At 72.7% G+C, this 115,343-nt stretch carries 95 protein-coding genes, 1 tRNA gene and 2 pseudogenes (1 of these 98 running past the window's edge); 57 read left to right on the top strand and 41 right to left on the bottom strand.

Translation table 11 applies throughout. From position 1 onward, the window contains the following. Both C3489_RS01775 and C3489_RS01770 read right to left on the bottom strand, forming a co-directional pair. Positions 1-410: the beginning of an MFS transporter gene (locus tag C3489_RS01775; protein WP_103779343.1), read on the bottom strand. It extends 1,135 nt beyond the left edge of the window; only the first 410 of its 1,545 coding nucleotides appear in the window; its start codon is at positions 408-410; its stop codon lies beyond the left edge, outside the window. Positions 411-545: 135 nt separating this feature from the next. Further along, a complete protein-coding gene (locus tag C3489_RS01770; protein ID WP_103779071.1) occupies positions 546-1,190 on the bottom strand; it encodes a TetR/AcrR family transcriptional regulator in 645 nt (214 codons plus the stop codon). A 299-nt stretch (positions 1,191-1,489) separates the two neighbouring features. On the opposite strand from C3489_RS01770, the gene C3489_RS01765 reads away from it, so the two are divergent. Further along, a complete protein-coding gene (locus tag C3489_RS01765; protein WP_103779069.1) occupies positions 1,490-2,794 on the top strand; it encodes a M6 family metalloprotease domain-containing protein in 1,305 nt (434 codons plus the stop codon). Positions 2,795-2,808: 14 nt separating this feature from the next. On the opposite strand, the gene C3489_RS01760 is transcribed toward C3489_RS01765, so the two are convergent. After that, the gene (locus C3489_RS01760) at positions 2,809-3,000 is read right to left on the bottom strand and encodes a hypothetical protein (RefSeq protein WP_103779067.1); all 192 of its coding nucleotides are present in this window, start codon (positions 2,998-3,000) and stop codon (positions 2,809-2,811) included. 74 nt (positions 3,001-3,074) lie between these two features. After that, complete coding sequence (locus tag C3489_RS01755) at positions 3,075-4,226, bottom strand: glycosyltransferase family 2 protein (protein ID WP_181139459.1); 1,152 nt, start codon at positions 4,224-4,226, stop codon at positions 3,075-3,077. A 360-nt stretch (positions 4,227-4,586) separates the two neighbouring features. On the opposite strand from C3489_RS01755, the gene C3489_RS01750 reads away from it, so the two are divergent. Together C3489_RS01750 and C3489_RS01745 are read left to right on the top strand one after the other, a co-directional pair. After that, the gene (locus C3489_RS01750) at positions 4,587-6,005 is read left to right on the top strand and encodes a cellulose binding domain-containing protein (protein WP_258054529.1); all 1,419 of its coding nucleotides are present in this window, start codon (positions 4,587-4,589) and stop codon (positions 6,003-6,005) included. 84 nt (positions 6,006-6,089) lie between these two features. Beyond that, the gene (locus C3489_RS01745; protein ID WP_103779063.1) at positions 6,090-7,667 is read left to right on the top strand and encodes a helix-turn-helix domain-containing protein; all 1,578 of its coding nucleotides are present in this window, start codon (positions 6,090-6,092) and stop codon (positions 7,665-7,667) included. Positions 7,668-7,695: 28 nt separating this feature from the next. Here C3489_RS01745 and C3489_RS01740 read toward each other — a convergent pair whose 3' ends face one another. From C3489_RS01740 to C3489_RS38980, 8 genes are all read right to left on the bottom strand, one after another. Then, positions 7,696-9,168, bottom strand: coding sequence for an FAD-dependent monooxygenase (locus C3489_RS01740; RefSeq protein ID WP_103779061.1), 1,473 nt, complete (start codon positions 9,166-9,168; stop codon positions 7,696-7,698). Positions 9,169-9,197: 29 nt separating this feature from the next. Then, positions 9,198-9,623, bottom strand: a complete 426-nt coding sequence (locus C3489_RS01735) for a PaaI family thioesterase (RefSeq protein ID WP_258054528.1) — start codon at positions 9,621-9,623, stop codon at positions 9,198-9,200. Positions 9,624-9,670: 47 nt separating this feature from the next. Beyond that, positions 9,671-10,081, bottom strand: a complete 411-nt coding sequence (locus C3489_RS01730; protein ID WP_103779057.1) for a PPOX class F420-dependent oxidoreductase — start codon at positions 10,079-10,081, stop codon at positions 9,671-9,673. A gap of 92 nt (positions 10,082-10,173) precedes the next feature. Continuing rightward, positions 10,174-10,674: a nuclear transport factor 2 family protein gene (locus tag C3489_RS01725; RefSeq protein WP_103779055.1), complete on the bottom strand. Its 501-nt coding sequence runs from the start codon at positions 10,672-10,674 to the stop codon at positions 10,174-10,176. A 41-nt stretch (positions 10,675-10,715) separates the two neighbouring features. Beyond that, a complete protein-coding gene (locus C3489_RS01720; RefSeq protein WP_146075261.1) occupies positions 10,716-12,335 on the bottom strand; it encodes an AMP-binding protein in 1,620 nt (539 codons plus the stop codon). Between the two features lie 98 nt (positions 12,336-12,433). Beyond that, positions 12,434-13,927: an MFS transporter gene (locus C3489_RS01715; protein ID WP_103779051.1), complete on the bottom strand. Its 1,494-nt coding sequence runs from the start codon at positions 13,925-13,927 to the stop codon at positions 12,434-12,436. A gap of 67 nt (positions 13,928-13,994) precedes the next feature. Continuing rightward, the gene (locus C3489_RS01710; protein ID WP_103779049.1) at positions 13,995-15,197 is read right to left on the bottom strand and encodes an acyl-CoA dehydrogenase family protein; all 1,203 of its coding nucleotides are present in this window, start codon (positions 15,195-15,197) and stop codon (positions 13,995-13,997) included. 76 nt (positions 15,198-15,273) lie between these two features. After that, complete coding sequence (locus tag C3489_RS38980) at positions 15,274-16,764, bottom strand: FAD-binding oxidoreductase (RefSeq protein WP_219821919.1); 1,491 nt, start codon at positions 16,762-16,764, stop codon at positions 15,274-15,276. A 300-nt stretch (positions 16,765-17,064) separates the two neighbouring features. Here C3489_RS38980 and C3489_RS01700 point away from each other — a divergent pair, with 300 nt between their 5' ends. Continuing rightward, on the top strand, positions 17,065-17,814 hold the full coding sequence (locus C3489_RS01700; RefSeq protein ID WP_103779047.1) for a ScbR family autoregulator-binding transcription factor: 750 nt from the start codon (positions 17,065-17,067) through the stop codon (positions 17,812-17,814). Here C3489_RS01700 and C3489_RS01695 read toward each other — a convergent pair. Continuing rightward, positions 17,771-18,649, bottom strand: coding sequence for an NAD(P)H-binding protein (locus C3489_RS01695; protein ID WP_103779045.1), 879 nt, complete (start codon positions 18,647-18,649; stop codon positions 17,771-17,773). The two genes, C3489_RS01700 and C3489_RS01695, sit on opposite strands and share 44 nt — an antisense overlap. Next, positions 18,646-19,524 (bottom strand): ScbA/BarX family gamma-butyrolactone biosynthesis protein, encoded by an 879-nt coding sequence (locus tag C3489_RS01690; protein ID WP_258054527.1) that lies wholly within the window; start codon positions 19,522-19,524, stop codon positions 18,646-18,648. Before C3489_RS01690 ends, C3489_RS01695 begins: the two co-directional genes overlap by 4 nt. Before the next feature lie 219 nt (positions 19,525-19,743). On the opposite strand from C3489_RS01690, the gene C3489_RS01685 reads away from it, so the two are divergent. Next, positions 19,744-20,391 (top strand): ScbR family autoregulator-binding transcription factor, encoded by a 648-nt coding sequence (locus C3489_RS01685; protein WP_219821918.1) that lies wholly within the window; start codon positions 19,744-19,746, stop codon positions 20,389-20,391. 18 nt (positions 20,392-20,409) lie between these two features. On the opposite strand, the pseudogene C3489_RS39120 reads toward C3489_RS01685, so the two are convergent. Together C3489_RS39120 and C3489_RS01675 are read right to left on the bottom strand one after the other, a co-directional pair. After that, positions 20,410-20,874: pseudogene (locus C3489_RS39120) on the bottom strand (shikimate kinase); the annotation flags it as partial. Positions 20,875-20,888: 14 nt separating this feature from the next. Next, entirely contained in the window at positions 20,889-21,824 is a 936-nt protein-coding gene (locus C3489_RS01675; protein ID WP_103779039.1) for a shikimate dehydrogenase, read from the bottom strand. A 296-nt stretch (positions 21,825-22,120) separates the two neighbouring features. Here C3489_RS01675 and C3489_RS01670 point away from each other — a divergent pair, with 296 nt between their 5' ends. The 15 genes from C3489_RS01670 to aroA all read left to right on the top strand — a co-directional run bounded on the left by C3489_RS01670 (position 22,121) and on the right by aroA (position 39,082). Next, positions 22,121-23,737 (top strand): class I adenylate-forming enzyme family protein, encoded by a 1,617-nt coding sequence (locus C3489_RS01670; RefSeq protein ID WP_103779037.1) that lies wholly within the window; start codon positions 22,121-22,123, stop codon positions 23,735-23,737. Beyond that, positions 23,734-24,120, top strand: a complete 387-nt coding sequence (locus C3489_RS01665) for a hypothetical protein (protein ID WP_103779035.1) — start codon at positions 23,734-23,736, stop codon at positions 24,118-24,120. Before C3489_RS01670 ends, C3489_RS01665 begins: the two co-directional genes overlap by 4 nt. 324 nt (positions 24,121-24,444) lie before the next feature. Next, positions 24,445-24,747, top strand: a complete 303-nt coding sequence (locus C3489_RS01660; protein ID WP_103779339.1) for a LysR family transcriptional regulator — start codon at positions 24,445-24,447, stop codon at positions 24,745-24,747. 354 nt (positions 24,748-25,101) lie between these two features. Beyond that, on the top strand, positions 25,102-25,572 hold the full coding sequence (locus C3489_RS01655; protein WP_258054526.1) for a flavin reductase family protein: 471 nt from the start codon (positions 25,102-25,104) through the stop codon (positions 25,570-25,572). A gap of 108 nt (positions 25,573-25,680) precedes the next feature. Then, positions 25,681-27,219 (top strand): FAD/NAD(P)-binding protein, encoded by a 1,539-nt coding sequence (locus C3489_RS01650; protein WP_103779031.1) that lies wholly within the window; start codon positions 25,681-25,683, stop codon positions 27,217-27,219. Between the two features lie 56 nt (positions 27,220-27,275). Beyond that, positions 27,276-28,094 (top strand): class II aldolase/adducin family protein, encoded by an 819-nt coding sequence (locus tag C3489_RS01645; RefSeq protein WP_103779029.1) that lies wholly within the window; start codon positions 27,276-27,278, stop codon positions 28,092-28,094. An 82-nt stretch (positions 28,095-28,176) separates the two neighbouring features. Then, complete coding sequence (locus tag C3489_RS01640; RefSeq protein WP_103779027.1) at positions 28,177-29,568, top strand: class II 3-deoxy-7-phosphoheptulonate synthase; 1,392 nt, start codon at positions 28,177-28,179, stop codon at positions 29,566-29,568. 47 nt (positions 29,569-29,615) lie between these two features. Further along, entirely contained in the window at positions 29,616-29,999 is a 384-nt protein-coding gene (gene aroH, locus C3489_RS01635; RefSeq protein WP_103779025.1) for a chorismate mutase, read from the top strand. Further along, positions 29,999-31,159, top strand: coding sequence for a prephenate dehydrogenase (locus tag C3489_RS01630; RefSeq protein ID WP_103779337.1), 1,161 nt, complete (start codon positions 29,999-30,001; stop codon positions 31,157-31,159). Before aroH ends, C3489_RS01630 begins: the two co-directional genes overlap by 1 nt. Positions 31,160-31,214: 55 nt before the next feature. Next, positions 31,215-32,399, top strand: a complete 1,185-nt coding sequence (gene aroC / locus C3489_RS01625) for a chorismate synthase (protein ID WP_103779023.1) — start codon at positions 31,215-31,217, stop codon at positions 32,397-32,399. Beyond that, positions 32,396-33,502, top strand: a complete 1,107-nt coding sequence (aroB, locus tag C3489_RS01620; RefSeq protein ID WP_103779021.1) for a 3-dehydroquinate synthase — start codon at positions 32,396-32,398, stop codon at positions 33,500-33,502. Before aroC ends, aroB begins: the two co-directional genes overlap by 4 nt. Next, a complete protein-coding gene (locus C3489_RS01615) occupies positions 33,499-34,554 on the top strand; it encodes a transposase (protein WP_103779019.1) in 1,056 nt (351 codons plus the stop codon). The genes aroB and C3489_RS01615 overlap by 4 nt, the downstream gene beginning before the upstream one ends. A 36-nt stretch (positions 34,555-34,590) precedes the next feature. Then, positions 34,591-36,717 (top strand): transketolase, encoded by a 2,127-nt coding sequence (gene tkt, locus C3489_RS01610; protein WP_103779017.1) that lies wholly within the window; start codon positions 34,591-34,593, stop codon positions 36,715-36,717. Next, positions 36,714-37,847 (top strand): transaldolase, encoded by a 1,134-nt coding sequence (gene tal, locus C3489_RS01605; RefSeq protein ID WP_103779015.1) that lies wholly within the window; start codon positions 36,714-36,716, stop codon positions 37,845-37,847. The genes tkt and tal overlap by 4 nt, the downstream gene beginning before the upstream one ends. Beyond that, the gene (aroA, locus tag C3489_RS01600; RefSeq protein ID WP_258054525.1) at positions 37,844-39,082 is read left to right on the top strand and encodes a 3-phosphoshikimate 1-carboxyvinyltransferase; all 1,239 of its coding nucleotides are present in this window, start codon (positions 37,844-37,846) and stop codon (positions 39,080-39,082) included. Before tal ends, aroA begins: the two co-directional genes overlap by 4 nt. Before the next feature lie 69 nt (positions 39,083-39,151). Here aroA and hisC read toward each other — a convergent pair whose 3' ends face one another. Beyond that, complete coding sequence (hisC, locus tag C3489_RS01595; RefSeq protein ID WP_103779013.1) at positions 39,152-40,213, bottom strand: histidinol-phosphate transaminase; 1,062 nt, start codon at positions 40,211-40,213, stop codon at positions 39,152-39,154. A gap of 226 nt (positions 40,214-40,439) precedes the next feature. On the opposite strand from hisC, the gene C3489_RS01590 reads away from it, so the two are divergent. From C3489_RS01590 to C3489_RS01500, 18 genes are all read left to right on the top strand, one after another. Then, on the top strand, positions 40,440-41,390 hold the full coding sequence (locus C3489_RS01590; RefSeq protein WP_103779011.1) for a helix-turn-helix domain-containing protein: 951 nt from the start codon (positions 40,440-40,442) through the stop codon (positions 41,388-41,390). Beyond that, positions 41,387-43,072, top strand: coding sequence for an AMP-binding protein (locus tag C3489_RS01585; RefSeq protein ID WP_103779009.1), 1,686 nt, complete (start codon positions 41,387-41,389; stop codon positions 43,070-43,072). The genes C3489_RS01590 and C3489_RS01585 overlap by 4 nt, the downstream gene beginning before the upstream one ends. Next, positions 43,069-43,539: a helix-turn-helix domain-containing protein gene (locus C3489_RS01580; protein WP_103779007.1), complete on the top strand. Its 471-nt coding sequence runs from the start codon at positions 43,069-43,071 to the stop codon at positions 43,537-43,539. The genes C3489_RS01585 and C3489_RS01580 overlap by 4 nt, the downstream gene beginning before the upstream one ends. Then, positions 43,536-44,519, top strand: coding sequence for an o-succinylbenzoate synthase (locus C3489_RS01575; protein WP_103779005.1), 984 nt, complete (start codon positions 43,536-43,538; stop codon positions 44,517-44,519). Before C3489_RS01580 ends, C3489_RS01575 begins: the two co-directional genes overlap by 4 nt. Positions 44,520-45,106: 587 nt before the next feature. Continuing rightward, positions 45,107-45,853, top strand: coding sequence for an SDR family NAD(P)-dependent oxidoreductase (locus C3489_RS01565; protein WP_103779001.1), 747 nt, complete (start codon positions 45,107-45,109; stop codon positions 45,851-45,853). Beyond that, a complete protein-coding gene (locus C3489_RS01560; RefSeq protein ID WP_103778999.1) occupies positions 45,850-46,407 on the top strand; it encodes a flavodoxin family protein in 558 nt (185 codons plus the stop codon). The genes C3489_RS01565 and C3489_RS01560 overlap by 4 nt, the downstream gene beginning before the upstream one ends. Further along, positions 46,407-47,969 (top strand): class I adenylate-forming enzyme family protein, encoded by a 1,563-nt coding sequence (locus C3489_RS01555; RefSeq protein ID WP_103778997.1) that lies wholly within the window; start codon positions 46,407-46,409, stop codon positions 47,967-47,969. Before C3489_RS01560 ends, C3489_RS01555 begins: the two co-directional genes overlap by 1 nt. Beyond that, positions 47,959-49,461 (top strand): NAD(P)/FAD-dependent oxidoreductase, encoded by a 1,503-nt coding sequence (locus tag C3489_RS01550; protein WP_181139458.1) that lies wholly within the window; start codon positions 47,959-47,961, stop codon positions 49,459-49,461. Before C3489_RS01555 ends, C3489_RS01550 begins: the two co-directional genes overlap by 11 nt. After that, positions 49,445-51,169, top strand: coding sequence for a 2-succinyl-5-enolpyruvyl-6-hydroxy-3-cyclohexene-1-carboxylic-acid synthase (gene menD / locus C3489_RS01545; protein WP_103778993.1), 1,725 nt, complete (start codon positions 49,445-49,447; stop codon positions 51,167-51,169). Before C3489_RS01550 ends, menD begins: the two co-directional genes overlap by 17 nt. Before the next feature lie 28 nt (positions 51,170-51,197). Then, entirely contained in the window at positions 51,198-52,187 is a 990-nt protein-coding gene (locus C3489_RS01540; RefSeq protein WP_103778991.1) for a 1,4-dihydroxy-2-naphthoyl-CoA synthase, read from the top strand. A 9-nt stretch (positions 52,188-52,196) separates the two neighbouring features. Continuing rightward, positions 52,197-53,378 (top strand): AMP-binding protein, encoded by a 1,182-nt coding sequence (locus C3489_RS01535; RefSeq protein ID WP_181139457.1) that lies wholly within the window; start codon positions 52,197-52,199, stop codon positions 53,376-53,378. 1 nt (position 53,379) lies between these two features. After that, positions 53,380-54,480, top strand: a complete 1,101-nt coding sequence (locus C3489_RS01530; RefSeq protein WP_103778989.1) for an alkene reductase — start codon at positions 53,380-53,382, stop codon at positions 54,478-54,480. Then, a complete protein-coding gene (locus tag C3489_RS01525; protein ID WP_103778987.1) occupies positions 54,473-55,696 on the top strand; it encodes an isochorismate synthase MenF in 1,224 nt (407 codons plus the stop codon). Before C3489_RS01530 ends, C3489_RS01525 begins: the two co-directional genes overlap by 8 nt. 133 nt (positions 55,697-55,829) lie before the next feature. Further along, positions 55,830-57,224 carry a NarK/NasA family nitrate transporter gene (locus C3489_RS01520; RefSeq protein WP_103778985.1) on the top strand — a complete coding sequence of 465 codons (1,395 nt, stop codon included), beginning with the start codon at positions 55,830-55,832 and terminating at the stop codon, positions 57,222-57,224. After that, the gene (locus C3489_RS01515; protein ID WP_103778983.1) at positions 57,214-59,358 is read left to right on the top strand and encodes a molybdopterin oxidoreductase family protein; all 2,145 of its coding nucleotides are present in this window, start codon (positions 57,214-57,216) and stop codon (positions 59,356-59,358) included. The genes C3489_RS01520 and C3489_RS01515 overlap by 11 nt, the downstream gene beginning before the upstream one ends. Continuing rightward, the gene (locus tag C3489_RS01510; RefSeq protein ID WP_103778981.1) at positions 59,355-60,752 is read left to right on the top strand and encodes an FAD-dependent oxidoreductase; all 1,398 of its coding nucleotides are present in this window, start codon (positions 59,355-59,357) and stop codon (positions 60,750-60,752) included. Before C3489_RS01515 ends, C3489_RS01510 begins: the two co-directional genes overlap by 4 nt. Then, positions 60,749-61,957: an NAD(P)/FAD-dependent oxidoreductase gene (locus C3489_RS01505; protein WP_103778979.1), complete on the top strand. Its 1,209-nt coding sequence runs from the start codon at positions 60,749-60,751 to the stop codon at positions 61,955-61,957. Before C3489_RS01510 ends, C3489_RS01505 begins: the two co-directional genes overlap by 4 nt. A gap of 155 nt (positions 61,958-62,112) precedes the next feature. Beyond that, positions 62,113-62,188, top strand: a tRNA-Arg gene (locus C3489_RS01500). Between the two features lie 98 nt (positions 62,189-62,286). Here the strand turns inward: C3489_RS01500 and C3489_RS01495 are convergent. Continuing rightward, positions 62,287-63,525, bottom strand: coding sequence for a cutinase family protein (locus C3489_RS01495; RefSeq protein WP_146075260.1), 1,239 nt, complete (start codon positions 63,523-63,525; stop codon positions 62,287-62,289). Positions 63,526-63,658: 133 nt separating this feature from the next. Here C3489_RS01495 and C3489_RS01490 point away from each other — a divergent pair, with 133 nt between their 5' ends. After that, a complete protein-coding gene (locus tag C3489_RS01490) occupies positions 63,659-63,904 on the top strand; it encodes a hypothetical protein (protein WP_103778975.1) in 246 nt (81 codons plus the stop codon). Between the two features lie 287 nt (positions 63,905-64,191). On the opposite strand, the gene C3489_RS01485 is transcribed toward C3489_RS01490, so the two are convergent. Together C3489_RS01485 and C3489_RS01480 are read right to left on the bottom strand one after the other, a co-directional pair. Next, the gene (locus tag C3489_RS01485; RefSeq protein WP_181139456.1) at positions 64,192-64,812 is read right to left on the bottom strand and encodes an HAD domain-containing protein; all 621 of its coding nucleotides are present in this window, start codon (positions 64,810-64,812) and stop codon (positions 64,192-64,194) included. A gap of 66 nt (positions 64,813-64,878) precedes the next feature. Further along, on the bottom strand, positions 64,879-66,072 hold the full coding sequence (locus C3489_RS01480; RefSeq protein WP_103778973.1) for a serine hydrolase: 1,194 nt from the start codon (positions 66,070-66,072) through the stop codon (positions 64,879-64,881). A 218-nt stretch (positions 66,073-66,290) separates the two neighbouring features. Here C3489_RS01480 and C3489_RS01475 point away from each other — a divergent pair, with 218 nt between their 5' ends. Continuing rightward, positions 66,291-67,172 carry a prohibitin family protein gene (locus C3489_RS01475; RefSeq protein ID WP_258054524.1) on the top strand — a complete coding sequence of 294 codons (882 nt, stop codon included), beginning with the start codon at positions 66,291-66,293 and terminating at the stop codon, positions 67,170-67,172. A 297-nt stretch (positions 67,173-67,469) separates the two neighbouring features. Next, complete coding sequence (locus C3489_RS01470; protein ID WP_146075259.1) at positions 67,470-68,234, top strand: hypothetical protein; 765 nt, start codon at positions 67,470-67,472, stop codon at positions 68,232-68,234. On the opposite strand, the gene C3489_RS01465 is transcribed toward C3489_RS01470, so the two are convergent. Then, positions 68,195-69,397 (bottom strand): MFS transporter, encoded by a 1,203-nt coding sequence (locus tag C3489_RS01465; protein ID WP_103778967.1) that lies wholly within the window; start codon positions 69,395-69,397, stop codon positions 68,195-68,197. The two genes, C3489_RS01470 and C3489_RS01465, sit on opposite strands and share 40 nt — an antisense overlap. Positions 69,398-69,467: 70 nt before the next feature. Here C3489_RS01465 and C3489_RS01460 point away from each other — a divergent pair, with 70 nt between their 5' ends. The 3 genes from C3489_RS01460 (at position 69,468) to C3489_RS01450 (ending at position 71,916) form a co-directional block, all read left to right on the top strand. Beyond that, positions 69,468-70,466 carry a helix-turn-helix domain-containing protein gene (locus C3489_RS01460; protein WP_103778965.1) on the top strand — a complete coding sequence of 333 codons (999 nt, stop codon included), beginning with the start codon at positions 69,468-69,470 and terminating at the stop codon, positions 70,464-70,466. A 9-nt stretch (positions 70,467-70,475) separates the two neighbouring features. Further along, complete coding sequence (locus C3489_RS01455) at positions 70,476-70,976, top strand: glutathione peroxidase (RefSeq protein ID WP_103778963.1); 501 nt, start codon at positions 70,476-70,478, stop codon at positions 70,974-70,976. Positions 70,977-71,040: 64 nt separating this feature from the next. After that, positions 71,041-71,916, top strand: a complete 876-nt coding sequence (locus C3489_RS01450; protein ID WP_103778961.1) for a MerR family transcriptional regulator — start codon at positions 71,041-71,043, stop codon at positions 71,914-71,916. 130 nt (positions 71,917-72,046) lie between these two features. On the opposite strand, the gene C3489_RS01445 is transcribed toward C3489_RS01450, so the two are convergent. The 3 genes from C3489_RS01445 to C3489_RS01435 form a co-directional block, all read right to left on the bottom strand. Next, entirely contained in the window at positions 72,047-72,238 is a 192-nt protein-coding gene (locus C3489_RS01445; protein ID WP_103778959.1) for a DUF397 domain-containing protein, read from the bottom strand. A gap of 202 nt (positions 72,239-72,440) precedes the next feature. Further along, positions 72,441-73,298 carry a helix-turn-helix transcriptional regulator gene (locus C3489_RS01440; RefSeq protein WP_103778957.1) on the bottom strand — a complete coding sequence of 286 codons (858 nt, stop codon included), beginning with the start codon at positions 73,296-73,298 and terminating at the stop codon, positions 72,441-72,443. A gap of 322 nt (positions 73,299-73,620) precedes the next feature. Continuing rightward, positions 73,621-74,370: a GPP34 family phosphoprotein gene (locus C3489_RS01435; protein WP_103778955.1), complete on the bottom strand. Its 750-nt coding sequence runs from the start codon at positions 74,368-74,370 to the stop codon at positions 73,621-73,623. Between the two features lie 382 nt (positions 74,371-74,752). On the opposite strand from C3489_RS01435, the gene C3489_RS01430 reads away from it, so the two are divergent. The 4 genes from C3489_RS01430 (at position 74,753) to C3489_RS01415 (ending at position 82,575) form a co-directional block, all read left to right on the top strand. Next, entirely contained in the window at positions 74,753-77,284 is a 2,532-nt protein-coding gene (locus tag C3489_RS01430) for a D-alanyl-D-alanine carboxypeptidase (protein ID WP_374936710.1), read from the top strand. A gap of 162 nt (positions 77,285-77,446) precedes the next feature. Then, positions 77,447-79,342 carry a hypothetical protein gene (locus C3489_RS01425; protein WP_103778951.1) on the top strand — a complete coding sequence of 632 codons (1,896 nt, stop codon included), beginning with the start codon at positions 77,447-77,449 and terminating at the stop codon, positions 79,340-79,342. A gap of 267 nt (positions 79,343-79,609) precedes the next feature. Next, positions 79,610-81,676 carry a glycosyltransferase family 39 protein gene (locus C3489_RS01420; protein WP_103778949.1) on the top strand — a complete coding sequence of 689 codons (2,067 nt, stop codon included), beginning with the start codon at positions 79,610-79,612 and terminating at the stop codon, positions 81,674-81,676. Beyond that, positions 81,673-82,575 (top strand): hypothetical protein, encoded by a 903-nt coding sequence (locus tag C3489_RS01415; protein ID WP_103778947.1) that lies wholly within the window; start codon positions 81,673-81,675, stop codon positions 82,573-82,575. Before C3489_RS01420 ends, C3489_RS01415 begins: the two co-directional genes overlap by 4 nt. Positions 82,576-82,645: 70 nt before the next feature. On the opposite strand, the gene C3489_RS01410 is transcribed toward C3489_RS01415, so the two are convergent. Continuing rightward, complete coding sequence (locus C3489_RS01410; protein WP_103778945.1) at positions 82,646-84,421, bottom strand: metallophosphoesterase family protein; 1,776 nt, start codon at positions 84,419-84,421, stop codon at positions 82,646-82,648. 371 nt (positions 84,422-84,792) lie between these two features. Between C3489_RS01410 and C3489_RS01405 the strand changes: the two genes are divergently transcribed. Continuing rightward, positions 84,793-86,364 (top strand): sodium:solute symporter family protein, encoded by a 1,572-nt coding sequence (locus C3489_RS01405; protein ID WP_103778943.1) that lies wholly within the window; start codon positions 84,793-84,795, stop codon positions 86,362-86,364. Between the two features lie 6 nt (positions 86,365-86,370). Here C3489_RS01405 and C3489_RS01400 read toward each other — a convergent pair whose 3' ends face one another. The 3 genes from C3489_RS01400 to C3489_RS01390 form a co-directional block, all read right to left on the bottom strand. After that, a complete protein-coding gene (locus C3489_RS01400) occupies positions 86,371-86,775 on the bottom strand; it encodes a hypothetical protein (RefSeq protein ID WP_103778941.1) in 405 nt (134 codons plus the stop codon). A 146-nt stretch (positions 86,776-86,921) separates the two neighbouring features. Continuing rightward, positions 86,922-88,037, bottom strand: coding sequence for an ADP-ribosylglycohydrolase family protein (locus C3489_RS01395; RefSeq protein WP_103778939.1), 1,116 nt, complete (start codon positions 88,035-88,037; stop codon positions 86,922-86,924). A 151-nt stretch (positions 88,038-88,188) separates the two neighbouring features. Then, positions 88,189-90,693, bottom strand: a complete 2,505-nt coding sequence (locus C3489_RS01390; RefSeq protein ID WP_181139455.1) for a caspase family protein — start codon at positions 90,691-90,693, stop codon at positions 88,189-88,191. A 233-nt stretch (positions 90,694-90,926) separates the two neighbouring features. Here C3489_RS01390 and C3489_RS01385 point away from each other — a divergent pair, with 233 nt between their 5' ends. Continuing rightward, the gene (locus C3489_RS01385; RefSeq protein WP_103779331.1) at positions 90,927-91,457 is read left to right on the top strand and encodes a DUF2165 domain-containing protein; all 531 of its coding nucleotides are present in this window, start codon (positions 90,927-90,929) and stop codon (positions 91,455-91,457) included. Here C3489_RS01385 and C3489_RS01380 read toward each other — a convergent pair. From C3489_RS01380 to C3489_RS01370, 3 genes are all read right to left on the bottom strand, one after another. Beyond that, complete coding sequence (locus C3489_RS01380; protein WP_103778935.1) at positions 91,450-92,016, bottom strand: L,D-transpeptidase; 567 nt, start codon at positions 92,014-92,016, stop codon at positions 91,450-91,452. The genes C3489_RS01385 and C3489_RS01380 overlap by 8 nt on opposite strands. Before the next feature lie 72 nt (positions 92,017-92,088). Continuing rightward, positions 92,089-94,674: a bifunctional FO biosynthesis protein CofGH gene (locus C3489_RS01375; RefSeq protein WP_103778933.1), complete on the bottom strand. Its 2,586-nt coding sequence runs from the start codon at positions 94,672-94,674 to the stop codon at positions 92,089-92,091. 21 nt (positions 94,675-94,695) lie between these two features. Next, positions 94,696-95,544 carry an LLM class F420-dependent oxidoreductase gene (locus C3489_RS01370; protein WP_103778931.1) on the bottom strand — a complete coding sequence of 283 codons (849 nt, stop codon included), beginning with the start codon at positions 95,542-95,544 and terminating at the stop codon, positions 94,696-94,698. Between the two features lie 131 nt (positions 95,545-95,675). Here C3489_RS01370 and C3489_RS01365 point away from each other — a divergent pair, with 131 nt between their 5' ends. Beyond that, entirely contained in the window at positions 95,676-97,211 is a 1,536-nt protein-coding gene (locus C3489_RS01365; RefSeq protein ID WP_103778929.1) for a CehA/McbA family metallohydrolase, read from the top strand. A gap of 14 nt (positions 97,212-97,225) precedes the next feature. Continuing rightward, the gene (locus C3489_RS01360) at positions 97,226-97,615 is read left to right on the top strand and encodes a nitroreductase/quinone reductase family protein (RefSeq protein WP_103778927.1); all 390 of its coding nucleotides are present in this window, start codon (positions 97,226-97,228) and stop codon (positions 97,613-97,615) included. 3 nt (positions 97,616-97,618) lie between these two features. Here the strand turns inward: C3489_RS01360 and C3489_RS01355 are convergent, their stop codons facing one another. The 6 genes from C3489_RS01355 to C3489_RS01330 all read right to left on the bottom strand — a co-directional run bounded on the left by C3489_RS01355 (position 97,619) and on the right by C3489_RS01330 (position 105,084). Continuing rightward, complete coding sequence (locus C3489_RS01355; RefSeq protein ID WP_258054523.1) at positions 97,619-99,100, bottom strand: aldehyde dehydrogenase family protein; 1,482 nt, start codon at positions 99,098-99,100, stop codon at positions 97,619-97,621. After that, on the bottom strand, positions 99,097-100,818 hold the full coding sequence (locus tag C3489_RS01350) for an amidohydrolase family protein (protein WP_103778925.1): 1,722 nt from the start codon (positions 100,816-100,818) through the stop codon (positions 99,097-99,099). The genes C3489_RS01355 and C3489_RS01350 overlap by 4 nt, the downstream gene beginning before the upstream one ends. Before the next feature lie 94 nt (positions 100,819-100,912). Continuing rightward, positions 100,913-102,031: an LLM class flavin-dependent oxidoreductase gene (locus C3489_RS01345; RefSeq protein ID WP_181139464.1), complete on the bottom strand. Its 1,119-nt coding sequence runs from the start codon at positions 102,029-102,031 to the stop codon at positions 100,913-100,915. A 112-nt stretch (positions 102,032-102,143) separates the two neighbouring features. Continuing rightward, the gene (locus tag C3489_RS01340) at positions 102,144-102,914 is read right to left on the bottom strand and encodes an SDR family NAD(P)-dependent oxidoreductase (RefSeq protein ID WP_103778923.1); all 771 of its coding nucleotides are present in this window, start codon (positions 102,912-102,914) and stop codon (positions 102,144-102,146) included. Positions 102,915-102,937: 23 nt separating this feature from the next. Further along, on the bottom strand, positions 102,938-103,852 hold the full coding sequence (locus tag C3489_RS01335) for an LLM class F420-dependent oxidoreductase (protein ID WP_103779325.1): 915 nt from the start codon (positions 103,850-103,852) through the stop codon (positions 102,938-102,940). After that, complete coding sequence (locus C3489_RS01330) at positions 103,852-105,084, bottom strand: amidohydrolase family protein (protein ID WP_181139453.1); 1,233 nt, start codon at positions 105,082-105,084, stop codon at positions 103,852-103,854. The genes C3489_RS01335 and C3489_RS01330 overlap by 1 nt, the downstream gene beginning before the upstream one ends. Before the next feature lie 189 nt (positions 105,085-105,273). Between C3489_RS01330 and C3489_RS01325 the strand changes: the two genes are divergently transcribed. Beyond that, positions 105,274-108,222 carry a BTAD domain-containing putative transcriptional regulator gene (locus C3489_RS01325; RefSeq protein ID WP_103778919.1) on the top strand — a complete coding sequence of 983 codons (2,949 nt, stop codon included), beginning with the start codon at positions 105,274-105,276 and terminating at the stop codon, positions 108,220-108,222. A 206-nt stretch (positions 108,223-108,428) separates the two neighbouring features. Continuing rightward, positions 108,429-108,608, top strand: coding sequence for a hypothetical protein (locus C3489_RS01320; protein ID WP_103778917.1), 180 nt, complete (start codon positions 108,429-108,431; stop codon positions 108,606-108,608). A gap of 64 nt (positions 108,609-108,672) precedes the next feature. Here the strand turns inward: C3489_RS01320 and C3489_RS01315 are convergent, their stop codons facing one another. Beyond that, entirely contained in the window at positions 108,673-109,119 is a 447-nt protein-coding gene (locus C3489_RS01315) for a hypothetical protein (RefSeq protein WP_103778915.1), read from the bottom strand. A gap of 73 nt (positions 109,120-109,192) precedes the next feature. Continuing rightward, positions 109,193-110,796: pseudogene (locus tag C3489_RS01310) on the bottom strand (FadD3 family acyl-CoA ligase). A gap of 78 nt (positions 110,797-110,874) precedes the next feature. Between C3489_RS01310 and C3489_RS01305 the strand changes: the two are divergent. From C3489_RS01305 to C3489_RS01295, 3 genes are read left to right on the top strand one after another with little or no spacing between them, the layout of a single operon-like run. Further along, positions 110,875-112,032: a lipid-transfer protein gene (locus C3489_RS01305; RefSeq protein WP_103778913.1), complete on the top strand. Its 1,158-nt coding sequence runs from the start codon at positions 110,875-110,877 to the stop codon at positions 112,030-112,032. Positions 112,033-112,042: 10 nt separating this feature from the next. Beyond that, positions 112,043-112,453 (top strand): Zn-ribbon domain-containing OB-fold protein, encoded by a 411-nt coding sequence (locus C3489_RS01300; protein WP_103778911.1) that lies wholly within the window; start codon positions 112,043-112,045, stop codon positions 112,451-112,453. Further along, positions 112,450-113,217 (top strand): enoyl-CoA hydratase/isomerase family protein, encoded by a 768-nt coding sequence (locus C3489_RS01295; RefSeq protein ID WP_103778909.1) that lies wholly within the window; start codon positions 112,450-112,452, stop codon positions 113,215-113,217. Before C3489_RS01300 ends, C3489_RS01295 begins: the two co-directional genes overlap by 4 nt. A gap of 6 nt (positions 113,218-113,223) precedes the next feature. Here C3489_RS01295 and C3489_RS01290 read toward each other — a convergent pair whose 3' ends face one another. Next, entirely contained in the window at positions 113,224-113,814 is a 591-nt protein-coding gene (locus C3489_RS01290; RefSeq protein ID WP_103778907.1) for a hypothetical protein, read from the bottom strand. A gap of 253 nt (positions 113,815-114,067) precedes the next feature. Next, on the bottom strand, positions 114,068-115,343 hold a 1,276-nt coding region (locus C3489_RS01285; protein ID WP_181139452.1), incomplete at its 5' end, for a PQQ-binding-like beta-propeller repeat protein.

Below are 115,343 nucleotides of genomic sequence, written 5' to 3'. Positions count from 1 at the left end.
ACCGCGAGCAGGGAGAGCGCGGCCGGCGCCAGCAGGGCGCCGAAGATGCCCTGGAGGGCGCGGGCACCGAACATCATGGCGCCGGTGGTCGCGGCGCCGCCGAGCGCGGACGCGGCGGCGAAGCCGGCCAGGCCCACCACGAAGGCGCGCTTGCGGCCCCACAGGTCGGCGATCCGGCCGCCGAACAGCAGCAGACCGCCGAAGGCCAGGGCGTAGGCGGTGACGACCCACTGGCGGTTGCCGTCGGATATGCCGAGGTCCTGCTGGGCCGAGGGAAGGGCGATGTTCACGATGGTGGCGTCGAGGACGACCATCAGCTGGGCGAGCGCGATGAAGACGAGCGCTTTCCAGCGGTTGGCGTCGCCGCCGCTGGGGACGGTGTCGGGTGCCTTGACGGCGGTTTTGGACATGGAGGTACCCACTTCGGGACTTCGTGACGGAAAAAGCGTGCGAAAGCGTGCGTTGCGGGAACGGCTCGCCTACCGCGGCGGCCGATGGAACGGTCGTCGTTCGTTCAGACGGATGTCGGGCGCGGAACTCATCGTTCAGGCGTTGCGGAGATCCTCCACGGTCGCGGCCGCGCCCGGCAGGGCGGAGCGGGCCGGTGCCCGCATCCCGTCCAGGAACAGCTGCACATGGCGGTGGACGAAACGGTCGAGGCTGCCGCTGCCGGTGCCGGCCGGGGGCCGGCTGAGCTGCGCCACGGCGATCACCAGATCGCCGACCTCCACGTCGGCGCGGAGCTGACCGGCCGCCTTGGCGCGGTCCATCATCTCCGCGACCAGGCGCTCGACCCGCTGTCGCGCCGCCTCCAGGTCGGGGTGGGACTTGTCGAAGGTGCTGGAGACCATCGGGCACAGCGCGCTGATCCGCTCGTCGGCGGCGGTGTGCGCGAAGCGCTCCAGAGCCTCGAAGGCATCCCCGGTCTCGGCCAGCGCCTGTTCGGCCGCCCGCGCCGTCCGGTCTATGACGGAGCAGACGACCTCGCGGACGAGGGCGTCACGATCGGGGAAGTTGCGGTACACCGTGGCGTTGCCGACGCCGGCCCGGCGGGCGATCTCGTCGAGCGCCACGTCCGGGCCGTCCTCGACGAACATCTCGCGGGCCGCGGTGACGATGCGCTCGCGGTTGCGCAGGGCGTCGGCACGCGGCCGGCTCACCTTGCGCGGCGCGGTTGCGGTGGTCGTCACGGCGTACTCCTGTGGCTGACTGTCTGTGGCTCGCGATCCGGGGAAAGGCTCCCCGTTTCGCCCGGACACCTGACTAAACGGGGAAGCGGTCCCCGGTTATTTCCCACCCGCCGAGAGATTTCCTGTGACCTGGATCACATCTCCGAGCGAGGCCCCCCCGGCGCGGGGATCAGCGCGCCCACCACCCCCGGGAACCCCCGATCGGCCCGCTTCAGCGCGCGGGCCGATCCGGCTGCGATGAGGGTGATCACAAAGGCGCAGCCGGTGGTCAGGGGGCTGCCTGGAGTGAAGGGTCCTGGATGCAGCCGCAGCGAACCCGGAACCGCCGGATACGCCCGCGCCGCATGGCCGCCCTCGTCTCTGTCAGCCTGCTCACCCTCACCGTCAGCACCTCGGCCGGCACCGGCCGTCTGGCGCCGGGTGCCACGCCGGCCGGAGCGGGCCCCGTCGCGGCGCTGTCCCGTTCCACCAGGCTGGGCCCCTGCATGATCAGCGGCGGCCCGGCCGTCCAGATGTCCGAGGGCGTCCCCACGCCCGGCGGCTACGCGCACTCCACCGGTACCGTGCGCGCGCTCACCCTGATGATCGACTTCCCGGACGCGCGGGGCGCGGGCCGGGCGATGGACCGCTTCCACGAGTTCTTCCCACAGACCCAGCGGTGGTTCGCCACCAGTTCCTACGGCCGCCTGGACTACCGCCCGGTCACCCCGATCACCGGCTGGCTGCGCATGCCGAAGCCGTTCAAGGCCTACGGCATAGAGCGCGGCGCCCCCTTCGACCCGGGCTACCGCGACCTGGTCCAGGACATCGTGGCCACCGCCGACGGCCAGGTGGACTTCGGCGACTACGACCTGCTCAACGTGCTCGTCACCCCGAACGCCGGCCCGTCCGCCCTGGACACCGTGCTGTCCGTGACCTTCGCCGGCAACAACGAGGCCCCCGTGGCGGACGGGGTCCCCATCTCCAACGCCTCGTTCGTCTACTCCCGCCAGGACGACGGCTCCGGCTCCTACGGGCGCACCGGCTTCCGGGTCCTGCCGCACGAGAACGGCCATGTCTTCGGTCTGCCCGACCTGTACACGGCGGACGGCGGGGGCGCGGTCGGCCACTGGGACATCATGAGCGAGGACTGGGGCGCCAACAACGACCTGCTCGGCTGGCACAAGTGGAAGCTGGGCTGGCTGGACGCCTCCCAGGTCCGCTGCGCCGCCTCCCCCGGCACGGCCGAGTTCCCGCTCACCCCGCTCGCCCGGGCCGGCGGCCCCAAACTGGTCTTCGTCCCGCTGGACGCCCGTACCGGATACGCCCTGGAGCTGCGCACCCGGGCCGGAAACGACGAGGCGGTGTGCCGGCCCGGGGTGCTGATCTACCGTGTGGACGCCGACGTCGACACCGGCATGGGCCCGGTGCGGGTGTACGACTCGCGGCGCGACAGCGGCGGCTGCACCCGCAGCCCGAACGTCCACGCCGAGCTGTCCGACGCCCCCTTCGTGCCGGGCCAGTCCTTCGAGGACCCCCGGCACGGCATCCGCATCACGGTGACGGAGCCGGACGGGGAGGAGGACGCGGAGGGCGAGGTGGTGGTACGGGTGACGCGGAAGTAAGCGGAGCCCTGCGGTCACGACATCGCGCGGGACCTGACCCGGCCGCGCGCCGCCCGGCGGTCGTGGCGGCGCCGGCGGATGGACGCCACGTACGTCGCCAGGCTCACGACGACCACCCCTACGGTGATCACCAGGGCGATCTGGTCCAGGGTCGCCACCCGGGTCGCACCGTAGGCGATACCGGCCAGCAGCGCGCAGACGCCCAAACCCCTGAGGGTATTCATTTCTCTCTCCGATTGTTTCCCTGGTTATTCCGCTCCGTTCACTTCCGGGCGGCGGGCTATTTCCAGGAGGACACGCGCGTCACATAGGACTTCACGATGGACGATATGAGCCAGTAGGCGCGCACGACGGTGTAGACGAGTTCCGGCAGCAGCACGGCCTCGACGAGCATCGCCTTCCAGCCGAGATTGCGCACCCGCAGTGCGGGATAGACGATCCAGAAGGCGAACAGCGCCCACAGCAGCGGGTGGTGGTAGAAGCCGTATTCCGCCAGCGCGACGAGTTGCGGGGCGCCCCAGCCGAAGATGTACACGATGCCGAGCAGACCCAGGATCATCGTGCTGATGGAGTGCCAGGTGAACTTCGTCCAGCCGCGCCGGCGCAGCGTGTCGACGGTGCCCCGGCTCCACCGCTCGCGCTGCTGGATCAGCTCGCGCAGCGTGGGCATCAGGTCGGTGTAGGCGATGCAGAGCTGGTTCGCCGTGACCTTCCAGCCGGACTCCTTCAGCGCGAGCGTGGTCTCGTAGTCCTCGACCAGGTTGCGGTGGTCCTCCCAGAAGACCTCGCCGCGCCAGTCGATCAGGTTCTGCAGGGCCTCGGCCCGGTAGAAGGAGCCCGCCCCGGACATGGTGTGCACGTCCTTGCGGTAGCGCGCGTTGGCGGCGCGGCCGTACTCGATGATCTGCATCCCGAGCAGGAACCGCTGCCAGGGGTTGCGCCACAGGTCGGTGCGGCCGAGGCAGGCGGCGCTGACGCCGCCGATCTCCGGGTCGGAGGCGATGACGTTGCGGGCCCGCTCGACGAAGCGGGAGTGCAGCTCGGTGTCGGCGTCCATGACCAGGATGTGCCCGACCCGCCCGGTCAGCCGCCCGCCGACGGCCTCGCGCAGCCAGCGCAGGCCGTGGTTGAGGGCGCCCGCCTTCTTGTGCGGGTTGTCGTCCAGGGTCAGCACGACCGTGGGCGGGGTGCGCTCGTCCTCGGCGAACGCCCGCGCGAATTCCTCGGTGCGGTCGGTGGAGTTGTTGACGACCACGACGATGAGGTCGGGCCGCCGGCTCTGTCCGGCCAGGGAGTCCAGCGAGGTGAGGACCCCCGCCTCCTCGTTGCGCGCGGGCACCAGGACGACGGTCTCGTAGACCAGCGCGTCCGGCGCCTCGGCCACCTGCCCGTACGCGGCGCGGCCTCTTCGATGCCGGCTGCGTGTCGTCACTTCGGACACTTCCGAAACCCCCCACCGGGCTTTTTCACACAACGCCCCCCGCGCTGTGCCCATCCTGTGAATGCGATCGGAAAATACCGCACGTCCGTCTGACCGGCCCATACGGAATCACGGCCCCCACGTGCCCGATCGGAATCCTGAATGAAGCACAGGTGAACAACACGGGGCGCAGCTGCACGAGAAAGGCACTGCAATTCGGACACTTGGGTGACATAAGCCCACTCGACGCCTGTGAGGGAAAGCACAGGGGAGGTTACGAAAAAAACCCACCCTGGTGGGTTCGGCGAAATCGCGCTTACGATACGGCGCGATGATCACCCACAGACACGCGCCGGGCGAGGGAGCACCGTGGTGAGCCGCGGGCGCCGCCGGCCGTCCCACCGCACCCGCAACACCGTCCTGTCGGTCCTCGCCGCTGGCCTGCTCGCCGGCGCGGGCGTGACGGGCTACGCCAAGTGGCGCTCCGGCGACGCCCAGGACACCGCGCTGACGGTGCGCTACCGCACCGGCGTCCCCGCCTCCAGCGGCGTGGCGCAGCCCTGGCTGGAAGTCATCAACTCCTCCGCACAGCCGGTGAACCTCGGCGACGTCACCCTGCGCTACTGGTACTCGGCCGACGACGGGGCGCCGTACGCCGCCAACTGCGTGCAGACGTCGCTGGGTTGCTCCCGCATCACGCTCACGACGGCCGCCGCCGGCGCCCCGGCCGCGCAGGCCGACCACTACCTGCAGGTCGGCTTCACCTCCGACGCCGGCACGCTCGCTCCGGGCGCCTCCACGGCCGCGATCGGGCTGCAGCTCTACCGCACCGACGGCAAGAAGGCGGACCAGTCCGACGACCGTTCCTTCCAGGCCGGGGTCACCCACTACGAGACGTCGGAGCGGGTGAGCGCGTATCTGCGCGGCACCCGCGTCTGGGGCGAGGAACCGGAAGGCAACGGCCCGGCACCGAGGACGGCCCGCGCGGCCCTGCCCGCCGGTGTGCTCTTCGACGACTTCGACTACACCGGCCCCCACGACCCGGCGCTGGCCGCCAACGGCTGGGAGGCCCGCGACGGGGAGGGCGGCCCGGGTATCAAGGACAGCTGGTCGGCGCAGGGCGTCAGCTTCCCGGCGGCGGCCCCGGACGGCACCGGCACCAGTGGGCAGACGCTCCGGCTGACGGCCGAGAGCGACGGCACGCGGCAGGGCACCCGGCAGTCGGAGTTCCACACCACGGCGCCGGCCTTCTCCACCGGCACCCTGGTCGCCCGGGTCCGCCTGAGCGACAAGCCGGTGAGCGGGAAGGACGGCGACCACGTCGCCCAGTCCTTCTTCACCATCTCCCCCGACCACACCTCGCCGAAGTACAGCGAGCTGGACTACGAGTACATGCCCAACGGCGGCTGGGACCGCTACGGCCCGCTGATGGACACCACCAGCTGGCGCGACAGCGCGCGCAACGACCGCGTGACCAGGTCCCGTATGACGAAGCTCGGCGGCTGGCACACGCTGGTGGTCACGGCGGTGGACGGCCACACGACGTACTCGGTCGACGGCGAGAAGCTGTTCGGCAACGGCAGCGCGCACTCCCCGCGCGAGCCGATGACGATCAACTTCAGCACCTGGTTCATCGACCTGCCCTTCAAGGGGCCGCGCACCTGGGACATGCAGGTCGACTGGCTCTACTACCAGGCGGGCAAGGCCGTACCGGCCAAGGACGCCCAGCGCACCGTGCGGGACCTGGCGGCGGGCGGGACGCACTACGTGAACACGCTGCCGAAGTCCTGACGGGGGCGTGCGCTCGGCGGGCCCGCGGGCCTGCGGATACCGTGTGGGCGAGACCTCCCCGCCAGCCCTGGAGAGCGCACGGCCATGCACCCGCCCGACGCCGCCGCCACCGCCGCGCCCCCGGAGGAGGCCGTCACCCCGCTGATCCGCGGGGTCGCCGTACTGCGCCGGCTGACGGAGGCGGGCGGCACGCTCAGCCTGAGCGCGCTGGAGAAGACCACGGGACTGGCCCGCGCCACGGTGGACCGCATCACCGCCACCCTGGCCCGCATGGGCTACGTGCGCCTGGACGGCCGCGACGCGGTCCTGACGCCCCGTGTGATGGAGCTGGGCAACGCCTACCTGGCGGCCCTGCGCCTGCCCGCCCTGCTGTCCGCGCACGCCGACGCCCTGGCGGACGAACTGGACGAGTCCGTGTCCCTGGCGGTCGCCGACCGGGACGGCATCCGCTTCATCCACCAGGCGACCCGCCGCCGCGCGATGTCGCTGAGCTTCCGCATCGGCGACCTGCTCCCGGCCGAGCGCACGGCCCCCGGCCCCCTCTTCGCCACCGAGTGGACGGCAGCGGACTGGGCCCGCTGGCGCGAGCGCCGGGCGGCGGACCCGCGCGACGCCGCCTTCACGGCCGTACCACCGAGGGAACGCCCGTTGCCCGACGAGGACTTCGAGCGCCGCACCCGGCGGGCGCGGCGCGACGGCTGGTCGCTGGACGACCAGCTGATCGAACCGGGCCTGGTGGCCGTCTCGGTCCCGGTGCGGGACCCGCACAGCGGCCGCATCGCCTGCGTGGCGAGCGTGGTGAGCCACACCAGCCGCCACACGGCCGAGGACCTGGCGACGACGCTGCTCCCGCGCCTGCGCGAAGCGGTGCGGGCGATGGAAGGTGCCCTCACCGCCCAGCCGGCCGGCGCACCGGTCTCACCGCCCCCCGCCGGCCTGGCGACCTGGACGGCGGCGTCGAAGACCGAACTGGGCCGCACCTTCGTCGAGTCCCTGGCCCGGGGCCTGACCGTGGTGACGGCGTTCGGCGAGGGCAGAGGCAGCCTGACGCTGACGGAGGTGGCGAAGGCGACGGGCCTGGCGAGAGCGACGGCACGCAGGGCGCTGATCACCTACGAGCACCTGGGCCTGGTGGAGACGACGCAGGACGACCGCGCCTTCCGCCTGACCCCCCGGGTGCTGTCGCTGGGCTTCCCGCCCCTGTCCCGCACGAGCCTCCCGGACATCGCCCGGCCCCACCTGGCCGACCTGACGGCCCGCATCCACGAGTCGACGGCCCTGGCGGTCCGCACCCCGTCCCCGGACGAGATCCAGTACGTGGCCCGGTCGACGCACCACCGGGTGATGAGCGCCGACATCCCCCTGGGCACCCGCCTCCCGGCGTCCGGGACCTCGGCGGGCGGCGTCCTGCTCCCCCACGGCGAGGCCGCCCCGTACGTGCTGCTGGACGCGGAGCTGGAGGCGGGTCTGCGCACCCTCGCGGTCCCCGTCCACGACGCCGGCGGCGACGTGGTGGCGGCCCTGACGGTGGCAGCCCACGCGGCCCGCCGCACCCCGGAGGAATGCGTGGAGGCGCTCCTGCCGGAACTCCTCGCGGCGGCGTCCCGGATCGAGAAGGACCTGCGCACGGCGTCCCGCTTCACACGGGTCCCGCTGACCTGACCGGCCCACGGGCGGCTGCGGGGCGTGATCAGCGCGGCCGGCCGAACCAGGCGCCCAGGAGGTCCGCGAGATCCTCGCTCTCGGACGTCCAGGCGATGTAGCCGTCGGGGCGGACGAGCAGGGCGTCCCGCTCCAGGGGACGCTGCCCGTGCACCCGCACCAGCCGGACCGTGTGGTCCCAGCGCCCTGCCACCGCCGCGTGCCGCAGGCCCGAGTCGGCGTGGTGCAGCAGCAGCGGGCGCCCCGCACGCAGCAGCTCCATGACGTCCTCGGTGCCGTGGTCCGTCTTGAGGAGCCGGTTGGACAGGAACCTGCCGGTCCAGGCGCAGGCGCTGTCCCGGCCGGCGGAGCACACCGTCTCCTGCGCGCTCAGGTCACCGCCGAGCAGGGCGCTGACCTCGCCGAAGGGCAGCAGGCGCGCGAACAGCTCGCGCAGCGGGTCGAGTTCCGGTCCGGGGCGCATCAGGGCCAGCTGCGCCCGGGTGTTGCGCACGACCTGTTCGACGACGGGGCGGCGCTCCACGTCGTAGGTGTCGAGCAGTCGGTCGCCCGAGCCCGTGCGCACCGCGCAGCCGAGCTTCCAGGCGAGGTTGAAGGCGTCACCGATGCCCGTGCTCAGGCCCTGCCCCCCGATGGGGAAGTGGATGTGCGCGGCGTCCCCGGCCAGGAAGACCCGCCCGCGGCGGAAGGTGCGCGCGACCCGGGTGAAATCGCTGAACCTGCTCAGGTACAGGGCCTCGGTCATCGGCACGTCGTGTCCGAGGACGCGGGAGACCTCGGTGCGCAGTTCGTCGAGGGTGGGCCGGGCCCGCCGGTCGGCGGGCGCGTCGAAGTCCAGGGTGCGGATGACGCCGGTCCCGTCGGGCTCCGGCCGGCACACCACCCAGCCGCGGGACGTGCGCTGCCAGCCGCGCGGTGCGGTGTCCGGGTCCGCGAACCGGACCTGCCCCATCAGCGCGGAGACGGTCGCCGCGCTGGTGTCCGCGGCGAAGCCCGCCTGCTCCCGCACTCGGCCGGCGCCGCCGTCGGCGCCCACCAGGTAGAGCGCCGAGAAGCACGTGGTGCCGTCGGGCGTGCGGGCCTCGACCCGGACCCCGTCCGCGTCCTGGGAGACCTGCGTGACCTCGTGGGAGCGCAGCACGGTGACCCCGTGCGCCACCGCCCGCCGTTCCAGGGCCCTTTCCAGGTCCGCCTGCGCGAGCTTGAGGATCGGGGTCGGCTCGCCCTCGGGGGCGGCGATCTCCAGGCCCCCGATCCCGGCGAAGTGGAAGGGCTGCGCGGCCGCGTCCGCCGCGCCCGCCACCGCGTCCAGATAGCCGCGTCTGGCCAGGCTCTGCACGGCGCGGGCGTGCAGGGTGTTGGCCTTCGGGCGGTCCGAGACCGCCGCGCGCCGCTCCAGGACGACCACGCGCACGCCCGTCAGCCCGAGTTCGGCGGCGACGAGCATGCCGACGGGGCCGCCGCCCACCACGAGCACCTCGGCGTCGACAACCTGCGGCATGTCACCCTCCCCCGTCGGTGGGCCACATGCTAAGCGGGGCGGGTGGCGCCCTGCTGACCGGGGGCGGGCCTGAGCAGGCAGGTCAGACGGGCCGTGCAGATCCGGCGGGCCCGCTCGTCGCTGACGACGATCTCGTACGTCGCCGTCGTCCGGCCGCGGTGCACCGGTGTGGCCTCGCCGGTGACCGTGCCGGAGTCGGCGCCGCGGTGGTGGGTGCAGTTGAGGTCGACGCCGACGGCGATGTGTGTGGGCCCGGCGTGCAGGGCGGCGCCGATCGAGCCGAGGGTCTCGGCCAGGGCCGCGGAGGCTCCGCCGTGCAGCAGGCCGTACGGCTGGGTGTTGCCCTGCACGGGCATGGTGGCGACGACCCGCTCGGCGGAGACCTCGGTGAGTTCGATGCCCATGCGGGAGGCGAGGTCGCCCAGCGGCAGGGGGCGCTGCAGGGTGTTCGGCATGTTCTCTCCGGTCGGCTGTGCTGCGGAATGCTGTACGGGGACGGGCATCACAGGCCCCAGACCCGCTGGCGCCGCACGGCGATGCGCAGGATGACGCGGTCGGAGCCGATGTCCTTCTGCGGGTAGGGGCGGCCGTTGTACTTCATGGCGAGTTCGTCGATGTGGGCGCGGGCGGTGGGCCCGTTCTCCTCCTCCACGACCTGGCCGCGCACCTCCGCGTAGACATAGGGGTTGTCGCGCTTCCAGATCATGAGTGTGGCCCGGGGGTCGCGCCTGAGGTTGCGCACCTTCTGGCGCTCCACCTCGCTGTTGATCACCAGCCGGTCGCCGTCGGCCGACAGCCAGACCACCTGGGTCTGCGGGGTCCCGTCCGGCATGAGCGTGGTCAGGGCGGCGAAGTTGGGGCCGTCGGCCAGCTCCCGGACGGCGGGGTCCAGGGGAAGGGCTGCGCTCGTCATCGCGAGTCCTGCCTTTCAAGGGGTGGGTCTGGTCGGGTCGTTCGTTGATCGGGGGTCGGTCCCGGGGCGCCGGGATGGGCCGGCGCGGGGACTCACCGGCCGATGAGCACTCCGGGTTCGCCGGTGTACCAGACGTTCTCGACGTGTACGCGGCGCATGCGCCAGTGGCTGCCGGCGCGCACCAGGTCCACGGCGTACAGGTTCTTCAGGAGCAGATGCCGCCCGTGGTCCGCGCCGGGCAGGTGCTGGGCCTCGACCAGGGCGGTGAGGCGTGCCGCGTCCTGGTCGATCTCGGTACGGCAGTTGGTGACGGCGTGGGTGGTGTCGAGCGGGATCCCGGGGTTGAGGACGACGCCCGTGATCATGTCGCGGCCCGTCATGAGCGGCAGGTCGAGACCGAGCCGGCCGGCCACCGGGCGGAAGTCGAACTCCGCGTCCTCGGTGAACGCGGACTCCAGCAGCTCGCGGTCCTTCAGGTCGCGGCCGAGGGCGAAACGGTACAGCGCGTCGATGATCTCGGTGCGGTCGGCGAGTTCACGGACGGTGGCCGCCTCCTGACGTGCGTCGAGGGCGTAGGGGCGGGTGACGTACATGCGGGGCCTTTCGGGGTACGGGGGTCGGGGCTGCCGGGGCGCTATGCCTCGGGGGAGGGACGGAAGGCGGCGCGCAGCGCGGCACGCCGGGGCTTTCCGGTCGGGGTGCGGGGGATGTCGGCGGCGGCCATCGGCACGACGTGGGCGACGGTCATGCCGAACCGGTCGGCGACCGTCCGCCTGATCCGCTCGGCGGCCTGCCCGGGCGCCGGGCCGTCGTCCGACAGCGCGCAGAAGACGGCGAGTGCGCCGTCGTCCAGGACGCAGGCGGCGGTGCTGCCCTTCTCGACGAAGCCGAGCGCGTCGACCTCCGCCTCGATCTCGTGGCCCTGGCAGCTGCGGTCGCCCTGGGTGATCAGGTCGTCGGCGCTGCCGGTGACGGTCAGCGCGCCGTCGCGCACGAACGCCATGTCGCCCGTGCGGAACCAGCCGTCCGCCGTGAACACCCGCTCGTTCAGCTCCGGTTCGCCGTGGTAGCCGTCGAAGACGGGCGCACCCTTGATCTGCAGGTGCCCCAACGTCCCCACCGGAACCACCCGTTGCGTGTCGTCGACGACGCGGACGCTGACTCCGGGGTGCGGGCGGCCGACCGGCACGTACCGGTCCGTGTCCCGCACCGAGTCCAGGTCCATCCGGTGGTCGACGACGCCCGACGAGGTCTCGGACATCCCCCAGCCCGGCCGCATGGCGTCGGTGGGCATCCCGTGCGCGGCGAGCGCCGCCAGGACCCGGCGCACGGTGCGCGGCCGTACGGGGGCGCCGCCGTTCATGACGTACCGCAGACAGCTCAGGTCCCAGCCGCCCGCACCGGTGCGCTCGGCCTCGTCCAGGCGGGCGGCGAGCGCGTCGAAGGCGGAGTCGGCCGCCCAGGTGGTGTCCACCCGGTGCCGGTCGACCACGTCGAGCCAGCGCAGCGGGTCCGCGAGCACCCAGGCGCGGCGGGCGTGGATCTGGCGGGCGGCCGTGACGACGTCGCGCACATGGAACATGACGAGGCCGCTGACGTGGTCCAGCGGCATCCAGTTGAACGTGACGCTGTGCGCGCCGAGATCGTTGGCGCGCGCGGTGCCGTGGGAGCGGCTGAGGATGTTGCCGTGCCGCAGCACCACGGCCTTCGGGGTGCCGGAGCTGCCCGCGGTCAGCATCAGGGCGGCCGGGTCGGCACGCCGGTCCCGCTCGGCGTCCCAGTGCGCCGGGGCGTGGTGGCGCAGCGCGGTCACGTCGTCCAGCAGCCGGGCCCCGCCGAGGACGCGGCGGACGCTGTCCACCACGCCGGCGTCCAGGGACGCGCTGACCGGGACGGGGACCAGGCCGCCGAGCACACAGGCCCAGAAGGCGCCCAGTATGTCGCGCTCCTGCGTCAGCCGCAGCACGACGTGGTCGCCGGCGGCGGCTCCGGATGCGCGCAGCCCGGTCAGGATGCGGGCCGCCTCGTCGAGCAGTTCGGGATAGCTCAGCCGGTGCTCCGCGCCCCGCTCGTCGATCAGGCAGATCGCCGGGTCCGTCCGCAGGTGCGCGGCCCGGGCCAGCGCCTGGCCGAGGGAGGTGAGGCCGGGGTCGGTCAGCGGGCCGCCGTGCAGGACGGACGCACCGGCCTCCTGCCCGGTCGGGGCGGCCTTCGCCGGTGTCTCCTGGACGTGCATCTCCTGAACACTTCGCACTGGTCGCACCTTTGGATCGTGTGATGCCGGGAACGTGCGCACGCACCGGGGGCCGGCCGCGCCGGACCGGCCCCCAGTGCGCCTGCGCGAGGGGGTCGTCAGTTGCCGGCGGCCTGTGCCGCGCGGCGGCGTGCCGCTCCCCGCAGGGCCGAGATCAGGGCGAACAGCATGGTGACCGCGGAGATGCCGGCCACCACGTACACGCCGTCGCGGTAGCTGTCCATCAGCGACGCGGCGCCGTGCGCGGTCTTGCCCTCGTGGTCGACCGACATGGTGGCGGTGACGACGGCGAGGACCACCGCGGCGCCCACCTGGTAGCCGGTCTGCAGCACGCCCGCGGCCAGCCCCTGCTCGGAGTCGGCGACGCCGGACGTGGCCTGCACGTAGGAGCCGGTGAAGGAGAACGGGAAGGCGACACCGATGAGGAGCATCGTCGGCAGCATCGTGGCGACGTAGCCGGAGTTCTCGTCGATCTGGAGGAACAGCAGGTAGGCGGCCGTGTAGGCGACGAAGCCCGCGAAGATCATCCAGGCCGGGCCGAACTTGCCGACCAGCTTGCCCGCGTTGGGGGCGATGGCGGCGATGAGCAGACCGGCCGGCAGGAAGGCCAGCGCCATCTCCAGCGGCGACCAGCCCCGCAGCGTCTGCATGTACAGCGAGCCGACGAACTGGAAGCTCATGTACGTGCCCAGGATCGCGGCGGCGGCGAGCGCGGCCCCGACCAGGCCCTTGTTGCGCAGCAGCCCGAGGCGCAGCAGCGGCTCCTCGACCTTGCGCTCGATGGTGACGAACAGGGCGAGCAGCAGGGCCGTGCCGGCGAACTGGCCGATGGTGCGGGCGCTGCCCCAGCCGTAGGTGGGCGCCATGACGATGGTGTAGACGAGCAGCAGCATCGCGGCGGAGACGGTGACGGCGCCGGCCACGTCGTAGCTGCGCTTGCCGGGCGCGCGCGCCGGGTCACGCGGGACCAGGGCGAGGGCGCCGAAGAGGACGGCGAGGGCCACCGGGACGGGCAGCAGGAAGGTCCAGCGCCAGCCCAGCTCGGTGAGCAGACCGCCGAGGATGAGGCCGAGCGAGAAGCCGGCCGCGCCGCAGGCGGTGTAGATGCTGACCGCGCGGTTGCGGGCGGCGCCCTCGGGGAACGTCGTCATGATGATGGCCAGGCCCGCCGGCGCGGTGAACGCGGCGGACGCGCCCATCACGAAGCGGGCGGCGATCACCAGGGTGCCGCTGTCCGCGATGCCGCCGACGAGTGAGGCGACGGCGAAGACGCCGACCGCGGCGAGCAGGATCTTGCGGCGGCCCACCAGGTCGGCGAGGCGTCCGCCGAGGAGCAGGAAGCCGCCGAAACCGAGCACGTAGGCGCTGACCACCCACTGCACGGCCGAGGTGGACATGCCGAGGTCGGACTGGATCGGCGGCACGGCGATACCGACCATGGCGTTGTCCAGCGCGTCCAGGAACATCGCGCCGCACAGCACGATGAGCATGCCCCACAGCCGGCCGCCCCAGCGGGCGTCGGTCTGCTCGGGGCTCACTTGCCGGGTGGAGTCGGCCTCGAAGTCGAGAGCGGGTTCGGTCGTGGTTGCCATCAGGCTGGTCCCAATTCCTTCGTTCGTGGGGTGGGGGTCCGGCGTGGGGGCCGGTGCGGATCGGCGCTCAGACGACGCTGCCGACCGAGTACGGGTTCTGCGGGGTGCCGCCGAGCAGATGGGCGCCGGCGGACTGGATCACCTGGTCCTGCGCGATGACGTGCTGGCACATCGTGTTGAGGTCGCGCAGCCAGCGGTCCAGCGGCGAGGGCTGGTAGACGGCCGCGGTCGCCACCAGGTCGAACAGGCGGGCCACGACGTCACGGGCGGTGCGGAAGGCGTTGACGCGGGCGAGCACCGAGGCCACCTGCTCGTCGGGGGTCTGCCGGCCGCCGGCCTCCAGCAGCTCCCACTGCTCGCGCAGCGAGCCGTAGACGGCGTAGCGGGCGGCGCCGAGGTCCATCTCGGCCTGGGCGAGCGCCATCTGGACCCGGTAGGTCTCCGCCCAGGAGGTCTGCGCGGCCCGGTCGAAGCGGGTGGCGGCCATCTCGCGGACGTGGTCGAGGGCGGCACGGGCGACGCCCAGCGGCACACCGGACATGTTGCGCAGCACGGCGTCCGGGGTGGCGTTGGCTCCGGTGACGCGCGGCGTCGCGAAGCTGAAGGTGTGCTCCTCGGGCACGAACAGGTCCTGCACCCGGTAGTCACGGCTGCCGCTGCCGCGCAGGCCGGTCGTGTTCCAGGTGTCCTGGATCTCGAAGGCGCTCTGCGGGGCGAGGACGATCCGCCAGTGCGGGCCCGCGCCGGTGCGCGGGTTGGTCTCCAGTTCGCCGTCGACGGTGACGAAGACGCCGCCGACGACCCACTTGCTGTGGGTGATGCCGCTGCCGAAGTGCCACTGGCCGCTGACCCGGTAGCCGCCCGGCACCCGCTCGGCCTTGCCCATCGGCATGATCGCGCCCGCCGTGACGACGTCGGGGTCGTCGAACAGCTCGCGGGCGACGGCTTCGTCCATGAAGCCGGCGTAGATCGGCGTGTCCATGCCGATCATGGCGCACCAGGCGGCGGAGGAGTCACCGATGGCGAGGGCCTCGATGACCTCCGTCTGCTGGACGGCGTCCAGCTCGGGTCCGCCCCAGGACTTGGGCACGGCCATCCGGAAGACGCCCGTGCTGCGCAGCAGGTCGACGATGTCCTCGGGCAGCTGCCGGGTGTCCTCGATGCGCTGGGCGTGCTCGCGCAGGGTCGGCGCGATGGCTCGGGCACGGGCGAGGATGCCCTCGGCCGTGTTGGGAACCACCGAGGTCTCGGGGGTGTCCAGGAAGGTCATGCAACGGTCTCCCAGCGTGCGTGGTGACGGGATACGGGACTGTGGGGGCGGTGCGAGGGGCGCCGCGCGGCGCGGTTCACGCGTAGCGGCCCGGCGCGATGGCCTGGTGGGGGTCCAGGGCGGTCTTGATGCGGCGGCCGAGCTCCCGGGCACCGGGGTCGGCCGCGAGCGCGTCGGCGTAGTGGGTGTGCTCGACGTCGAGGCGGTAGGGCAGGAAGCCCTGCGCGGTGAACAGCTCGTGGAGCCGGTCCAGGGCGCGGTGGGCGCGGGCCGCCTCGTCGGCGTCGGTGCGGTCGAACTTCATCGTGACGACGCAGTCGACGACGTCCGCGTTGAGCGCGTTGAGGGTGGCGCCGCAGCGGATGCCGGTCTCGGTCCGCACCTGGTCGAGGAAGTCGACGGCGCGGGCGAGGTCGGTGCCGGTGAACGGGACGAGCGGCAGGAAGAACAGGAAGCCGCCGTCGGGGTCGATCCGGTCGGCCGGCCGGCCCATCTTCGCCTCGAACAGGGCGTCGGTCTCGTCCGGGTCACCGGCGTAGGCGCGCTCGACGCGGACGGCGACCTCGTGGTTGGGGCGCTCGGGGTCGGTCGCGTCGGTGGTGGACACCTCGGTGAACAGGCCCGAGGCCTCGGCGGTGTCGACCACGACCCGGGTCATCGCGGCGACGGACTCCTCGGTGCCGTCGACGCACACGTGCAGCAGGAAGTCGTCCCCGGTGTGGTCGTAGGCCCGCGCCGCGGCCGGGTTGTAGGCCTTGACGACGCCGCTGGCCAGGCCCTGCGCCACCCAGCGGCGCACCTCGTCGAACGCCGCGACGATGTTCTCGGCGGCGAAGCCGAGCCGGACGACCTTGAGCGCCTCGGGGCGCGGCAGCAGCCGGATCGCGGCCGCGGTCACGATGCCGAGGTCGGACTGGACGAAGGTCTGCAGCAGCGAGGGACCCAGACCGTAGGGGTAGACGGGCGTGGACCGGTCGGGCCGGGGCCACCAGCCGATGTGCACCAGTTCGCCGCTGGGCAGGGCCACTTCGAGCCCCACGAGGTCGTCGACGCGCTGGTGGCGCAGGCCGACGCCGCGGTCCAGGGCGTTGCCGACCACTCCGGTGCGGGCCGAGGAGACGGTGACGTTGATCATGCGGTCGGTGTCCTGCAGCCGGGCGGCCAGCTCGGCCTGGGTGACGCCGGGTTCGACGACGGCCCAGCCCTCGTCCGTGTTGATCTCACGGATCCGGTCCATGCCGCTCAGGTCCAGGACGAGGGCGCCGTCGCGGGCCGGTTCGCGGGAGCCGAGGCCCCAGTTGCCGCCGGTGCTGTAGGCGTGCAGGGAGCCGGAGTCGGCGGACCGGCCGAAGAGCTCGACGATGCGCCGCACTTCCTCGGCCGTGCGCGGCCGCACCACTCCGCGCACCCCGCGGGAACGGAACAGGCTGGTGTTCGGTCCGAGCGTGGTGGTCCCCGGCGTCGACGAATCCGCGGGCGGGGCAAGGGTGATGCGGTCGGCTCCGACTGCCTGTGCCACCTGGTCCAGGACGTCGGCTCCGGTGGCGGCAGGGCTGAGCACGGTCATGAAAGCACCTCGGGGTTCCCTCGTTCTCCGGGCCTGATCGGCGGGTCGCACTGGACGTTAGAGAACCGGGAGCCAGGTTTCTTTCTGGATCGCGCACGCTCTGTGCCGGGTTCGCGCACACCCCGGGAGCGAGGGCCGGCCGGAATTTGCCTGCCGATCAGGGCGGCTGGAAGACTCGAATACAAACCAGAACGCTGGTTTTATGATCGGTGAGGCGGCCTGCCGGTGAACACCAAGTGGTGCGCGGGGCCTCGCCTCCCGCACGCGCCGCCCTCCGACCGTCTACTGGAGCCCCCCGCGATGAAACAGGAACGTGCCGCGCGCACCCGGCAGGCCCTCATTGAGGCTGCGGCCTGCACCTTCGAGCGCTACGGGTACGAGCAGTCCCGGCTCACGGACATCAGCGCCCGCGCCGGCGTCAGCGTCGGCGCGCTGAACTTCCACTTCAAGAGCAAGGCCGCCGTGGCCCATGCCGTGGAGCACGAGGCCGCGACCACGCTGCGCCGGGTCGCCCGGGTGATGACCCGCCATCAGGGACAGGCGCTGCAGCGGCTGACGGACATGTCGCACGCGCTCGCCGACCGGCTGATGCGGGACGTGGTGGCCCGCGCCGGGTTCCGGCTGAGCTGCGCGGCGGAGCAGCGCACGGGTCTCGACCTGCTCCAGGAGTGGCAGGGCTGCGTCCAGCAGCTCGTCGCGGAGGCCGCCGACGAGGGCACGCTCGTCGAGTCGGTGGAGCAGCAGGAACTGGCCGCCGTGATCGTGGCGGCCACCACGGGCCTGGAGGCGCTGGGCCGGCGCAACACCGAGTGGCTGTCCGAGCCGACCCTCGCCGCCTTCTGGCGGCTGATGATGCCCCGCATCGCCACCGAGGACGCGCTGGGCCGGCTCACACCGGCCGGCAGCGCCCGCGCCCGGCCCGAGGCGGCGCCCCCTCCCGAGGACGGCGCCGACCGCGGGTCCGGGGACGCCCGCCCCCTCGTCCCCGGACCCCGGCCGGCAGGGCCTAGCGCAGAGCCAGCCGGCTCGCGGGGGACCGGGCCCGGCTGAAGGCGTGCCGGTGGTCGAAGGCCCATGTCTCGTACGAGCGCGGCGGGTGCCCCGTGACCTGCCGGACCGTGTCGGCCACCCGCACCTTCGCACCGTCCTGCTGCCGCCCGGCGCTCTCCAGGAGTGCCCGTGCGATCGGTTCCGGGTAGCGGCGCAGCAGCGCCTCCCGGGCCTCTTCGAGGGCTAACTCCTCGAAGCGCAGCGGGCGTTGCAGCACATCGGCGAGGATCGCGGTCTGTTCGACGGCCGCGATCGCCCGTGGCCCGGTCAGGGTGTACGCCCGGTAGGCGTGGCCGGGTGCGGTCAGTGCGCGCACCGCCACCTCCGCCACGTCCCGGGGGTCCACGCAGGCGTTCGCGGACGTTCCGTGCAGGGCCCGCACCGTCCCGTCGCCGCAGACGGACGTCCGCCAGGAGAGCGTGTTGGACATGAAGGCCCGCGGCCGCAGCAGCGTCCAGGCGAGCCCCGACTCGCGCAGGAGCTCCTCGTTGGTCCGCTGCCAGCGGGTGATGAGGTCCCGTGCCTCGACGTCCTGCACGGCGGCCGCGGACAGCTTGACCACATGGCGCACACCCGCGGCCCTGGCCTCCGCCAGGAACAGCGCGTCGTCCGTCGCGGCCACCGGGGTGGTGACCAGGAACGCCGTCCGCACTCCGTACAGTGCCCGGCGCAGGGAGTCCTTGTCGGCGTAGTCTCCCTGCGCGATCTCGACGTACGGCCCGGTCACCGTGATCCGGTCCGGCCGCCGGGTCAGCAACCGCACCCGGTGCCGTGGGGCCAGGCGGTGGGCCACCAGCGAGCCGACCGTGCCGGTGGCTCCGGTCACCAGGATCACGCCGGCTGTCCCGCACCCACGGGCACGCAGGCCGCAGCCGTACGTTCGGTGAACACCGAAGAAAAAACCGGTGCTCCGTCTTGTTTTCCGACGACCCGAACGGCCCCCTGGGACGGCAGCCGTTCGGCCTGTATCAGGCACGGGGAGTCGAACTCGGCGTAGCGGTGGAAGGCGATCTCCCCGCAGGCGGGGACGAACGGGCTCGGCGCGTGCAGGACCTGCGCCGTCTGCCGGGCCGCCTCGAACAGCAGCATCCCGGGGACGTGGTCCTTGCGCCCCTGGAACAGCGTGGGATGGGTGGTGTCCACTCTCAGCAGCCACTGCCCCGGCTCCGCGGCCGGCGCAATCACCACGTCCTCGGCCCTGGTGCGCCCGGCCGGCGCCGGCGGGACGGGGACGGCGTCGCTGACCCAGGTGCGCGGTACCGCCCGCTCGCCGCGCAGCCGGACGTAGATGGACGGGCTGATGAACTTGGCCACGAACAGCCCGCGCGCCACCACGTTCCCGCCCCGGCGCACGGTCATGGCGATCCGCATCGACTGGGGCCGCAGCTTGCGCCACTCGATGTCGGAGCACTGCACGAGGACGTCGATGTCGGCCGGTCCCGCGTCCACCCGCAGCAGCTCGGTGGCGCAGCTGTAGCGGAAGGTGCTGAGCAGGAACTGGTACCCGACGGGCACCGCGTAACCTGCGTGAACGATCAGAATGCCCGCCTGGCGCATGGTCTCCGCGACCAGGAGCGGGTCGTACGTGCCGTCGACGGGCGGGAAGAAGGGGTGGTGGGCGGGCCAGCGTCCGCTGACGACGAAGGACCCCTCCGCCCCCGCGCGCTGCCAGCCGGTGACGAAGGCGTCCTCGCGCCTGGCCCGGTGCACCAGAGGCAACGGCAGACCAGGATGCTCCTCACCCGGGTGATCGGTGTGACGCTCATTGGTGGTGCAAGATGCCGCACTGGACATAACTCCCCCAAAGCTTCGCGGGCGTCCCTGCAGCTCCCCTGCCGCTAACATACAGACGCACCGGTTTTTTTAGAATGATGCACACACGCATCGCAGGATTCAAGATCGTCCCAGTAGCAGAAGGGCAGCGTAGTCATGCAGGACCGTGCGATCCGCACGCGCAGGGTCATTCTTGAGGCGGCCGCCGCGGTCTTCGAGAAGCGGGGGTTCGAGGCCGCCACGATCTCCGAGATCTTCACGGTGGCGGGTGTCACCAAGGGGGCGCTGTACTTCCACTTCCAGTCCAAGGAGGACCTGGCGCTCGGGGTCCTCTCCGAGCAGGACTACAACCTGCAGCTGCCCCCGCGGGCCTGCAAGACACAGGAGTTGGTGGACGTCGCGACGCTGCACGCCTACCGCATCATGACCGATCCCCTGGTGAGCGCGGCCGTCCGGCTCTCCATGGACCGGCAGGCCCAGGAACTGGACGGGGGCGGCCCGTTCTCCCGGTGGGGCGAGTTCGTGGGCGAACTCCTGGAGGAGGCCCGGCTCCAGGGCGAGCTGCTCGTCCATGTGCAGCCGCAGGAGACGGCGGACGTGCTGGTCGGCGCGTTCTCCGGCGTGCAGTCGATGTCGCAGGTGGTCGGCTACCGGGACCTCACGCAGAAGGTGACCTCACTCCTGCGCCATGTGATCCCCTCGATCGTCGTGCCCTCGGTGCTGCTCACCCTGGACATGGGCGCCGACCGCGGCCCGGGTCTGTACGCCGAGGCCCTGGGCACGTCCGACGCCGGGTCCGAGTGAGCCCAACGACCGCACCACCGCATCGGCCACCGCGTCCGGCGTGCGGCCCGCCGTCGCCACGCTGACCCGGGCCAGCCGCTCGTACAGGGGAGTTCGCGTCCGGGCCAGTTCGTTCAGCCGGCCCTGGCCCGCTCCGGTCAGCAGCGGCCGCGTGGTGTCGCCGCGCAGCCGGTCCGCCAACTGGGCCGGATCGGCGCGCAGATGCACCACGTTCCGTCCGGCGAGCCGGGCCCGGGTCAGCGGGTCGAGCACCGCTCCGCCGCCGAGCGCGAGCACCCCGCGGTGTTCGGCGAGCGCCGCCGCCACCGCCTCGCGCTCCAGCTCACGGAACCGCCGCTCGCCCTCCCATGCGAACAGGTCGGCGATCGAGCGGCCGGTTGTCTGCTCGACGTCCTCGTCGGTGTCGCGGAAGGACACGCCGACGCGGGCCGACAGCGCCCGCCCCACCGTCGACTTGCCGGATCCGGGCAGACCGATCAGCACGGCGTACGGCGCGTTCACCCGGCGCTCCCGGCAGCCGGGACCGCGGGGGTCAAGGAGTTCGCAGGGGTCGCAGGGGTCGCGGGGTTCGCGGTGAACGCGGCGCGGCGCGCGCGTTCCGCCTCGGCGGCCCGCCACATGGCGTCGCTCACCGGCTCGGTGCGGCCCGTCATCAGCCGTACCTGAACGGCCGCCTGACCGACCAGCATCGCCAGTCCGTCCACAGCCCGCCCGCCCGCCGCGTTCACCGCCGCGACCAGGGGCGTGGGCCGCGCCCCGTACGCCACGTCGAGCAGCGCGGCGCCCGGACGGGCGAGGCCGGAGGCGAAGGCGTCGGCCGTGCCGGGCGGGAGGGTGGAGACCACGAGGCCGGCGCCGGCGGCGAGGTCCGCCACACCGGGCAGGGCATGCACGCGGACGGCGACGCCGAGGCGCTCGGCGACCTCGCGCAGCCGGGCGGCACGGGCCGGCTCGCGCACCGCCACGTCCACCGTGGCCACGCCCAGTGCGCGCAACGCCGCCAGGGCGGAGCAGGCGGTGGCACCGGCGCCGAGGACCACGGCCCGGTCCGGCCGCGCGGGCGCGACGAGCCGCAGCGCGGAGACGAGCCCGGCGACGTCCGTGTTGGCGGCCTCCCAGCCGCCCGGCCCGCGCACGAGCGTGTTGGCGGCGCCCGTGGCGGCGGCCTCGTCGGAGACGGTGTCGGCCAGCTCCAGCGCCGCGTACTTCAGCGGCATGGTCAGCGAGAGACCCGCCCACGACGCGTCCAACCGGCCGACGAGTTCAGCGAGTTGATCGTCGGTGCACTCGACGGCCGTGTACTGCCAGTCGAGGCCGAGCTGCGCGTACGCGGCCCGGTGCAGGGTCGGCGAGAGCGAGTGCGCGATGGGGGAGCCGAGGACGGCGCAGCGGGTGCGGGCGTCGTGCGGCGCGGCAGGGCGCGGGGAGGTCAAGGCTGGTCACCGTTTCGGTCGGGATGCCCCCGGGGCGGCGGTGACGACGCGGATCGGTCCGGCGCGTCGGGCACCCGGGGCGGGGCGGGAGCCTCCTGCGTGCAGTGTGCACGTCGGCTCGCGCCGGGCCGTCGCCCGGATGCTCCAGGGATCGCAGATTTCGATACTTCTTGGAAACCGACGCACGGGATTGTTTTCATCGTCGGGACCTTTGCAAGGCGACGGGCGCCTCTCGAAGCCGATGGGGGACAGCGTCTTGGCCGACAACGCGGGTCCACCGACCATGGAGTAGCCACATGATCAACCTTGATGACATCCGCCGGCACGCGGCCGGCTGCCCCGAGGGGGTTGCTCTCGTCGACGGGGAGAACCAGCTCACCTGGCAGGAGTTCGCCGGGGCCGTGGAGCGGGTGGCGGCCGGACTCGCGCAGCGGATGCCGGAGCAGGGGCCCGTCCGCTCGGTCTTCCTGGCCGACCGGGGCTGGGAGCTGGTGGTCGTGATGGCCGCCTGCGCCACCCTCGGTATCTCCTGCACGGGGCTCGACCCGGCCGCGGACACCGAGCAGCTCACGCAGGTCCTCGACCGCCTCGAACCGTCGATGGTGTTCACCAGCCGCGCCTACCGCCCGGTCCTGGACCGCTGCCTGTGGCCCGCGGGACCCCGGGCCCTGCACATCCTGCTCGACGGCCCGGTGACCGAGCGCACCCCCGGTCAGCGCACCGGCCCCTGCCTGGTCGGCTTCGAGGACCTGCTGGGCACCGAGCCGCTCGCCGCCCTGCCCGAGGCCCGCCGCTACGAGTCCTTCACGGTCGTCCCGGGCGGGCGGCAACCGCGCCTCGCGGTGCGGCGCACCCCCACCGAGGTGCGTCAACTGGTGGACCTGGTCGACGAATTCGGCTTCGACGCGTCCGACGTGCACCTGCTGGCCGCGCCGCTGTGGGAGCAGTCGGCACGGGATCTGACCCGGGCCCTGATGGCGCTCGGCGCGCGCGTCGTCGTCGGCGCCCAGGGCGCCCCGGCGGCGCTGGCGGCCACGATCCGGCAGGCGCGGGTGACCACCGGTGTCATCGATCCCGTCACCCTGACCGAGCTCCTCGCCCACCCGGACTCGGCCGACCTGGCCGGCGCCGGACGGCTGCGGTGCCTGTTCACGCCCGGCCGGCACGTGGGCCGCTGGACGGTGAACACGGCCTGGGAGCGCCTCGGCCCCGTGCTCCACCTGGCGGCGTGCGCCCCGGAGACCGGCCTGACCGGAATGATGACCCCGGAGGAGTCGCTGGTCGTGCCGGTGCGCTCGGCCCGGCCGACCCTGGGCACCACCGTCGTCGTCCTGGACGAGCAGGGCGCGGTGGCGCCCCCCGGTCGCACCGGGCGGGTGGCCGTGGCCGGGACCGGCGTGATGGACGGGTACCTGCACGACGAGGACGGCGAGGGCCCCTTCGTCACGCTCGACGTCGGCCAGGGCGAGCAGCGCTTCCTCGTCACCGACGACCTCGGTCACCTCGACGAGCAGAGCCGTCTCGTGCTGACCGGCCGCGGCACCGGGGTGCCGCTGCTGGAGCGGGACGCCGCGGTGGACTCGGCGCTGTTCCGCCTGGAGGCCGACCTGCTCAACCTGCCGTGCCTGCGCGACACCGCGGTGATGCGGGTGGACCACCCCGACCTAGGCGACTCCCTGGTGGTGCCGTTCATCGCGGTCGCGGTGGGCCGTGAGGCGACCGGCCTGCAGGCCCTGACCGCCACCTGCGCCCGCCGTCTGCCGTCGCTGCCGGCCCATGTGCTCGCCGTCGACGACATCCCGTACAGCCCGACCGGCCGGATCAGGGAGACCGAGCTGCTCGACTCGGTCGTTCCGATCATCGCCCTGAACCTCCAGCTGGAACAGTCGATGCACCAGGAGATTGCGACATGACCGTCCTGAACGAGCTGTACGCCCACGACCCGTTCGAGGCAGACGAGCAGACCGGTTTCGACGAGGGGTTCTTCGCCCTGGAGCGGGAACTGCTCGAACTGCCCTGCGTCCGTGAGTGCGCCGTCGTGCGCACCGAACTGCCGGACCTGGGCGAGACGGTGGTCGTGGCGTTCGTCCCGGTCTCCGCCGACCAGGAGGCGGCCGGGCGCCGGGCGATCCTCGCCGCCTGCGAGCGCTGCCTGCCCTGGCTGTTCGGGCACGTGGTGGCGGTGGACAGGATCCCCCGGGCCGCCGACGGATCGGTGCGGGCCGGCAAGCTGATCGACCAGGCGCTGCCGCAGATCGCCCGGGATCTGATGTCCCCCGTCGCCATGTCGGACTGACCACGACGGTCGCCATGTCGGACTGACCACGACGGTCGCCATGTCGGACTGACCACGGCGGTCGCCTTGTCCGACCGACCGCGACCGACGACGCACGTGCGAAAGCCCGCGGCCGCTCCCCTTCGAGGGGCGCGGCCGCGGGCTTTCGCGTGGGCTGCGGATTTCGAACACGCAAGAACCGGTTCGCTGGTATGTTTTTTGCAGGGCACCGGGGTGGGGGGACTCGCGTCCTTCAGGCCATCCCGCGACAGGAGACCGCGTTCAAGCCGGCAGCAGTGCCGCTCCCGGCTGGAGCCACTCACCCACCAACAGAAGAGGATGGCCGTGCAGTTGCAACACTTGCGCGCGTTCTGCGAGGTGGCGGACGAGCTGAGTTTCACGCGTGCCGCGAAGAACCTCAACTACGCACAGTCGAGCATCACCGCGCAGATCCGCAGCCTGGAAAGTACCTTCGGAGTTCCGCTCTTCGACCGCAGCAGGCGTCAGGTGACGCTGACCACCGCCGGTGAGCGGCTGCTGCCGCACGCCCGGCGCATCCTGCAGATCTCCGAGCAGGCCCGCGAGGACGTGCGCGGCGCCTACGCCTCCCGCACGCTGCGTCACCGTCGGCCCGTCCAGCGCGTCTGAGCGCCGAGGGCGCCGAGGGCGCCGAGGGCGCCGGCCGACCGGCTACCCCGTCGGTTTACCGCCGGTAGCCCAATCCCCAAACACCTGCGCGTATTTGAGCAAGTAGCCGTGCGCTGCACAACAACTCGCCAGGTGTCCTGATCCCTAAGCTCGTGGGCAACGAACCGTTCCCATCGGTGGGACAGCCGGTTCCAGCGAAGGCCGTCGTCCGCCGGGCAGCGCAGCTGCTTTCACGGCGGGCCACGCAGTCCATGCCGCACGTTCCCGTCCCGGAGAGGATCAACCATGGGTCACGTCCCAGCAGTGGATCAACACAGCGGTGCTGCCGAGACAACGAGCGACCTGCGTGACGTCATGCGTCAGTTCGCCACAGGGGTGTGCGTCGTCAGCACCTACGAGGAGTGCGAGGCCGGCCGGGTCCATGACGCGATCACCGTCAACTCCCTCACCTCCGTCTCCCTCGCCCCTCCCCTGATCTCCCTCAGCTTCCGCAGCGACTCCGGCTTCCTGGCCACGCTGATGGAAACGCAGCAGTGGGGCATCTCGATCCTGGACGCCGACTCCGAGCGCACGGCCCGGCTCTTCGCCCGCCCCCGGCACGAGCGTGAGGCGGCGCTGCGCAGCCTGCCGTCCGAGGCCGGCCGCCTCACCGGCGCCCTGCTGTTCGGGGCCTCCGGCTGGATGGAGTGCCGCTACCGGGACCACCTGGTCGTCGGCGACCACGTCATGGTCATCGGCGAGGTGCTCGGACTCGGCGTGCACGAGTCCCCCTCGCCGCTGATTTTCCTCCAGGGCGGCTTCCACCGCTTCGAGCCGCAGCGCTGACTCTCTGCCCGTCCGTCCCGCAGCAGACAAGGAAGGTCCGCGAGGCGGCCGCCCGCACAGCCGGTGTGCCCTCCCATGCCTTGCGCACAGTGATAGGTGACTGAACACATGCCCCGTGGATTCTCGCTCGGTGTCGTCGGCGGCGGCGCTTCCGCCGTCTGCCTGATCGATGCCCTCGCCCAGGCCGAGGTCGAGCCGGGCACGCTCACCGTCTTCGAGCCCTCGCCGCACCTGTGGCGCGGCCGTGCCTACCAGGTGGACACGCAGACGCTCAAGGTCAACGCGACGCCGGACGACATGTCGGTGCGTGCCGGGGACCCGGAGCACTTCGAGCGCTGGCTGGAGACCCGCGACCGTGTCATCGGCGTCAAGCAGGGCATCGACCGGTACTCCGGCGCCCGCTTCGCCCCCCGGCCCGTCTACGGCGACTACCTGGAGCAGTCCGCCTACGCCGCGCTGGGCGACCTGCGGCGCAGGGGCTGGAAGGTGGACATCATCGGTGAGGCCGTCACCACGGCGAGCCGGCAGCCCCACCAGGTGGTGCTGCGCACCAGGGACGGCCGGGCGCGCGCCTTCGACTACGTCGTCCTCGCGGTCGGCGGCGACAGCCCCAAGGACGTCTACGGCCTCAAGGGCACCCCCGGGTTCGTGGCCGACCCCTACCCGCTGGCCGAGACCCTGCAGACCGTCGAGGACGACGACCATGTCGCCGTCATCGGCAGCGGTCTGACCTCCGTCGACATCGTGCTCACCCTCGCCGCCCGCGGCCACCGCGGACCGATCAGCCTGCTGTCGCGGCGCGGTGTGCTGCCGGGCGTGCGCCAGCGGCCCGTGGAGTTCGAGCTGCGCCATCTGACGCCGGAGCGGATGAAGGCGCTGGCCGACGAACGCGGCGAGCTGACCCTGGAGGACATCGCCGCGGTGCTGCGCGCCGAGTTCCGCGACTCGGGCGCCGACCTCGACTCCGTCATCAGCGAGATGCTGCGGGTGGACCTGGAGGACCCCGTCGACCGGCTGCGCCGCCACATCGACGAGGTCGACTCGCCGCACCTGGGCATGCGCATCCTGCAACGCGCCGTACCGGAGACCGGACCCGACCTGTGGCCCACGCTGCGCGAGGAGGAGAAGGTCCAGATCCTGCGCGCGCACTACCGCACCATCATGAGCCTGTGCTGCCCGATGCCGCCCGCCAGCGCCGGCGTCCTGCTGGAGCTGGTCGAGAACGGCCAGCTGCGGATGCTCTCCGGGCTGCAGGACATCTCCCCCGCCGAGGAGTCGGGCTTCGACGTCATCGCCGCCGACGGCACCGAGTTCCGCGCCGACAAGGTGATCAGCGCGGTCAACGCCTCCGAGGGCCGCATCCCCACCAGCGCCCAGCCGCTGGCCACCTCGCTGATCCGGGCGCGGGCCGCGAGCCGCCACCCGCACGGCGGTCTGCACCTGGCCCGCGCCACCAGCCGGCTCACCGTCAACGGCCGCCCCGACCCGCGCCTGTACGGGCTGGGCAACATCGCCGCCGGCGCCCTGTTCTTCACCTTCGGCATCCCCTCCCTGGTCGACCGCAGCGTCGACATCGTCGCCGCGATCCGGGAGCACGCCGCCACCATCGACGCGGCCCGCGCCGACCGCCAGGTCCTCGCCGCCTGAACCGGTTCGCAGCCGCCGCACCCGCCACGCCCGCACGGGCAGAAAGGCCGTATCCCATGACGACCACGACCGCCGTCGCCGACGCCAGGCCCGAGTTCCTGGCCGACACCCACACCGGCCTGCCCATCCCGGGCGAGCCCACCTTCGCCACGCACGAGGACGCCCGGCGCCATCGCAAACAGCGCCTGGCCGCCGCGCTGCGGCTGTTCGGCAAGTACGGCTTCGGTGAGGGGATTTCTGGTCATATATCGGTGCGTGACCCGGAGTTCCCGGACCGGTTCTGGGTCAACCCCTTCGGGGTCTCCTTCAAGCACGTCCGGGTCGCCGACCTGATCTGCGTGGACTCCGCGGGACGCGTCGTGCACGGCAGGCACCGGGTCAATCCGAGCGCGTTCGTCATCCACTCGGCCATCCACGAGATGAACCCGGGTGCCGAGGCCGCCGCGCACGGCCACACCGCGCACTCCCGCGCCCTGGGCGCGCTCGGCCGGCTGCTGGAGCCGATCGACCAGGAGTCCGCGGCGTTCTACGGCAAGCAGGTCCTCTACGGCGACTACGAGGGCCCCTCCACCACCGTGGAGCAGGGCCGGGACATCGCCGAGAAGCTCGGTGACAACCGGGCGATCCTGCTGCGCCACCACGGGCTGATCACCGTCGGCGGCACCCTCGACGAGGCCGTGCACTGGTTCTTCACCTACGACAGCTGCGCCCAGGTCCAGCTGCTCGCCCAGGCCGCGGGCACCCCGCAGACCTTCACCCACGAGCAGGCGCTCGCCGCCGGCGACGGCTTCGGCGACGAGCAGCTGGGCTGGTTCAGCTTCCAGCTGCTGTGGGACGAGATCGTCCGCGAACAGCCGGACCTGCTGGAGGAGTAGGCCTTGGCACCTCCCGTCACTCCCCACACCCGCACGTCCCCGATTCCCGTCGATGACGACTCAGAGTGAGGCAGAGCCCATCATGAACGTTGCCAAGACCGTCACGGAAGCGGACTCCTGGCGCCGGCTGCCGGCCGCGCAGCAGCCCGACTGGCCGGACCGGGACGCACTGCGGTCGGTGACCGCCGAGCTCGCGGCCTACCCCCCGCTGGTGTTCGCCGGCGAGTGCGACCAACTGCGCGACCGGCTGGCCTCGGTGGCCCGCGGCGAGGCCTTCGTCCTGCAGGGCGGCGACTGCGCGGAGACCTTCGACGGGGTCTCCGCCGACCAGGTGCGGGACAAGGTCAAGACGCTGCTGCAGATGTCGGCGGTCCTGACGTACGCGACCTCGGTGCCGGTCGTCAAGATCGGCCGGATCGCGGGCCAGTACTCCAAGCCGCGCTCCAAGCCGGTCGAGGTGCGCGACGGCGTCGAGCTGCCCGTCTACCGCGGCGACGCGGTCAACGGGCTCCCCTTCACCCCCGAGGCCCGCACCCCGGACCCGGAGCGGCTCAAGCGGATGTACCACGCCTCCGCCGCGACCCTGAACCTGATCCGCGCCTTCACCACCGGCGGCTACGCGGACCTGCGCCAGGTGCACGAGTGGAACCAGGACTTCGTCGCCAAGTCCCCCATCGGTGAGCGCTACGAGCGGCTCGCCGAGGAGATCGACAACGCGCTGGCCTTCCTCGCCGCGTGCGGCGCCGACCCGGCCGAGTTCCACTCCGCCGAGGTCTTCTCCAGCCACGAGGCGCTGCTGCTCGACTACGAGGCCGCGCTGTCGCGCACCGACGAGCGCACGGGCCTGCGCTACGACACCTCCGGCCACATGATCTGGATCGGTGAGCGCACCCGTCAGCTGGACGGCGCGCACATCGAGTTCGTCTCCCAGGTCCGCAACCCCATCGGGGTGAAGCTCGGCCCGACCACGACCGCGAAGGACGCCCTCGCGCTGGTCGAGAAGATCAACCCCAGCAACGAGGCGGGCCGGCTCACCTTCATCACCCGCATGGGCCGCGACAAGGTCCGGGACGTGCTGCCCGAGCTGGTGCGCAGCGTCACCGACGCGGGCGCCACGGTCGCCTGGCTGTGCGACCCGATGCACGGCAACACCTTCGAGGCGGCCTCCGGCCACAAGACGCGCCGCTTCGACGACGTGATGGACGAGGTCCGCGGCTTCTTCGAGGTGCACCGCTCGCTGGCCACCCACCCGGGCGGCATCCACATCGAGCTGACCGGCGACGACGTCACCGAGTGCGTGGGCGGCGGCGACGAGATCTTCGTCGACGACCTGCACCAGCGCTACGAGACGGCCTGCGACCCGCGTCTGAACCGCTACCAGTCGCTCGACCTCGCCTTCCAGGTCGCCGAGCTGTACCGGGAGCGGAACCTGCCCCTCGAACTGCTCGACCCGGCCGTCCCGGCCGCGGCCTGAGCGGCGAAGTCAGCGACGAGCGAGCCAACGGCAAGGAGGAAAGCACAGTGGCCGTACGAGCGGTGCGTGGCGCGGTCCAGCTCGACCGGGACGACAAGACGGTGCTGCTGGACGCGGTGAAGGAGCTGTTCAACGAGGTCCTCGAAGCCAACGAGCTGGACCGGGACAGCCTGATCAGCATCATCTTCACCTCGACGCCGGACCTGCGCTGCGGGTTCCCCGCGGTCGCGGTACGCGAACTCGGCCTCGCCGACGTTCCGTTGATGTGCGCCCAGGAACTCGACATCCAGGGCGCGCTGCCCCGGACGGTGCGGCTCCTGGTGCACGCGGAGACCGGCCGGGCCAAGTCCGAGATCCGGCACGTCTACCTCGGTGGCGCCGCCGCCCTGCGCCGCGACCTCGTGCCGATCCCGGCCAGGGCAGCGGCGTGATCCGCACCGCGGCCGTCGTCGGTACCGGGCTGATCGGCACGTCCATCGCGCTGGCCCTCACCCACAAGGGCGTCCGCGTGTATCTGCAGGACGCCGACGAGTCCGCGGCGCGCACCGCGGAGTCGCTGGGCGCCGGGGTGTGCCGGCCGCCGGAGGGGACCGTCGATCTGGCGGTCCTCGCCGTGCCGCCGGGGCGCATCGGCGCGGTGCTCGCCGAGAAGCAGGCCTGTGGGCTCGCCCGCGGCTACACCGACGTGGCCAGCGTCAAGGCGGGCCCGCAGGCCGAGGTGGACGGCAGCGGTGCGGACCCGGCGCTGTTCATCGGCGGCCATCCGATGGCCGGGCGGGAACGCTCCGGGCCGCTGGCCGCCTGCGCCACCCTGTTCAAGGACCGGCCCTGGGTGCTCACGCCCTCCGCGGCCACCGACCGGGAGACCGTCAACCGGGCGCTGGAACTGGTCTCGCTGTGCGGGGCGCTGCCGGTCCTGATGCAGGCCGAGCGGCACGACCGGGCCGTGGCGGTCGTCTCGCACGCCCCGCACGTGGTGGCGTCCCTGATGGCGGCCCGCCTGGTCGGCATCGAGGACGACGCCGCGCGCCTGGCGGGCCAGGGCCTGCGCGACGTCATCCGGATCGCGGGCGGCGACCCCCGGCTGTGGTCCGACATCCTCGCGGCCAACGCCGGCGCCGTCGCCGACGTGCTCGGCGAGCTGGCCGAGGACCTCACCACCACGGTCGCCGCCCTGCGCGGCCTGGCCTCCGCGGACCCCGACGACCGGGCGCTCGGCGACCAGCTGGTCTCCGAGCTGCTGTGCCGCGGCACCGAGGGCCGGGCCTGCGTGCCCGACAAGCACAGCGCCGTGCTGCCGGTCTGCTCGCCCGTCCGCGTGCTGATCGGCGACCAGCCCGGCGAGCTGGCCCGGCTCCTCGCCGCGGCCTCCGAACTCGGCGTGAACATCGAGGACATGACCATCGACCACTCGCCCGGCTCGCCGAGCGGACTGGTCGAGCTGACGGTGACGGCCGCGTCGGCCGTACAGATGGCGCGGCGGCTGCGCGCGGACGGCTGGAACGTCCAGCGGGTGCCCGCCGCCCCGGGCGAGGGGTTCCCCGAGCCGCTTCCCGTCCCCGATCCGCACCCCGCCGCGACCGCGGCCTGACCGACTCCCCCGGGCCGGCGCTGCCGGCCGCACGGCCTACGACGAAGGAACTGCATTGACCAGGCTGCGATGGCTCACCGCCGGCGAATCGCACGGACCGGCCCTGACGGCCGTACTCGAAGGACTGCCCGCCGGGGTGGACATCACCACCAAGCAGGTGGCGGACGCGCTGGCCCGCCGGCGCCTCGGGCACGGCCGGGGCGCCCGTATGAAGTTCGAGCAGGACGCGGTCAGCTTCCTGGGCGGCGTACGGCACGGCCGCACCCAGGGCGGGCCCGTCGCGATCCAGGTCGGCAACACCGAATGGCCCAAGTGGCAGACGGTGATGGCCGCCGACCCGGTCGACGAGGCGGACCTCGCCGGCCTCGCGCGCAACGCCCCGCTGACCCGGCCGCGGCCCGGCCACGCCGACCTCGCCGGTATGCAGAAGTACGGCTTCGACGACGCCCGCCCGGTCCTGGAGCGCGCCAGCGCCCGGGAGACCGCGGCGCGGGTCGCCCTCGGCGAGGTCGCCCGGGCCTTCCTCGCCCAGGCCTACGGCATCCGGCTGGTCAGCCACGTCGTGGAGCTGGGCGGCGTCGCCTCGGCCGGCACCTCGCTGCCGGGCCCGGACGACGTGGAGTGCCTGGACGCCGACCCCGTGCGCTGCTTCGACCCCGAGGGCTCGGCCGCCATGGTGGAGCGCATCGAACAGGCCCACCGTGACGGCGACACGCTCGGCGGTGTGGTGGAGGTCCTGGTGTACGGCCTGGTGCCGGGCCTGGGCAGCCATGTGCACGCCGACCGGCGCATCGACGCCCGGCTCGCCGCCGCCCTGATGGGCATCCAGGCCATCAAGGGCGTGGAGTTCGGCGAGGGCTTCGCGCTGGCCCGGGTGCCGGGCTCGGCGGCGCACGACGAGATCCTGCCCGGCGACGGCGGAGTGCGCCGGCGCACCGGGCACGCGGGCGGCGTCGAGGGCGGCATCACCACCGGTGAGCTGCTGCGGGTGCGGGCGGCGATGAAGCCGATCGCCACCGTGCCGCGCGCCCTGGCCACCGTCGACGTGGCCACCGGCGAGGCCGCCGCCGCCCACCACCAGCGCTCCGACGTGTGCGCGGTGCCCGCGGCCGGTGTGGTCGCCGAGGCCATGACGGCGCTGGTCCTCGCCGACGCGGCGCTGGAGAAGTTCGGCGGCGACAGCGTCGCCGAGACCGCCCGCAACCACGCCGCCTACCTCTCCCACCTGGTCGTCCGATGAGCGCCTCGCTCACGCACCGCCCCGTCACCCGGGTCACGGTGCGCCACGCACCGCAGCCGTACGACGTCGTCGTCGGCACCGGTGTCGCGCAGCGGGAACTGGACGCGCTGCTCGGCGACCCGGTGCTGCGCGTCGGCCTGATCCACCCGCACGCCATGTCCGGCGAGGCGCTGCGCACGGCCGAGGCGCTGTCGGACGCGGGCCGCGTCGTGACGTTGATCCCGGTGCCCGACGGTGAGCAGGCCAAGGACCTGCGGGTGGCCGCCGGGATCTGGGACACCCTGGCCCGCGCCGGGTTCACCCGCACCGACGCCGTGGTGGGCCTGGGCGGCGGGGCCACCACCGACCTCGCCGGATACGTCGCCGCGAACTGGCTGCGCGGGGTGCGGCTGGTCCTGGTGCCGACCACGCTGCTCGCCATGGTCGACGCGGCGGTCGGCGGCAAGACGGCGGTCAACCTGCCCTCGGGCAAGAACCTCGTCGGGGCCTTCCACTCCCCGGCGGGCGTGCTGTGCGACACCGACCGGCTCGCCACCCTCGACCCGGCCGAGCTCGTCAGCGGCACGGCCGAGATCCTCAAGGCCGGCTTCATCGCCGACACCGGCATCCTCGACCTGGTCGCCGTGGACCCGCGCGGCGCCACCGACCCGGACGCGCCGGTGGTGCGCGAGCTGATCGAGCGGGCGGTGCGCGTCAAGGCGGACGTGGTGGCCGGCGACCCGCTGGAGCACGGCGCACGCGAGTACCTCAACTACGGCCACACCCTGGGCCATGCGATCGAGCGCGCCGAGGGCTACCGGGTGCGGCACGGCGAAGCCGTCGCCGTCGGCATGGTGTACGCGGCGGAACTGGCGCGGCTGAGCGGGCGGCTGACGCACGCCGACGTCGAGCGCCACCGCCACCTGCTGTCCGCGGTGGGGCTGCCCACCACCTGGCCGTCCGCCGCCTGGCCCGAGCTGCGGCAGGCGTTCGGCGTCGACAAGAAGGCCCGCGGCCGCCGGCTGCGCTTCGTGGTGCTGGACGCCATCGGCAGCCCCGCGATCCTCGACTCCCCCGACGAGGCGCTGCTGGAGGCGGCGTACGCGAAGGTGGGACGGCCGTGATCGGGACGCGTACCCCCGCCCTGCGCCCGGCCCCGGTCCCGCGCCGCACCCCGCCGGTCCCCACCGAGCCGCTCCCGCACTCCCCGGCGCCGCAGCCCGGCCGGCCCGACTGGGACTGGGCCTCGGTACGCCGGGACCTCGTCGCGGCGGTCACGGAGGTGACCCGGCCGTCCGCCCTCGCGGTGCGGGCCGCGCTCATCGAGTGCGACGCGCGGGCGGTCGGCGCCGAGCAGGTCACCGACCCGCGCACCGGGCGCCAGATGACGGGTCAGCGGGTCGTCGGCCTGTCCCTGGTCACCGCGCGGGGCAGCGTCCCCGTGGACTGGCGGCTGATGCTGACGCCACGCTGGTTCGAGCCCGGCCTGCGGGAGCGGGCCGGCATCCCGGACGACGCGCCGACCGGCGGCAGTGTCACCCAGGGCATCGACATGGCGCTGGGGCTCGGGCTCGGCCGCCACGTCCCGGTGCTGCTCGACGCCCGCCGCGCCCATGTGCCCGGCGTGCTGCGGGCACTGCGCTCGGGCCGGCTGCCGTACGTGCTGCGGGTCTCCGGCGCCCAGTTCGTGAACCCCGGCGCGGCGCGGCACCAGGACCCGCACGGGCACGGCTTCGTCACCGCCCGGCAGGCCGCGGCCGAGGCGGAGCGGCACGGCGGCTCGGTGCTCACGCTCACCGGCCGCGAACCGGCCGGCCCGGTGCGCGAGATCGTCCGGCTCGACTGCCACGCCCTCGCGGTTCCGGGCGTCCGCAAGGGCAGGATGGTGCTGCTCGCCGAGCGCGACCCGCGCAACCCGGCACGGGGCCTGTACTGGCTGACCGATCTGACCGGCCACTCCACCGCCCAGCTGCTGCGCCTGGTGCGGCTGCCGGAGCCCGAACCGCGCCTGCCCGCCGGATACTCCGGCCCCGCGCCGGCCGGCGACGGGGTCTCCTCGTACGACGACTGGCACCGCCGCGCCACCCTCGCCTCGGTCGCCCATGCCTCGGCCCTGCTCGCCGCCCGGCCCGGCACCGGCCGTCCCACGGGCGGCCGCACCACCCGCGTCGCCTGACGCCGATTCCGTTACGTCCCAGCCGAGAGAGGAACCATGACCGCTCAACTGACCGTGCCGGATCGCACGCAGGCCCTGGAGTGGACGACCGCCGACCGCCGCGCGGTCGATGTCGCCAAGGGCCTGGCCATCGACGCGGTGGAGGCGGCGGGCCACGGCCACCCGGGGACGGCGATCAGCCTGGCCCCCGCCGCCCATCTGCTCTTCCAGAAGCTGCTGCGCCACGACCCCTCCGACCCGGCCTGGGCCGGCCGGGACCGGTTCGTGCTGTCCTGCGGGCACGCCAGCCTGACCCTGTACACCCAGCTGTACCTGTCCGGCTATCCGCTCACCCTGGACGACCTGCGGGCGCTGCGCACCGAGGGCAGCCTGACCCCCGCGCATCCCGAGTACGGGCACACGCCCGGCGTGGAGACCACCACGGGACCGCTCGGCCAGGGGCTCGCCAACGCCGTCGGCATGGCGATGGCGGCCCGGCGCGAGCGCGGCCTGTTCGACCCCGACGCCGAGCCGGGGACCTCCCCCTTCGACCACACCATCTGGGTCTTCGCCTCCGACGGGGACCTGGAGGAGGGCATCAGCCATGAGGCGAGCTCGCTGGCGGGACACCAGCGTCTGGGCAACCTGGTTGTGCTGTGGGACGACAACCGCATCTCGATCGAGGACGACCGGTCGGTGGCGACGTCGGAGGACGTGCTCGCCCGTTACCGCGCCTACGGCTGGCATGTGCAGCAGGTGGACTGGACGGCTTCGGGTGAGTACGCGGAGGACACCGCGGCGCTGCACCGGGCGCTGAGCGAGGCGCGCGACCGCACCGACCGGCCGTCACTGGTGGCCCTGCGCACGGTGATCGGCTGGCCGTCGCCGGGCAAGCAGGACACGGGCGCGATCCACGGCGCGCGGCTGGGCGCCGCGGAGGCCGCGGCCACCAAGGCGCTGCTCGGGCTCGACCCGGACCGCGCGTTCCAGGTGCCGGACGAGGTGCTGGCGCACACCCGGCAGGCGGTCGCGCGCGGGGCTCGGCTGCGCGCGCGGTGGGAGGAGCGGTTCGCGGCCTGGCGCACGGCGCAGCCGCGGCGCGCGGCCGAGTACGACCGGATCGCGCAGCGCAGGCTGCCGCGGGACTGGCACCGGGCGCTGCCGGAGTTCACCCCCGGCGAGCAGGTCGCCACCCGGCGGGCCTCCGGCGAGGTGCTCTCCGCGCTCGCCCCCGTGCTGCCCGAGCTGTGGGGCGGCTCGGCCGACCTGGCCGGGTCCAACAACACCACGATGCGCGGCGAACCGTCGTTCCTGCCCGAGGAGCACGCGACCGCCGCGTATCCCGGCCACCGCTACGGCCGCACCCTGCACTTCGGCATCCGCGAGCACGCGATGGGCGCCGTCCTCAACGGCATCGCCCTGCACGGCGGCACCCGCCCCTACGGCGGAACGTTCCTGGTCTTCTCGGACTACATGCGCCCCGCCGTCCGGCTCGCCGCGCTGATGGGCCTTCCCGTCACGTTCGTGTGGACGCACGACTCCATCGGCCTCGGCGAGGACGGTCCCACGCATCAGCCCGTCGAGCACCTGTGGGCGCTGCGCGCCATCCCCGGTCTCGACGTGGTGCGTCCCGCGGACGCCAACGAGACCGTCGCCGTGTGGCGGGCGCTGCTCGAACGCACCGACCGGCCCGCGGGCCTGGCCCTGACCCGGCAGGACGTGCCGGTCCTCGACCGCTCGCCCGAGGGCGGTCTCGCCCCGGCCGAACTCGCCGTCCACGGCGGCTATGTGCTGGCCGAGGCGTCCGGCGGCGAGCCCGACGTGCTGCTGATCGCCACCGGCAGCGAGGTCGCCATCGCCCTGGAGGCACGCCGTCTGCTTGAGGCCGAGTCGATCGCCACCCGGGTGGTGTCGATGCCGTGCCTGGAGTGGTTCGAGGAGCAGGACCAGGAGTACCGCGACCAGGTGCTGCCGCCGCACGTGACGGCCCGGGTCTCGGTCGAGGCCGGCAGCGCGCTCGGCTGGTACGCGCTGCTCGGCGGCGCCGGCCAGGCCGTCAGCATCGAGCAGTTCGGCGCCAGCGCCCCCTACCAGAACCTGTACCGCCAGTTCGGCCTCACCCCGGAGCGGGTGGCGGCCGCCGCCCGCACCAGCCTGGACCGTGCACGGAGGAGTGCCCGATGACCCACACGCCGATCGAACGGCTCCGGCAGGCCGGAGTCTCCCTCTGGCTCGACCACCTCAGCCGCGCGAGCCTCGACGACGGGAGCCTCGCCGACGTCGTCGCCGACGGCCAGGTGGTGGGTATCACCTCGAACCCGACCATCCTCGCCCAGGCCCTGGCCGGCGCGTCCGAGGCCTACGCCCCGCACCTGAACGTGCTGGCCCGCAAGCGCCTGCCGGCCGCCGACGCGCTGCGCGAGCTGGCCACGTACGACGTACGGCACGCGGCCGACCTGCTGCTGCCCGTGCACCGCGCCACCGGGGGCCGGGACGGCTATGTGTCCCTGGAGGTGGATCCGGCCCACGCCCACGACGCCGACGCCACGCTCGCCGAGGCACGGCTGCTGTGGAGCGAGGTGGACCGCCCCAACCTGATGGTGAAGATCCCGGCGACGCCCGAGGGCCTGCGGGCCACCACCGCCGCGCTGGCCGAGGGCATCAACGTCAACGTCACGCTCATCTTCTCGCAGCGCCGCTACGACGACGTCGTCGAGGCCTTCCTCTCCGGCGTTGAGCAGGCCCACCGGTCGGGCCGCGACCTGTCCCGGATCGCCTCGGTGGCCTCGTTCTTCGTGAGCCGCATCGACACCGCGGTCGACCGTGAGCTCGACCGCGCGGGCAGCGACGAGGCGCGCGCGCTGCGCGGCCGGGCCGCCGTGGCCAACGCCCGCCTCGCGTACTGGCGCTGGGAGCGGAGCGTGGCCGGCCCGCGCTGGCGCCGTCTGGCCGAGCTCGGCGCCCGCCCGCAGCGCCTGCTGTGGGCCTCCACCGGGGTCAAGGACCCCTCGTACGAGGACACCCGCTACGTCGACGAGCTGGCCGCTCCGGACACCGTCAACACCGTGCCGCCGGCCACCTTGCGGGCCGTCGCCGACCACGGCCGGGCCGACGGGCGCAACCGCATCACCGGCAGGTACGACGACGCGCGCCGGGTGCTCGGTGCGCTGCCGTGCTTCGGCATCGACTTCGACACGCTGACGGAGCGCCTCGCCGACGACGCCCTCGCCGCGTTCATGGACTCGTGGCAGCAGATGGCGGACCAGGTCGACGGGACCCTCGCGGCCCGTCGTGAGCTGCGGGAGGCGGCGTGAGCACGGCCGTGGCCGCCGGGGTGGCGCGCATCCCCGGCTCCAAGAGCATCACCAACCGCGCCCTGCTGCTCGCCGCGGCCGCCCGCGGCACGAGCCGGCTGCGCTCCCCTCTGGTCAGCGACGACACCGTGGCCTTCCGGCACGGCGTCGAGGCGCTCGGCGCCCAGGTGTGGGAAGCGGACGGCGACTGGTGGGTGACGGGCCTGGGCGCGGGGCCGTCCGGCACGACCAGTGTGTGGTGCGAGGACGCGGGCACGGCCGCGCGCTTCCTGCCGGTGCTCGCGGCGGCCGGGCAGGGGGACGTCCTCTTCGACGGCTCCGCCCAGCTGCGCGCCCGGCCGCTGGGCCCGCTGACCGAGGCGCTGCGGCTGCTCGGGGTCGACGTGGTGCCCGGCCCCGACGGCGGGCTGCCGCTGATGGTGCGCGGCCGGGGGCTGGCCGGCGGGGAGGTCCGCCTCGACTCCTCGACCAGCAGCCAGTACCTGACCGGTCTGCTGCTGTCGGCGCCGCTGGCCCGGGCACCGCTCACGGTCCATGCGCGCGACCTGGTCAGCGGCCCCTACATCGACATGACCCTGGCGCTGATGCGGCGCTTCGGTGCCGACGTCGAGGAGCGGGACGGCACGTTCCGGGTGCGGCCGGACGGCTACACGGCCACCGACCTCGCCGTGGAGCCGGACGCCTCGACCGCGTCGTACTTCTTCGCGGCTGCGGCCGTGACGGGCAGCACGGTGACCGTGCCAGGGCTCGGGATCGGCAGCCTCCAGGGCGATCTGCGGTTCCTTGAGGTGCTGGCGCGGACCGGGGCGCAGGTGCGGCTGACGGTGGACGGGGCGGAGGTGACCGGCACGGGCCGGCTGCACGGCGGCTTCACCGTCGACATGGGCGACATCTCCGACACCTTCATGACCCTGGCCGCCGTCGCGCCCCTCGCGGACGCGCCGATCACCATCACCGGGATCGGGCACGCCCGTCTGAAGGAGTCCGACCGGATCGCGGCGGTGGCACAGAACCTGCGCGCCCTGGGGATCGCGGTGGACGAGGGGCCGGACCGGATCACCGTCCGTCCGGGCGTCCCGGTGCCGGCCCGGATCGCCTGCCGCCGGGACCACCGGATCGCCATGGCGTTCTCCGTCCTCGGCCTGCGCGCCCCCGGCCTCACCTTCGACGACCCGGCCTGCGTGAGCAAGACCTTCCCCGGCTTCCACGAGGAACTGGCCCGGCTCTTCGGGTAGTCCGCGCCCAAAAGCCCACGCCCGGTGCCGTACGCGAACCGTTCTCGCGTACGGCACCGGGCGCTCGGGTCAGACGTTCCAGTCGTGCGCCACTTTCAGGAAGCGGTCGTTGGCGGCCGGGGTGCCGATCGTGACGCGCACGCCCTCGTCCGGGTAGGGCCGCACCATCAGGCCGGCGTCCTCGCACGCGGCGGTGAAGGCCTCGGTGCGTTCTCCGAGGCGCAGCCATACGAAGTTGGCCTCGCTGCCGGGCACCTGCCAGCCGGAGGTGCGCAGTTCGGCGGTGACCCGGTCGCGCTCGCGCACCACCCGCTCGACCCGTTCGCGCAGTTCGGACTCGGCGCGCAGGGAGGCCAGCGCCGCGCTCTGGGCGGGGCCGCTGACCCCGAACGGGATGGCGCAGGCGCGCAGGGCCGCGGCGACGGGCGGGTGCGCGACGGCGTAGCCGACCCGGAGCCGGGCCAGTCCGTAGGCCTTGGAGAAGGTGCGCAGCACGGCCACGTTGGGCCGGCTCAGGTGCACCTCGATGCCGTCGGGTACGTCGGGGTCGGTGACGAACTCCCGGTAGGCCTCGTCCAGGACGACGAGCACGTCCCGCGGAACCCGGTCGAGGAACCGGTCGAGGTCGTCGCGGCGCACCGGTGTGCCGGTCGGGTTGTTGGGGTTGCACACGAAGATCACCCGGGTGCGGTCGGTGACGGCCGCCGCCATGGCGTCCAGGTCGTGGCTCTCCCCGGCCAGCGGGACCTGCACGGCCCGGGCGCCGGCCGCCCAGGTGATCAGCGGGTAGGCCTCGAACGAGCGCCAGGCGAAGAGCACTTCGTCGCCCTCGCCCGCGGCGGCCCGTACCAGGTGGTGGGTGACGGCCACGGACCCGGTTCCGGGCACGATGTGCTCGGCGGGCACCCCGAGCCGGTCCGCGAGCGCGGCGACCAGCTCGGTGCTGCCGGGGTCCGGGTAGCGGTGGAACTGGCCCAGCTCCCGCCGTACCGCCTCCCGCACCGACGGCAGGGGCTCATAGGGCAGTTCGTTGGACGACAGCTTGAACTCGGGGTCTCCCACGGCTGCCCGTCCCGGGACATAACGGGGCAGAGTGGACAGGTCGGCGCGCAGGCGCGGCTGAAGAACCATACTCTCTCGTCTCTTTTCTCAAGGGAGAAAACGGACACTAGAGCGAGCCACACTTCCGAAATGTGCGAAGTGCGCACCGGGTTTCTCGATTCCGGGGACACGGCCGTCGCCTTATTCCGACATATGCCGCTGATCGAAGCTTCCGATCCAGCTGGAAAAAAGAAGATAGCGGATGTTTTTCTGTCCAGGACGTCGCTGACGTCAGTCGGACACGGTCGGGAGGGCGATGGAGATGCTGGACCTGGACCAGTCGAGATCCCACACAACGCAGGTGGTCACCGCCGACGGGTCTGCCGACGGCTGCGGTGCGGTGCAGATCGTGCGCAGTCACGACGAGGAACTGCGGGGCACCACGCGGTGCCGCCGGTTCGGCGAGGTCCGCGTCCGCCTGGTCGCCGGCGGCCCGGCCGAACTGGTCCGGCCCGCGCGGTCCATCGACCCCGCCCGCCCGGGAGTCCTGCGCGTGCTGCGCCCGCTCACCGGCGAGGCGCTGCTGTGGCAGGACGGCAGACACGCGGCGGTGCGCTGCCCGGAACTGGTCTGCGTCGACAGCACCCGCCCCTACAAGCTGGTGATGCCGCGCCCCTTCCGGCTCGTGGAGGCCGTGGTCAGCCACCGGTCGATGGGCCTGACGGCCGCCGACGCCGCCCGGCTCACCGCCCAGCCGTGGTGCGGGGAAGCCGGCATCGCCGCCTTCATGTCCACGCTGCTGAGCGGATTCCAGCGGCACGGCGACGAGATCGAGACCGCCTTCGACCTGTTCGGCGGCAGCATCGTGGGCCTGGCCGGCGCGCTCTTCGCCGAACGCATGCGGTCGGCCGCCGCGGAGCCGGAAGCGGCCCGGCAGTCCCTGATGCTGCACATCCAGGCCTATATCCGCGAGCGCCTCGCCGACCCCGAGCTCACCCCGGGCTCGGTGGCCCGCCGCTACAACATCTCGCTGCGCTACCTGCAGAAGATGTTCCGCGAGCACGGCACCAGCCCCGCCCGCTGGATCCGCGACGAGCGGCTCGCCCGCTGCCGCTGCGAACTGTCCGACCCGCGCCTGGACCATCTGCCGGTCGCGGTGATCGGCGAGCGCGCCGGCCTCTACGGCGCCTCCCACTTCAGCCGCCTGTTCCGGGACCGCTACGGCGTCACGCCGCGGGAGTTCCGTAAGGAGAACGTCACCGCATGAGCAGTACAGGCCTCTCGCTCCTCGACGGCGGCCCCGCCCCGCACCCGGCCCACGCCGACCTCGGTGCGGCGCTCCTGGCGGCGGCCCGTGACGGGCACCCCGAGGGGCTGTGCTTCCTGGACACGGACGGCACCGAGACCACGATGAGCTACCCGCAGCTGCTCGACGCGGCCGCCCGGATGCTGCGCGGGCTGCGCGCGGCCGGGGCCGAGCCGGGCGAGACGGTGCTGCTCCAGATCCGCTCCGAACCGGAGCTGCTCGCCGCGTTCTGGGCCTGTGTGCTCGGCGGCTTCGTGCCGATGCCGGTGGCCGCGGGAGAGCCCGGCGCCGCCCACGCCTCCGCCGCCGACCTGCTGCACTGTGCCTGGACCCGCTACGGCCGGCCGCGCACCGTCCTCGGCGCCGGCCAGCCCGTCGCCCCGGCCACCCTCGCCGACCCCGCCTGGCCGCGCGCCCTGGCCGGGGACACCCGGCGGCTGCTCGCGAACCCGCCCGACCGCTCCCGGCACCGCCCCGACCCGGACGACCCGGCGGCCCTGCTGCTCACCTCCGGCTCGACCGGCACCCCCAAGGCGGTACCGCTCACCCACCGCAACCTGCTTGCCCGCAGCGCCGCCACCGCGCGGGTCAACGGCCTGAGCGCGCGCACCCGGTCGTACAACTGGATGCCGCTGGACCACGTCGGCGGACTGGTGCTCTTCCATCTCCGGGACGTGTACCTGGGCGCCCACCAGGTGCACGCCCCCCGCTCCTACGTGCTCCAGGACCCGCTGCGCTGGCTCGCGGACGCCGCCCGGCACCGGGTCTGCACCACCTGGGCCCCCAACTTCGCCTTCCAGCTGCTCAACGACCAGGCCGACCGGCTGCGCGGCCGCTGCCTGGACCTGAGCGCGCTGCGCTACGTCATGAACGGCGGTGAGCCGGTGCGCGCCACGGTGGTGCGCACCTTCCTGGACCTGCTGCGCCCGCACGGGCTCGGATCCGACGTCATGTACCCGGGCTGGGGCATGTCGGAGACCTCCTCGGGCGTCATCGACATGTGCTTCGCCCCGGCCGGCGGCGACGAGCGGTACGTGCCCGTCGGCCGGCCGCAGCCGGGGACGGCGGTGCGCTGCGTGGACGACGACGGCGTCCCCGTCCCGCTCGGCACCCCCGGCCACCTGGAGGTGTCCGGCGCCACCGTCACCCGCGGCTACCACGACAACCCCGTGCAGAACCGGCGCTCGTTCACGCCGGACGGCTGGTTCCGCACCGGCGACCGCGCCTTCGTCGACGGCGGCCTCCTCACCGTCACCGGCCGGGCCGACGACCTCATCGAGTGCGGCGGCGTCACCTGCCACAGCCACGAGATCGAGGCCGTGGTCGAGGAGCTGGACTTCGTCACCCCCTCCTACACGGTGGCCGGCCCGGTGTCCGTCGACGGGCGCGAGGAACTGGCGGTCTTCTTCCACCCGCGCGGCGACGTCCGCCCCGCCGAGGCCGCGCGTCTGATGCGCCGCCAGGTCAAGGACCGGCTCGGCCTGGACGCCACACGAATCGTCCCGGTGGACGCCCACGACGTCCCCAAAACCGGGATCGGCAAGCTGCGCAGACGTCTGCTGCGCGAGCGGTACGAGGCTGCAGGAGCCCTGCGGCGGACGGCGTGGCACCACAGAGGAACACGGAACCGGGAGGCCGGATGACGACAACCATCTCCGCGCACGAGCAGCACCTTCCGAAGCGGAAGTTCACGCAGGAGGGCCGCCGCGACGACGTCCTGGACGACTGCCCCACGGACGACTGCCCGGCACGCTGGGTCCTGGAGATCCTGACCACCAAGTGGACGCCCATCGTGCTCTACCTGCTGCACTCCCAGTCCCCGATGCGGTACGGCGAGCTGCGCCGGGCCATGCCCGAGACCAGCAAGAAGGTGCTGACCGAGACGCTGCGCGGCCTCGAACGCGACGGCTTGGTGCTGCGCGTGGACTACGAGGAGAAGCTGCCGAGGGTCGACTACTACATCACCGAGCTCGGCGAGGGCCTGATCCCGATCATCCAGTCGCTCAAGGCCTGGGCCGAGGAGAACATCGCCGAGGTGCTCGCCCGCCGTACGCTCTACGGCCCCGCCGGCCGGGCCGCTTCCCGGGAAGGAGCCGTCACCACCCGATGAACGACCAGCAGGGGTTCACCGAATCCCATGTCTACGCCATCCCGATGCGCACCGCCTTCCGGGGCATCACCGTGCGCGAGGGCATGGTGGTGCGCGGCCCGCGCGGCTGGGGCGAGTTCTGCCCCTTCCCCGAGTACGGCCACCGTGAGGCGGCGTCCTGGCTGGCCACCGCCGTCGAGCAGGTCACGCGCGGCTGGCCCGCGCCGGTGCGGGACCGGATACCGGTCAACGCCACGGTGCCGGCCGTGGGCCCCGAGCGCGCCCACGCCGTCGTGGCCCGCTCGGGCTGCGGCACGGCCAAGGTCAAGGTGGCCGACCACCCGGACTCCCACGCCGAGGACCTGGCCCGCGTCGAGGCGGTCCGTGACGCGCTCGGCCCGGGCGGCAGGATCCGGGTCGACGCCAACGGCCGCTGGGACGTGGACACCGCCGTCACCCGCATCCGGCAGCTGGACCGGGCCGCCGGCGGCCTGGAGTACGTCGAGCAGCCGTGCGCGACGGTGGAGGAGCTGGCGGCCGTGCGCCGCCGGGTCGAGGTGCGCATCGCCGCCGACGAGTCCATCCGGCGGGCCGACGACCCGCTGAAGGTGGCCGTGGCCGGCGCCGCGGACGTCGCGGTGATCAAGTGCACCCCGCTCGGCGGCGTACGCCGCGCCCTGGAGGTGGCCGAGGCCTCGGGACTGCCCTGCGTGGTGTCGTCGGCCCTGGAGACCAGTGTGGGCCTGGCCGCGCAGGTCGCCCTGGCCGCCGCGCTGCCCGAGCTCGACTTCGCCTGCGGTCTGGGCACGCTGAGCCTGCTCACCGGCGATCTGGTGCCGGCCGGGCAGGCCCTGCGTCCGGTCGACGGCTTCCTCGCCGTGCCGTCCGCCGTGCCCGAGCCCGACCCGGAGCTGCTCCGGCGCCACCGGCAGACCGATCCCGACCGGGCCGCGTGGTGGCACACGCGGCTGACCGGGACACTGGCCCTCACCCCGTCCTAGGCCCTGTCGTTTGGATCAGGCCGGCTGAGAGACGCGGTGCCTCTCGGCCGGCCCGAGCGGGGGCGATGGGGGTGCCCCCGCGCGAGCTCGATTCGAGCGTGGGGGAGCGTGCAGCTGCAAGGCGGAGGAGGGCGACAACGCGGTGGGGGTGCCCCCTGCTCGAAGAGCTTGGGGGAGTTGGCAACCGACGACAACGCCGCAGATGCGTGTGCCAGACCCCGCGACGCCGGGATGATCCAAACGACAGGGCCTAGGGGCACATCCCCTCACCACCGCCCGAAGAGGCGGTGCCGAAACGGCCACCGGAGGCTCCGGTGGCCGTTTCGGCGTTTCCGGCACATCCTCCGCGGCCGGCCCCCTGAACGACAAGTAGGCACGTGCGGGTGCCCGTCGCTTCCGTATGCCCGCAGCTCAGCGCGGGTCCGCCGACCATATAGGCACTTAAAAGTTCCTACTTGAACTACTTCTTGCCCCGGGCGAAGCTCTTCACCAGAGCCGGAAACGGCCCGCCGACAGGAGGTCCTGTCGGGCAACTCCCCCGCCGTGCAAGGACGTTCACGGCACCCGTGATCAAGAGGAGCATCTCCATGAGCAACCCCGTGGCTTTCGTGACCGGCGCCGGCAGCGGCATCGGCCGGGCGTCCGCCCTGCGTCTCGCCCAGCTCGGCTACGACCTCATCGTGCAGAGCCTGACGCCGGACGGCCTGGACGAACTGGCCACCGAGGTCAAGGAGTTCGGCGTCACCGCCACCGCTCTGACCGCCGACTTCTCCGACATCGACGCCGTCGACCGCCTGTGGCCCGAGGTCGAGGAGGCCCTGGCCGGCCGCACGCTCGACTTCGTCTACCTCAACGCCGGCATCGCGCCCTTCGGCGACCCGACCCAGCTCGGCGAGAAGGAGCTCAGCCGCCTGCTGCAGATCAACACCGTCGCCCCGTACGGGCTCGCGGTGCGCGCCGCGGAGCGGATGACCTCCCCCGGCGGCCAGATCGTCTTCACCGGCTCCGGCCTGACCCGCTACGCCTACCCGGCGCTCACCGGCTACGGCATGAGCAAGATCACCCTGGAGTACCTGACCACCAACCTCGCGGTCCTGCTCGGCCCGAAGGGCATCACCGTCAACCTGCTCGCCCCGGGCGTCGTCGACACCAACATCAACGCCGGCTGGCTGCGCGGCAACGACGAGGCCGCCGCGGCGACCCGCGCCACCTCGGCCCTCGGCAAGATCGCCAAGCCGGAGGACATCGCCGAGATCATCGGCCTGCTCGCCCAGTCGAAGTCGCAGGCCATCACCGGTCAGCGCCTCGACGTGTCGATGGGGACCGAGCTGTGAAGATCGCCGTCATCTACCACAGCCTCAGCGGCAACGTTCATCTGCTCGCCCAGGCCGCCGCCACGCACGCCGAGAGCCTCGGCCACGAGGTCGCCGTCCACCGCCTCCCGGAGATCGAGGAGGCGGAGCGCACCGCCGAGGTCCACAAGGCCGCCCTGGAGGACCTGGTCGACGCCGACATCGTCCTGTGGGGCACGCCCGGCCGGTACGGCTCCATGTCGGCCCCGGTCAAGCACTTCATCGACCAGACCCTGCCGCTGCACCTGCGCAGCGGCCTCGCCAACAAGTTCATGACCACCTTCGTCTCCACGGCCACCAACCACGGCGGCCAGGAGAGCACGGTCCTCGCCTTCAACAACATCTTCTACCACTGGGGTGCGGTCATCGTGCCGGCCGGCCTGACCGGCCCCGAGCAGCACACCCCGCTCAACGGCAACCCCTACGGGATCAGTTCGGTGTCCGGGCGCGAGCCGGACAACGTGCCCGAGGAGAACCTCGCCGCCATGCGCTACCTCGTTGACCGTCTCGTCTCGATCGCCGGAGGTGCCCGCTGATGTTCAAGTTCAAGGAGATCGCCGACCCCACGTCCCAACCGCTCTATCTGTACGAGAACTTCCGCCAGGCCGCCGACGCCAGCCCGGACTCGGTGATCCACCTCGACGCGCCGCTGTCGGCGTACCCGGAGATCGGACTGCACGTCACCTACTCCGAGGCGGCGGACGCCGTCGCCCGGCGCGGCGAGCAGTTCATCGCACAGGGCATCGAACCCGGCGACCACGTCGTCATCTACAAGTCCGCCCTGTTCGACAGCTACCTGCTCGCGGTGGCCGTCTCCTACGCCGGCGCCGTGCCGGTGATGATCTCCCCGCACCTGGACGCCCAGACCGTCACCGTCATGGCGGCCCGCCTCAAGCAGCCGTGGCTGGTCTTCGACGCCGCCACCGGCGAGAAGGCCGCCGCGATCACCTCGGTCGACGAGACCCGCAAGCTCACCACCCAGGTGATCCGGGACAGCGTGGTCGACACCGCCCAGGGCCCCGGCCGCAAGCCGGGAGTGGGCGAGATCGCCTACATGACGCACACCTCCGGCACCACCGGCATCCCCAAGTTCATCGCCCACTCCCCGACGTCGATGGGCTGGCGCGTCACCTGGCAGCGCCGGGTGCTGAAGTTCGTCGACCGGCAGGGCCTGGTGGCCTTCCACGTCTCCCCGGTGCACAGCCGCTTCAACATCGGCATCGCCTCGCTGATGTCGTACGGCTTCTCGTTTCTCAACATCGGGGACCCGCGGGAGGACAACGTCGAGGCGCTGCTGCGCCAGTACCGGCCGCTCGCCCTCGAATCGCACCCCAACCACCTGGTGCGCTGGACCTCCATCGTCGACCGGGACCCGTCGGTCTTCGCGAGCGTCCAGTACGTGCACTCGACGTTCGACGCGGTCAACAAGGGCACGATGCTCAAGTACCTGAACGCCTCGGAGCAGCCCGACCCGGTCTACCTCCAGGTCTACGGGCAGAGCGAGTGCGGCCCGATGGTGGTGCGCGCCAACACCCGCGAGCTGCTGCGGCACAGCGACGCCCGCGGGATGGGCTACGGCATGCCGAACTTCACCGAGGTCCGCATCGTCGACGAGAACGGCGACCCGCTGCCGCCCGGCCGGCAGGGCATCATCGAGATGTCGTCCCGGGGCCGCGCCGTCACGTACTACGGCGAGGAGGAACGGTTCGAGAAGAACCTGCGCGACGGCTGGTGGAACAGCGGCGACCAGGGCGAGATCGGCCCCGACGGCCAGCTCTCCCTGCACGACCGGCAGGTCGACCTCATCGACGACGTCAAGAGCACGCTGGCGATCGAGGACGTCCTCCTGGACAAGCTGGACTTCCTCAACGAGGTCGTCCTGGTCCGCACCGCCGACGGCGACCCGCAGCCAGTGATCTCGGTGGCCGACGGCCACGAGATGGACTGGGACGCCTGGTGGGCGTGCGTGGCGGACATGCCGCGCCTGGAGGCGCCGGTGATCCTGCCCTTCGAGAAGTTCCCGCGCACCGCCACCATGAAGATCCAGCGCAACCGCCTTGAGGAGCTGCTGCGCCGCGAGGTCACCCGTGCGGCCTGAGGCCGCCGGCCTGGCCGCCCCCCGGCAATCGACCGCGTTGATTGCCGGGGCGGGCCCCGCCGGACTCGCCCTGGCCGCCCTGCTCGGCTCCGCCGGCTGGCAGGTCACCGTCCTGGAGCAGCTCGCCGAGCGCCGCGCCGGGACCCGGGCCCCGACCCTGTGGCCGCCGGCCATGCACCTCCTCGACACCCTCGGCGTCGGCGACCGGGTGCGCGAGGTCAGCCACCTCGTGGAACGGCTGCGCTTCGCCTCCGACGACGGCGAACGAGACCTGGACCTCGGCCCGTACGCCTTCCGCACGCTCCCCCAGGGGGAGCTGGAGGAGATCCTCCAGGACCGGGCCGGCGCCCTCGGCGCCACCGTCGTACGCGGCGCCACCGTCACCTCCGTCACCACCGGCCCCGACGGCCGGCCGCGGGTCGGCGTCGACCACGCGGCGGGCACGACCGAGGAACTCACCGCCGACCTGCTGGTCGGCGCCGACGGAGCCCACTCGGTGGTCCGCCGGCAGCTGGGCATCGACACGGTCGGCGAACGCTACGCCTCCCGTTTCGCCCTGCTCGACTTCACCGACACCCAGAAGCTGTTCCCCCGGGACGCCTCGATCACCTGGGTCGGCCGGCGCGGCACCCTCGTCTCGGTGCCGCTGCCCGCGGGCGGCACCCGTGTCGTCGTCCCCGTCCTCGACCCGGACGCCGACCCGGCCGACTTCCTGATGAAGACCGCCGCGGAGCACGGCTTCCCGCTCTTCGCCGACACCGCGACCTGGCAGGCCGAGTTCCATGTCACGGTCGCCCTGGCCGAGACCTTCGCGCACGGCCACATCGCCCTGATCGGCGACGCGGCCCACATGCAGTCACCGGCCGGCGGACGCGGCATGAACAACGCCCTGGAGGACGCCTTCACCCTCGCGAGCCAGCTGTGCGACAAGGCGGCCGGCGACCGGCAGGACATCCCCGCCGCGCTGCTGCGCTACGCCGCCCTGCGGCACGCGGAGATGGACGACGAGCTCGGCGCGATCAAGGCGACCACGGACCGCTGGGTCGGCCGCACCGGAACCACCGCCCCGGCCGAGGCCCCCGAGCGTCCTCGCCGCTCCGAGATCCAGCGCACCGCCTGCATCCACCCGCGCCGGCCCCGCACCACGGACGGCGCACCGCTCCCGCCCTGGGCCACCGCCGAGTTCACCGGCTCCCGCATGGTGCTGCACGGCACGCGGGACACCGCGTGGCCCCCGCACCCGGTGGTGCTGGTCGGCGCCCCGGACGCCCCGGTCGCGAGCGGTCTGCTCCCCGACGGGGCATGGCGGGCCCGCACCGCGACCCTCCTGGACGGCGGGACGGCCCTGCCGCCGGGCGTGTACGTCACCACCGCCTCCTCCGACATCCTCGGCCACTGGCCCTGGGACCGCCTGACCGCCACCGACCCGAACCCGGTCCGCACCGAGATCGGCCAGTGTCTGGAGACCCAGAACCATGAACCACCACACTGAACCGGGCCCCGCCGCGCAGCCGGTGGAGCCGGCCGTGACCGCGGCGGTCGTCGTCGACGAACTCGTCCGCGGCGGCGTCAGGACCTTCGTCTACTGCCCCGGCTCCCGCAACGGCCCCATCGGATTCGAGCTCACCCGGCGCGCGGACGCCGGCGACATCACCCTCCACGTCCGCCTCGACGAGCGCTCCGCCGCGTTCCTCGCGCTCGGCGTCAGCAAGTCGACGGGCGCCCCGGCCGCGGTGGTCACCACCTCGGGCTCGGCGGTGGCGAACCTGCTGCCGGCCGTCACGGAGGCCCACTACTCCCGCGTCCCGCTGGTCCTGGTGACCGCCAACCGGCCGCTGTCCGTCCTCGGCACCGGCGCCTCGCAGACCGTCGAACAGGCCGAGCTGCTCACCTCGCAGGTGCGCCATGTGCAGCACCTCCAGGTGCCCGAGCGGGCCGACGAGATGAACCGGGTCGTGCGGGCCCAGATCTGCCACGCGCTCGGCATCGGCGCCGGACGCCTGGCGGGCAGGCCGGGACCGGTCCAGATCGACGTGCCGCTGCCGTCCGGCATCCCGCCCCAGGACCGCGCGGTGCGCTTCCCGGCCGGGCGCGACGACGCGCAGCCGTGGTTCCGCACCGCCGAACGCGACCGCAGGGCGGCGGCCCCGCACCGCGTCGACCTGACCCGCCCGACGGTCCTGGTCGCCGGCGACGGCGCCGACCTGACCGGCATCCCCGCGTCCGTCCCGGTGGTCGCCGAACCCACCGTCGACCTCCAGGGCCGCACCGCCCTGCACCCCTGGGTCCTCGACCACGTCAGGCCCGAGCAGGTCCTGATCGCCGGCCGCCCGACACTGCACCGCAACGTCGGCACCCTGCTCGCCCGGCCCGACGTCACCGCCGTCCTGATCGGCGACGGCGACGACGCCTGGGTCTACGCGGCCCCGCACATCGACGTGCTCACCGCGAACCCGGTCTTCGAGGGCACGGTCGGCCCGGAGTGGGCGCAACGGCTCACCCGCCTGGACGCCGTGCTGCGCCGGACCTGGGCCGAGGTGCTCGACGAGTCCGGCCACCGGGCCACCGGCGCCGGTGTCGCGGACGCGGTGCTGCGCGCCCTGCGCCCCGGCGACCTGCTGTGGGTGGGCGCGTCCAACCCGGTCCGTGACGTGTCGCTGACCGGCTCGCTGCCCGCCGGGGTGCGGGTGCTGTCCAACCGCGGCGTGGCCGGCATCGACGGCAACATCAGCTCCGCCGTGGGCGCCGCCCTGGCCAACCCCGACCGCACGGTGGTGGTCCTCGTCGGCGACCTCACCTTCGCCTACGACGCCGTCGGCCTGCAGACCGGCGTCCTCGAACAGGTCCCGGACAACCTGGTGATCGTCGTCTCCAACGACGCGGGCGGCGGCATCTTCGAAGTCCTGGAACAAGGCCACCCCAAGTACCGCTCCGCACCGTACGGCAACACCTTCGAGCGCATCTACGGCGCCCCGCAGAACGTCGACTTCGCCGCCCTGTGCGCCTCCTACGGCGTCGACCACCGCACCGTCGGGCCCGACGCGCTCGGCCCCGCGCTCACCGCGGCCCGCGCCGGCGAGCGCCCCGTGGTCCTCGAAGTGCCCGTCGCCCGCACCCGGCTGAGGGAGCTGCACGCCCACACGCGGCAGCGCGTCACCGCCGGACTGCGGACCGCCGACGCCCCCGCCCTGGTCGGCTGACCAGCCAACAACGAGTGGAAAGACGAACATGACCATCACCACGCCCGCCCCTGCCACCGCCCCCGTCGCCAAGACCGAGGCCCCCGAGGTCACCAACCCGTTCGACCCCGACGCCTGGCGCGTCGTCGAGGGCTTCGAGGACCTGACCGACATCACCTACCACCGAGGCGTGGAACGCGACGCCGACGGCACCGTGGTCCGCGACCTGCCCTGGGTGCGGATCGCCTTCGACCGGCCCGAGGTGCGCAACGCCTTCCGCCCGAAGACCGTCGACGAGCTGTACCGCACCCTGGACCACGCCCGGATGTCCTCCGACGTCGGCGCGGTCATCCTCACCGGCAACGGCCCCTCCGCCAAGGACGGCGGCTGGGCGTTCTGCTCCGGCGGCGACCAGCGCATCCGGGGCCGCGACGGCTACCGCTACGCCGAGGGCGAGACCGCCGAGCACATCGACCCGGCCCGCGCGGGCCGGCTGCACATCCTGGAGGTGCAGCGGCTGATCCGCACCATGCCGAAGGTGGTCATCGCGGCCGTCAACGGCTGGGCCGCGGGCGGCGGGCACTCCCTGCACGTGGTCTGCGACCTGACCATCGCCTCCCGTGAGCACGGCAAGTTCAAGCAGACCGACGCCACCGTGGGCTCCTTCGACGCCGGCTACGGCTCCGCGCTGCTCGCCCGCCAGGTCGGGCAGAAGTTCGCCCGCGAGATCTTCTTCCTGGCCCGGGAGATCGACGCCGACCGGATGCGCGAGATGGGCGCCGTCAACGACGTGGTGCCGCACGCCGACCTGGAGCGCACCGCCATCGAGTACTGCCGCGACATCACCTCCCAGTCGCCGCAGGCGATCCGGATGCTGAAGTTCGCCTTCAACCTGCCCGACGACGGCATGGTCGGCCAGCAGGTGTTCGCCGGCGAGACGACCCGGCTCGCGTACATGACCGACGAGGCCGTCGAGGGACGCAACGCCTTCCTGGAGAAGCGCGACCCCGACTGGTCCGCCCACCCCTACTACTTCTGAGGGTCGGTCATGCCAGGCATACCCCTGCGGCCCGTCGTCCTGCCGGCACAGCCCGCACACGCCGTCGACGTCCTGCTCCCCGAGATCGAGAAGATGCAAGCCGGCGGCGACGCCATCGCCCCGGTCGCCGACCCCGCCCAGCTGCGCCACCTGCCGGACACGGTGCCCGAGGGCACCGGGGTGGTCCTGTCCACCTCCGGCTCGACCGGCGCCCCCAAGCGCACCGCCCTGCCGCGCACCGCGCTCCTCGCCTCCGCCGAGGCCACCCTGAACCGCCTCGGCGGGCCCGGTGACTGGCTGCTGTGCCTGCCGCTCGGGTTCGTCGCCGGATTCCAGGTGCTCTCCCGCGCCGCGGCCGGCGGCAACCGGGTCACCACCCTCGACGGCGGCCGGTTCGACGCCGCGGCCTTCGTGGCCGCGGCCCGGCGGATGGGGGCGGGCCGCCGGTACACGGCCCTCGTCCCCACCCAGATCCGGCGGCTGCTCGCGGACGCCGAGGCCCGCGCCGAACTGGCCCGCTTCGACATGGTGATGGTCGGCGGAGCCCCGCTCGACCGGGGCACCGCGGCCCGCCTCGGCGAGATCACCCGGCACGTGTCCACGTACGGCATGACGGAGACCGGCGGCGGCTGCGTCTACGACGGGGTCCCGCTCGACGGGGTCCGGGTGCGGCTGGTCGACGACATCGTGCACATCGGCGGCCCCACCGTGGCCAGCACCTATCTCGGCGCCGCCGAGGCGGAGCAGAGCCGCTTCAGCGTCGACGCCGACGGGGTGCGCTGGTTCCGCACCTCCGACCGGGGCCGCTGGGACGACGGCCGCCTGGTCCCGCTCGGCCGCACCGACGACCTCATCAACACCGGCGGGGTCAAGATCTCCGCGGGCGCCGTCGAGGAGGTGCTGCTCGGCCTCGACTGGGTCGACAGCGCGGTGGTCATGGGCCTGCCGGACCCCGAGTGGGGCGAGCTGGTCAGCGCCCACGTCGTGCCCCGGGCCGGCGCGGCCACCCCCGGCGCCACGGCGCTCAGGGAGCTGGTGCGCGACCGGCTGGGCCGGGCCGCGATCCCCAAGCGGATCGTCTTCCGCGACGACCTGCCGCTGCTGCCCAACTCCAAGATCGACCGCTCCACGGTCCGCGCCCGGCTGAGCGAGATCCCGTACGCGACGACCGCCCAGGACAAGGAAGGCTGAGATGTCAGCAGAGCTGTTCTCCCCGGTGGCCCTCGGCGACATCCACGCCGGCAACCGGATCGTCATGAGCCCCATGGGCCGCCGCAGAGCGGACGCCGACGGCACGCCGAACGAGCTGATGCGCACGTACTACGCACAGCGCGCCTCCGCCGGTCTCATCGTCACCGGCAGCGTCCACACCTCCCTCGCGGGCAAGAGCCAGCCCGGCAGCCCGCACCTGGTCACCGACCGGGACGTGGCCGGCTGGGCCCGGATCACCGAGGCCGTGCACGAGCGCGGCGGGCGCATCGTCGTCCAGCTGATGCACGCCGGTCTCGCCGCCCACCCGAGCGTCAACGGCGGGCGGACCCCGCTCGCGCCGTCCGCGATCGTGCCCCGCGACACCGCCGTCCTGGACGGGAAGATCGTCGAGCACCCCGAGCCGCGGGCGATGACCACCGGCGAGATCGACGGCGTCGTCGAGGAGTTCGCCCGCGCCGCGCGGCTCGCCGCGGCGGCCGGATTCGACGGCGTGGAGATCCACGGCGGCAACGGCTACCTGGTCCACCAGTTCCTCGCCTCCGGCACCAACCTGCGCGACGACGCCTACGGCGGCCCGGCCGAGAACCGGATCCGCTTCGCGGTCCGCGTCGTCGAGGCGGTCTCGGCGGCCGTCGGCGCCTCCCGCACCGGACTGCGCGTCTCCCCCGGCTTCTCCGCCAACCGCCTGGCCGAGCAGGACGCGGCGGAGGTCTACCCGGCGCTGCTCTCGCACCCCTCGGTACGCCGGCTCGCCTACGTCCACACCATCACCGGCAGCGACCAGGGCGTCCTGGACTGGCTGCGCACGCACAAGGCCGGCGCGTGGATCCACAACATGGGCACGGATCTGACCTGGTCCGCCGGGGAACTGGTCGCCCGGCTCGGCGAGTTGCTGACCTCCGGCTGCGACGCGCTGTCCCTCGGACGCCTCTTCGTCTCCAACCCCGACCTGCCCGAACGCCTCGCGCTCGGCGCCCCCCTGACCGCACCCGACCCCAGCCGCTTCTACGGCGGCGACGGCGAGGGATACACCGACTATGGTCCGTGGACCACACGGATCGGAGGGCCGATCCATGTCTGACGAGTTCCTTCCGGCACAGCCGTCCAGCCAGTTCCTCCCCGCGCAGCCGGCGGACGGCGCGCGCACCCGGTTCCTGCTGCACGGTCCGAGCACCTCGGCGGCCCTGGAAGGACCGCTGAGCGCCTTCACCGACCTCGCCGAGGCCGAACAGGCCGTCCGCTCCGGGAAGTTCGGCGACCTCGTGGCCGGCGCGGTCCCCTTCGACCCCACCTCCGGCGCCTCCTCCTTCTACCTGGGCCGCCGCGCCACGCACCGGCCCGCCGTCGCCCCGGGCGCCGCCCTCGGGCACTTCTTCCCCGACGTGCCGTTCAACGACACCGAGATCGCCGGGTACATCCGCCTCGTCGACTCCGTGCTGCCGATGCTGCGCTCGCCGAACAACGCGCTGGAGAAGATCGTCGTCGCCCGCGCCGAGCGGTTCCAGGCGACCGGCTCCGCGCCCGTCGACCCGCTGCAGCTGTACGCACGCATCGCCGACCTCTACCCGCGCGTCCACAGCTACTTCGTCGAGCACCTCCACAACCCCGGCGTCTACACGATCGGCGCGAGCCCCGAGCTGTTCGTGAAGAAGACCGGTGACGTGCTCACCATGACCCCGCTGGCCGGCACCGTCCCGCGCAACCCGGCGCTGACCGCCGCCCAGGACGAGGCACGCGCCCACGCCGAGCTGTTCACGGACAAGTTCCTCGTGGAGCACCGGCACCTGGTCGAGTTCATGCTCAAGAACCTGGCCCCGTTCTGCACCGCCGTCGACCACCCGGGCCAGCCCGAGCTGATCGAGGCGCCCGGTGTCTGGCACCTGGGAACCCCCATCCGGGCCCGGCTGCGCGGCTCCGACCTGCGCATCGCCGACCTCGTCGCCGCGCTGCACCCCTCCCCCGCCGTGTGCGGCGTCCCGCAGGACCACTCGCTGCACCTGATCACCGCAAACGAGTCGCCGCGCGGCTACTACGGCGGCCTGGTCGGCTGGCTCGACAGCGACGGCGACTGCGAGTTCTACATGGCCCTGCGCGGCCTCGACTTCGACGCCAACAACGGCCGGCTCACCCTGCGCGCGGGCGGCGGCATCGTCGCCGACAGCCGTCTGGACGTGGAGTTCGCGGAGACCAGCGCGAAGCTCGCCACCATGCGCCGCGCCCTGGGGATCGTGGCCCCGGTCCGCAGCTCGGTGCCGGCCCCGGCCGAGCGGCGCGCACCGCTCCCCGCGATGGTGTGACCCCTCCCCGGTCCCCCGCTCAGGCCCCTTCCCCCCCGGCTCACACCCCGTCCCCCCTCACCCCCGTCCCCCCGCTCACTCCCCCTCCCCCGCTCACGCCCGCCCGCCGACGACCCGTGAAAGCTGAGGAAAGATGACCGCCCGATCGGCCCGAAATTCCGTCCCCGGACGGTGGATAGAGGACTGGGACCCGGAGAACGAGGAGTACTGGGAGCGCACCGGACGGCGCGTGGCCCGCCGCAACCTCACGCTGTCGGTCCTGTCCGAGCACATCGGCTTCTCGGTGTGGAGCCTGTGGTCCGTCCTGGTGCTGTTCCTCTCCCCGGACATCGGCTTCCACTTCTCCCCCGGCGAGAAGTTCCTGCTGGTGATCGTGCCCACGCTGGTCGGGGCGCTGCTGCGGCTCCCGTACAGCGCAGCGGTCGCCCGCTTCGGCGGACGCAACTGGACCGTCTTCGCCTCCGCCGTGCTGCTCATGCCCACCTCGCTGACCGCGATCTTCGTCCAGCGGCCCGGCACCCCGCTCTGGGCGTTCCTGCTGATCGGGGCCACGGCAGGGGTGGGCGGCGCGAACTTCGCCTCGTCGATGACCAACATCACCGCGTTCTACCCCCGCCGCCACCAGGGCTGGGCGCTGGGCCTGAACGCCGGCGGCGGCAACCTGGGCGTGGCCCTGGTCCAGCTGCTCGGCCTGCTGGTGATCGCGACGGTCGGGGACACCCATCCCGCGTACGTGGTGGGCTTCTATCTGCCGCTGATCGCGCTGGTGTCCGTCCTGGCGGCCCTGCGGATGGACAACGTGGCGACGGTGCGCACCGAACCCGGCGCGCAGCGGGAGGCGCTCGCCGACCCGCACACCTGGTGGATCTCGCTGCTGTACGTCGGCACCTTCGGCTCGTTCATCGGCTACGGCTTCGCCTTCGGCCTCGTACTGCAGACGGAGTTCGGCTCGACCCCGCTGCAGGCCGCGTCCGTCACCTTCCTCGGGCCGCTCCTCGGCTCCGTGGCCCGGCCGCTGGGCGGCAAGGCGGCCGACCGGTGGGGCGGGGCGCGGGTGACGCTGGCCTCCTTCGCCGGGCTCGCCCTGGGCACCGCGACCCTGCTCGCCGCCTCGGCCACCTCCTCCTACCCGCTGTTCGTCGCCGCGTTCACCTTCCTGTTCGTCCTCAGCGGCATCGGCAACGGCTCGACGTACAAGCTGATCCCCACCGTCTTCGCCCGCCAGGCCGAGGACGCCGTCACCTCCGGCCGGGACGCCGCCGAGGCCTTCGCCAGGGCGCGGCGCCTGTCCGGCGCGGTCATCGGGATCGCGGGAGCCGTCGGGGCGCTCGGCGGAGTCGCCATCAACGCCTCCTTCCGCGCCTCCTACAGCGGCCCGCACGGCACCATCGCCCCCGCCCTGTACACCTTCCTCGCCTTCTACGCCGTGTGCTCCGCGGTCACCTGGACCGTCTATCTGCGCCACGAGCGCCGCGCCGCCGACCTCACCCCGCTCTCGGTCCGCAGGGAGCCCGGCCGTGTCCGCTGACCGCCGCGCCGCCCCGCAGCGCACCGCCGACACGCAGCGCCCCGCCCCGCAGCCCACCGCCGACACGCACTGCCCGTACTGCGCCCTGCAGTGCGCCACCCGCCTGACCGCCGCGGCCGACGCGGTGACCGTCGCCCCCCGCGACTTCCCCGTCAACCAGGGCGGCCTGTGCCAGAAGGGCTGGACGGCCCCGGCGCTGCTCGGCACCCCGGACCGGCTGCGCACCCCGCTGGTGCGCGGCGCGGACGGCGAACTCGCCCCGGCCGACTGGGACACGGCGCTCGACCTGATCGCCGGCCGCCTGCGCGCCCTGCGCGAGCGGCACGGCCCGGACTCCGTGGCGGTGTTCGGCGGCGGCGGCCTCACCAACGAGAAGGCCTACACCCTGGGCAAGTTCGCCCGAACGGTGCTGCGCACCAGCCAGATCGACTACAACGGCCGGTTCTGCATGTCCTCGGCGGCGGCCGCCGCCAACGCCGCGTTCGGACTCGACCGGGGACTGCCCTTCCCGGTGACCGACCTCGGCGAGGCCGACGTGATCCTGCTCGCCGGCGCCAACCCGGCGGAGACGATGCCGCCGCTGATGCGGCACCTGACCCGCCGCGCCGAGCTGATCGTGATCGACCCGCGGCGCACCGCCACCGCCCAGCGCGCCGCCCTGCACCTGCAGCCCATGCCGGGCACCGACCTGGCGCTCGCGCTCGGCCTGCTGCACCTGGCGGTCGTCGAGGGATACGTGGACAAGCCCTACCTGGACGCCCGCACCAGCGGGTTCGACGAGGCGTGGGCGCAGGCCGTGACCTGGTGGCCGGAGCGGGTCGAGCAGGTCACCGGGGTGCCGGTGGACGAACAGCGCACTGCCGTACGGATGCTGGGCGAGGCGAGCAGGGCGTACATCCTCACCGGCCGGGGCGCCGAGCAGCACAGCAAGGGCACCGACACCGCAGCCGCCTTCATCAATCTCGCCCTCGCGCTCGGCCTGCCGGGCACCCCGGGCAGCGGCTACGGCTGCCTCACCGGGCAGGGCAACGGCCAGGGCGGCCGCGAACACGGCCAGAAGGCCGACCAGTTGCCCGGCTACCGGTCGATCACCGACCCGGCGGCGCGGGCACACCTCGCCGAGGTGTGGGGCGTGACCCCGGACAGCCTGCCGGGCCCCGGCCGCAGCGCCTACGAGCTGCTCGACGCCCTCGGCACCCCGGACGGACCGCGCGCGCTGCTCGTCTTCGGCGCCAATCCGGCGGTCTCCGCCCCGCACGCCGCCCATGTCACCCGGCGCCTGTCCGCCCTCGACCTGCTGGTCGTCGCCGACTTCGTGCCGTCCGAGACGGCCGCCCTCGCCGATGTGGTGCTGCCCGTCACCCAGTGGGCGGAGGAGGACGGAACGGTCACCAACCTGGAAGGCAGGGTGCTGCGCCGCCGCGCCGTCGTCGACGCGCCGGCCGGGGTCCGCACCGACCTGGAGGTCCTCAACGCCCTCGCGGTCCGCCTGGGCACGCCGGCCGAGCGCTTCCCGACCCGGCCGCGCGAGGTCTTCGACGAGCTGCGCCGCGCCTCGCGGGGCGGCCGTGCCGACTACTCGGGCATCTCCTACGACCGCCTCGAAGCGGGCGAGGCCCTGCACTGGCCCTGCCCCGAACGCGCGGCGGGCCAGGAGCGCCACCCGGGCACCCCGCGGCTCTTCCTCGACCGGTTCGCGCACCCCGACGGCCGCGCCCGCTTCGCCCCCGTCACCCACCGCGCGGCGGACGAGTCGCCGGAGGGCGAGTTCCCGCTGTTCGCGACGACCGGCCGGGTGCTGGCGCAGTACCAGTCCGGCGCGCAGACCCGCCGGGTGCCGGAGCTGATGGCGGCCGCCCCCGAGCCGTACGTGGAGATGCACCCGGACACCGCCCGGCGGGCCCGCCTCACCGACGGCGCCCTGGCCGAGGTGCGCTCGGCACGCGGCCGGACGCTGGCCCGGGTCAAGGTCACGGACACGGCCCGCCTCGACACCGTGTTCCTGCCCTTCCACTTCCCGGGCGCCGGGCGGGCGAACCTGATCACCAACCCGGCGCTCGACCCGGTGAGCCGGATGCCGGAGTTCAAGGTCAGCGCGGTCGCCGTGAGCCCGGGAACGGAGGAGCCGTCGTGACCGCCGTCGTCGTCATCGGCGCGGGCCCGGCCGCCCACCACCTCGCCGCACGCCTCGCCCACCACGGCCATCGCGGCACGGTCACCGTGCTCGGGGCCGAGCCGCGGCCCGCCTACCACCGCGCGCTGCTGGGCTCCGTCCTCGACGGCACGCTCGACGCCGACCGGCTCACCCTGCCGCCGCTGCCGCCCGGCGTGGCCCTGCACACCGGCGTCACGGTCACCCGCATCGACCGCCGGCAGCGCCGCGTCCGCACCGGCGACGGCCGCTGGTACCCGTACGACGTCCTGGTCCTGGCCACCGGCGCCCGCCCGGCCCTGCCCGACGTGCCGGGCCTGACCGAGGCGGGCTCCATGGCCGCCGGAGTGCGCACCCTGCGCACCGCCGACGACGTACGGCCGCTGCCACCCGGCTCGGTGACCGTGCTCGGCGGCGGGATGCTCGGCGTGGAGACGGCCTTCGCGCTGCGCCGCGCCGGACGCGACGTCGCCCTGGCGCACCCCGGCCCGCACGTCCTGGACGACTGGCTGGACGCGACGCCGGGCGAGCTGCTCACCGAGCGGCTGCGCGCCGCGGGCGTCACCGTCCACACCGGCGTGCGGGCCGTGCGCCGCACCGGCAGGACGCTGCTGCTCGACGACGGCCAGGTGCTGCCGGCCCGCCACCTCCTGGTGTGCACCGGCGTGGTGCCCGAGGCGGACCTCGCCCGGGCCGCCGGCCTGCGCGTCGAGCGCGGTGTCCTGGTCGACGACCGGCTGCGCACCAGCGACCCGCACGTGCACGCCATCGGCGACTGCGCCCAGCCCCCGGGACGGCCGCCGGCCACCCTCGGCTCCGCCTGGGACCAGGCCGACGCCCTCGCGGCCCTGCTCAGCGGCGCCGGCACCGCGCCGTACCGCCCGGTGCCGCGGCTGCTGCGCCCCCGTATCCACGGCACGGACCTGGCCTTCACCCCGCCCGCCCCGGTCACCGACGAGGACACCACGGTCTCCCTCTCGGACCCGGCCCGCGGCCGGTTCGCGCGCCTCGTCCTGCGCGGCAGGCGCGTCCGCTCCGCCGTGCTCATCGGCTACCCGAGGGCCATCGCCACCGTGGGGCGGCTCTACGAGCGTTCCGCCGAGGTCCCCGACGACCGGCTCGCCCTGCTCCTCGGCACCACCGGCGGATACGCCGCCGACGGCCCGCTGCCCGAGGACGCGGTGGTGTGCCACTGCAACAACGTCACCCACAGCGCCCTCGCCCACGCCTGGCACGAAGGCGCCCGCGAGCTGCCCGCCCTGGCCCGGCGCACCCGCGCCACCACGGGCTGCGGCAGCTGCACCTCCCAGGTGCAGTCCCTGTGCGCCCGGCTGCGCGACGACGACACGGCCACCGCAAGGAGCGATGCCGCATGACCCGCACTCTGGTGATCGCCGGACACGGCATGGCAGGACACCGGCTGGCCGAGGAGCTGCTCGCACGCGACAGCGCGGGCCACTGGCGGATCGTGATCCTCGCCGAGGAGGACCGTCCCGCCTACGACCGGGTCGCCCTGTCCACGCTGCTCGACGGCAAGAACCCCGAGGACCTGACCCTGGCAGGCCACGACTTCCTGACCCACCCGCGCGTCGACCTGCGCCTGCGCACCACCGTCACCGCGATCGACCGCGCCCGCACCACCGTGACCTGCCAGGACGGCACCGAGATCGGCTACGACGCCCTGGTGCTCGCCACCGGCTCCCGCCCGTTCGTCCCGCCCGTGCCGGGCGCCGGACTGCCCGGCACCTTCGTCTACCGCACGGTGGCGGACATCGACGCGATCCGTGCGGCGGCGAGCGACGCGGACCGGCCCGCCGTCGTGATCGGCGGCGGCCTGCTGGGCCTGGAGGCGGCGAACGGCCTGCGCTGTCTCGGCCTGCGCCCGCACGTGGTGGAGATGGCCCCGCGCCTGATGGCCCTGCAGATCGACGAGGGCGGCGCCCGCGTCCTGGCCCGCCTGATCGGCGAGCTGGGCGTGGCGGTGCACTGCTCGTCCGCCACGGCCGCGATCGAGGCGGGCCCCGACGGCAGGGTGAACGCCGTCCGCCTGGCCGACGGCACCGTGCTGGAGGCGTCCGCCGTGGTCTTCGCGGCCGGCGTGCGCCCCCGCGACGAACTGGCCGAGCCGGCCGGCCTGCCCCGCGGCGAACGCGGCGGCTTCCTCGTCGACGAGCTGTGCCGCACCGACGACGCCGCGATCTGGGCGATCGGCGAGTGCGCGGCGGTCACCGGCCGCACCTACGGCCTCGCCGCCCCCGGCTACCGCATGGCGGCAAGCGTCGCCGACCAGCTGACCGGCGGCAACGGCGACCCGTTCACGGGCGCGGACATGTCCACGAAGCTGAAGCTGATGGGCGTGGACGTGGCCTCCTTCGGCGACGCGTTCGCACACACGGAGGGCGCCATGGAATACGTGGCCCACGCCACGGCCACGAGGTACGCCAAGCTGGTCCTGGGCCCGGACGGACGCACGCTCCTGGGCGGAGTACTGGCAGGAGACGCCCGCGCCTACACCACCCTGCGCACCCTGACAGGCCGCCCCCTCACCGCCCCACCCGAGGACCTCCTCGCAGCGACGTGAACCACGCGAGCCGGGCCGTAGCGCAGTATCACGAGCCCGCTACACTGGCCCCGGTGGCGCGGCTCCCGAGCCGCAACACCAGGCGCTGCCGGATGCCGAAGGAACACGGTTCGTCCACGTTGGACCACGTTCCAGACGCACACACCGACAGCCCCGCCTTCGTAGCTCAGGGGATAGAGCACCGCTCTCCTAAAGCGGGTGTCGCAGGTTCGAATCCTGCCGGGGGCACCAGGGAAAAGGCCCCGGACCGATCTTGGTCCGGGGCCTTTGACATCTACTTTCTGACATCAACGCAGGTGATCGCCGGGCGCGAGTGAATTGCAGCAGATTCACTGACGACCTCTCAGCTTCTCCTTATCGCATCCAGGTTCCCCCTTGATGCATTTGGCCACTTCTCCCACATTTTTTGCGTATTTATCGGTAAAGTGATTAGACAGACCTATCCAGTCCGCCGGCGCTGCAGGCGGCGCAGCACACAGGGGATCACCGGGAGCGCAGATATCCAATGTCCGTCCGGCATAGTCGGGCGACACCTTGGGGATCCCCCCGGGAGTTCGACTCGGGTTACCGAAGAATACTACAGAACGAATTCTCAGCCCTATTGCTGAGGAGATCTTCGCGACAGGTGCAGCCCCGACCAGGGCCCCGCCGGTGTCACCACCAAGGGCATTCTGGACGACATTGGCACCCTGAGAGTAACCAATGAGGACGAATTGCTGGGTGGGTCCACACAGCTTTACTTTCTCCTCCATATGCGCGACAAGGGCGCGGTTGCCGTCCTGCACCGACCCAGGAAGGGTCAGGTTGGCAGGGTATTCCTCGGCAGATGGCTGCCACGTATTGGTCTTCAGAGGGGCCAGCTGCTTTTCCAAGGCAGGGGTCACCCAAGCTCCCGCAGTGAAGTCAAAGGTCCCAGGCATGTAGATTATTTCAACCTGTGAGCACTGCTGCTTCTTCAGTTCGATGACAACCCGGTCCACTTCCTCCTTTTTTTCTTGATACAGCTCCTTGTCATCCTGCTTCGAATTCCTGACAGCCTCCAGTGCGCGGACCAACCTCTTCACGGCCCTCTCTGCCGCCTCGTGCACCCCTGGCGATTTGCCAGGGCTTTGGATTATCTTTATCGCACCGGACATCGGCTCTACGGTCCTGCCAACTATGTCCCGCTTCTCACGTGGCATCTTAGGATCGTGGACCATCTCCAGCCAGTCGGTCACGGGTCCAATTATCTTCTCGATGTCGTGCCGGACCTGCGGTGGCGCCTTGGGGAATTCAATGATGACGATTCTTAGCTGTTCTACGATCGCCGCAATCCCACGCCAATCAAGTGAGTGGGCCTTCGGAGATTCAATGACGATGATTTTCAGCTGTTTAACTATCTTCGCGATCGTCTCCCGGTCGCGCGGTGTCGTATGCGGGTCTTGTATTATCTTCAGAGCCTGAGTAAGTGGCTCTATGGTCTTCTCTGCCACGTCCCGGACTTCGACTGATGTATTGGCGTTCGGGGCAATTATCTTCTTCAGTTCAGACGACGCCTGAGCCACATCTTCTTTCACGTCTGCCGGCACTTTCGTTTCATCCGCCAGCCCAATATCATCCAATTCTTTTGTCAGGGCCTTCAGCTTCCCTTGTGCCTTCTTCGTCTCCTCCAGCTTGATCTGCTTCTCCTCTTTTTTCTCCTGGGCAGATTCACGCGGAGGCGTGGGTGAGGAGGACGGAGACGACGACGGTGAAGCAGGAGCCTCCGACGATGGCGGCTTCGACGACGACTGCGGAGGCGGGGCGGACGACGACTGCGGGGGCGGCACGGACGACGACTGCGGGGGCGGCACGGACGACGACTGCGGGGGCGGGGCGGACGACGACTGTGGGGGCGGGGCGGACGACGACTGTGGGGGCGGGGCGGACGGCGACGGGGGCGGCTCCGGCGACGGGGGCGTGGTCTGAGCACGCGCTGAAGTGGCAGCTGCAGCGAAGGAGGGCGCGACCACAGCCCCGGTTACACCGGCCGGCAACGCGAGCATCGCAGCCAGGCAGGATGTGCCAACGAAACGGGGAGCATGTCGTCGTGAGGTTCGGGCCATGATTCTTCCAAGTGCCCTCGTGATGCACAGCTCGCTCGTGGATGGTGGCCAGTACGGCCTCCCGTTCGCGGTCACCGGAAGCCGGTTCTGCTGCACGCACGGTTTACTTCCTACACTTAACCCGTCCACTTCATCCCGCAAGGCGGGAGCCTAAACTCCGGTGTGCTCGACGGCCTGAGGGCACCAGACGTGGTGGCAAAGCACCGGGGCACCGTTGCCCGAAGCTTTGGCTGAAGGGCGCGGCGCGTGCTCGTAGTCCCCTGCCTTGAGCAGGTCCACCAGACGGTCGAGCCAGCCGACGAGCGCGGTGAAGTCGGCGTCGAGGAGTCCTGTGGACGGGTCGACTCGATGGAGTAGGGAAGGGCCGGAGTGCTCGGCCTCGACCCACAGGCGGTCCATGTCGCTGATCTCGTCATCGACCCAGATGAACGGCCGCCCGGCGGCCCAGTCGACGAGGTGGCGGGTTTTCCAGTGCAGCCCGCGTGGGCCCTCGTCGGCGATGACGTCCGGCCATGTCACCACGGGCAGCTTCGGCAGGCCGACGCGTGGGGCGACCGTGTCGTTCGCTTCGTCCAGCCATGTCGACGCCCACACGAGGTGGCAGTCCAGCGCGGTGAGCCGCCGCCCGGTCTCGGGGGTGAGCCGTGTCAGGAGCGGGTTTCCCTCGTCCCCGGGCATCGAGTTGCGTGGCGGACCGGACGAGGGGCCGAACGGGATCAGTGGTCCGTCCACGTCGAGGAAGAGGATGGTGCGCTCCACCGCGCTTGTCACCATCGCACGATAGCCCGGGAGCCACGGCCACGGACGAGGCCGGGGCTCCCCCGCAATGCTCGTGGCCTAGCGCGGTGGTACCGGGCGGTCGTACACGTTCGACGGGGTCACGATCTGGGTGATCGCCCGGGCGACCGGGGAGGACGGTTCCTGGCCGGCGTACGTGATGTCGGTGTTGAGCAGGAGGACCAGCGTCGCGTCCTGCGGGGGCAGGTAGACCGTTACCGTCTCGTAGCCGGGGATCGAGCCGTTGTGGCCGATCCAGCCGCCGCTGTCGAAGATGCCGAGGCCGTAGGTCGTGCCGGGGAAGCCGGTCGGGAGCATCTTCAGGCGTTCGTGCTGGGTCTGCGGGGTGAGCAGGGTTCCCGTGGCGAGGATCTTGGCCCAGCGGCGCAGGTCGTGCAGGTTGGAGATCATCGCGCCGGCCGTCCACGCCCAGCTGGGGTTCCAGTCGGTGGAGTCCACGACCTGGCCGGTCAGGGTCTGGTTGGTGTAGCCGCGGGCGTGCGGCTCGGGGTACTCGGAGCCCTCGGGGAACAGGGTGTCGAGCAGGCGGGCGGGGCGCAGCACCCGGTTGCGGATGAAGTCGGCGGCGCACTGGCCGCTGACCCTCTCGATCACCAGGCCCAGCAGGACGAGGTTGCTGTTGCAGTACTGGAACTGCGTGCCCGGCGCGAAGGTGTTGTCGTGCTTGAAGCCGTAACCGAGCACCTGCCACGGGGTGAAGGTGCGGTACGGGTCGCTCAGCAGGTCGTGGATGAAGTCCGGGTCGGAGGTGTACGGGAACAGGCCGCTGCGCATCTCGGCGAGGTGGCGCAGGGTGATCCGGCGGCCGTTCGGCACGCCCTCGACGTAGGTGTCGATCGGGTCGTCCAGGTGGATCCGGCGGTCGTCGACCAGTTTGAGCAGCGCGGTCACCGTGAAGGTCTTCGTGACGCTGCCGATCCGGTTGAAGACGTCCGTGGTCATCGGCCTGCCGGTGGTCAGGTCGGCGACCCCGGTCGCGCGGACGTACGTGCCCTGGCGCGGGATCCACAGGCCGACGACGAGACCCGGGATGCCCACCTGCCGGCGCACGTTCTCGATGGCCTCGTCCAGCCGGGCGGTCAGCTCCGGGCCCAGGCCGTGCGGCGGGCAGTGATCCCGGTCGGCGCAGTCGCCGTCGGCGGCGGAAGCCGTGGCGGGGCCGGCTGTCATCGGGGTCAGGGCCGATGCCACGAGCGCCGTGGTGAACAGACGTCGGGAGGGGGTGTGTCGCATCTCAGGGCGCCTCTTCCGGTCGGGGCTGAGAAGCAAACGGCACCATCCGGGGAACGGGGAGATGTTCTGCTGCCGCGTGCCGACTTCGCGAGTCCACTCGTTCGGACCCGCGTGACTTCCGCGATGCCGTACGGCCGACACCTGCGGTCGCTACGATGCGCGCCGGGGTCGCGCCCTGGTGGCGCGGAAACGTTTCCGGAGGGGGATCACCTGTGTTCGTGCTGTCCGTTCTGCTGCTCATAGCGGCCGTGGTGCTGTTTCTCGTCGGCCGCGCACGCGACGAAAACGGCTGGAAGCTCGGGGCCGCGCTCAGCGTCGTCGCGGGGCTGCTGGCCGGTGCGTTCGCGTGTGTCCACGTGGTGAGCGCCTACGAGGTCGGCGTCCCGGTGACCTTCGGGAAGATCGGTACGCCGCTGAGGTCCGGCGTCCACTTCAAGTCGCCGTTCACCGACGTCACGTCGTTCTCCACGCGCCCCGTCGACCTCGACCTCAACGGCAAGGACGTCGTCGAGGTCCGCTCCTCGCAGGGCGGCGTGCTGTACGCGGACGTCACCATCAAGTGGGCCGTGGTCCCGGCGAAGGCGGTCGAGCTGTACCGGCTGGCGGACAGCGAGGACGCCGTCGAGCAGCGGCTGGTGCTGCCGGACAGCCGCGAGATCATTCGCAACGTCTTCGCCAAGCACACCAGCGAGGAGGGGTACGCCTCCGCCCGGGAGCAGATCGGCGCCGAGATCGCCGAGCTCGTCAAGCAGCGGCTGGCGCCTCGCGGGATCGACGTCACCAACGTCAACCTGCGCAATGTGAAGCCGTCGGACAAGCTGCAGGACCAGATCGACAAGAAGATCCAGCAGGAGCAGGCCACCGAGCGGGCCACCGAGGCGGCGCGCACGGCCAAGGCGGAGGCGGAGCGCAAGCGGATCGAGGCGGAGGGCATCGCCGCCGCCAACAAGATCCTCGAACGGTCCCTGAGCGACAAGGTGCTCTACAACCAGTGCCTGGAGGCCTACAAGGAGGCCGCGAAGACCAACCCTGTGTACGCGGTCCCGTGCGGCACGGACGCGAACGGCACACCGGTCATCGTGGACGGCAGCAAGAGGTGACGAATGCGGCCGGCTACGGGGCTCAGCCCTCCGGTAGCGCGGTCGGTGGTGGAGGTGGTGGCCGGGGTCGCCCCCGGGCCCCCTCATCCGTACCCCGGGAATTTAGCCTTGCGGGACCCCGGGGGGCGGAGAATAGTGGGTCATGTATCGCCTGGGCGTCGCTGAGCTGCGGGTTTTCGGCGGCCTGGTTCTGGTGGTCGTCGCCCTGAAAAGGTCATATCCGTGAGGGCGGGGAAAAGCACCGCTCTTTTGTTGGCGCATTCCGGCGCCGGGGACGCCCGGCCGAGGAGGTGCGCCATGCGCAGATCAGCAGTCTCGGTCGCCATGGCGGCGACCCTGTCCATCCCGGCGTTCGTCGCGATGCCCGCGGACGCGGATGCGGATGCGGGTACGGTGACGAGCGACAGCAAGGCGACCGGGCAGTGCAAAGTGCCTGGTAAGGTGCACCACCCCTGGGTGGACTGCGGGCACCTCAACGTCGGTCCCGCCGAGGTGCTGTCGATACAGGTCTCGCCGTTCTGGCAGGTCACGAAGGCCACCTTCGATGTCAGGACCAGTGAAGGGGAAAAGCTCGCCTTCAGCACCGTCGACGCGAAGACAGGCAAGCCCAAGGATGTGTGGGCCAATCCCTCGACGTCCATCGTGACCGTGCACATAAAAGCCAGTTCCGAGAAGAAGGGATTTCTCCAGGCGAAGTACCGGACACGCATCTCGGCCACCTCCACCGTGCCCTTCAAGTGCAAGATCGCCATAGATCCCCTGAATTGCGGAACGGTGAAGGTTGCCGACCGGGAAACCGTCTGGGTGAAGCTGGCGAGCAACAGCCCCGTCACCGTCGCCGACTTCGATGCGCAACGGAACGCCGAGGGTTACGGTCTGCTCGACCAGGCCCTCGCCGTCAACGCCCACGGAGCGGCGAAGCCGGTGTGGACGAACGACACCGGCAAGACCGTGCTGGCGTACATGAGGGTCTCCGCGGTCGCCCCGCTCGCGGAGAACGAGAACCCGATGGTGTTCGGCTCCTACTTCACCAGGCCCGGGGAGCCGGAGGAGGCGCCCTGACGGCTCGCGTCGGACAGGGTCGGCCTCGCCAGGAACGTCGTGACCGCCAAGGACGCCGTGGCCATCAGCGTCATCGCCACGGGGACGGCGGTGAGTTGGGCCAGCGTGCCCGCCAGCGTCGCGCTCGCGCCCTGGAGGGTGATCATGCCCGCCGAGTGCAGGCCCAGGGCGTGGCCGCTGAGTTCGTCGGGGGTGTGGGCCATCAGGCGTTCCTGCTGGAGCAGGCTCGCGCCGAAGCCGATGGAGGCCACGGTGACCAGTGCGGCCGACGCCCACAGCGGCGGGTGCAGGGCGAACACCGCGTAGGGGGCCGCCAACAGCACCAGTAGCGGGGTGATCAGGCGGGGGCGCACGGTGGGCGGCAGAAGGCGGCCTGCCGTCACGTCGCCGATCAGCATGCCCAGCGCCGCGCAGGCGAACAGCGCGCCCGCGGCGCCGGGGGCGTAGGAGACGTAGAGGGATTCGCAGCCCACGATCAGGCCGTTGGGGAACCAGAGGCCGAGGTAGGTGAGGCGGCGAGGGCGGGAGGACCACAGAATGCGGTTCGTGCGCCAGGTGGCGCGGATCGACGCACGGCCCTCGGTGCGGGGCGGCCGGGCCGTCAGGCCCCAGCGTGTCGTCACGGCCGACAGCAGGTAGAGCCCCGCCGACAGCAGGAGGGTCGTGCGCGGCGTCAGGAACGTCAGCAGCGCGCCGCCCAGCCCGTAGCCCGTGATCTGCGTCAGGCCGCTGAGCATGTTGAACACCGAGCGGCCCAGCAGATAGCCGTCCTTGGTCAGGATCTGGTTCAGCAGGCCCCAGCGGACGCCGCCGCCGAGGGAGGCCACCAGGCCCTGCACGAGGATCACCGGGAACACCGACCAGATGGGCAGTGCGGGGATCGCCAGCGCCGCCGTGCCCGCGGCGAAGGTGAGGGAGATCGCCGTCAGGGCCCGTCTCGGGGGGAGGCGGTCCGCGCCGGACAGGAACAGGGTGGCGCCCAGGACCTGGGCCAGGGACGGGCCGAACATGCTCAGCGCCGACAGCAGCGGTGAGTCGGTCGCCCGGTAGACCAGGGTCGCCAGCGCCAGGCCGCCCGTGGTCTGGGCGGCGGTCAGGGCCGCCGAGGAGAGGAAGAGCGGGGTGAACTCGGGTGTCCGGAACAGGTCGCCGTAGCTGCGCATGGCCCACACCGTCCGGCATGCCGCGCGGCGGTCGTACTCTTTCGCGCAGACGCGAAAGGTCGGTGGGGGCATGGGGTGGTGGCAGGTCAACGCGGACACCCTCGCCGGGAGCCGGTTCGTGATCTCACCGCTCGCCGAGGTCTTCGCCTCGCTCAAGCTGCTGCACTCGGCGAACGGTTCCCATCCCGGGGAGCAGCAGTGGCTGCGCGCGCATCTGCCCGCCTACCGGGCCCTGCTCGCCCGCGATCCGGTGACCGCGCTGCTGGTGCGGGCCGGGCTCGGGCGGGAGTGGATCGCCGACTTCCTCACCCCGGTGCCGTACGACGGTGAGGGCCTCCAGGACGCGGTCGCGCGGGTGCGCGCGGTCGGGGGCGCGCAGGCGCGGGCGCATCTGCGCCGGTCCCTCGCCGGGGCCCTGCCCGCCGAGCTGGAGCGGGACGATCTGCCCGAGCGGGCGGCCGCGCTGCTGGAGTGGGTGTGGCAGGAGACCGTACGGCCGTACTGGGAGCGGCGCCGGCAGGTGCTGGAGGCCGATGTGGTCGCGCGGACGGCGCAGGTCAGCCGGGGCGGCTGGGCGGCCGTACTGGACTCGCTGCGGCCGGGGACGCGATGGCTGGGCGACAACCGGTTCCAGGTCAACGCGCACGAGTATCCGCCGCGGGAGATCGCCGGCGCGGAGCTGGTGTTCGTGCCGGTCACTCCGCGCACCGGGTGGGTGAGCTGGGAGGACGGGCGGCGGTACGCCGTCGTCTATCCGTGTGTGGGGGCGCTGGCCGGGGACGGCGGGCCGCGGGTGCCGGCGAGCCTCGGCGCGCTGCTGGGGGCGGGGCGGGCGGCGGTGCTCGCGCTGCTCGGCTCGCCGATGAGCACGACCCAGCTGGTCGCCGTCACCGGGCAGGGGCTCGGGTCCGTCGGACGGCATCTGCGGGTGCTGCGGGACGCCGGGCTGGTGCGGGGGCGCAGGGCGGGGCGGTCGGTGCTGTACTCGCGGACGGCGGCGGGCGACGTGCTCGTGGAGGCCGCGGGGGCGTCCGGAGGCGCCCTCCTGCCGCTCACCCCGCCCCGTTAGGCTCCGCTCATGACTACTGACGCCTCCTCTCCCCTCGACGTCGAGATCGGCTCGCTCACCGGTGGGCCCGCCGACCTGAAGAGCTACGCCGGGCAGGTCGTGCTCGTCGTGAACGTCGCCTCCAAGTGCGGCCTGACCCCGCAGTACACCGGACTGGAGAAGCTGCACGAGCGGTACGCCGAGCGCGGTTTCACGGTGCTCGGCGTACCGTGCAACCAGTTCCTCGGGCAGGAGCCGGGCAGCGCCGAGGAGATCGCCGAGTTCTGCTCGGCGACGTACGGCGTGACCTTCCCGATGACCGAGAAGGTCGAGGTCAACGGGGCGGGCCGGCACCCGCTGTACGAGCGGCTCGTCGGCTTCGCGGACGCGGAGGGGCACAGCGGGGACATCCGCTGGAACTTCGAGAAGTTCCTGATCGGGCGGGACGGCGCGGTCGTCGCCCGGTTCTCGCCGCAGACCGAGCCGGAGGCGGACGCGGTCGTCGCCGCCGTCGAGAAGGCGCTCGGCTAGCCGGCGGTTGACCTTGCCCCTGGGGCAAGGAGCAGCGTTCCCGTTGCCGGGCGGACCGCGCCCGGTGACGGAGGATGCTCTGGTGGACGACGAACTGCTCACGATCGGCGCGTTCGCCGCGCGGGCCCGGCTCTCGCCGAAGGCCCTGCGGCTGTACGACCGGCTCGGGCTGCTGCGTCCGGCGCACGTCGACGAGGTGAGCGGCTACCGCTACTACCGCGCCGCTCAGATCGACCGCGCCCGCACGGTGGCGCTGCTGCGGCAGCTGGACATGCCGCTCGCGATGATCTCCGAGGTGGTCGCGGCCGCCGAGAGCGACGGGCGTGCGGCGGCCGACCGGCTCGGCGCGTACTGGGCCGTTGTCGAGGCGCGGATCGCGCAGCAGCGCACGCTCGCCGAGTTCCTCCGTGGACGACTGTCCGGAAGGGGCTTCGAGATGTACGGCAGGTTCGTGGTGGAGACGGTCGAGGTGCCGGCCCAGGTGGTGATCAGCGAGAAGCGGCACACGCTCGCGGACGAGCTGCCCGCGTGGATCGGGGCGTCGTTGGGCCGGCTGGAGGCCGCGGCCCGGGAGTGCGGGGGGATCGTGGGGGCGCCGTTCGTCGTCTACCACTCCGAGGTGTCCATGGAGAGCGACGGTCCGGCCGAGTCCTGCGTGCCCGTCGCCGACGAGGCCGCGGCCCGGGTGTGGGCGGCGGAGAAGGGGCGGGCCTGGGAGACGACGGTGCGGGTGGAGCCGGCGCGGCGGCTGGCGTACACGCGGATCAGCAAGGCGCAGGTCGCGCACCCGCAGATCCTCGCCGCCTTCGAAGCGGTGGAGGCGTGGATGAAGGAGCGGGGGCTGGAGTACGGCGGCCCGTGCCGGGAGGTCTACTTCGCCGACTGGGAGGCTGCCGGGCCCGAGGACCCGGTGTGCGATGTGGCCTTCCCGGTCACTTAGGCCGTCCGAAAGGGCCTAGCGCCGAGGGGAAAGCCGAGCCCTCTCGGCAAGGACGGCGAGCTCGTCGAGAGGGCTCTGTACGGGGTGCTTCCGTGATGCGGGGACTGCGGGTCTCAGGAAGACCCTCCCCTCAGGACTTGACCGAGGCGACGAAGGCGGACCACGCCTCGGCCGGGAAGGACAGGATCGGGCCCTCGGGGACCTTGGAGTCCCGTACGGCCATGGCCGCCACGAGCGGCGACTTGATCTCGACGCACGCGCCGTTGCCCGTGGAGTACGAGGACTTGGTCCACGTGTCCGTGGCGCCCTGACGAATTGCCATTTCTGCTCCGTATTGCCTGAGAAGGTTGCTCGATTCACGCCAACCTTGTTGCTGGCTTGGCGTGATCGACGCTACTCGCCCCCCTCGGCTTCCGAAGCGGCCATTCACTCGTTGGATGGCATATTCCAGAGGAGACTTCCGTCCCGGCCGTTGACTGGTGTACCGTGCGGCATTTCCCACGGCCGGGCGGCCTTCCGGCGGGTCAGCGGGCGTACTCCTTGGCGATCCGCGAGATGTACTGCAGCGACTGGTCCACGTTCAGCGCCTGCGCCCGCAAGTGCTCGTACATCATGGCGTACTTGTGCACGTCGTTCGGCTTCTCCAGGTACAGGTCGCTGGTCACGCCCTCGATGTAGACCACGCTGGAGTCCGCCGCGTCCGGGAACTCCAGGATGGCGTACTGGCCGTTGAGGCCCGGGTGGGCGCCCATGTCGAACGGGATGACCTGCACGGTGACGTGCGGCAGCTGCGACTGCTCGACCAGGTACTCCAGTTGGTCGCGCATCACGGACTCGTTGCCGACGACCCGGCGCAGCGCCGCCTCGTCCAGCACCGCCCACAGCCGCAGCGGGTTGTCCGGCGCGGTGATTCGTTCCTGCCGGCGCATCCGCACCTGGACGCGTTTCTCGATGTCGCTCTGGGCGGTCTCCGGCAGCGCGCCCGCGATGAGCGACTCGGCGTACTGCCGGGTCTGCAGCAGACCGGGCACCACCTGCGGGTCGTACACCCGAAGGCTCGCCGCGTCCGTCTCCAGGCCGATGTAGACGCTGTACGGGATGTCGCCGAAGGTGTGCCACCAGCCCTGCTGGCGGGAGTCCTTGGCCATCTGCATCAGCGAATCGACGACCCGCTGGTCCTCGACCTCGTAGACGCTGCACAGGTCGCGCACATCGCGCTGGCTGATGCTGCGCCGGCCGTTCTCCAGGCGGCTGATCTTCGACTGGGAGACGAGGAGCCGCTCGGCGACCTCCTCGGCCGTCATGCCCTTGAGCTCGCGGAGCCTGCGCAGCTCCTGGCCCAGCCGGCGCCGCCTGACAGTGGGATTGACATTGGACGCCACGGGACGTGCACCTCCGGCTGCGTGCCTGTTGCTTGCAACTTTGCGTATCTGCTGTTGAGCAGACTGCCACCAAGGTGCTTTCTACCGCTGCCGAATGGGGGATATGCGGCGGTGCCGTTGCCGGTGCGCCCCGGACATGCGTCCGCGCGGGACGGCCCGGCCGCGCCCCTGAGGGCATACGGCCGGGCCGCCCCGCGCGGAACGCGCGGCTCCCGGACGGGTCCTTGTGGTGACGCCGGTGCTCGGTGCGCACGGCGTCCTGTGGGTCCGGTGCCCGGTGAGCGAGGTGCTCGACGAGTCCGGTGCCCGGTGAGTCCGGTGCTCAGTGGGCCACGGCGCGTGCCATGGGTCCCCGGTGCGGCTGCGCCGGAACGCCACGAGCGGGTTCCGCGGCGGCCCGGGCCGCACCCGCCTGCCGGCCGGGGGCGGCCCCGCGGCGCGGCTGTGCCGCCACGCCGTTCTGCACGTCCATGACGGCGTGCGCCACCAGCCCGCCCATCGGGTCGTGCCGGATCAGGTCCCGCAACCGGGAACGGGACGAACGGCCCTCGTTGCCCGGGTACAGGTGCTTGCCGAGACCGACCGCGTGGGCCAGGGCGGCGAGCGCCGCGGTCCGCGGGTCCGGCGGCACGCCGGTGCGGATCGCCGAATCCAGCCGGGCCCTGATCTCCCGGCTGATCTCGTTGTCCGTCGCCTGGTAGCGCGTCGTCGGCAGCACTCCGCACATCTGGCCCTCGACGGCATGCACCATGCCGCACCGTTCCAGATGCGAGAGGTAGGTCTGGCGGAGCCCGAGACGCGGCCCGCCGATCCAGTGGACGGCACGCACCGGAGCGCCGCGCCTTCGCAGCAACTCCAACGCGCAGTCCAGAGTCGGATCTCCTGTCGGCCGTGGTACCACCACGGCGATACGATCCCCGTCCGGGGCTATCCGTCCGGCCAGCGCCAGCTCCACTAGCTGTGCTCCGGCCAGACCCAGGTCGAGCGACTGCGGCTGTGCAGTGGTACCCGTGGCCGGGTCCAGTGCCAGCAGCAGAAGCTCCTCCGGAAGTGTTCTGCGGCTCCTGCCCATCCATGCCTCCCCGCGTGGATGAATGACAGGGTGACCCCTCTCACATTGGTCTGTCGAGGGTGCGTGACCTGTTTGTGAGGGAACCGGCAGGTATGTCGTTCTCGTCCTACGCAGGAGTCGGGCCCTCACACAGGACACTGGTACATGGTTCGGACAGTGCCGTGGGGCGGTGTCCCGGGCGGCGGTTCACGGTTTCGGCAGGCGCACGGAGGGTGTGCGGCGGCGTATGGAGGAGGCATCGGTGGCGGGCGAGTCCCCCGACAGGTCGAAGCAGCGCGAGTCGTCGGCGGAACCGACGCCGGGGAACGCGGCACCGGTTCCCGAGGCCAGGGCTGAACGTTCCGGCGACGCGGCGGCGGGGGGCCGGGACCCTCGGCTGGCGATGAGCCGGGAGACCGAGAGCCGGGAGACCGACGGGGGCCGTGGGGGCGTGGACACCGCCACCCGGGTGCTGTCGGTACGGGATCTGGAGGAGTCCGAGCAGGGCGAGGGCGACGGGCGTGCCGACGGCGGTTCCGGGGACGGTTCCGACGGCGGTTCCCGGGAGGGCGCGGACGGCGAGCCCCAGGGCGCGACGCAGGCCGACGCCGCGGACGCCGATGACGCGGAGGATGCCCGCGAGGACGCGGAGGACGCCCGCGAGGACGCCGGGGACGACGAGGAGGCCGGTGAGGACACCGCCGCCGACTCCGACTCCGACGCCGAGGGGGACGCCCGGCTGCGTGAGGCCGTGGCGGCCTGGGTGAGGTCCCCGAAGGACGCCGGCGCGTCGGCCGGGGGTGCGGAGGGTCCCGGGGGTTCCGAGGGCTCGGAGGCCGCCGAGAGCGACGCCAGCCCCGAGGACGCCCAGGACGCCGAGGACGCCCAGGACGCCGACAGCGAGCCTCGTACGGCCGACGAGGAGGCGGAGGCCGCCACGGACGCCGACGGCCCCCAGGACGCCCCCGAGGACGCCCAGCCGGCCGACGAGGACGCCGACGCCGGCAAGAAAACCGCCCCCAAGGGCGGCGACCAGCCCACCACCATGCTCAAGATCGGCGACCTGGCGAAGGCGCGCGGCGGCAAGGGCGCGGGCAAGGGCGGTGTCGACCAGCCGACCACCATGCTCAAGCTGGGCGACGCCAAGCCGAAGCCCGCCGAGCCCAAGCCCGCCGAGCCCAAGCCCGCCGAGCCCAAGCCCGCCGAGGACGCCAAGCCGGACTCCGCATCGGACGCCAAGCGGGACGCCAAGCCGCAGCCCAAGGCCGACGCCAAGCCGGACCCCGCCCAGGACACCCCCTCGGACGCCAAGCGGGACGCCAAGCCGCAGCCCAAGGCCGACGCCAAGCAGGACGCCAAGCCGAAGCCCCAGCCGCGTCCCGAGTCCGACTCCGAGCGGACCAGCAAGTTCGTCGCGCTCAAGCCGCTCGACGACCCGTCCACCCGCAAGCCCCCGCGCCCCGCGACGGCCGCGTCGAGCGAGGCCACCACCGCGCTGCGCCGCGTCACCCCGCCCGCCAAGCCCACCCCGGCCGGCGCCGGGACCACGGCCCCCACGGACCCGAAGCCGGCCGCCAAGGCCGCCCCCGCGCCCGCCGAGGCCACCGCCGCCATCCCCCAGGTCGGCCCGGAGCGCACCACGCAGCAGCCGCTGCCGCCGAAGCCGCCGCTGGACCTGCTGGCGGAGCTGACGAACACCCCACCGCCCCCGCAGACCCCGCTGCGCACGGTGGTGCGCCGGGTGAAGATCTGGACGCCGCTGGTGATCCTGCTGGTGATCGTCTTTGCGGTCGTGCAGGCGGTGCGGCCGCTGCCGACACCCACCCTGGTGCTGACCGCGGCGGACAGCCACACGTTCGCCGGCGACAAGGTGAAGCTGCCGTGGTCCGACGAGGGCCAGGGCTGGGTGGACGTCGACGGCATCGGCACGATGGACCAGTTCGGCCGGCAGACGCCCGTGCCGATCGGCTCGGTCGCCAAGACGATGACCGCGTACATCATCCTGCGCGACCACCCGCTGAAGGTGGGCGAGGGCGGCCCGAAGATCGAGATCGACGCACTGGCGGAGAAGGAGGGCGGCTACAGCAACGACGGCGAGTCGACGCTGAACACCGTCAAGGCCGGTGACCAGCTCACCGAGCAGCAGGCCCTGTCGGCCATCATGATCCCCTCCGCCAACAACATCGCCCGGCTGCTCGCGCGCTGGGACGCGGGCTCGGAGGCGGCGTTCGTCAAGAAGATGAACGACACCGCCAAGGAGCTCGGGATGACGAACACGACGTACACGGACCCCTCGGGCCTGAAGGAGACCACCGTCTCCACGGCCCGTGACCAGGTCACGCTCGGCCGCGCGGTGGTGAAGAACCCGGCGCTGGTGGACATCACCAGCAAGGCCAGCTGGACCGACCCGTCCGGCAAGTACCACGACAACTACAACGAGCTGCCGTACAAGATCGGGGCGATCGGCATCAAGACCGGCAGCACCACCGCCGCCGGCGGCAACCTGCTCTTCGCCTCCCGCAGGACGGTCGGGGGCAAGACCGTCACCATCGTCGGCGCGGTCCTCGGCCAGCAGAAGCCGACCATCCTCAAGACGGTCAACACGGTCAGCAAGACCGCGCTGCTCGCCGCACAGGACGCGCTGACCTCGGCGAAGATCCTGAAGAAGGGCGACGTCGTCGGATACGTGGACGACCAGCTGGGCGGTCACACCCCCGTGGTGCTCACGCAGGACGTCACGGCGGTCGGCTGGGCCGGCCTGAAGGTGAAGCTGTCGTTCGCCGCGGACACCCTGCCGCACACGGCGAAGGCCGGGACGAAGGTCGGCACGCTCACCGTGGGTGACGGGACCAGCGGTGCGCTGAAGGTGCCGGTCGCCCTCCAGCAGGACCTGACCGAGCCGGCCTTCGCGGACAAGCTGACCCGGCTGGCCTGACGTCCGGGGGCCGCGCGCCGCGGCCCCTGCCGGTCACGCCCCCGCACCCCGTCGGCGGAGCACCACCAGGGCTCCCCGGCGGGGTGCGTGCTAGCGTCGCGAGACGGGACGGGTCGCCGATCGTGACCGAGAACAGAAGACGGGAACTGGGAGTGCCTACAGGTGGCCACTGCGGAGCCGACACGCGCCGACGACACGGGGACGGGATCGAGTACCGGCCCTCGAATAGCGCTGCCTGAAACCGGCACCCGACCCGGCACCGGACCCGGCCCGTCCGGCTCCTCCGACGGCGGCGCGGGCCGCCCGGCCCGCTTCCGGGCCGCCTTCCTCGCCCTGCGGGAGCGGCTGCTGCGCCACCCGGTGCTGTCCGTCACCGCGCTCGCGGGCGTCCTGCACATCGTCTGGTTCTTCACCTTCGCGAACAGCGGCGGCGATCTCGCGGCGCAGGACGCGTGGGCGGAGTTCGTCGGCCGGCACCCCGACTCGGCGTACAACCTGGCCTGGTACGGCGGTATGCACCCGGTGTCGTACAGCGTGGTGTCGCCGTATCTGATGTCGGTCCTCGGGGTCCGTACAACGATGATGATCGCCGGCACGGTCTCGGCGGGGCTGCTGACGCTGATCCTGATCCGCAGCCGAGCGGTGCGCAATCCGCTGTGGGCGGCGATGGCCGGGGTGTTCGCCCTGATCTGCAACGCCATCTCGGGACGGGTCACCTTCGGGCTGGGCACGATGTTCGCGCTGGGCGCGGTCGCGGCCGTCTTCTGCTGGCCGTACCGCTGGCGCTACAAACGGTGGGCGAAGGCGCTGTGCGCGGCGCCGCTGGCCGCGCTCGCCACGATGGCCTCGCCGGTGGCGGGGCTGTTCGTGGGTCTGGTGGCGGTCGCGCTGTTCCTGCAGAAGCGGCGGCCGGGCGCCTGGGCGCTGGGGCTCGCCCCGACGGCGGTGGTGGCGGTCTCGGCGTGGCTGTTCCCGTTCTCCGGTACGCAGCCGATGTCGTTCGGCTCGGCGTCCCTGCCGCTGCTGTACTCGGCACTGGTCTTCGTCCTGTCCCCGCGCCGCTGGAAGACGGTGCGGGTCACGGCGGCCGTGTACGGGCTCGCGGTGCTGCTGGTGTGGCTGATCAGCTCGCAGATCGGCTCCAACATCACCCGGCTGGCGATGCTGTTCGCCGGTGCGACGCTGGTGGCGGCGCTGCCGTTCACCGTGCGGAAGTCCTGGCGCTGGTACACGGCGGTGCTGGCGCTGGCCGGGTTCGCCGGCTGGATCGGCTTCAAGACGGTCGACGACATCGTCCACACCGCCCCGGCCGCCAACTGGTCGCGTGAGCTGGCCCCGCTGGTGAACCAGCTGCAGCAGGTGGGCGCGGAGAAGGGGCGGGTGGAGGTCGTCCCGGCCCGCTCGCACCGCGAGGCCTCCGCGCTCGCGCCGTACGTGAACCTGGCCCGGGGCTGGAACCGCCAGGCCGACATGGAACGCAACCCTCTCTTCTACGACGACACGCTCAACTCGGCGAACTACCACGAGTGGCTCCAGCGCTGGGCGGTGCACTACGTGGTCGTGCCCAAGGACGAGCCGGACGGCGACGGCGGACAGCGGGAGCGGGAACTGGTGCGGCGCGGGCTGCCGTATCTGCGGCAGATCTGGGGCGACGCCCAGTGGCAGCTGTTCAAGGTCACCGACCCGGCGCCGCTCGCCGAGCCGAACGCGGTCGTGCTGCGCGCCGAGCAGGGTGAGATGACCATCCAGGTCAGCGAGCCGGGGCCGATCCTGGTGCGCATCCCCTACTCGCCGTGGCTGAGCATCGTCGACGCCGAGGGCAAGAGCCTGAAGGCCCCGCAGGAGACGGACGCCTCCAAGCACCGCCCCGAGGGCACGCCGAAGACGTACGACAACGTGAACGGCTGTCTGACGCAGACGGAGGAGGACGCCGACGGCGACCGGTGGACCGTGCTGCTGGCGCCGAAGGCGGGCACCTACCGGCTGGCGGCGCCCTACCAGCTGCCGCGTGGCACGCCCTGCCCGGACGAGCTGAAGCAGAGCGCGAAGACGCGGTAGGGGCCGCGAACCGCTCCGACACTCCGTCAGGTCAGGTGCGGGGCAGGGATGACATGGGCAGGTCTTTACACTTTCCTGCCGAATTGACAACCCTCCGGATGACCTGGTTTCGTGGGATTTGAGAGCTATATCACCCACGAAGGAGTGACCTCGGCGCCGATCGGTGCGCGCCCACCTCCTTCGACAAGTCGTCCTCGCACTCGTGTGGTGCGCCCGCGCGTGGCGAACGAGGCCGATTCAGCACCGAGGCCCACCCCAGGGGAAAGAATGGGCACAGCTGCGACCGGACCAGAGCCCAGGCGGGCGCTGCCACGGTTTCGGGAATCCTTCTCGCGCCTCGCCGGCAGAGTCGACCTGCCGCTTCTGGGCATCATCGCCCTGGCCGCGGTGCTGCGCCTGGTGCAACTGCAACGCATCGGCCTGCGTGGCGACGAGGCCGTCTACGTCGGCCAGGCCGGCGTACTGGCCGGTGCCCATGACCTCGACCGCTACTTCATCCTGATCAGCCGCGGGAACTCCAACTTCCTGCTGTACCAGGAAATGCTCTCGGTCGTGTTCCGGGTGTTCGGTGTCGGGGACGTGCCGGGCCGTGTTCTCTCCGCCATATTCAGCACACTCACCGTGCCCGTCATCTACTGGATAGCTCTGACGTTCTTCGGCCGGCGCAGCGCGCTGCTCGCGGCACTCATGTTCACCGTCAGCGGCTACTCCGTGTACCTGGGCCGGCTCGCCCTGCTGGACTCCACGCTCGCCTTCTTCTTCACCCTGACCATTCTCTGCGCGGTCAGGCTCGTGCACACCGAGCGCCCCGGATGGCTGTACGCGATGGCCGCCGCGGGCGTTCTGACCGTCCAGGCCAAGGTCACCGGCGGGCTCGCGCTGGTGGTGGCGGTCGTCTACGTCGCCCTCGCCGGGCATGTGCGCAAGCTCGCCACACCCCGCCATCTGCTGCTCACCCTGCTCGCCGCGGTGGTGGCCTGCGTGCCCGTGTTCGTCCAACTCGCGCAGAACTGGGGCACCTTCAGCCAGTTCCTGGGATCGAGCCTGCGGCGCAACAGCGCCGTTCCCTGGTACTACTACGAGAAGTTGCTGTACTCCTACGACGGCCCGATCGTGGTGGCGTTGTGGGTGGCGGGGATCGTCCTCGCCCTCTACCGCCGGACTCGCGGCGACCTGCTGTTGCTGCTGTGGGCCCTGGCGGTGTTCTTCTTCTACTCGCTCTATCCGCTGAAGGGCTTCAACTACCTTGTCCCGATGATTCCGGCGGTGTCGATCCTCGCCGGCCGGGCACTGGCCTCGGCGTCGTACGCGCTGCGGCGGCCTCAACTCCGGCGGTGGACCCCGGCCGTTCTCGCGCTCGCGGTGTTCGTGGCGGCCATCCCGAACATCAGGGACTCCTTCGAGGACAGGTCCTATCCCGGCCTGCGGGAAGCCGCCAAGTGGATCGGGACGCAGTCCCCGAAGGACGCGGGTGTGATGGTCCTGTCCCAGGGCTCGGCGCAGTACATCTTCGCCTATTACGCGCACCGCGATTCCTATCCGTTCGGGCGCTTCAACCTCGCGACCATCCTGCCGGGCGGAGAAGTCGTCCCGGCGTCCGCTCCGAAGGGAGGCGCACGGACACCGCGGGACTGGGTGACCGAGTGGCCGAACCGGCTGATCGCGGACGGGGCGGTGACCTACCTCGTCTACTACACCCCGTGGGAGGACGACCCGCCCACGGAGGACCAGGTGACCCGCACGGCCACCCAACACCGCCTGCAGATGCTCGTCGAGCACTACCACGGGCAGTTGGTCCACGTCGAATACCGCCACCACGAGGCGCGGACCTGGATCTACCGGCTGACCACCCGCCACCCCCGGCCGGCCATCGCCCTCAGGACCAGCGGGCCGAGGGTGACCGTGGCGGGCAGCGGCTTCATGGCGAACTCGCCGGTCACCGTGACGTACAACGGAAAGGTCGTCGCGCGCGGCCGTACCGACGTGGACGGCGCGGCGTCCGTCACGCTCGCCATCCCGCCGCGGACCCGTCCCCGGTCCCTGCTCGTCATGACGGACTCGGGCGGCCGGTACGCCTCGCAGGTGTTCCCCAAGCCGTCCATCTCCTACCGGGCGAGCGGTGGGCAGGCGCAGGTCAGTGGCCAGGGCTTCGAACCGAACAGCCCGGTCACGGCGGCCTACCACGGTGCCGTCGTGGCCCGGGCGAAGGCGGACGGATCGGGGAAGGTCACGCTGTCGTTCCCCGTCCCCGCGCGCGTCCGACCGACATGGCGGCTGGAGGTCTCGGACCAGGTGGGCAACTACGCCGAGCAGACGTTGGCGGTACGGCGATGAGGAAGCACGAGGAGCCGGCGACACGCCGCCGCGGTGCGGAGGACCCCCAGGTCGAGGCGTTCGGCCGCCGGTTCAGCCGCCGGCAGCTGACCGTCGCCGGTGCCGTCGTCCTCGTGGCCGTCGTCGCGGTCCTGGTCGCTCTGCTCGTCCCGCGCTCGGAGCATCGGGGCACCGCCGCGGGGGCGCCGAGCTGGAGCGGGGCGGGCGTCGCCTGCCGGAGCGATCCGCTCACGCACGTCCACAACCCCAAGCGGCTGCGGGTCGTCGCCGACTGCGCGACCGTCAGCGGGGTCGTGCGGAAGGTGCAGTACCGTCCGAACGACGGCAACACGCACCTGACGGTCGCGGTGGACGAGAAGTACCAGCCCTATCTGCGCTCGGCCAACAAGGGCCTGCTCAACGTCGAGGTGGTCCCGCCCGACGAGCCGCACGTGATCATTCCCCCGCCGGGCAAGCACGCGACGTTCTACGGTGCGTGGGTCCTCGACCGCAACCAGCGACATGCCGCCGAGCTGCACCCCGCCTGGCGGATCGTGCCCGACGGAGTCCCCGCCGCGCGGGCGACACCGAAGCCGGTGAGCAGCCCCGGCAAGCTCTCCGTCACGGTGGACCTGCCGGCGGCCGTCGCGGTCGGGGAGCCGTTCCGGGCCGTGGTGAACACCCGGACGACGACCGGGACGAGGACGGTCCCGGCGAGCCAGGTGCACGTCTTCGCCGAGATCACGAACGCCTCGGGCAAGGGGGTCGGCTGGAAGGCCGCCTCGACGAACACGCTCGGCTCCACCAGCATGAACTTCGTCGCTCTGCACGCGCCGGGTGCGTTCGTCGTGCACTTCTACGCCACCAAGGACGGGCAGTCGGCTGTCGTCGCCAAGTCGCTCATCATCAAACGGCGATGAGCAGGGCCGCCGGTCACGGGTGGGGACCCGATGACCGGCGGCCGGTGGTGTCATGCGTGGCGCCGCGGCCTCACCAGGTCACGGACGTGGTGGCCGAGCTGGTGTTGCCCGCGAGGTCGCGGGCCCGCACCTCGTAGCGGTACGGGGCGAGGAAGACGGCCGTCCGGTCGCAGTACGTCCGCTTGTCGGCCGACAGCGTGGCCAGGTACCGGCCGTTGCGGTACACGTCGTACGCGGTCACGCCGACGTTGTCCCTCGCCTCGTTCCAGCGCAGCACGTTGGCGGTGGTGCCCTGAGGCGTGGCGGTGAGGCCGGTCACCGGCGCGGGCGCGGCGGCGTCGGCCGCGAAGTTGTAGACCTGCTGGTCGAAGACCCTGCCCAGGGAGTCGGTCGGGGTGACGGTCAGTGTGGTGCCGCTCACCGTGACCTTGAGGAAGTGGTAGACCTGGGAGTCGGAGGTCGGCACCGGCGCTGAGCCGCAGCGACTGCCCGAGTTCGAGGTGTAGGACCAGGCGATGGCGTACGCGTCGGTCGAGGCGCACCGGCTGACCGAGTGCAGGGTGGCGCCGCCACCGCCGGTCACGTAGCTGGGGACGCCGCCGGGCGGGGCCACATTGCGCTGGTAGTGGTGGGCGTGACCGTTGAACACCAGGTTCACGCCGTGGTCGGACAGCAGCTTCTCCAGGCTGTTGGGGTTGGTCGCGGTGTTCTGGAGGAAGATGTCCGACTTCTGGCTGGAGTTGTCGGACCGCAGCGGGAAGTGGAACACGGCGACCTTGAGTCCGCCCGGGTGCGTGGCCAGGTCGTTCTGCAGCCACTGGTACTCGGCGGCCGTCGTCGCCCAGTGCGCGGCGGCGTCGATCTGGTACATCTTGCAGCTCGTACCGGTTCCGCAGGAGCCACCGGTCGCGGAGCCCACGTTGCTGTCGGTCCACGAGGCGTCGAGCACGTAGAAGCGCACGGGGCCGCTGTTGAACGCGAAGTAGGTGGTCGGGTAGCTGGCCGGGTTGGTGCCGAAGAACGACGGGTAGCTGACCATCGAGTACGTTCCGCCGGAGGCGGCGGCGTTGCTGGTCTCGGGCCAGTTCGACAGCGCCGTGCTGTTCCGGCCGTGGTTGCCCATCGAGTAGAACAGCGGCAGGCGCTGACCGGGGTAGGCCCAGTACTCGCGCCGGAAGACCGCGCTGATGTTGACCCCGGTCTGGTTGAGGTCACCGTAGTTGGTCTGGCTGCCGCTCGGGTAGGCCACGTCACCGGCCGACAGGACGAAGCGGGTCCCGCTGGCGTTGAGCTGCGACATCACGTTGGCCTGGTTCACGTTGAGCGCGCCGGTGTTCTGCCCGCGGTTCGTGGTGTCACCCCAGTCGCCCATGACGGCGAAGCTGAACGGCGTGGTCCCGCCGGCCGGCTCCAGCGTGGTGAACGTCGGGGACGGGTTGGTGCCCAGGAGGTCCACGGGCGCGGTCCCGCCGGTGAAGACCCGGTAGCAGTACTGCGTGCCGGGTGCCAGCCCGGAGACGAGCACCTTGTTCTGGTACTCGGTCACTCCGTTGACGGTGATGGACGTCCCCGCCGCGGTCGCGGAGGCGGTGTTGGCCGTGCAGTTGCCGAGCGGACCCCATCTGACGGTGCCCGTGCTCCGGGTGCTCGTCGCCCAGTTCACCCGGACCGAGGTCTGGGTCACGTCCGAGAGGTACGGCGCCCGGGTCAGCTGGGGGCTGGCGCCGGGCAGGTCGGCGAACGCGGTGCCGGGCAGGGCGAGTGCCGCGATCAGCGTGACAAGGGCGGCGAGGCTGCGGTGCACGAGACGTTGGCGGCGTCTGGTCCTGGTATCGAATGGGCGCATGAAGGCTCCGGCTGCGGAAGGCGAACACAGACATGAGGACGTGCTGTCGGCCCCTTCGCGCCGTGCCGGCGCGGTGGCCGGGCAGCTGCGGAGGTGCCGCACGTCAACGTATGCCGCCTTATCGCCCGAATCGGGGCTCAACGCGAGCCGGGTACGGCCATCTCGGCGCCGTCTTCACTCCGCCGGGTGAAGGAACCCCGGCGGCGGGCTGACGCCGCCTCAGCTTCGGGCCGGCGGTGCGCGGAGGGCGCCCGGACCGACCCGGCGTAGTTCATATGGGTGAACGTGGGCCATCAAGTCGAACGTTTTTACCGCGACTTGACCTTACGCTCCATTGTCGTGTTCATGTGACGGACCGCACGATCGGGCCCATGAACAGTCTCGACTGGGCCGTGCTGATCGGCTACTTCTCAGTGATGGTCGCCATCGGCGTCTGGTCGCACAAGCGGGTGGACGACGTCAGCGACTTCTTCACCGCCGGCGGGAAGATGCCCTGGTGGCTGTCCGGCATCTCGCACCACATGTCGGGCTACAGCGCGGTGATGTTCACCGGGTACGCGGGCATCGCCTACACCTACGGCGTCACCTCGTTCGTCACCTGGTCCTTCCCGATCGCCCTCGGCATCGCCATCGGTTCGAAGCTGTTCGCGCCCCGCATCAACCGGCTGCGCTCCCGGCTCCATGTGGCCTCCCCGCTGGAGTACCTGAAGAACCGTTACAACCTGCCCACCCAGCAGGCGCTGGCCTGGTCCGGGATGCTGCTGAAGATCGTCGACGTGGGCGCCAAGTGGGCAGCGATCGCGACGCTGCTGTCGGTCTTCACGGGCGTCTCCCTGAACCAGGGCATCCTCATCACCGGGGCGATCACGGCCGTCTACTGCACGATCGGCGGGCTGTGGGCGGACGCGCTGACCGAACTCGGGCAGTTCGTCATCCAGTTGCTGGCCGGTGTCGCCATGTTCGTGGCGGTCGTGCTGAAGCTGAACGACAAGGGCATCGGCTTCCTCGGCGCCTGGGACGAGCCCGCCCTGCACGGCCACGGCAAGCCGCTCGTCGGCCCCTACGGCACGGTGTTCCTGCTCGCCTTCCTGTTCATCAAGCTCTTCGAGTACAACGGCGGCATGCTCAACCAGGCGCAGCGCTACATGGCCACGGGCAGCGCCCGGCAGGCCGAGCGCTCGGCCCGGCTGTCGGCGGTGCTGTGGCTGGTCTGGCCACTCGTGCTGTTCTTCCCGATGTGGATGTCGCCGCTGCTCGTCCACGCGCAGAAGCCGGACGGCTCCGACGCCTACGCCCTGATGACCGAACAGCTGCTGCCGCACGGCGTGCTGGGCCTGGTGATCGTCGGCTTCTTCTCGCACACCATGGCCATGTGCTCCTCCGACGCCAACGCCATCGCCGCCGTCTTCACCCGGGACGTGGCGCCGGTGCTCTCCCGGCGGGCGCGGGAATGGGAGCAGCGCTCCGGGCTGATCGCGGCCCGGGTGACGACCGTCGTCTTCCTCGGCCTGTCCATGGCGGTGGCGACCCAGGTCAACTCCCCCGCGTTCAAGGACATCATCACCGTCGTCATCAAGTGGGTGGCGGGTCTGATGGGCCCGATCGCCATCCCGATGATGCTGGGCCTGCTGCGCCCCTTCCGCCGCTCGGGCCCGACGGCGGCCCTGACCAGCTGGGCGCTGGGCCTGCTGGCCTTCTGGCTGGTGAACTACCCGATCAGCTGGCAGATCGACGGCGGTGTGCCGCTGCAGTACCAGGTGTCGATCCCGCTGGCCGTCTCCCTGGTGCTGTACGTCGTCGTCGGCCGGCTCAAGCCCGAGGACACCCCGGAGCGGCTGGCGATCATCGACCGCCTCAACTCCGACGACGACGCGGCCGCGGCGGCCGTGCCGTCCCCGGCGAACGGTGTGGAGGACGCACTGGGGACGGCCGGCAGGGGCTAGGCACCGTCAGGAGGCGGCGTCGAGGACGGCGGTGATCTTGCGGACCATCTCGCTCATGGCGGGGCCCGGCTCGCCCTTGTGCGACCGGGCGCCCGCCTCCAGGGCGAGGACGACGGTGGCGCGGAAGTTGCCGGCCTCCTCGCGGTCCTGCTCGCCCAGCAGGGCCATGGCGGCGGTCAGGGCCGGCAGCACCTGGTCGGCGAGCTCGGCCACGGAGCTGCCGTTCAGGCCCTCGATCCTCGACTTCTCGGCGAGCACGTGCCCGATCGGGCCGGTCGCGGTGGCCAGGGCGACGCTGCCCTGGGTGGCGACCTTGTGGGGCGAACCGGCTGCGGCGGCCAGCAGCGAGACGGCGCCGTACGCGGCGGTGCGCAGGGTGTTCTTGTCCTGGGCGGTGAGGGTGAGGGCCATGGTGTGTGCTCCTTGGGTCCTTCGCGGCCCCCGGGCGGGGCTCGCGTCGCCTTCCGTGTGACAAGGAGCTTGCGGCCCCCCGGTTTCACGCCGGCCTCACCGCGCTTTCAACGAACCGACGGCCCCGGACGAGGGCTGAAACACACCTACGCGCGCGGGTAGCGGGCGAGCCAGGCCGGGGACGCGCCCGCCGGGCCGTGCAGGGCGGGGCCCTGGGTCATCTCCATCGCGAAGTCGTCGGCCAGCGCCAGCATCGTCGGGCGGCCCTCCAGCTCCGCCAGCCAGGCCGGCGGGAGGGCCGTCTCGCCGTGCAGCGCGCCGAGGAGACCGCCGGCGAGGGCGCCCGTCGCGCCGGAGGGGCCGTCGTGGTTGACGGCGAGCCGCAGACCGTGCCGGACGTCCTCACCGACCAGCGCGCAGTAGACGGCCGCGCCCAGCACCCCGGCCGCGGTGCCGTCCCCGAGCAGCTCCGTCACCCGTACCGGCGTCGGCAGGCCCTGCCGTACCGCGCCGAGGGCGTGCTGGAGGGCGTCCGAGACCGGCTGGTGGCCGGGGCGGGCGGCGAGCAGGGCGAGCGCCTGCTGCACCGCGCCGTCCAGGCTCTGGCCGCGCGCCAGACCGTGCACGATCACCGCGTACGCCCCGGCCGACAGGCAGGCCACCGGGTGCCCGTGGGTGTGCGCCGCGCACTCCACCGCCAGCTGCACCACCAGCTGGGGTTCCCAGCCGACGAGCAGCCCGAAGGGCGCCGAGCGGGCGGTGGCCTCGGGGCCGGCCTCACCGGGGTTCTTCGGCGCCTCCAGGGTGCCCATCGTCTCGTCGCCGAGCCCCAGCAGCAGCGCCCGGCCGGGCTCGCGCCGTGCGTACAGCCACTCCTCGCGGGCCAGCCAGCCGTCCTCCTCGCGGCGCTCGTCCGGACCCCAGTCGCGCTGGGTGGCCAGCCAGCGCCGGTACGCCTTGTGCAGGTCGGTCGGCGGATGCCAGGCGCCGGTGTCGCGGCGCACCTGCGCGCGGATCAGCCCGTCCACGGTGAACAGGGTCAGCTGGGTGAGATGGCTGACGGCGCCCCGCCGGCCGTGCGCGGGCAGGAGGTCGGCGACGCCCTCGGGGCCGTACGCCTCCCGGATCGCGGCCAGGCCGAGGCCGTCCACGGGCGAGCCCAGCGCGTCCCCGAGGGCAGCCCCGAGGAGCGTGCCCCGCACCCGGCTGCGGAAGTCCTGCTGTTCGGCTCGGCCCCAGACGGCACCGGTTGTCGCGCCCACCTAGACCTCCCCGGGCACCGTCCATATGTACGACGCGCAGCACTGTAATCGAACAGGGACGACGGGTTCAGGGCGGAAAAGCGCGGGAAATGTGCGCGTCAGGGCCGTGGGCCGGGGGACCGGGGCCGCTCACGGCGGGCCCGCACCGGCGTCAGCGGCCCGTGTACCGCTCCCGGCAGCGCCGGACGACCCGCCTGCCCGCCCAGAACCCGGCCACCGCGCAGCCCGCCAGGACCGGCAGGAGCAGCAGCGACAGCAGGGCGTCCACGCCCGAGACGCGGTAACTGTGCTGGTTGACGAACGTCCAGAAGCGGTCCCAGCCGACCTTCCTCAGCAGATCCGAGTCCGCCTTGATGGTGCTCGCCCGCGACGACGCGTTGTGCCCGGCCAGCCAGTAGAGGTACAGCATCGCGCCGAGCAGGAGCGCCGCACCCGGCGCCGGGGCCCACGTGGACGGCCGGAGCAGTCGCGGGCGGAAGCCGGTGCCGAGGCCGAAGGCCCCCGGTACCAGCGCGGCCAGCGCGGCGGCGCCCGCGACGGCGGAGGCCGCCGTCAGGGTGCGGGCGGCGTCGACCTCGTAGCTGCCGTACCACCAGGTCGTCCAGACGACGACGAGCGGTACGAGGGTCCAGCCGACGCCGATGGCCAGCGCCCAGGCGACGGCCACCATCCGGTCGAGCGGATCCGTGCGGAGGGGGCCGGCGTCCCGCCCCCGCTGCTCCCGCGCCGGCGGCCGGGGCGGAGCCGGTGGACGCGGCGGAGCCGGTGGCCGGGGTGCGGTCCGGCCCGGCCACGTCTCGCGTTGCGGGCCGGTCTGCTGGTCCAGCGACGCCAGGCGCTCACGTGCCGCCGAGCGTTCCCGGGCCTGCCGCACCTGGGCCGCCTGCCGCTCCCAGGCCTCCGGCCCGGCCGGAGGCCCGGCCGGAGGCCCGGCCGCCGGCTTCTCCTCCGGGGCGACGAGCGGGGTGGCCTGCCGCTGCTCCCGCCGCTCGGCCTCCTCGCGCCGACGCCTCTCGTCCGCCTCCGCCCTACGCCGGGCCTCCTCCTCGCGCCGCCGCTCCTCCTGCCGGCGGGCCTCCTCCTCGCGCCGGGCCTCCGTCTCGGCCCGCTTCGACCACTCGGCTTCGAGCAGCCGGCCCAGCGGCGTCTGCGGCCCCCCGGCCGCCGTGAGCAGCTGGTCGTACCAGGGCACGGTCCGCGACGACGGACGGGCGTCGGACGGCGGGCGGGCACCTTCCGGCACCCGTTCCTCCGGCAGATCCGACGGCAGCAGCCCGGCGAGCAGGGCCCCGGGCCCCGTGGCGACGGCCCAGTCGCGGACGTCCTTCGGCAGCCCCCGCACGCCGGTGGCCGCGCGCCAGGCCCGCACCGCCGTGTCCCACCTGCCCTGCACCCCGGCCAGCCGCTCCAGGGAACGGAACCCGGCCAGCGTGCCGAGGAGCGGCTGGCTCTCCAGGTCTGCCAGCATCCGCTTGTCCCAGCCCCTGGCGGGGCGCGCGAGACAGGCCCGCCGCAGCGTGCCGTAGGTGACGGGGGCGCCGCGGTAGACGACCGGTCCGTCCGGGTCCAGCCAGCGCAGCAGGTGCAGCAGCTTGTGGTCCGGGGTGAGGCCGCCGGCGGTCAGGTACCGGTCGACGAGGGCGATCCGGCCCTCCACGTCGTCGGCCAGCGGATCGCTGAACTGCCGCAGCCAGCCGCGCAGTTCGCGCCAGCCCTCGGACGGCTCCTGCCGTGTCCCCATGCGCTGGAAGAACACCTGGGCGGCCTTCGACCAGTGGGCGCGTACCGTGCGGGCGAGGTCCGCCTTGGTGGCGTGGAGTTCTCCGGCGAACACAAGCGGCCTGGCCGCGTGGGTCTGCGCGGCGGCGGGCGGCACCGGCGGTGCGGCGTCCGGCACCGGTCCCGTGCCGGGGGTCGCCGCGCGGTTGCGGACGAGCGCGAGGTCCCGGGTGGTGCCGTGGAGGGCGTGCCTGGGTTCCGGCAGTCCCCGCAGCCGGGCGGCCTGCATGAGCCGCTCGGTGAGCGTGCCGAGCGGGAGCAGGTCCCCGGCTCCCGGCACGCCTCCTTCGAGCAGGCGCAGCAGTTCGCCGGTGAACGCCGTGTGCCGCTCGCCGGGTGGGGCCAGGGACGCCGCGTCGCCGGCGCCGGCGGCCAGCACGCAGGCGCCCTCGATCGCCGGCTCTCCCACGGGATCGGCGCTGCCCGCGCCCGTCCTCGGCGAGAAGGGGCCGCTGAAGCAGCAGTCGAGGATCACGATCCGGTGGGCCGCGGTGTGCGGCTCCTGCCGGATGAGCGCGCTCATGTCGTCGTACGCGAGGCCGCTGACGACCGCGTCGTCCTGGTGGGTGTCCGCGAGGGCCAGATACAGGCTGTCGTCGCGCTCCCGCACGCCGTGGCCCGCGAAGTAGACGAGCAGGGTGTCCTCCGCCTGGGCCGCCTGGTGCCGCAGGGCGTCCTGGACGGCCTGCGGGGTGGCCGGTTCCGCCATCACCACGCAGTGCTCGGGTGCGAAGCCCCCGTCCGGGGAGGTGAGGAGGCGCCGCAGCTCTCTCAGGTTGCCGGCGACGGCCGGCAGATCGGGCAGTCCCTCGTCGGCGTAGGAGGTCACGCCGAACAGGAAGGCCCGGGAGCGTGCGGGGTCGGGCAGCCGGATCATCGTCCTGGTCGGCAGGGCCGGCCGGATCCGCGACCGGACGCCGCGGCTCTCGCGGGTCCGCGGGAATGAACTGGTGCCGCCTGCCCGATCCGTAACGCCATGCGTCCCCCGCGGTAAGCCTGCCGGTCTGCCGGTCCATTCCATTGCAGCGGCCATCCACAGTCAAGGGACAGGGGCCGGAGGGAAGTTGAGGCCTGCACCGACGGCGGCGGCGGTTGGGCAGAATGATCGGCATGACCACCCCCACCTCACGCGCGCTTGCACTCGCCGCCGGTGTCCTCACCGGTGTGCTCGCGCTCTACATCGCCCTCGTCGCCTTCGGGAACATCACCGATTTCGGGACGAACCAGGCCTTCGTCCAGCATGTGCTGGCCATGGACACCACCTTCAAGGACGACGACCTGATGTGGCGGGCCATCACCAGCAAGGGCCTGCAGAACGCCGCCTACGTCGCCATCATCGTGTGGGAGAGCCTCGCGGCGCTGGTGCTGATAGCCGGGACCGTGTGCTGGGCCCGGCGCGACGCCGCGCTCGCCCGGCGGCTGTCCACGTACGGCCTGCTGATGCTGATGCTGCTGTTCGGCGCCGGGTTCATCGCGATCGGCGGCGAATGGTTCGCCATGTGGCAGTCGAAGAACTGGAACGGCCTCGACGCCGCCACCCGCATCTTCCTGGTCAGCGGCATCGTGCTGGTGGTGAACCACCTGGCCGCCGGGGACGGCAGGCCCGCCGAGGTGCCCGCCGCCGAGAAGGCCGCTAGCTGACCACCGCGACCGTCGTCCCGGGCGTCGCGAACGTCCACAGCGCCGCCCCGTCAGCCGCCCGCATCCGGATGCCACCCGTACGGGTGCCGGCGGCGGGCGGCGGCGGGGAAGAGCCGTCGACCGCGTTGGAGAACGCGATCGACACCCCCGACTTGGCCGCGAAGTACACGATGTGCTCGATCTGCACGCCGTCGGAGCCGGTGGTGCTCTCCCGCCGGGTCGAGACGGTGTAGTTCCCCGGGTCCGGGCTGACCGTGCCCGCCCACACCGGGAAGGTGCGGCGCGGGGAATCGCTGGCATCGACCAGCCAGAGCCGGTGCTGCGCGAGCGAGTACACGACCCGCCGCCCGGTGCCCGACCCGTCCGGCACCGCCGGGGGCGCCGACGGCGCCGGGTGCGGCTGCGCCGACGCCGACGCGCTCGGCCGGGCGGCACCCGCCACCGGCTTCGGCCCGTCGTCGGCCCGCACCGCCAGCACCGCGACCGCGGCGACCGCGCCCACGGTCAGCGTGGTGACCCAGGCCCACGAGGGCAGCAGTCGGGCAGGCACCGCACGCATCTCCTCAGTCTCCGGCCCCCGGCATCCCGGGGGCCGGATCATCGTACTGCCCTGCCGCCGGCGCCCCGCCGCTCAGTCCAGCACCGGCAGCAGCTCCGGCAGGTGGCCGTCGGAGGCCGCGGCCGCACGCTGCCGCTCCTCGGGGACCTCGCCGTAGAGCGTGGTGCGGGGCCTGGCCGGGCGGCCCGCGGCCTGCGCCACCGCGATCAGGTCCTTGACCGACTTGTAGGAGCCGTAGGAGGAGCCCGCCATGCGGGAGATCGTCTCCTCCATGAGGGTGCCGCCCAGGTCGTTGGCGCCGGATCGGAGCATCTCGGCGGCGCCCTCGGTGCCGAGCTTGACCCAGCTGGTCTGGATGTTCGGGATGTGCGGGTGCAGCAGCAGGCGGGCCATCGCGGTGACCGCGCGGTTGTCGCGCATCGTCGGGCCGGGCCGGGCGATGCCCGCGAGGTAGACGGGGGCGTTGGTGTGCACGAAGGGCAGCGTCACGAACTCCGTGAAGCCGCCCGTGCGCTGCTGGATGTCCGCGAGCGTGCGCAGATGGCCGAGCCAGTGCCGGGGCTGGTCGACATGGCCGTACATCATCGTCGAGGAGGAGCGGATGCCCAGCTCGTGAGCCGTGGTGATCACCTCGATCCAGGTGGCCGTGGGCAGCTTGCCCTTGGTCAGCACCCAGCGGACCTCGTCGTCCAGGATCTCCGCCGCCGTGCCGGGGATGGTGTCCAGGCCGGCCTCCTTGGCGGCCGTCAGCCACTCGCGGATCGACATTCCGGTGCGGGTCGCGCCGTTGACGACCTCCATCGGGGAGAAGGCGTGCACATGCATGCCGGGGACCCTGGATTTCACCGCCTTCGCGATGTCGAAGTACGCCGTGCCGGGCAGGTCCGGGTGGATGCCGCCCTGCATGCACACCTCGACCGCGCCCACGTCCCAGGCCTGCTGGGCGCGGTCGGCGACCTGGTCCAGGGAGAGCGTGTAGGCGTCCGCGTCGGTGCGGCGCTGGGCGAAGGCGCAGAAGCGGCAGCCGGTGTAGCAGACGTTGGTGAAGTTGATGTTCCGGGTGACGATGTAGGTCACGTCGTCGCCGACCGCCGCCTTGCGGACGTCGTCGGCGATCCGGGTGAGGGCGTCCAGCGCCGGCCCGTCCGCGTGCAGCAGGGCCAGCGCCTCGGCGTCCGTGAGCTTCGTGGGGTCGTCGGCTGCGGTGCGCAGCGCCTGGCGTACGTCGGTGTCGATGCGCTCGGGGGCCATGCCGGGGGCGGCGGCCTCGCGCAGGGCGTCCCAGTCGCCGTAGACCTCGTCGAAGTCGTCGCGGCGGTCAGAGCTGCGGCCCTCGGTGTCGATGGAGGTGTGCAGGTCGGTGCGGCCGGTGGCGGTGAAGACCTCCTCCGGCTCCTGCCACGGCCGGCCCTCGACGACGGCGTCCTCACGCGCGAGGCCGGTCTCCGGGTCGGCCAGAGCGCGCACGTGCGGCAGCAGCCTCGGGTCCAGCCAGGGCTCGCCGCGCCGCACGAACTCCGGGTACACGCAGAGCCGTTCGCGCAGCCGGAAGCCGGCCGCACGGGACTTCTCGGCCAGTTCCTCGATCCGCGGCCAGGGGCGTTCGGGGTTGACGTGGTCGATGGTCAGCGGGGAGACACCGCCCCAGTCGTCGATGCCGGCGCCGATGAGGCGCCCGTACTCGGCGTCGACGAGGTTCGGCGGGGCCTGCAGGCAGGCGCCGGGGCCCATGATGAGCCGGGCGACGGCCACCGTGGCGACCAGGTCGTCCAGTTCGGCGTCCGGCATGCCGCGCATCGCGGTGTCCGGCTTGGCGCGGAAGTTCTGGATGATCAGTTCCTGGATGCCGTGGTAGGCGCGGGACACCTTGCGCAGCGCGAACAGGGACTCCGCGCGCTCCTCGTAGGTCTCGCCGATGCCGATGAGCAGGCCCGAGGTGAAGGGGACGGAGGAGCGGCCGGCGTCCTGAAGCACGCGCAGCCGGACGGCCGGTTCCTTGTCCGGGGAGCCGTGGTGGGGGCCGCCCGGCTCCGACCAGAGCCGTTCAGCGGTCGTCTCCAGCATCATGCCCATCGACGGGGCGACGGGCTTGAGCCGCTGGAAGTCCGTCCACGTCATCACGCCCGGGTTGAGGTGGGGCAGCAGGCCCGTCTCCTCCAGGATGCGGATGGAGATGGCGCGGACGTAGGCGATGGTGTCGTCGTAGCCGTGCGCGTCGAGCCATTCGCGCGCCTCGGGCCAGCGGTCCTCGGGCTTGTCGCCGAGGGTGATGAGGGCTTCCTTGCAGCCGAGGGCGGCGCCCTTGCGGGCGATGTCGAGGACCTCGTCCGGGGACATGAACATCCCGTGCCCGGCGCGGCGCAGCTTGCCGGGGACGGTGACGAAGGTGCAGTAGTGGCACTTGTCCCGGCACAGCCGGGTCAGCGGGATGAAGACGCTCTTCGAGTAGGTGATGACCCCCGGGCGGCCCGCCTGTTCCAGGCCGGCGTCGCGGACCCGGGCGGCGGAGGCGGCGAGGTCGGTGAGGGCCTCGCCGCGGGCCTGGAGCAGCACCGCCGCCTCGGTGACGTCGAGGGCGACGCCGTCCCGGGCGCGTTTGAGGGCGCGACGCATGGAGTTCTCGGTGGGGCCGGTTCCGGAGGTCGCGGAAGTCGTCATCCTTCGAGGATAAGAGGGTGATCAGCTCAGGTGGCGGGCGTGCTCGTCCAGTGTGCGCAGGATCTCCGCCTCCCCGGCGGGCGGCAGCTGGAGCACGACTTCCTCGATGCCGAGGTCGGCGTAGTGGGCCAGCTTGCCCGCGGTCGGGTGCACGGCGTACGGGACGACCTGGAGGGCGGCCGGGTCGCGGCCCGCGTCGGTCCAGGCGGTGCGCAGCCGGGGCAGGGACTCGGTCAGGCCGCGCCCGCCGATCGGCAGCCAGCCGTCGGCGTACGCGCAGATGTCCGCGAACAGCTTCGGCCCCGCCGCCCCGCCGACGAGCGTGCGCGGGCCGAGGACCGGGCCGCGCGGCTTCTGCACGGGCTTGGGGTGGGCCAGGCTCGGACGTACGCTGCCGAACTCGCCGTCGTGGCCGGTCGGTTCGGGTGCCCACAGGGCCCGCATCAGCGCCATCCGGTCGCGCACCAGGGAGCGCCGGGTGCTCCACTGGACCCCGTGGTCGGCGGCCTCCTCGACGTTCCAGCCGAAGCCGACGCCGAGCGTGAGGCGGCCGCCGGAGAGGTGGTCGAGGGTCGCGATCTGCTTGGCCAGGTCGATCGGGTCGTGCTGGGCGACCAGCGTGATGCCGGTGCCCAGGCCGAGCCGTTCGGTGACGGCGGCGGCCTGGGCCAGGGCCACGAACGGGTCCAGGGTGCGGCCGTACTCGCGCGGCAGGTCGCCGCCCGCCGGGTAGGGGGTGGTGCGCTCGACGGGGATGTGGGTGTGCTCGGGCAGGTAGAGCCCGGCGAAGCCGCGCTGCTCCAGCTCGCGGGCGAGGCGGGTGGGCGTGATGGTCTCGTCGGTGAGGAAGACCGTGACGGAGATGCGCATGGGGCATCTGTACCGCGCCGGACGCCCGCAGTCGATACCGTCCGGTCGGTGCGCGGTCGTGGAACACCGCGCCGCTCCCCGATTCCCTTGCGGTCTACCGGAGTTCACGCCCGCCCGGCACAGTGGCGGCCATGTGTGACGACAGAGCAGAGGCAAGAGCAGACGGAAACGCCATCGGCCGACGCGCCCTGTTCGTGACGGGAGCCGCCACCGCGCTTACGTTGGGACGTGTGAACTTCGCTGCAGCGGCCGACGGAGGCGGGCCGGGCCAGGAGACGCGGACCGTGCGCGGCACACTGCCCCCCGGCGCCCCCGACTTCGTGTACGTCCCGGTCGAAGTCCCCTCCGGCGTACGGGAGATCAGGGTCTCCTACACCTACGACAAGCCGTCCGTCCCGGCCGGCACCCCGGGCAACGCCCTGGACATCGGGATCTTCGACGAGCGCGGCACCGACCTCGGCGGCAAGGGCTTCCGCGGCTGGTCGGGCGGCGCCCGCACCGAGTTCTTCCTGCGCGCCGACGACGCCACCCCCGGCTATGTGCCCGGCCCCGTCCGCGAGGGCACCTGGCACATCGCGCTCGGCCCGTACACGGTGGCCCCGCAGGGCCTGACCTACGAGCTGACCGTCACGCTCACCTACGGCGAGAGCGGCGAGACGCCGACGCCCGGTTATCCCCCGGAGCGGGCCAAGGGGCGGGGCCGGGCCTGGTACCGCGGCGACTGCCATCTGCACTCCTGGCACTCCGACGGCCGGCGCACCCCCGCCGAGATCGGCGCCCTCGCCCGCGCCGCGGGCCTGGACTTCATCAACACCTCCGACCACAACACGCACACCTCGCACGCCCACTGGGCCGACGTGGCCGGCGACGACCTGCTGGTGATGCTCGGCGAGGAGATCACCACCCGCAACGGCCACGTCGTGGCCCTCGGCACCGACCCCGGCACGTTCGTCGACTGGCGCTACCGGGCCCGCGACAACCGCTTCGGCCGCTTCGCCCGCCGCATCCGCCAGGCCGGCGGCCTCGTCGTCCCCGCCCATCCGCACGCCACCTGTGTCGGCTGCAACTGGAAGTTCGGCTTCGGCGAGGCGGACGCCATCGAGGTGTGGAACGGCCCCTACACGCCCGACGACGAGGTGGCGCTCGCCGACTGGGACTCCATGCTGGTCGCCTCCGTGCGCGAGGGGCGCGACTGGATCCCGGCGATGGGCAACAGCGACGCCCACCGCGACCCCGACCCGGTGGGCTCACCGCAGACCGTCGTCCTCGCCGACGACCTGACCCGGGACGCCATCCAGGAGGGCATCCGGGCCGGCCGCTCCTACGTCGCCGAGTCCGCCAAGGTCGCCCTGTCCTTCGGCGTGAGCGGCGGACGCGGGCAGCACGCCGGCATCGGGGAGCGGCTGGAGGTCGACCGGGACACACCGGTGACCGTCCGCCTGGAGGTCACCGGCGCCCCGCGCTGCACCGTGCGGTTCGTCACCGACCAGGGGGTGCTGTTCACCAGCGCACCGCTGCCGGTGTCGGGCGCGGGCGTCGCCGAGTGGCACACCACCCCGTCGTACGCTGCCTACGTCCGCGCCGAGCTGCGGCACGAGACGGCGGCGGGCCCCCTGCCCGGCGCCCTCGCCGCCTTCACCAACCCGGTCTTCCTCGGCCACCGCTGACCACCGGAGCCCGTATGTCCCGCCCCGCCGAACTCCGCCACCGGTACACGACGGCGTTCCAGCGCCGTCTCAACCCGCTGCTGCGCCGGCTGCCCACGCAGACGGTGCTGGAGACGACGGGGCGGGTCTCCGGACTGCCCCGGCAGACGCCGGTGGGCGGGCGGCGGATCGGGGACTCGTTCTGGCTGGTGTCGGAGTTCGGCCTGCGCTCCCAGTACGTGCGCAACATCCAGGCCGACCCCCGGGTGCGGGTGCGCCTGCGCGGCCGCTGGTACACCGGCACCGCCCACCTCCTGCCCGACGACGACCCCGTCGCCCGGCTGCGCAGCCTGCCGCGCGTCAACAGCGTCGGGGTGCGCGTGTTCGGCACCGACCTGCTGACGGTCCGGGTCGACCTGGACTGACGCTCACCCCGGCCAGACGATCGCCTGTGTCTCGCTGTAGGCGTGCAGGGCCCAGGAGCCGACGTCCCGGCCGACCCCGCTCTGCTTGAACCCGCCGAAGGGCGCCTCCATGTTGCGGGCGACCGTGTTCACGCCGACCCCGCCCGCGCGCAGCCGGCGGGCCACCCGGAAGGCGCGGGCCACATCACCGCTGAACACGTAGTCGATCAGCCCGTAGTCGCTGTCGTTGGCGAGGGCCACGCCCTCCTCCTCGTCGTCGAAGGGGATGACGACGACCACCGGCCCGAAGATCTCCTCCCGGGCGACGCGCATGTCGTTGGTGCAGTCGGCGAGCAGCGTCGGCGCGACATGGAACCCGCGCTCGAACGGCGGGCGTTCACCGCCGGCCACGACCACCGCGCCCTCCTTGCGGCCCAGCTCCACGTACGCCTCCACCCGGTCCCGGTGCTCGCCCGAGATCACCGGCCCGACGACCGTCTCCGGCCGCCGGGGATCGCCGGCCGGCAACGCGCTCGCGTACGCCGCCAGCCGCTCCACCAGCCGCTCGTACACCGGGCGCTGGGCCAGCACCCGGGTCGGGGCCGTGCAGATCTGCCCGCTGTAGAAGGAGAACGTGGTGCCGATCCCGGCGACGGCCGCGTCCACGTCGGCGTCCGCGAAGACGAGCGCCGCGCCCTTGCCGCCCAGCTCCATCAGCTGCCGTTTCATGCCCCGCCCGCACACCTCGGCGATGCGCCGGCCGACGGCGGTGGACCCGGTGAAGCTCACCATGTCGACGTCCGGCGAGCCGACGACGGCCTCGCCCACGCCGACGTCCCGCCCGGAGACGACGTTCACCACCCCCGGCGGCGCCCCGGCCTCCGCCAGGGCCTCGGCCATGCGGTACACCGACAGCGGGTCCTGCGGGGCGGGCTTGACGACCACCGTGTTGCCCATCGCCAGCGCCGGGGCGACCTTCCCGGCCGGGTTCGCCCACGGGTTGTTGTACGAGGTGACGCAGGCGACGACGCCGACGGGCTGCCGCACGGTCAGCGCGCCGATCACGGCGGCCCGCCCCTCCCCCACTGCCGTAAGGGCGTGGGAGGTGCCCCCGGGCCCGGCCTCGTTCAGCTGCGGCGGCAGGGCGGCCTCCACCGGCTCCACGCGCGCGTACCGGCGAAACCGCGCGGCGGCCACGGCGACCTGCATGCCGCGTGCCGTGGCCGTCGTCGCACCGGTCTCGGCCTGCGCCAGCTCCGCGTACGGCACGAGCCGGTCCCGGATGATCCGTGCCGTGCGCGCCAGTACCGCCGCCCGCTCCTCGGGCGCCGTGCGCGACCACGCCCCGAACGCCTCCCGCGCCGCCGCGCAGGCCGCCTCGGCCTGCGCCCGTGACGCCTCCGGGGCCCAGCCCACGGTCTCCTCGGTCGCCGGGTCGGTCACCGGGTGGTGCCCGCCGTCCGGCTCCACCCAGGAGCCGCCGATGAACAGCCGCTCCCGCCTCACCGGGTGGCCACCGTCTCGGTGTCCCGCCCGGAGCGCAGCACCCGCCCCGGCACGGCCCCGGTCACCGTGTCGTCCCGGATCGCCTCGACCCCGTTGACCCACACGGCCCGCACCCCGAGCGCCCTGGAGTCCAGCCGCGGGCTGTCGCCCGGCAGGTCGTGCACCAGGGTGGCCGGCGCGGCGTCGATCCGCTCCGGGTCGAACAGGACGAGGTCGGCATGCCAGCCCTCCCGGATCCGGCCCCGCTCCCGCAGCCCGAACAGCCGCGCCGGATCGTCGGTCAGCATCTTCACCGCCTGCTCCAGACCGGCGAGCTTCCGGCCGCGCAGACAGTCGCCCAGGAAGCGGGTCGTGTACGGTGCCCCGCACATCCGGTCCAGGTGCGCGCCCGCGTCGGAGCCGCCCAGCAGGACGTCCTCGTGCTGCCAGGTGCGGCCGCGCAGCGCCCAGGACGCGGGGTCGTTGTCGGTGGGCATCGGCCACAGCACGGTCCGCAGCTCGTCCTGGGCGCAGATCTCCACCAGGCAGGTGAACGGGTCCTGCCCGCGCTCGGCGGCGATGTCCCGCACGACCCGCCCGGTCAGCCCCCGGTTGGCCTCGCTGTAGGTGTCCCCGACGACGTACCGCCCGAAGTCCGTCAGCCGCCTGAAGACACCGGCCTCCTCGGAGGCGGCGTGCCGCAGCAGCGCGGCCCGCACGGCCGGGTCCCGCAGCCGCCGGATCCGCTCGGGCACGGGCAGCCCGAGCACCTGGCCCCAGCCGGGGATGAGGTTGAGGGCGCAGAAGGTGCCCAGGGACATGTTCATCGGGGTGAGGATCGGCATGGTCAGCGCCACCACCCGGCCACCGGCCTTGCGGGCCCGCTCGCTCGCCTCCAGCTGGCGCGGCACTCGGTCGGGGACTGCGGCGTCGACGGTGAGCACGTTCCAGTTCAGGGGCCGCCCGGCCGTGGCGCTCAGCTCGGCCAGCAGCTCGATCTCCGCGTCGGAGAACCGGTCCAGGCACCCGGCGACGATCGCCTCGATCTGGGTGCCCTCGTGTTCCCCGACGGCCCGCGCGAGGGCCAGCAGCTCCTTCGGCCGCGCGTGCCGGGACGCCACGGGCTGCCCGTCGCCGTCGGAGTGCGTGGAGGACTGGGTGGTGGAGAACCCCCAGGCCCCGGCCTCCATGGCCTCGTGCGCCAGACGGACGATCGCGCCCAGCTGCTCCTCGCTCGGCTGCCCGCCGACGGCCGCCGGCCCCATGACGTACCGGCGCAGCGCGCAGTGCCCCACCATGAACCCGGCGTTGACGGCGATCCGCCCGTCGAGGGCGTCCAGGTACTCCCCGAAGGACCGCCAGCTCCAGGGCGCTCCTTGTTCGAGGGCGACCAGGGACATCCCCTCCACCTTGGCCATCATCCGCCGGGTGTAGTCGGCGTCCCCCGGCTTGAGGGGCGCGAGGGTGAACCCGCAGTTCCCGGCGGCGACGGTGGTGACACCGTGCTGGAGGGAGGGGGTGGCGTACGGGTCCCAGAACAGCTGGGCGTCGTAGTGGGTGTGCGGATCGACGAACCCGGGCGCGAGAACGAGCCCGGAGGCGTCCTCGGCGGTCCGGGCGGTTTCGGCGACCCGCCCGACGACGGCGATCCGCCCGCCCCGTATCCCGACGTCGGCGGTGAACGCGGGGCCGCCGGTACCGTCGACGACGGTGGCGCCCGTGATTACGTGATCAAGCATGGGGAGACTCCTTGGACTCCGGGAGGACCGACCCACCTAGGGGCGCGGGGAACTGCGCGAGAACGCACCACCCACCCGCACCCCGCAACGGCGATCACGAGGCAGCTCGGAACCGGGACGTCCGATGAACAGGATCCGTGTCGATCTCAGGAATCACGTGCTCCCCGATCAGCCGAATCGTCTGCAACGTCTCCTCCTTCGGCACCCCCACCGGCAACCCGAAGCTCAGCTGATCGGCCCCCGCCTGCTCCCACCGCTTGCACTGCCGCCGCACCTCGTCGGGGTCGCCGCAGATCAGCAGCTCCTCCTCGATGAGCACCTCCACGAACTCCGCGGTGTACTCCGGCAGCGTCTGCGGCCACTCCGGGAACCCCTCGGGCCGGGGGAAGGTGTCGTGGTAGCGGAAGACCAGCGAGGGCAGATAGTGCAGCCCGCCGTTCACCGCGATCTCGATCGCCTCCGCGTGCGTGGGCGCGCAGATCGCGGTCGTCGTCACCATCACGTTGTCGTTGACGAAGTCCCCCACGGGCTCCGCGTCCACGATCGCCGTCTTGTACTGCTCCAGCACCCACTCCATGTCGGACACCTTCTGGATGCTGAAGCCGAGCACTCCGAGCCCCTTCTTCGCGGCCATCGCGTACGACGGCGGCGAGCCGGCCGCGTACCACATCGCCGGGTGGGACTTGCCGTACGGCTTGGGCAGGACCTTCCTCGGCGGCAGCTGCCAGTGCTTGCCCTGGAAGCCCACGTACTCGTCCTGCAGCCACATCTTGGGGAACTCGGCGATCGTCTCCTCCCAGATCTCCTTGGTGTGGTTCATGTCGGTCACGCCCGGTATGAACCCGAGGATCTCGTGCGACCCGGCCCCGCGCCCGCTGCCGAACTCGAAGCGGCCCTCGCTGAGGTGGTCGAGCATGGCGACCTTCTCGGCGACCTTGACCGGGTGGTTGACCGGGGCGAGCGGGTTGAAGATGCCCGAGCCCAGATGGATGCGCTCGGTGGCGTGGGCGAGGTAGCCGAGGAAGACGTCGTTGGCGGAGAGGTGGGAGTACTCCTCAAGGAAGTGGTGCTCGGAGGCCCAGGCGTACTTGAAGCCGGACCGGTCCGCCTCGATGACGTACTCGGTCTCCTCCATCAGCGCCTTGTGCTCGGCGAGCGGGTCGGTCTCGGCGCGCTTGCCCACGTACCCCTGCACGAACAGCCCGAATTCCACGAGGTCCACCACCCCTGCTCGTTTTCTGACGCATCGTCAGCTCTGACCGTGTGGCCGACTGTGGCACCGGCCGCGCGGACCGTCAATAGCTGACGGTCCATCAGATGCGGCGTCAGACGACCGACACCCCCGCGAGCCAGCCGCCGTCGATCACGAACGGCTGGCCGGTGATGTACGACGAGTCGTCCGAGGTCAGGAACAGCGCGAGCCGCGCCACCTCCTCCGGCCGGCCCACCCTGCCGAGCGGCACCAGCTTGCGGTACAGCTCGTCCAGCGCCCGCGTCATCTCCTCGGGATCGGCGTCCGGGTCCAGCCGGGCCGGGTTGGACATCGCGGTGTCGATCGCGCCGGGGCAGACGGCGTTGACGCGTATCCGGCGCGGCGCCAGCTCCAGCGCGGCGACCCGGGTGAGCCCGAGGATCGCGTGCTTGGTCGCGGCGTACGTCCCGACGGCCGCCATGCCGGTCAGGGCCGTGTAGGAGGCTGTGTTGACGATGGTGCCGCCGTCGGGCAGGGCGGGCGCGATCGTCCGGATGCCGAGGAAGCAGCCCGCCTGGTTGACCCGCACCACGTCCATGAACTCCTGCAGCGGCGTGTCCACCAGGGCGTTGAAGCGCAGCACGCCGGCGTTGTTGACGAGCCCGTCGACCCGGCCGTACGCCGTGCGGGTCCGCTCCAGCGCGGCACGCCAGTCGGCCTCCGCGCCGACGTCGAGGTGGACGTAGAGCGCGTCCAGTTCCTCGGCGAGGGCACGCCCCTGTTCGTCGAGGACGTCGGCGACGACGACCCGGGCGCCCTCCTCGGTGAACAGCCGGGCCTCCTGCTCTCCCTGGCCGCGTGCGGCGCCGGTGACGATCACGACGCGGCCGTCCAGCTTGCCCATGTCGGTCTCCTTAGCGGTACGGCTCACAGGTGCGGCGCCACCTCGGCGCCGAACGCGGCCATCTGGTCGAGGAGTTCGCCGCGATCGCGGCTGCGGAAGCGGACCTGGATCTGGCCCACGCCCATCGCGCGGTAGGCGCGCAGGGACTCGGCGAGGGCCTCGGGGGCACCGGTGAGGGTGCGGCGGCCGACGTGCCAGGACGGGCGGCCGATGTAGAGGGGCTCGGTGAGGGCGCCGACGGTGAAGGGGCCCGCGGCACCCGCCTGCTCCCGCAGCCGCCGTATCCGTTCGATCCCTGACGGCAGCCGCTCGCGCGGGTCGCCCTGCGGCAGCCAGCCGTCGCCCTTGAGCGCGGCCCGGCGCAGCGCGGCGGGCGAGGAGCCGCCGACCCAGAGGGGGACGTGCGGCTGGGCGGGCCGGGGCCGCTGGCCCAGCCCGTCGAAGTCGTGGAACTTCCCGTGGTGCGCGGGGAACTCCTCCGGGCCGAGGGCGGCCCGCAGCGCGTCGACGGTCTCGTCCAGCAGGGCACCGCGCCGCTCGAAGTCCACGCCGAGCACCTCGAACTCCTCCCGCACGTGGCCGGCGCCCACCCCGAGGATCAGCCGGCCACCGGAGAGGTGGTCCAAGGTGGCGTACTGCTTGGCCGTGACGAGCGGATGCCGCAGCCCCACGACGGCGACGTGGCTGAGCAGCCGGACCCGGCGGGTGACGGCGGCGAGATGGGCGAGGGTGGCGACGGGGTCGTACCAGACCGTGCTCATCGCGGCGGCCAGGCGGCGCGGGATCGCCACGTGGTCGCAGGCGGCGACATAGGCGAAACCGGCGTCCTCGGCGGCGCGGGCGACCGCGACCAGGTCCTGCGGGCCGGCGGCCGTCTCCCAGGGCTCGGCGTAGAGCGTGCTCTGGGACTGGACGGGGAGCTGGATGCCGTACTCCATCACGCGGACCCGGCCCACAGCCCGTCGGGGGTGAGACCGAGCAGGTCGATGGCGTTGCCGCGGACGATGCGCTCGACGACCGGCGGGGGCAGGTGGCCCATCTGGGCCTCGCCGATCTCGCGGGACTTGGGCCAGGTGGAGTCGGAGTGCGGGTAGTCGGTCTCGTACAGGACGTTGTCCAGGCCGATGGCGTCCAGGTTCCGCAGCCCGAAGGCGTCGTCGAAGAAGCAGCCGTGGACGTGCTCGGCGAACAGCTCCGAGGGCGGCCGGCGCACCTTGTCGGCGACGCCGCCCCAGCCGCGGTTCTCCTCCCAGACGGTGTCGGCGCGCTCCAGGATGTACGGGATCCACCCGATCTGTCCCTCGGCGTACATCACCTTGAGGTTCGGGAACCGTTCGAACTTGCCGCTCATCAGCCAGTCGACCATCGAGAAGCAGCAGTTGGCGAAGGTGATGGTGGAGCCGACGGCGGGCGGCGCGTCCTTCGATGTGGACGGCATCCGGCTGCTGGAGCCGATGTGCATGGCGATGACCGTGCCGGTCTCGTCGCAGGCGGCGAGGAAGGGGTCCCAGTCGTCGGAGTGCACCGAGGGCAGCCCCAGGTGCGGGGGGATCTCCGAGAAGGCGACGGCACGCACCCCGCGTGCGGCGTTGCGCCGGACCTCGGCGGCGGCCAGCTCGGCGTCCCACAGGGGGATGAGGGTGAGGGGTATGAGCCGCCCGTGGGCCTGGGGGCCGCACCACTCCTCCACCATCCAGTCGTTGTAGGCGCGCACGCACAGCAGGCCCAGCTCGTGGTCCCGGGCCTCGGTGAAGGTCTGGCCGCAAAAGCGCGGGAAGGTCGGGAAGCAGACGGCGGACTGGACGTGGTTGACGTCCATGTCGGCCAGGCGCGCGGTCACGTCGTACGAGCCCGGGCGCATCTGCTCATAGGTGATGACCTCCAGCCTGATCTCCTCGCGGTCACAGCCGACGGCGGTGTCCAGGCGGGTGAGGGGGCGGCGCAGGTCCTCGTAGACCCACCAGTCGCCGAGGGGGCCGTCGTCGCCGGGGGTGCCCATGACGGGCTTGAAGTGGCCGCCGAGGAAGGTGATCTCCTTCAGCGGTGCGCGCACGATGCGGGGCCCGGTGTCGCGGTACCTGCGCGGCAGCCGGCTCTGCCAGACGTCGGGAGGTTCGACGGTGTGGTCGTCGACGGAGATGATCAGCGGAAACGCGGTCTCGGTCGCCATGTCCGCCACGGTAGCGCCGATCTGACGGTCCGTCAGCTGACTGGTCGGCCCGCTTTTCCCGGGGTGGTGGTGTGTGGGTCCTGTGACGCCCTGTGCGCCCGCCTGTGATCGGCGTCTCGCACGGCTGACGCATCCGCCATGAACAAGGCAAACTGACGGGGTTGCTCGGGATCTCCAGGGGGGACGGCGATGGACGGTGTTCCGCGGGTGCCGGAGCAGAGGCGCCCTGACTCCGCGGCGGAGTCGGCGGGCCTGCGCTTCGGCCTGCTCGGCCCGGTGCGGGCCTGGCGCGGCGAGGACCCGCTGGCGACCGGCTCCCCGCAGCAGCGCGCCCTGCTCGCCGCGCTGCTGCTGCGCGAGGGCCGTACCGCCACCGCCGCCGAGCTGATCGACGCCCTGTGGGGCGAGGAGCCCCCCTCGCAGGCGCTGGCCGCCCTGCGCACCTATGCCTCCCGGCTGCGCAAGGTGCTGGACGCGGGCGTCCTGGTCAGCGAGTCCGGCGGCTACGCGATCCGCGGCGCGCGCTCGCTCGACCTGACCGACGCGCAGGACCTGGCTGCCGAGGCGGACAAGGCCCGCGCGGCGGGCGACCTGTGCCACGCCCGTGAGGTGCTGCGCCGGGCGCTGGCCCTGTGGGACGGGGAGGCGCTGGCGGGCGTACCGGGCCCGTACGCGGAGACCCAGCGGGTCCGTCTGGAGGAGTGGCGGCTGCAGCTGCTGGAGTCCCGCCTGGACATGGACCTGGAGCAGGGCTGCCACGCGGAGGCGGTCTCGGAGCTCACGGCCCTGACCGCCGCCCACCCGCTGCGCGAACGCCTGCGCGAACTGCTGATGCTCGCGCTGTACCGCAGCGGCCGCCAGGCGGAGGCCCTCGCGGTGTACGCCGACACCCGCCGCCTGCTCGCCGACGAACTCGGCGTGGACCCGCGTCCGGACCTGCGCGAGCTGCAGCAGCGCATCCTGCGCGCCGACCCGGCGCTGGCGAAGCCGTCCGCCCCCCAGCCCGAGCCGGTCGTGGCCCGCCCCCGCCCGGCGCAGCTGCCCGCCACCGTCCCCGACTTCACCGGCCGCGCGGGGTTCGTGCGGGAACTGGGCGAGATCCTGGCCTCCGCCGAGGGCCGGGTGATGGCCGTATCGGCCCTGGCCGGCATCGGCGGCGTCGGCAAGACGACACTCGCGGTGCACGTCGCCCACCAGGCCCGCGCCGCCTTCCCCGACGGCCAGCTGTACGTCGACCTGCAGGGCGCGGGCCCGCAGGCGGCGGAGCCGGAGACGGTACTGGGTTCGTTCCTGCGCGCCCTGGGAACGGCGGACTCGGCGATCCCGGACTCCCTGGAGGAACGGGCCGCGCTGTACCGCTCGGTCCTCGACGGCCGCCGGGTGCTGGTCCTGCTGGACAACGCCCGCGACGCGGCCCAGGTCCGGCCCCTGCTGCCCGGCACGGAGGGCTGCGCGGCGCTGGTCACGTCCCGGGTGCGCATGCTGGACCTGGCCGGGGCGCATCTGGTCGACCTCGACGTGATGTCGCCGGACGAGGCGCTGGCGCTGTTCACCCGGATCGTCGGCGAGGAGCGGGTCGTCTCGGAGCGCGAGGCGGCGCTGGACGTGGTCGCGGCCTGCGGCTTCCTCCCGCTGGCGATCCGCATCGCGGCGTCCCGCCTGGCGGCCCGCCGCACCTGGACGGTCTCGGTGCTCGCGGCCAAGCTCGCCGACGAACGCCGCCGCCTGGACGAGCTCCAGGCCGGCGACCTGGCGGTCAAGGCCACCTTCGAACTCGGCTACGGCCAGCTGGAGCCCGCCCAGGCCCGCGCCTTCCGCCTGCTGGGCCTGGCGGACGGCCCCGACATCTCGCTGCCCGCGGCGGCGGCGGTCCTGGACCTGCCGCTGGAGGAGACGGAAGACCTCCTGGAATCCCTGGTCGACACGTCCCTGCTGGAATCGGCGGCGCCCGGCCGCTACCGCTTCCACGACCTGGTCCGCCTCTACGCGCGTGCCTGCGCGGAACGGGACGAGTGGCCCCCGCGGGAACGGGAGGCGGCCCTGTCCCGCCTGCTGGACTTCTACCTGGCCACGGCAGCGGGGGTGTACGCGACGGAACGCCCGGGCGACCGCCTGGTGGACCACCTGGAACGGACGGAGTACCCGGGCCTGGCGTTCACGGACCCGACCGCCGCCCGCGACTGGCTGTACGCGGAGGCGAACTGCCTGCTGGCCACGGCCCGCCTGTCCGCTGCCAGTCCCGCCACGCTCGGCCGGGCGATCGACCTGCTCTGGGCCGCACTCGACCTGTCCGAATCGGGGGCCAACTCGCGGGAGTACGAGACCACCGCTCAGGCGCTCCTGTCAGCGGCCCGCGAAGTCGGTGTGGCGCGGGTGGAGGCCCGGGCGCTGATGACGCTCGCCCACGCGCACGTCGACGGCGGCCGCTTCGGCGAGGCCGACGAGGAGGCGGCACAGGTGATCCGCCTCGCCCAGGCGGCGGACGACCTCCTGCCGGTCTGCTGGGCGCAAAACGCCCGCGGCATCATCGCGCTCTACCAGAACCGCAACGCGGACGGCGAGGAACACCTCTCCCAGGCCATCCAGCACTTCCGGACCCTGGGCGATCGACCGGGCGAGGCCAGCGCGCTGTGCAATCTGTCCCGCATCCACCTGGCGACCGGGCGGACGCAGAGCGCGGTGGCGCTGGCGCAGCAGGGCATGGAGATCTACGACGCCATGGGCAACTCGATGCGAGGCGCGAACGGCCGCTACGCACTGGGCATGGCGCTCACCAGGACCGGACGGCTCGACGCGGCCACGGCGCGGCTCACGGAGGCACTGGACGTCTTCCGGGAGAGCCGCCAGCGCCTGTGGGAGGGCATGACCCTGTTCCGTCTGGCGGAGGTGGATCTCGCCGCCGACCGCTCCGCCCAGGCGGCCACCACCGCCGAGCTGGCCCTGACCGTGCTGCGCGGGATCGGCGGTGAGTGGCGGCGCGGGAACGTCCTCACGGTGCTGGGCCACGCGCTCACGGGTATCGGGCAGACCGGCCGGGCGCAGGCGTGCTGGCGGGAGTCCCTGCGCATCTACGAGGAGCTCGGATCGCCCGAGGCCGCCTCCGTGCGCGATCTCTTGAACACCGCTCAAGCCGCTTGAGGCCGCGGGACGTTCATCGTTCGTTTATCGCTCCACGCCATGCTCGGCGTAGTCGATCCGTCGCGTCGGGGGGCAGACGGGTCGCTGCGAAGGCCCTCGCACTCACGAACTAGTGTGAACGGCCCAAGAGGCCCGTCCGGCCACCCTCGGGGGAGTGACCGGACGGGCCTTGCCGACCCAACGTCCACCACACCAAGGGAGCCACCATGAGCGACGAGCCGGTCGTCAAGCCGCAGGACATGCACGCCACGGGCACGACGGACACCACGGCCGCGGCCACCTCGACCGACGGAGAGGTGACCACCCAGGACATGCACGCCACGAGCGAGCCCTTCACCACGAAGGACATGCACGCCACGTCGGAGCCGTTCAAGCCGACGAAGTAAGCCTTCATACCGGGGGGGACCGGCCGCGGCGGCGCCGAGGGGGAGCCGCCGCGGCCGGCGGGCGTCAGCGGCGGACGCGGAGCAGCGTGGCGGCGGAGTCCTGCGAGCACTCGAACTGGTTGGTCATGGGGTCCGTCACACAGGCGAAGGCGCCGCCATTCGCGTAGGCCCTGCCGGTGGACCAGGCAGGGCCCTGGCTGGGCGCGACGTTGAAGGCGAGCTGCTGAACGGTTCCGTTGCAGGTGAAGCTCTGGCCGGCGCCGCCGGACGTCACCAGGCCCCGCCGGCTCTGGGTCACGCCCACGGACGCGGACGCGATGTCGCTGTTGGTGGAGCAGACCACGGTCCCCGTCACACGCAAGGTACCGTCCGCCTGGAGAGTCGCCGTCGAGTCGAGGTTGAAGTCGATCTGCGGCGGGACCGCCTGCTGGGCCGCGGCCGGGCCGGCGAGGCCGACGACAGGGGTGAGGGCGAGAAGCGAGGCCGCCAGGGCGGTACGTATGAGCTGCATGACGTTCCTTCCGCGGTGCGGGGTGGGGGATGTGTGACGCGGAACTGCTGCGTCACACACAGCGTCGTGGGGCTCAGTGACACCGGCGAGCGGAAGTGCTCCGTCCGAGTCGCAGGTCCCCCTTCACCACCTTCCCGCTCGCGTTCCTCGGCAAGGTGGCCACGAACTCCACGCTTCTCGGCACCTTGTAGTTCGCCATCTCCCGTCGTGCCCACGCGATCAGGTCCCGTTCCGTCAGCGCGGCGCCCTCGCGGGGGACCACGTACGCCCTGGCGACCTCGCCCAGGCGGGGGTCCGGGACTCCGATCACCGCCACTTCCCTCACGTTAGGGTGGCGCAGCAGGAGGTGCTCTATCTCCGCCGGGTAGGCGTTGAAGCCGCCGACGACGAACATGTCCTTCAGGCGGTCCGTGACGCGCAGGTTGCCCGCCTCGTCCAGGACTCCGACGTCGCCCGTGTGCAGCCAGCCGTCCGGCTCCAGGACCTCCGCCGTCGCCGCCGCGTCCTCGTGGTAGCCGTGCATCACGTTGAAGCCACGGACCAGGATCTCGCCCGCCTCGCCCGGACCCACCTCGCGGCCCGCGCCGTCCACCGTCCTCACCTCCACGCCCGGGATCGGGCGGCCCGAGGTGGCGGCGATCACCTCCGGGGAGTCTCCGCGGCGGCACATCGTCACCACGCCGGACGCCTCCGAGAGGCCGTACGCCGTCAGCACCGTCTCCACGCCGAGTTCGTCCCGCAGGCGCCGCACCAGGTCCAGCGGGACCACCGCCGCGCCGGTGACCACCAGGCGCAGGCTTCCGAGGTCGTAGGACTTGCGCGACGGGTGGTCCAGGAGGGACTGCAGCAGGGTCGGGGACCCGGGAGCACCGTCACCCGTTCCCGCGCCATGTTCGCCAGCGCCGTCTCCGCGTCGAACACCGGCTGCGGGATCACCGTCGCCCCGCGCATCAGACAGGCCAGCACCCCGGCCTTGTAGCCGAAGGTGTGGAAGAAGGGGTTCACGACCAGGTAGCGGTCGCCGGCCCGCAGGCCCGCCAGGTCGGCCCAGACGTCGTACGCGCGCAGGGTCTGGGTGTGGGTGATCGGGACGCCTTTCGGGGCTCCCGTGGTGCCCGAGGTGTAGATGATGTCCGAGGCGAAGTCGCCCGTCGGGCCGGAAGTGCGCAGCTCCCCGGTCCCCTCACCCGCCGACAGGAACTCCTGCCATGTCCGGAAGTCCGGCGGGGCGTCGTCCGCGAGCACCACCACCTGTTCCAGGTCGGGCAGCCCGGCCAGGGGACCCCGCCCCGGCCCCCGCCCGGCCGCCCCGCGCAGGGCCGCGACGTAGGAGGTGCCCAGGAACGTGCCCGTCACGAACAGCAGCCTCGCCCCGCTGCGGCGCAGCACGTCCGCCGCCTCCCTGCCCTTGAAGCGGGTGTTCAGCGGGACCAGCACCGCGCCCGCCGTCACCGCGCCGAGCGCCGCCACGATCCAGTCCGGGGAATTGGGGGCCCAGACCGCCACCCGGTCGCCCGGCTCCACCCCGCTCGCCGCACAGCCCGCCGCCGCCCGCTCCACCCGGGCGCCCAGTTCGGCGTAGGTGATCCTGGTGCGGCCGTCCACCACGGCCTCGGCGTCCGCGTACCGCTCGCAGGAGGAGCGGAGCAGCTCGGGGATGGTCTTCCAGTCGGTCATCGCGTCCCCCTCCAGATAGCTGACTGTCCGTCAGATTAGCTGTAACCTGACGGCCTGTCAGGAGACTGGGGGTGCAGCATGGGCATATCCGCCGGCATCAAGGACGCCACCGCCATCGTCGGCATCGGGCAGACCGCCTTCGCCAAGCGGCTCGACGAGGACGAACGCACCCTCGCCTGCCGGGCCGTCCTCGCCGCGCTCGATGACGCCGGGATCGCGCCGGGCGAGGTCGACGCGCTCGCCTCCTACACCATGGAGGAGACCGACGAGGTCGAGCTGGCCAAGGCCGTCGGGCTGGGGGACCTGACCTTCTTCAGCCGGCTGCCCTACGGCGGTGGCGGCTCCTGCGGCACCGTGGCGCACCTCGCCGCCGCCATCGCGAGCGGGCAGGCGTCCGTCGGGGTCGCCTGGCGGTCGCGGAAGAGGGGCAGCGGGCCCCGGCCCTGGACCAACACCCAGGTGCAGCTGCCCACTCCGGCCCAGTGGACCCGGCCCTTCGGGCTGCTGCGGCCCGCCGACGAGATCGCCATGCTGGCCCGGCGCTACATGCACGAGTACGGCGCCACCCGGGACCATCTGTTCAACGTCGCCCTCGCCTGCCGCAACCGGGCCAACCAGAACCCCGCCGCCGTCATGTACGACCGGCCGCTGACCCGCGAGATGTACATGACCTCCCGGTGGATCAGCGAGCCGCTGTGCCTGTTCGACAACTGCCTGGAGACGGACGGGGCCCTGGCCTGCGTCGTCGTCTCCCGGGAACGCGCCCGGGACTGCCGGCACCGGCCCGTCTACGTGCACGCCGCCGCGCAGGCGCTGCCCGCCCAGCACCACGGCATGGTCAACTACTGGAACGACGACCCGCTGACCGGCCCCGCCTGGAGCGCCGCCCGGCACCTGTGGAAGCACGCCGACCTCACCCCGCAGGACGTCGACGTCGCCCAGATCTACGACGCGTTCACCCCGCTGGTGCCGCTCTCCCTGGAGGGGTACGGCTTCTGCGGGCGCGGCGAGGGCGGGGCCTTCACCGAGGGCGGGGCGCTGGAGACCGGCGGGCGGCTGCCCCTCAACACCGGCGGCGGCGGGCTCTCCGAGGCCTATGTGCACGGCTTCAACCTCATCAACGAGGGGGTCAAGCAGCTGCGTGGGACCAGTACCGCCCAGGTCCCCGGCGCCGCCTCCTGCCTCGTCACCGCCGGCGAAGGCGTGCCCACCTCCGCCCTGCTGCTCAGGAACTGAGGAGTCGACCATGCTGACCCCTGTCGTCGACAGCGCCGGCGCCCCCTTCTGGGAGTACGCCCGGCAGGGCGAGCTGCGGGTGCAGGCCTGCGCCGACTGCGGCGAGCCGCGCTTCCCGCCCCGGCCCTGCTGCCCGCACTGCCGGTCGTTCGCCGTCGAGTGGCGGCTCACCTCCGGACGCGGGCGGGTGTGGTCCTACGTCGTCGCCCATCCGCCGCTGCTGCCGGACTACGCGGCGCGGGCGCCGTACAACGTCGTCGTCGTGGAGCTCGTGGACGCCCCGCGCATCCGGCTGGTGGGCAACCTCGTCACCGAGGCCGGGGCGGCGCTGGACTCCGTGCCGCCGGAGCGCGTGCGGATCGGGGCGCGGGTGCGGGTCGTGTTCGGCGAGGGCGGGCTGCCGCAGTGGGTGGCGGAGTGAGCGTCCGGCTGGAGAAGGAGGAGGGGGTCGCGGTCGTCGTCCTGGACCGGCCCGCGCGGCTCAACGCCATCGACCTGGAGACGGCCGGGCAGCTGCGGGCCGCCTGGGCCGGCTTGCGGTTCGACGACTCCGTGCGGGCCGTCGTCCTCACCGGGAGCGGCGGACAGGCGTTCTGCACCGGGATCGACCGGGACGCCGTCGTGGAGCAGCCGTCGTCGCCGTACATGCAGGACGACCCGCTGCTGACCGTCGGGCCGAAGGCGAACGACCTGTGGAAGCCGGTGATCGCCGCCGTGGAGGGGATGGCCTGCGGGGGCGCCTTCTATCTGCTCGGCGAGTGCGAGTTCCTCGTCGCGGGCGAGGGGGCCTGTTTCTTCGACCCGCACACCTCCTACGGCATGGTCAGCGCCTACGAGTCGGTGCTGATGGCGGCGCGGATGCCGTTCGGGGAGGCCGCGCGGATGATGCTCATGGGCACCGCCGAGCGGCTCTCCGCGCGGCGGGCCCACGAGATCGGGCTGGTCAGCGAACTCACCGAGGAGGGCGGGGCGCTGGACGCCGCGCTCGCCTGCGCCCGGGTGCTCGCCGGGTACCCGCCCGCCGCCGTGCAGGGCACCGTGCGGGCGCTGTGGGCGGGGCGGGAGGCGGTGCGGGCGCAGGGGTTCGCGCAGGCGCCGCACCTCGTCGCCCTGGGCAATCTGCCCGCCGAGCGGCAGGCGGAGTTGTTCGCCCGGCGGGGGCGGGGCGGGTTCCGGGTGCGGTGAGCGGGCTCAGCGCACGGAGGGTGCCGCGTCCTCCAGGTCGCAGTGGTCGACCCGGGCGGCCTCGTCGGCACCGACGTACTCGCGGACCGTCACGGTGCCGTTCGCGGGGACGTCGACCTCGTCGAGCTGGGTGCGGACCGCTTCGCCCTTGGCGTCCCGGAAGTGGATGGTGACCGCGAAGAAGCCCTCGGTGGCGTTGGGGTTGGTGACCTCGACGGTCGCGTACGGCGTCTTCTTCGTCGCGCAGCTCACCAGCCGCGCGGTCGCGTCCTGGAGGGACTCGGTCGCGGTCGCGCCGGAGCTGCCGCTGCTGCCGCCGGTGGTGTCGTTGTCGTCGTCGTAGTCGTGGTGGGAGTTCCCGTACGAGCCCGAGCCGCCGCTGCCGTAGGAGTCGTCGTCGTCCTTGTAGGCGCCGCCGCCCGAGGATCCGGACGACGTGTCGTGGTCCTGGTGGGAGCTGCTGCACCCACCGCCGCTCCCGCTGCCGTGGTGGCCGTGACCCCGGCTCGTCGAGAAGCCGGTCAGTGACAGGACCACCAGTGTGCAGACCGCCGTGAGCCTGATGCCTCGTGCCGTGCCTCGTCCCCGTTGCTGCATGGCCGCCACCCTAACCGGGCTTCTGTCACGGCCATGTCACCGCGTGGCGACCGTCGCGTACCCGGCGTAGCGTCTGCGGTGAGAGCGGTGAACAGGGCCGCTCCCCGATGCGACGGCCGCCGTCCGGAACCCCTTCCGTGCGCCGACGACGGCCGTCCCCGGACACCCGGCCGGGCGCGCGCGGTGCGCGCCACCGTGCCCGGGGCCCGTCCCAGTCCGTGCGCGCCACCGGGCCCAGAGAGCCGGGCCCGTCTCACGCCGTGCGCGCCGTTCCCGTTCCCTTCTCCGCGTCCAGCGCGTACACGCAGCGGTCCTTGCTGCAGGCGTACACCACCCCGTCGCGCACCAGGGGCGAGCCGGTGATCTCCCCGCCGGTGGCGAGCTTCCAGCGCAGCCGGCCGTCGTCGGCCTTCAGCGTGTACAGCAGGTGATCCGTGGAGCCGAAGTGGATACGGCCCTCGGCCACCGCGGGCGCCCCCACGATGTCGCCGCCCGCCTGGAAGCGCCACTTGGGCGTGCCGGTCACCGCGTCCAGCGTGTACAGGCCCTTGCCGCTGCCGACGTGCACGTGCCCGGCGACGACCAGGACCGGCTCGATGGAGGCGCGGGACTCGGTGGCGATGCGCCAGCGGTCGCGGCCGTCGGTGGCGTCCAGGGCGTACACCGTGCCGAGGTAGTCGGCCAGATACACCCCGCCGCCGGTCACCGCCGGACCGGGCACGAAGGCGGGCGGGGAGAGGAACACCGCGGGCGCCTCGAAGTGCCAGCGCACCGCGCCGCTCGCCACGTCCAGGGCCAGCACGCGGGTGCCGGCACTGACGTAGACGTAGCCGTCGGGGGCCTGGGTGAGGCGGACGGGGACGCCGCCGCAGGAGGCCGCGTCGCCGATGGGGTACGACCAGCGCTCGTCGCCGGTGCGGGCGTCCAGGGCGCGCAGCCGGGCGTCCTTCCAGAGGTAGACGGTGCCGTCGTGCAGGGCGGGGCCGGCCTCGGGGGACTCGAAGTCGGTCTGGCAGCCGGTGATCTCCCACAGCTTCTGCCCGTTGGACGCCTCCCAGCCCTGGACGCCGCCGCCGCGCGTGCCGGTGACGATGGTGCCGCGCTCGGCCTTGAGGGAGTACACCCAGGCGTCGGTCTGCAGCCGCCACAGGTCGGTGCCCGAGCGGGCGTCGAGGGCGAAGAGGGTGGGGCCGTCGGAGGCGTGGATACGGCCGTCCGCGACCCCCATGGACCAGGCGACGTCCCGGGTCTTGAAGCGGCGCCGGCCGGTGGCCACGTCCAGGGCGTGCACCTCGAAGGAGGTGACGTAGACCAGGTCGTCGGCGACGGCCGGGGTGCCCCAGACGTCGTTGGACATGCGGAAACGCCACGGGCGCCAGCCCTGCTGCTCCGGGGGCGCCGGCGGCGGATGGGGTACGCCCGGGTCGGCGCCGCCCACGCCGGGGCGCGGCTTGGCCCAGGAGGCGGCGAGGGCGGCCTCGGGCGCGGGTGCCTTGACGGCGGCGGCGCGGATGTCGGCGACCCGGGGG

The organism is Streptomyces sp. Ru71 (genome assembly GCF_002920535.1).
Lineage (GTDB): Bacteria > Actinomycetota > Actinomycetes > Streptomycetales > Streptomycetaceae > Streptomyces.
This window is presented reverse-complemented; position numbering and strand designations above follow the sequence as displayed.

What these genes read in the sequence shown, in the direction of transcription:
- C3489_RS01765 (WP_103779069.1), top strand. Translation starts at nt 1,490, where the DNA reads ATGCAGCCGCAGCGAACCCGGAACCGCCGGATACGCCCGCGCCGCATG.
- C3489_RS01745 (WP_103779063.1), top strand. Translation starts at nt 6,090, where the DNA reads ATGCACCCGCCCGACGCCGCCGCCACCGCCGCGCCCCCGGAGGAGGCC.
- C3489_RS01740 (WP_103779061.1), bottom strand. Translation starts at nt 9,168, where the DNA reads ATGCCGCAGGTTGTCGACGCCGAGGTGCTCGTGGTGGGCGGCGGCCCC.
- C3489_RS01735 (WP_258054528.1), bottom strand. Translation starts at nt 9,623, where the DNA reads ATGCCGAACACCCTGCAGCGCCCCCTGCCGCTGGGCGACCTCGCCTCC.
- C3489_RS01730 (WP_103779057.1), bottom strand. Translation starts at nt 10,081, where the DNA reads ATGACGAGCGCAGCCCTTCCCCTGGACCCCGCCGTCCGGGAGCTGGCC.
- C3489_RS01725 (WP_103779055.1), bottom strand. Translation starts at nt 10,674, where the DNA reads ATGTACGTCACCCGCCCCTACGCCCTCGACGCACGTCAGGAGGCGGCC.
- C3489_RS01715 (WP_103779051.1), bottom strand. Translation starts at nt 13,927, where the DNA reads ATGGCAACCACGACCGAACCCGCTCTCGACTTCGAGGCCGACTCCACC.
- C3489_RS01710 (WP_103779049.1), bottom strand. Translation starts at nt 15,197, where the DNA reads ATGACCTTCCTGGACACCCCCGAGACCTCGGTGGTTCCCAACACGGCC.
- C3489_RS38980 (WP_219821919.1), bottom strand. Translation starts at nt 16,764, where the DNA reads ATGACCGTGCTCAGCCCTGCCGCCACCGGAGCCGACGTCCTGGACCAG.
- C3489_RS01700 (WP_103779047.1), top strand. Translation starts at nt 17,065, where the DNA reads ATGAAACAGGAACGTGCCGCGCGCACCCGGCAGGCCCTCATTGAGGCT.
- C3489_RS01685 (WP_219821918.1), top strand. Translation starts at nt 19,744, where the DNA reads ATGCAGGACCGTGCGATCCGCACGCGCAGGGTCATTCTTGAGGCGGCC.
- C3489_RS01670 (WP_103779037.1), top strand. Translation starts at nt 22,121, where the DNA reads ATGATCAACCTTGATGACATCCGCCGGCACGCGGCCGGCTGCCCCGAG.
- C3489_RS01665 (WP_103779035.1), top strand. Translation starts at nt 23,734, where the DNA reads ATGACCGTCCTGAACGAGCTGTACGCCCACGACCCGTTCGAGGCAGAC.
- C3489_RS01655 (WP_258054526.1), top strand. Translation starts at nt 25,102, where the DNA reads ATGCGTCAGTTCGCCACAGGGGTGTGCGTCGTCAGCACCTACGAGGAG.
- C3489_RS01650 (WP_103779031.1), top strand. Translation starts at nt 25,681, where the DNA reads ATGCCCCGTGGATTCTCGCTCGGTGTCGTCGGCGGCGGCGCTTCCGCC.
- C3489_RS01645 (WP_103779029.1), top strand. Translation starts at nt 27,276, where the DNA reads ATGACGACCACGACCGCCGTCGCCGACGCCAGGCCCGAGTTCCTGGCC.
- C3489_RS01640 (WP_103779027.1), top strand. Translation starts at nt 28,177, where the DNA reads ATGAACGTTGCCAAGACCGTCACGGAAGCGGACTCCTGGCGCCGGCTG.
- aroB (WP_103779021.1), top strand. Translation starts at nt 32,396, where the DNA reads ATGAGCGCCTCGCTCACGCACCGCCCCGTCACCCGGGTCACGGTGCGC.
- tkt (WP_103779017.1), top strand. Translation starts at nt 34,591, where the DNA reads ATGACCGCTCAACTGACCGTGCCGGATCGCACGCAGGCCCTGGAGTGG.
- tal (WP_103779015.1), top strand. Translation starts at nt 36,714, where the DNA reads ATGACCCACACGCCGATCGAACGGCTCCGGCAGGCCGGAGTCTCCCTC.
- hisC (WP_103779013.1), bottom strand. Translation starts at nt 40,213, where the DNA reads ATGGTTCTTCAGCCGCGCCTGCGCGCCGACCTGTCCACTCTGCCCCGT.
- C3489_RS01590 (WP_103779011.1), top strand. Translation starts at nt 40,440, where the DNA reads ATGGAGATGCTGGACCTGGACCAGTCGAGATCCCACACAACGCAGGTG.
- C3489_RS01585 (WP_103779009.1), top strand. Translation starts at nt 41,387, where the DNA reads ATGAGCAGTACAGGCCTCTCGCTCCTCGACGGCGGCCCCGCCCCGCAC.
- C3489_RS01580 (WP_103779007.1), top strand. Translation starts at nt 43,069, where the DNA reads ATGACGACAACCATCTCCGCGCACGAGCAGCACCTTCCGAAGCGGAAG.
- C3489_RS01575 (WP_103779005.1), top strand. Translation starts at nt 43,536, where the DNA reads ATGAACGACCAGCAGGGGTTCACCGAATCCCATGTCTACGCCATCCCG.
- C3489_RS01565 (WP_103779001.1), top strand. Translation starts at nt 45,107, where the DNA reads ATGAGCAACCCCGTGGCTTTCGTGACCGGCGCCGGCAGCGGCATCGGC.
- C3489_RS01555 (WP_103778997.1), top strand. Translation starts at nt 46,407, where the DNA reads ATGTTCAAGTTCAAGGAGATCGCCGACCCCACGTCCCAACCGCTCTAT.
- menD (WP_103778993.1), top strand. Translation starts at nt 49,445, where the DNA reads ATGAACCACCACACTGAACCGGGCCCCGCCGCGCAGCCGGTGGAGCCG.
- C3489_RS01540 (WP_103778991.1), top strand. Translation starts at nt 51,198, where the DNA reads ATGACCATCACCACGCCCGCCCCTGCCACCGCCCCCGTCGCCAAGACC.
- C3489_RS01535 (WP_181139457.1), top strand. Translation starts at nt 52,197, where the DNA reads ATGCCAGGCATACCCCTGCGGCCCGTCGTCCTGCCGGCACAGCCCGCA.
- C3489_RS01530 (WP_103778989.1), top strand. Translation starts at nt 53,380, where the DNA reads ATGTCAGCAGAGCTGTTCTCCCCGGTGGCCCTCGGCGACATCCACGCC.
- C3489_RS01525 (WP_103778987.1), top strand. Translation starts at nt 54,473, where the DNA reads ATGTCTGACGAGTTCCTTCCGGCACAGCCGTCCAGCCAGTTCCTCCCC.
- C3489_RS01520 (WP_103778985.1), top strand. Translation starts at nt 55,830, where the DNA reads ATGACCGCCCGATCGGCCCGAAATTCCGTCCCCGGACGGTGGATAGAG.
- C3489_RS01505 (WP_103778979.1), top strand. Translation starts at nt 60,749, where the DNA reads ATGACCCGCACTCTGGTGATCGCCGGACACGGCATGGCAGGACACCGG.
- C3489_RS01480 (WP_103778973.1), bottom strand. Translation starts at nt 66,072, where the DNA reads ATGCGACACACCCCCTCCCGACGTCTGTTCACCACGGCGCTCGTGGCA.
- C3489_RS01470 (WP_146075259.1), top strand. Translation starts at nt 67,470, where the DNA reads ATGCGCAGATCAGCAGTCTCGGTCGCCATGGCGGCGACCCTGTCCATC.
- C3489_RS01465 (WP_103778967.1), bottom strand. Translation starts at nt 69,397, where the DNA reads ATGCGCAGCTACGGCGACCTGTTCCGGACACCCGAGTTCACCCCGCTC.
- C3489_RS01460 (WP_103778965.1), top strand. Translation starts at nt 69,468, where the DNA reads ATGGGGTGGTGGCAGGTCAACGCGGACACCCTCGCCGGGAGCCGGTTC.
- C3489_RS01455 (WP_103778963.1), top strand. Translation starts at nt 70,476, where the DNA reads ATGACTACTGACGCCTCCTCTCCCCTCGACGTCGAGATCGGCTCGCTC.
- C3489_RS01445 (WP_103778959.1), bottom strand. Translation starts at nt 72,238, where the DNA reads ATGGCAATTCGTCAGGGCGCCACGGACACGTGGACCAAGTCCTCGTAC.
- C3489_RS01435 (WP_103778955.1), bottom strand. Translation starts at nt 74,370, where the DNA reads ATGGGCAGGAGCCGCAGAACACTTCCGGAGGAGCTTCTGCTGCTGGCA.
- C3489_RS01430 (WP_374936710.1), top strand. Translation starts at nt 74,753, where the DNA reads ATGAGCCGGGAGACCGAGAGCCGGGAGACCGACGGGGGCCGTGGGGGC.
- C3489_RS01420 (WP_103778949.1), top strand. Translation starts at nt 79,610, where the DNA reads ATGGGCACAGCTGCGACCGGACCAGAGCCCAGGCGGGCGCTGCCACGG.
- C3489_RS01415 (WP_103778947.1), top strand. Translation starts at nt 81,673, where the DNA reads ATGAGGAAGCACGAGGAGCCGGCGACACGCCGCCGCGGTGCGGAGGAC.
- C3489_RS01410 (WP_103778945.1), bottom strand. Translation starts at nt 84,421, where the DNA reads ATGCGCCCATTCGATACCAGGACCAGACGCCGCCAACGTCTCGTGCAC.
- C3489_RS01405 (WP_103778943.1), top strand. Translation starts at nt 84,793, where the DNA reads ATGAACAGTCTCGACTGGGCCGTGCTGATCGGCTACTTCTCAGTGATG.
- C3489_RS01400 (WP_103778941.1), bottom strand. Translation starts at nt 86,775, where the DNA reads ATGGCCCTCACCCTCACCGCCCAGGACAAGAACACCCTGCGCACCGCC.
- C3489_RS01390 (WP_181139455.1), bottom strand. Translation starts at nt 90,693, where the DNA reads ATGATCCGGCTGCCCGACCCCGCACGCTCCCGGGCCTTCCTGTTCGGC.
- C3489_RS01385 (WP_103779331.1), top strand. Translation starts at nt 90,927, where the DNA reads ATGACCACCCCCACCTCACGCGCGCTTGCACTCGCCGCCGGTGTCCTC.
- C3489_RS01380 (WP_103778935.1), bottom strand. Translation starts at nt 92,016, where the DNA reads ATGCGTGCGGTGCCTGCCCGACTGCTGCCCTCGTGGGCCTGGGTCACC.
- C3489_RS01375 (WP_103778933.1), bottom strand. Translation starts at nt 94,674, where the DNA reads ATGACGACTTCCGCGACCTCCGGAACCGGCCCCACCGAGAACTCCATG.
- C3489_RS01370 (WP_103778931.1), bottom strand. Translation starts at nt 95,544, where the DNA reads ATGCGCATCTCCGTCACGGTCTTCCTCACCGACGAGACCATCACGCCC.
- C3489_RS01365 (WP_103778929.1), top strand. Translation starts at nt 95,676, where the DNA reads ATGTGTGACGACAGAGCAGAGGCAAGAGCAGACGGAAACGCCATCGGC.
- C3489_RS01360 (WP_103778927.1), top strand. Translation starts at nt 97,226, where the DNA reads ATGTCCCGCCCCGCCGAACTCCGCCACCGGTACACGACGGCGTTCCAG.
- C3489_RS01350 (WP_103778925.1), bottom strand. Translation starts at nt 100,818, where the DNA reads ATGCTTGATCACGTAATCACGGGCGCCACCGTCGTCGACGGTACCGGC.
- C3489_RS01340 (WP_103778923.1), bottom strand. Translation starts at nt 102,914, where the DNA reads ATGGGCAAGCTGGACGGCCGCGTCGTGATCGTCACCGGCGCCGCACGC.
- C3489_RS01335 (WP_103779325.1), bottom strand. Translation starts at nt 103,852, where the DNA reads ATGGAGTACGGCATCCAGCTCCCCGTCCAGTCCCAGAGCACGCTCTAC.
- C3489_RS01330 (WP_181139453.1), bottom strand. Translation starts at nt 105,084, where the DNA reads ATGGCGACCGAGACCGCGTTTCCGCTGATCATCTCCGTCGACGACCAC.
- C3489_RS01325 (WP_103778919.1), top strand. Translation starts at nt 105,274, where the DNA reads ATGGACGGTGTTCCGCGGGTGCCGGAGCAGAGGCGCCCTGACTCCGCG.
- C3489_RS01320 (WP_103778917.1), top strand. Translation starts at nt 108,429, where the DNA reads ATGAGCGACGAGCCGGTCGTCAAGCCGCAGGACATGCACGCCACGGGC.
- C3489_RS01315 (WP_103778915.1), bottom strand. Translation starts at nt 109,119, where the DNA reads ATGCAGCTCATACGTACCGCCCTGGCGGCCTCGCTTCTCGCCCTCACC.
- C3489_RS01305 (WP_103778913.1), top strand. Translation starts at nt 110,875, where the DNA reads ATGGGCATATCCGCCGGCATCAAGGACGCCACCGCCATCGTCGGCATC.
- C3489_RS01300 (WP_103778911.1), top strand. Translation starts at nt 112,043, where the DNA reads ATGCTGACCCCTGTCGTCGACAGCGCCGGCGCCCCCTTCTGGGAGTAC.
- C3489_RS01290 (WP_103778907.1), bottom strand. Translation starts at nt 113,814, where the DNA reads ATGCAGCAACGGGGACGAGGCACGGCACGAGGCATCAGGCTCACGGCG.